This is a genomic window from Candidatus Omnitrophota bacterium (genome assembly GCA_030688425.1).
In the GTDB taxonomy this organism is placed as follows: Bacteria; Omnitrophota; Gorgyraeia; order Zapsychrales; family JANLHA01; genus JAUYIB01.
On record JAUYIB010000021.1, the window covers coordinates 1 to 113,835 of the forward strand.

The 113,835-nt window shown below is 55.8% G+C and carries 114 protein-coding genes (1 of these 114 only partly in view); 22 read left to right on the plus strand and 92 right to left on the minus strand.

Going from position 1 to position 113,835, the window contains the following annotated elements; genetic code table 11:
- Positions 1–106: 106 nt before the first annotated feature.
- The 4 genes from Q8Q08_08600 to ispG all read right to left on the minus strand — a co-directional run bounded on the left by Q8Q08_08600 (position 107) and on the right by ispG (position 3,071).
- Positions 107–586, minus strand: coding sequence for a hypothetical protein (locus tag Q8Q08_08600; protein ID MDP2654074.1), 480 nt, complete (start codon positions 584–586; stop codon positions 107–109).
- Positions 586–876, minus strand: coding sequence for a hypothetical protein (locus Q8Q08_08605; protein ID MDP2654075.1), 291 nt, complete (start codon positions 874–876; stop codon positions 586–588). The genes Q8Q08_08600 and Q8Q08_08605 overlap by 1 nt, the downstream gene beginning before the upstream one ends.
- An 87-nt stretch (positions 877–963) precedes the next feature.
- Complete coding sequence (lepB, locus tag Q8Q08_08610; GenBank protein ID MDP2654076.1) at positions 964–1,842, minus strand: signal peptidase I; 879 nt, start codon at positions 1,840–1,842, stop codon at positions 964–966.
- A gap of 14 nt (positions 1,843–1,856) precedes the next feature.
- Complete coding sequence (gene ispG, locus Q8Q08_08615; protein MDP2654077.1) at positions 1,857–3,071, minus strand: flavodoxin-dependent (E)-4-hydroxy-3-methylbut-2-enyl-diphosphate synthase; 1,215 nt, start codon at positions 3,069–3,071, stop codon at positions 1,857–1,859.
- Positions 3,072–3,246: 175 nt separating this feature from the next.
- Here ispG and ispH point away from each other — a divergent pair, with 175 nt between their 5' ends.
- Genes ispH through murB form a run of 4 tightly spaced genes read left to right on the plus strand, consistent with a single transcriptional unit; the run spans position 3,247 to position 6,947 of the window.
- Positions 3,247–4,179 carry a 4-hydroxy-3-methylbut-2-enyl diphosphate reductase gene (gene ispH / locus Q8Q08_08620; GenBank protein MDP2654078.1) on the plus strand — a complete coding sequence of 311 codons (933 nt, stop codon included), beginning with the start codon at positions 3,247–3,249 and terminating at the stop codon, positions 4,177–4,179.
- A gap of 9 nt (positions 4,180–4,188) precedes the next feature.
- Positions 4,189–4,443, plus strand: a complete 255-nt coding sequence (locus Q8Q08_08625; GenBank protein ID MDP2654079.1) for a 2Fe-2S iron-sulfur cluster-binding protein — start codon at positions 4,189–4,191, stop codon at positions 4,441–4,443.
- 21 nt (positions 4,444–4,464) lie between these two features.
- Complete coding sequence (locus Q8Q08_08630) at positions 4,465–5,991, plus strand: ThiF family adenylyltransferase (GenBank protein ID MDP2654080.1); 1,527 nt, start codon at positions 4,465–4,467, stop codon at positions 5,989–5,991.
- A complete protein-coding gene (gene murB, locus Q8Q08_08635; GenBank protein MDP2654081.1) occupies positions 5,988–6,947 on the plus strand; it encodes a UDP-N-acetylmuramate dehydrogenase in 960 nt (319 codons plus the stop codon). Before Q8Q08_08630 ends, murB begins: the two co-directional genes overlap by 4 nt.
- 137 nt (positions 6,948–7,084) lie before the next feature.
- Here the strand turns inward: murB and moaA are convergent, their stop codons facing one another.
- The 11 genes from moaA to lhgO form a co-directional block, all read right to left on the minus strand.
- Positions 7,085–8,173, minus strand: coding sequence for a GTP 3',8-cyclase MoaA (gene moaA, locus Q8Q08_08640; protein MDP2654082.1), 1,089 nt, complete (start codon positions 8,171–8,173; stop codon positions 7,085–7,087).
- Entirely contained in the window at positions 8,170–8,625 is a 456-nt protein-coding gene (locus Q8Q08_08645) for an SUF system NifU family Fe-S cluster assembly protein (GenBank protein MDP2654083.1), read from the minus strand. Before Q8Q08_08645 ends, moaA begins: the two co-directional genes overlap by 4 nt.
- A 10-nt stretch (positions 8,626–8,635) precedes the next feature.
- Entirely contained in the window at positions 8,636–9,868 is a 1,233-nt protein-coding gene (locus tag Q8Q08_08650; protein MDP2654084.1) for a cysteine desulfurase, read from the minus strand.
- Positions 9,869–9,928: 60 nt separating this feature from the next.
- Complete coding sequence (sufD, locus tag Q8Q08_08655; GenBank protein MDP2654085.1) at positions 9,929–11,287, minus strand: Fe-S cluster assembly protein SufD; 1,359 nt, start codon at positions 11,285–11,287, stop codon at positions 9,929–9,931.
- Between the two features lie 26 nt (positions 11,288–11,313).
- Positions 11,314–12,072 (minus strand): Fe-S cluster assembly ATPase SufC, encoded by a 759-nt coding sequence (gene sufC / locus Q8Q08_08660; protein ID MDP2654086.1) that lies wholly within the window; start codon positions 12,070–12,072, stop codon positions 11,314–11,316.
- Positions 12,073–12,103: 31 nt separating this feature from the next.
- A complete protein-coding gene (locus Q8Q08_08665; GenBank protein ID MDP2654087.1) occupies positions 12,104–12,580 on the minus strand; it encodes a hypothetical protein in 477 nt (158 codons plus the stop codon).
- Positions 12,581–12,587: 7 nt separating this feature from the next.
- The gene (gene sufB, locus Q8Q08_08670; protein MDP2654088.1) at positions 12,588–14,039 is read right to left on the minus strand and encodes a Fe-S cluster assembly protein SufB; all 1,452 of its coding nucleotides are present in this window, start codon (positions 14,037–14,039) and stop codon (positions 12,588–12,590) included.
- A gap of 51 nt (positions 14,040–14,090) precedes the next feature.
- Entirely contained in the window at positions 14,091–14,558 is a 468-nt protein-coding gene (locus tag Q8Q08_08675) for an Rrf2 family transcriptional regulator (GenBank protein ID MDP2654089.1), read from the minus strand.
- 111 nt (positions 14,559–14,669) lie between these two features.
- Positions 14,670–15,029: a 4a-hydroxytetrahydrobiopterin dehydratase gene (locus Q8Q08_08680; GenBank protein MDP2654090.1), complete on the minus strand. Its 360-nt coding sequence runs from the start codon at positions 15,027–15,029 to the stop codon at positions 14,670–14,672.
- Position 15,030: 1 nt separating this feature from the next.
- Positions 15,031–15,588, minus strand: coding sequence for a NifU family protein (locus tag Q8Q08_08685; GenBank protein ID MDP2654091.1), 558 nt, complete (start codon positions 15,586–15,588; stop codon positions 15,031–15,033).
- Between the two features lie 235 nt (positions 15,589–15,823).
- On the minus strand, positions 15,824–17,020 hold the full coding sequence (lhgO, locus tag Q8Q08_08690) for an L-2-hydroxyglutarate oxidase (GenBank protein MDP2654092.1): 1,197 nt from the start codon (positions 17,018–17,020) through the stop codon (positions 15,824–15,826).
- Positions 17,021–17,224: 204 nt separating this feature from the next.
- Between lhgO and Q8Q08_08695 the strand changes: the two genes are divergently transcribed.
- The gene (locus Q8Q08_08695) at positions 17,225–17,461 is read left to right on the plus strand and encodes a CDGSH iron-sulfur domain-containing protein (protein ID MDP2654093.1); all 237 of its coding nucleotides are present in this window, start codon (positions 17,225–17,227) and stop codon (positions 17,459–17,461) included.
- 16 nt (positions 17,462–17,477) lie between these two features.
- Positions 17,478–17,702: a CDGSH iron-sulfur domain-containing protein gene (locus Q8Q08_08700; GenBank protein MDP2654094.1), complete on the plus strand. Its 225-nt coding sequence runs from the start codon at positions 17,478–17,480 to the stop codon at positions 17,700–17,702.
- A 153-nt stretch (positions 17,703–17,855) separates the two neighbouring features.
- Here Q8Q08_08700 and metW read toward each other — a convergent pair whose 3' ends face one another.
- The 42 genes from metW to Q8Q08_08910 all read right to left on the minus strand — a co-directional run bounded on the left by metW (position 17,856) and on the right by Q8Q08_08910 (position 59,457).
- A complete protein-coding gene (metW, locus tag Q8Q08_08705) occupies positions 17,856–18,461 on the minus strand; it encodes a methionine biosynthesis protein MetW (GenBank protein ID MDP2654095.1) in 606 nt (201 codons plus the stop codon).
- Complete coding sequence (locus Q8Q08_08710; GenBank protein ID MDP2654096.1) at positions 18,458–19,600, minus strand: homoserine O-acetyltransferase; 1,143 nt, start codon at positions 19,598–19,600, stop codon at positions 18,458–18,460. The genes metW and Q8Q08_08710 overlap by 4 nt, the downstream gene beginning before the upstream one ends.
- 89 nt (positions 19,601–19,689) lie before the next feature.
- On the minus strand, positions 19,690–20,724 hold the full coding sequence (gene nadA / locus Q8Q08_08715; protein ID MDP2654097.1) for a quinolinate synthase NadA: 1,035 nt from the start codon (positions 20,722–20,724) through the stop codon (positions 19,690–19,692).
- A 148-nt stretch (positions 20,725–20,872) separates the two neighbouring features.
- A complete protein-coding gene (gene miaB, locus Q8Q08_08720; GenBank protein ID MDP2654098.1) occupies positions 20,873–22,198 on the minus strand; it encodes a tRNA (N6-isopentenyl adenosine(37)-C2)-methylthiotransferase MiaB in 1,326 nt (441 codons plus the stop codon).
- Positions 22,199–22,452: 254 nt separating this feature from the next.
- A complete protein-coding gene (locus Q8Q08_08725) occupies positions 22,453–23,163 on the minus strand; it encodes a hypothetical protein (GenBank protein MDP2654099.1) in 711 nt (236 codons plus the stop codon).
- A 1-nt stretch (position 23,164) separates the two neighbouring features.
- On the minus strand, positions 23,165–23,914 hold the full coding sequence (locus Q8Q08_08730; GenBank protein ID MDP2654100.1) for a hypothetical protein: 750 nt from the start codon (positions 23,912–23,914) through the stop codon (positions 23,165–23,167).
- Positions 23,915–23,934: 20 nt separating this feature from the next.
- Positions 23,935–24,393, minus strand: coding sequence for a hypothetical protein (locus Q8Q08_08735; GenBank protein ID MDP2654101.1), 459 nt, complete (start codon positions 24,391–24,393; stop codon positions 23,935–23,937).
- 353 nt (positions 24,394–24,746) lie between these two features.
- The gene (locus tag Q8Q08_08740) at positions 24,747–25,493 is read right to left on the minus strand and encodes an ankyrin repeat domain-containing protein (GenBank protein MDP2654102.1); all 747 of its coding nucleotides are present in this window, start codon (positions 25,491–25,493) and stop codon (positions 24,747–24,749) included.
- 24 nt (positions 25,494–25,517) lie between these two features.
- On the minus strand, positions 25,518–25,697 hold the full coding sequence (locus tag Q8Q08_08745; GenBank protein ID MDP2654103.1) for a hypothetical protein: 180 nt from the start codon (positions 25,695–25,697) through the stop codon (positions 25,518–25,520).
- The gene (locus Q8Q08_08750; protein ID MDP2654104.1) at positions 25,694–26,494 is read right to left on the minus strand and encodes a PDZ domain-containing protein; all 801 of its coding nucleotides are present in this window, start codon (positions 26,492–26,494) and stop codon (positions 25,694–25,696) included. The genes Q8Q08_08745 and Q8Q08_08750 overlap by 4 nt, the downstream gene beginning before the upstream one ends.
- Entirely contained in the window at positions 26,491–29,181 is a 2,691-nt protein-coding gene (locus Q8Q08_08755; protein MDP2654105.1) for a hypothetical protein, read from the minus strand. The genes Q8Q08_08750 and Q8Q08_08755 overlap by 4 nt, the downstream gene beginning before the upstream one ends.
- A gap of 470 nt (positions 29,182–29,651) precedes the next feature.
- Positions 29,652–30,089, minus strand: a complete 438-nt coding sequence (locus Q8Q08_08760; protein MDP2654106.1) for a hypothetical protein — start codon at positions 30,087–30,089, stop codon at positions 29,652–29,654.
- An 18-nt stretch (positions 30,090–30,107) separates the two neighbouring features.
- Positions 30,108–30,740, minus strand: a complete 633-nt coding sequence (locus Q8Q08_08765) for a hypothetical protein (GenBank protein ID MDP2654107.1) — start codon at positions 30,738–30,740, stop codon at positions 30,108–30,110.
- An 11-nt stretch (positions 30,741–30,751) separates the two neighbouring features.
- Positions 30,752–31,177, minus strand: coding sequence for an SRPBCC family protein (locus Q8Q08_08770; GenBank protein ID MDP2654108.1), 426 nt, complete (start codon positions 31,175–31,177; stop codon positions 30,752–30,754).
- A gap of 48 nt (positions 31,178–31,225) precedes the next feature.
- A complete protein-coding gene (gnd, locus tag Q8Q08_08775) occupies positions 31,226–33,646 on the minus strand; it encodes a decarboxylating 6-phosphogluconate dehydrogenase (protein MDP2654109.1) in 2,421 nt (806 codons plus the stop codon).
- 241 nt (positions 33,647–33,887) lie between these two features.
- The gene (locus Q8Q08_08780; GenBank protein ID MDP2654110.1) at positions 33,888–34,562 is read right to left on the minus strand and encodes a tetratricopeptide repeat protein; all 675 of its coding nucleotides are present in this window, start codon (positions 34,560–34,562) and stop codon (positions 33,888–33,890) included.
- A 248-nt stretch (positions 34,563–34,810) separates the two neighbouring features.
- The gene (locus Q8Q08_08785) at positions 34,811–35,749 is read right to left on the minus strand and encodes a hypothetical protein (GenBank protein ID MDP2654111.1); all 939 of its coding nucleotides are present in this window, start codon (positions 35,747–35,749) and stop codon (positions 34,811–34,813) included.
- Positions 35,750–35,975: 226 nt separating this feature from the next.
- Positions 35,976–36,434: a ferritin-like domain-containing protein gene (locus Q8Q08_08790; protein ID MDP2654112.1), complete on the minus strand. Its 459-nt coding sequence runs from the start codon at positions 36,432–36,434 to the stop codon at positions 35,976–35,978.
- Positions 36,435–36,527: 93 nt separating this feature from the next.
- Complete coding sequence (locus tag Q8Q08_08795; GenBank protein MDP2654113.1) at positions 36,528–38,231, minus strand: DUF748 domain-containing protein; 1,704 nt, start codon at positions 38,229–38,231, stop codon at positions 36,528–36,530.
- 98 nt (positions 38,232–38,329) lie between these two features.
- A complete protein-coding gene (locus Q8Q08_08800; GenBank protein ID MDP2654114.1) occupies positions 38,330–39,325 on the minus strand; it encodes a glycosyltransferase family 2 protein in 996 nt (331 codons plus the stop codon).
- A gap of 11 nt (positions 39,326–39,336) precedes the next feature.
- Positions 39,337–40,935: a cobalamin-dependent protein gene (locus tag Q8Q08_08805; GenBank protein ID MDP2654115.1), complete on the minus strand. Its 1,599-nt coding sequence runs from the start codon at positions 40,933–40,935 to the stop codon at positions 39,337–39,339.
- Positions 40,936–41,004: 69 nt separating this feature from the next.
- Positions 41,005–43,125, minus strand: coding sequence for a hypothetical protein (locus tag Q8Q08_08810; protein ID MDP2654116.1), 2,121 nt, complete (start codon positions 43,123–43,125; stop codon positions 41,005–41,007).
- A 157-nt stretch (positions 43,126–43,282) separates the two neighbouring features.
- Complete coding sequence (locus tag Q8Q08_08815) at positions 43,283–43,615, minus strand: hypothetical protein (protein ID MDP2654117.1); 333 nt, start codon at positions 43,613–43,615, stop codon at positions 43,283–43,285.
- Positions 43,616–43,694: 79 nt separating this feature from the next.
- A complete protein-coding gene (locus Q8Q08_08820) occupies positions 43,695–44,150 on the minus strand; it encodes a hypothetical protein (GenBank protein MDP2654118.1) in 456 nt (151 codons plus the stop codon).
- Between the two features lie 60 nt (positions 44,151–44,210).
- The gene (locus Q8Q08_08825; GenBank protein MDP2654119.1) at positions 44,211–44,549 is read right to left on the minus strand and encodes a hypothetical protein; all 339 of its coding nucleotides are present in this window, start codon (positions 44,547–44,549) and stop codon (positions 44,211–44,213) included.
- 39 nt (positions 44,550–44,588) lie between these two features.
- Positions 44,589–45,224 (minus strand): DUF1579 domain-containing protein, encoded by a 636-nt coding sequence (locus Q8Q08_08830; GenBank protein ID MDP2654120.1) that lies wholly within the window; start codon positions 45,222–45,224, stop codon positions 44,589–44,591.
- A 273-nt stretch (positions 45,225–45,497) separates the two neighbouring features.
- Positions 45,498–45,722, minus strand: a complete 225-nt coding sequence (locus Q8Q08_08835) for a hypothetical protein (GenBank protein MDP2654121.1) — start codon at positions 45,720–45,722, stop codon at positions 45,498–45,500.
- Positions 45,723–46,006: 284 nt separating this feature from the next.
- The gene (locus Q8Q08_08840) at positions 46,007–46,186 is read right to left on the minus strand and encodes a hypothetical protein (GenBank protein ID MDP2654122.1); all 180 of its coding nucleotides are present in this window, start codon (positions 46,184–46,186) and stop codon (positions 46,007–46,009) included.
- Positions 46,187–46,274: 88 nt separating this feature from the next.
- On the minus strand, positions 46,275–47,198 hold the full coding sequence (locus Q8Q08_08845) for a VIT1/CCC1 family protein (GenBank protein ID MDP2654123.1): 924 nt from the start codon (positions 47,196–47,198) through the stop codon (positions 46,275–46,277).
- Positions 47,199–47,279: 81 nt separating this feature from the next.
- Positions 47,280–49,274 (minus strand): hypothetical protein, encoded by a 1,995-nt coding sequence (locus Q8Q08_08850; GenBank protein ID MDP2654124.1) that lies wholly within the window; start codon positions 49,272–49,274, stop codon positions 47,280–47,282.
- Between the two features lie 11 nt (positions 49,275–49,285).
- Positions 49,286–49,549 (minus strand): DUF2621 family protein, encoded by a 264-nt coding sequence (locus Q8Q08_08855; GenBank protein MDP2654125.1) that lies wholly within the window; start codon positions 49,547–49,549, stop codon positions 49,286–49,288.
- Positions 49,550–49,567: 18 nt separating this feature from the next.
- Positions 49,568–49,732: a hypothetical protein gene (locus tag Q8Q08_08860; protein MDP2654126.1), complete on the minus strand. Its 165-nt coding sequence runs from the start codon at positions 49,730–49,732 to the stop codon at positions 49,568–49,570.
- A gap of 342 nt (positions 49,733–50,074) precedes the next feature.
- Entirely contained in the window at positions 50,075–51,361 is a 1,287-nt protein-coding gene (locus Q8Q08_08865) for a DEAD/DEAH box helicase (GenBank protein ID MDP2654127.1), read from the minus strand.
- 12 nt (positions 51,362–51,373) lie between these two features.
- Complete coding sequence (locus tag Q8Q08_08870) at positions 51,374–51,778, minus strand: SRPBCC family protein (GenBank protein ID MDP2654128.1); 405 nt, start codon at positions 51,776–51,778, stop codon at positions 51,374–51,376.
- A 141-nt stretch (positions 51,779–51,919) separates the two neighbouring features.
- Entirely contained in the window at positions 51,920–52,276 is a 357-nt protein-coding gene (locus tag Q8Q08_08875; GenBank protein ID MDP2654129.1) for a S26 family signal peptidase, read from the minus strand.
- 8 nt (positions 52,277–52,284) lie between these two features.
- On the minus strand, positions 52,285–54,396 hold the full coding sequence (locus Q8Q08_08880) for an acetate--CoA ligase family protein (protein MDP2654130.1): 2,112 nt from the start codon (positions 54,394–54,396) through the stop codon (positions 52,285–52,287).
- Positions 54,397–54,569: 173 nt separating this feature from the next.
- Entirely contained in the window at positions 54,570–54,953 is a 384-nt protein-coding gene (locus Q8Q08_08885) for a type IV pilin protein (GenBank protein ID MDP2654131.1), read from the minus strand.
- A gap of 43 nt (positions 54,954–54,996) precedes the next feature.
- The gene (locus Q8Q08_08890) at positions 54,997–55,509 is read right to left on the minus strand and encodes a glutaredoxin domain-containing protein (protein MDP2654132.1); all 513 of its coding nucleotides are present in this window, start codon (positions 55,507–55,509) and stop codon (positions 54,997–54,999) included.
- Between the two features lie 12 nt (positions 55,510–55,521).
- A complete protein-coding gene (gene mtaB / locus Q8Q08_08895; protein MDP2654133.1) occupies positions 55,522–56,850 on the minus strand; it encodes a tRNA (N(6)-L-threonylcarbamoyladenosine(37)-C(2))-methylthiotransferase MtaB in 1,329 nt (442 codons plus the stop codon).
- Positions 56,847–57,818 carry a zinc metalloprotease HtpX gene (locus Q8Q08_08900; GenBank protein ID MDP2654134.1) on the minus strand — a complete coding sequence of 324 codons (972 nt, stop codon included), beginning with the start codon at positions 57,816–57,818 and terminating at the stop codon, positions 56,847–56,849. The genes mtaB and Q8Q08_08900 overlap by 4 nt, the downstream gene beginning before the upstream one ends.
- Before the next feature lie 17 nt (positions 57,819–57,835).
- Positions 57,836–58,189 carry a DUF423 domain-containing protein gene (locus tag Q8Q08_08905; GenBank protein ID MDP2654135.1) on the minus strand — a complete coding sequence of 118 codons (354 nt, stop codon included), beginning with the start codon at positions 58,187–58,189 and terminating at the stop codon, positions 57,836–57,838.
- 11 nt (positions 58,190–58,200) lie between these two features.
- Positions 58,201–59,457, minus strand: coding sequence for a hypothetical protein (locus tag Q8Q08_08910; GenBank protein MDP2654136.1), 1,257 nt, complete (start codon positions 59,455–59,457; stop codon positions 58,201–58,203).
- A gap of 130 nt (positions 59,458–59,587) precedes the next feature.
- On the opposite strand from Q8Q08_08910, the gene Q8Q08_08915 reads away from it, so the two are divergent.
- From Q8Q08_08915 to Q8Q08_08940, 6 genes are all read left to right on the plus strand, one after another.
- On the plus strand, positions 59,588–59,788 hold the full coding sequence (locus tag Q8Q08_08915; protein MDP2654137.1) for a hypothetical protein: 201 nt from the start codon (positions 59,588–59,590) through the stop codon (positions 59,786–59,788).
- Positions 59,785–60,762: a tRNA dihydrouridine synthase DusB gene (gene dusB, locus Q8Q08_08920; GenBank protein ID MDP2654138.1), complete on the plus strand. Its 978-nt coding sequence runs from the start codon at positions 59,785–59,787 to the stop codon at positions 60,760–60,762. Before Q8Q08_08915 ends, dusB begins: the two co-directional genes overlap by 4 nt.
- Before the next feature lie 15 nt (positions 60,763–60,777).
- On the plus strand, positions 60,778–62,178 hold the full coding sequence (locus Q8Q08_08925) for a dihydrolipoyl dehydrogenase (protein MDP2654139.1): 1,401 nt from the start codon (positions 60,778–60,780) through the stop codon (positions 62,176–62,178).
- Positions 62,179–62,181: 3 nt separating this feature from the next.
- A complete protein-coding gene (locus Q8Q08_08930) occupies positions 62,182–62,910 on the plus strand; it encodes an ABC transporter ATP-binding protein (GenBank protein MDP2654140.1) in 729 nt (242 codons plus the stop codon).
- A 143-nt stretch (positions 62,911–63,053) separates the two neighbouring features.
- A complete protein-coding gene (locus Q8Q08_08935) occupies positions 63,054–63,824 on the plus strand; it encodes an ABC transporter permease (protein MDP2654141.1) in 771 nt (256 codons plus the stop codon).
- Positions 63,825–63,907: 83 nt separating this feature from the next.
- Entirely contained in the window at positions 63,908–64,612 is a 705-nt protein-coding gene (locus tag Q8Q08_08940) for a sulfite oxidase-like oxidoreductase (GenBank protein ID MDP2654142.1), read from the plus strand.
- A 70-nt stretch (positions 64,613–64,682) separates the two neighbouring features.
- Here the strand turns inward: Q8Q08_08940 and Q8Q08_08945 are convergent, their stop codons facing one another.
- A complete protein-coding gene (locus Q8Q08_08945) occupies positions 64,683–64,976 on the minus strand; it encodes a BolA family protein (GenBank protein MDP2654143.1) in 294 nt (97 codons plus the stop codon).
- Between the two features lie 54 nt (positions 64,977–65,030).
- Between Q8Q08_08945 and Q8Q08_08950 the strand changes: the two genes are divergently transcribed.
- Genes Q8Q08_08950 through grxD form a run of 6 tightly spaced genes read left to right on the plus strand, consistent with a single transcriptional unit; the run spans position 65,031 to position 69,426 of the window.
- Positions 65,031–66,293: a dicarboxylate/amino acid:cation symporter gene (locus Q8Q08_08950; GenBank protein ID MDP2654144.1), complete on the plus strand. Its 1,263-nt coding sequence runs from the start codon at positions 65,031–65,033 to the stop codon at positions 66,291–66,293.
- A 28-nt stretch (positions 66,294–66,321) separates the two neighbouring features.
- On the plus strand, positions 66,322–67,605 hold the full coding sequence (gene gshA / locus Q8Q08_08955; GenBank protein ID MDP2654145.1) for a glutamate--cysteine ligase: 1,284 nt from the start codon (positions 66,322–66,324) through the stop codon (positions 67,603–67,605).
- Positions 67,602–68,552, plus strand: a complete 951-nt coding sequence (gene gshB / locus Q8Q08_08960; protein MDP2654146.1) for a glutathione synthase — start codon at positions 67,602–67,604, stop codon at positions 68,550–68,552. Before gshA ends, gshB begins: the two co-directional genes overlap by 4 nt.
- Before the next feature lie 10 nt (positions 68,553–68,562).
- Entirely contained in the window at positions 68,563–68,802 is a 240-nt protein-coding gene (locus Q8Q08_08965) for a glutathione S-transferase N-terminal domain-containing protein (protein ID MDP2654147.1), read from the plus strand.
- A 3-nt stretch (positions 68,803–68,805) separates the two neighbouring features.
- Positions 68,806–69,081 (plus strand): BolA/IbaG family iron-sulfur metabolism protein, encoded by a 276-nt coding sequence (locus Q8Q08_08970; GenBank protein MDP2654148.1) that lies wholly within the window; start codon positions 68,806–68,808, stop codon positions 69,079–69,081.
- A 27-nt stretch (positions 69,082–69,108) separates the two neighbouring features.
- Positions 69,109–69,426 carry a Grx4 family monothiol glutaredoxin gene (gene grxD, locus Q8Q08_08975; GenBank protein MDP2654149.1) on the plus strand — a complete coding sequence of 106 codons (318 nt, stop codon included), beginning with the start codon at positions 69,109–69,111 and terminating at the stop codon, positions 69,424–69,426.
- A 149-nt stretch (positions 69,427–69,575) separates the two neighbouring features.
- Here grxD and Q8Q08_08980 read toward each other — a convergent pair whose 3' ends face one another.
- The gene (locus Q8Q08_08980; GenBank protein ID MDP2654150.1) at positions 69,576–70,907 is read right to left on the minus strand and encodes a P-loop NTPase; all 1,332 of its coding nucleotides are present in this window, start codon (positions 70,905–70,907) and stop codon (positions 69,576–69,578) included.
- A 2-nt stretch (positions 70,908–70,909) separates the two neighbouring features.
- Positions 70,910–71,938 carry a hypothetical protein gene (locus Q8Q08_08985; GenBank protein MDP2654151.1) on the minus strand — a complete coding sequence of 343 codons (1,029 nt, stop codon included), beginning with the start codon at positions 71,936–71,938 and terminating at the stop codon, positions 70,910–70,912.
- Between the two features lie 179 nt (positions 71,939–72,117).
- On the opposite strand from Q8Q08_08985, the gene ilvB reads away from it, so the two are divergent.
- Both ilvB and ilvN read left to right on the plus strand, forming a co-directional pair.
- Complete coding sequence (gene ilvB / locus Q8Q08_08990) at positions 72,118–73,848, plus strand: biosynthetic-type acetolactate synthase large subunit (protein MDP2654152.1); 1,731 nt, start codon at positions 72,118–72,120, stop codon at positions 73,846–73,848.
- 4 nt (positions 73,849–73,852) lie between these two features.
- Positions 73,853–74,362 carry an acetolactate synthase small subunit gene (ilvN, locus tag Q8Q08_08995; protein ID MDP2654153.1) on the plus strand — a complete coding sequence of 170 codons (510 nt, stop codon included), beginning with the start codon at positions 73,853–73,855 and terminating at the stop codon, positions 74,360–74,362.
- Between the two features lie 9 nt (positions 74,363–74,371).
- Here the strand turns inward: ilvN and Q8Q08_09000 are convergent, their stop codons facing one another.
- The 8 genes from Q8Q08_09000 to Q8Q08_09035 form a co-directional block, all read right to left on the minus strand.
- Positions 74,372–77,452, minus strand: coding sequence for a hypothetical protein (locus Q8Q08_09000; GenBank protein MDP2654154.1), 3,081 nt, complete (start codon positions 77,450–77,452; stop codon positions 74,372–74,374).
- Positions 77,453–77,521: 69 nt separating this feature from the next.
- Complete coding sequence (locus Q8Q08_09005; GenBank protein MDP2654155.1) at positions 77,522–77,905, minus strand: hypothetical protein; 384 nt, start codon at positions 77,903–77,905, stop codon at positions 77,522–77,524.
- Between the two features lie 114 nt (positions 77,906–78,019).
- Complete coding sequence (locus Q8Q08_09010) at positions 78,020–79,963, minus strand: hypothetical protein (GenBank protein MDP2654156.1); 1,944 nt, start codon at positions 79,961–79,963, stop codon at positions 78,020–78,022.
- Positions 79,964–80,083: 120 nt separating this feature from the next.
- Positions 80,084–81,130, minus strand: a complete 1,047-nt coding sequence (locus tag Q8Q08_09015; protein ID MDP2654157.1) for a ribonucleotide-diphosphate reductase subunit beta — start codon at positions 81,128–81,130, stop codon at positions 80,084–80,086.
- A 48-nt stretch (positions 81,131–81,178) separates the two neighbouring features.
- Positions 81,179–84,337 (minus strand): ribonucleoside-diphosphate reductase subunit alpha, encoded by a 3,159-nt coding sequence (locus tag Q8Q08_09020; protein MDP2654158.1) that lies wholly within the window; start codon positions 84,335–84,337, stop codon positions 81,179–81,181.
- A gap of 280 nt (positions 84,338–84,617) precedes the next feature.
- A complete protein-coding gene (locus Q8Q08_09025) occupies positions 84,618–85,247 on the minus strand; it encodes a superoxide dismutase (GenBank protein ID MDP2654159.1) in 630 nt (209 codons plus the stop codon).
- A gap of 56 nt (positions 85,248–85,303) precedes the next feature.
- Positions 85,304–85,819 carry a thiol peroxidase gene (gene tpx / locus Q8Q08_09030; protein MDP2654160.1) on the minus strand — a complete coding sequence of 172 codons (516 nt, stop codon included), beginning with the start codon at positions 85,817–85,819 and terminating at the stop codon, positions 85,304–85,306.
- Between the two features lie 41 nt (positions 85,820–85,860).
- A complete protein-coding gene (locus Q8Q08_09035; protein MDP2654161.1) occupies positions 85,861–86,523 on the minus strand; it encodes an MIP family channel protein in 663 nt (220 codons plus the stop codon).
- A gap of 263 nt (positions 86,524–86,786) precedes the next feature.
- Here Q8Q08_09035 and Q8Q08_09040 point away from each other — a divergent pair, with 263 nt between their 5' ends.
- Positions 86,787–87,188 (plus strand): thioesterase family protein, encoded by a 402-nt coding sequence (locus Q8Q08_09040; protein MDP2654162.1) that lies wholly within the window; start codon positions 86,787–86,789, stop codon positions 87,186–87,188.
- Here Q8Q08_09040 and menE read toward each other — a convergent pair.
- The 19 genes from menE to Q8Q08_09135 form a co-directional block, all read right to left on the minus strand.
- The gene (menE, locus tag Q8Q08_09045; protein MDP2654163.1) at positions 87,180–88,628 is read right to left on the minus strand and encodes an o-succinylbenzoate--CoA ligase; all 1,449 of its coding nucleotides are present in this window, start codon (positions 88,626–88,628) and stop codon (positions 87,180–87,182) included. The genes Q8Q08_09040 and menE overlap by 9 nt on opposite strands.
- Positions 88,625–89,725: an o-succinylbenzoate synthase gene (gene menC / locus Q8Q08_09050; GenBank protein ID MDP2654164.1), complete on the minus strand. Its 1,101-nt coding sequence runs from the start codon at positions 89,723–89,725 to the stop codon at positions 88,625–88,627. Before menC ends, menE begins: the two co-directional genes overlap by 4 nt.
- Positions 89,722–90,603 (minus strand): 1,4-dihydroxy-2-naphthoate polyprenyltransferase, encoded by an 882-nt coding sequence (locus Q8Q08_09055; GenBank protein MDP2654165.1) that lies wholly within the window; start codon positions 90,601–90,603, stop codon positions 89,722–89,724. The genes menC and Q8Q08_09055 overlap by 4 nt, the downstream gene beginning before the upstream one ends.
- Before the next feature lie 112 nt (positions 90,604–90,715).
- Positions 90,716–91,540 carry a 1,4-dihydroxy-2-naphthoyl-CoA synthase gene (menB, locus tag Q8Q08_09060; protein ID MDP2654166.1) on the minus strand — a complete coding sequence of 275 codons (825 nt, stop codon included), beginning with the start codon at positions 91,538–91,540 and terminating at the stop codon, positions 90,716–90,718.
- 52 nt (positions 91,541–91,592) lie between these two features.
- Positions 91,593–93,377, minus strand: coding sequence for a 2-succinyl-5-enolpyruvyl-6-hydroxy-3-cyclohexene-1-carboxylic-acid synthase (gene menD, locus Q8Q08_09065; GenBank protein ID MDP2654167.1), 1,785 nt, complete (start codon positions 93,375–93,377; stop codon positions 91,593–91,595).
- 169 nt (positions 93,378–93,546) lie between these two features.
- A complete protein-coding gene (locus Q8Q08_09070) occupies positions 93,547–94,935 on the minus strand; it encodes an isochorismate synthase (protein MDP2654168.1) in 1,389 nt (462 codons plus the stop codon).
- A 1-nt stretch (position 94,936) separates the two neighbouring features.
- Entirely contained in the window at positions 94,937–95,611 is a 675-nt protein-coding gene (ubiE, locus tag Q8Q08_09075) for a bifunctional demethylmenaquinone methyltransferase/2-methoxy-6-polyprenyl-1,4-benzoquinol methylase UbiE (protein MDP2654169.1), read from the minus strand.
- Positions 95,612–95,718: 107 nt separating this feature from the next.
- The gene (trxB, locus tag Q8Q08_09080) at positions 95,719–96,657 is read right to left on the minus strand and encodes a thioredoxin-disulfide reductase (GenBank protein MDP2654170.1); all 939 of its coding nucleotides are present in this window, start codon (positions 96,655–96,657) and stop codon (positions 95,719–95,721) included.
- Complete coding sequence (locus Q8Q08_09085; protein ID MDP2654171.1) at positions 96,657–97,589, minus strand: thiamine pyrophosphate-dependent enzyme; 933 nt, start codon at positions 97,587–97,589, stop codon at positions 96,657–96,659. Before Q8Q08_09085 ends, trxB begins: the two co-directional genes overlap by 1 nt.
- A 55-nt stretch (positions 97,590–97,644) precedes the next feature.
- Positions 97,645–99,474, minus strand: a complete 1,830-nt coding sequence (locus tag Q8Q08_09090; GenBank protein MDP2654172.1) for a 2-oxoacid:acceptor oxidoreductase family protein — start codon at positions 99,472–99,474, stop codon at positions 97,645–97,647.
- Between the two features lie 115 nt (positions 99,475–99,589).
- Positions 99,590–100,723, minus strand: coding sequence for a biotin synthase BioB (gene bioB / locus Q8Q08_09095; GenBank protein ID MDP2654173.1), 1,134 nt, complete (start codon positions 100,721–100,723; stop codon positions 99,590–99,592).
- Positions 100,724–100,822: 99 nt separating this feature from the next.
- The gene (gene thiC / locus Q8Q08_09100) at positions 100,823–102,634 is read right to left on the minus strand and encodes a phosphomethylpyrimidine synthase ThiC (protein MDP2654174.1); all 1,812 of its coding nucleotides are present in this window, start codon (positions 102,632–102,634) and stop codon (positions 100,823–100,825) included.
- A 118-nt stretch (positions 102,635–102,752) separates the two neighbouring features.
- Complete coding sequence (locus tag Q8Q08_09105; GenBank protein ID MDP2654175.1) at positions 102,753–103,124, minus strand: iron-sulfur cluster assembly accessory protein; 372 nt, start codon at positions 103,122–103,124, stop codon at positions 102,753–102,755.
- Between the two features lie 58 nt (positions 103,125–103,182).
- Positions 103,183–104,301: a metal ABC transporter permease gene (locus tag Q8Q08_09110; GenBank protein MDP2654176.1), complete on the minus strand. Its 1,119-nt coding sequence runs from the start codon at positions 104,299–104,301 to the stop codon at positions 103,183–103,185.
- Between the two features lie 5 nt (positions 104,302–104,306).
- The gene (locus Q8Q08_09115) at positions 104,307–105,431 is read right to left on the minus strand and encodes a metal ABC transporter permease (protein MDP2654177.1); all 1,125 of its coding nucleotides are present in this window, start codon (positions 105,429–105,431) and stop codon (positions 104,307–104,309) included.
- A complete protein-coding gene (locus tag Q8Q08_09120; protein ID MDP2654178.1) occupies positions 105,424–106,203 on the minus strand; it encodes a metal ABC transporter ATP-binding protein in 780 nt (259 codons plus the stop codon). Before Q8Q08_09120 ends, Q8Q08_09115 begins: the two co-directional genes overlap by 8 nt.
- A gap of 39 nt (positions 106,204–106,242) precedes the next feature.
- A complete protein-coding gene (locus tag Q8Q08_09125; GenBank protein ID MDP2654179.1) occupies positions 106,243–107,166 on the minus strand; it encodes a zinc ABC transporter substrate-binding protein in 924 nt (307 codons plus the stop codon).
- A 16-nt stretch (positions 107,167–107,182) separates the two neighbouring features.
- Positions 107,183–107,635 carry a transcriptional repressor gene (locus Q8Q08_09130; protein MDP2654180.1) on the minus strand — a complete coding sequence of 151 codons (453 nt, stop codon included), beginning with the start codon at positions 107,633–107,635 and terminating at the stop codon, positions 107,183–107,185.
- A 118-nt stretch (positions 107,636–107,753) separates the two neighbouring features.
- Positions 107,754–108,305, minus strand: a complete 552-nt coding sequence (locus tag Q8Q08_09135; protein ID MDP2654181.1) for a thioredoxin family protein — start codon at positions 108,303–108,305, stop codon at positions 107,754–107,756.
- A gap of 145 nt (positions 108,306–108,450) precedes the next feature.
- Here Q8Q08_09135 and Q8Q08_09140 point away from each other — a divergent pair, with 145 nt between their 5' ends.
- On the plus strand, positions 108,451–109,107 hold the full coding sequence (locus tag Q8Q08_09140; protein ID MDP2654182.1) for an MBL fold metallo-hydrolase: 657 nt from the start codon (positions 108,451–108,453) through the stop codon (positions 109,105–109,107).
- Positions 109,108–109,114: 7 nt separating this feature from the next.
- On the opposite strand, the gene Q8Q08_09145 is transcribed toward Q8Q08_09140, so the two are convergent.
- The 5 genes from Q8Q08_09145 to leuC all read right to left on the minus strand — a co-directional run.
- The gene (locus tag Q8Q08_09145; GenBank protein MDP2654183.1) at positions 109,115–109,987 is read right to left on the minus strand and encodes an SDR family oxidoreductase; all 873 of its coding nucleotides are present in this window, start codon (positions 109,985–109,987) and stop codon (positions 109,115–109,117) included.
- Between the two features lies 1 nt (position 109,988).
- On the minus strand, positions 109,989–111,056 hold the full coding sequence (gene aroC, locus Q8Q08_09150) for a chorismate synthase (GenBank protein ID MDP2654184.1): 1,068 nt from the start codon (positions 111,054–111,056) through the stop codon (positions 109,989–109,991).
- Positions 111,057–111,128: 72 nt separating this feature from the next.
- Positions 111,129–112,829, minus strand: coding sequence for a dihydroxy-acid dehydratase (gene ilvD, locus Q8Q08_09155; GenBank protein MDP2654185.1), 1,701 nt, complete (start codon positions 112,827–112,829; stop codon positions 111,129–111,131).
- Positions 112,829–113,440 carry a 3-isopropylmalate dehydratase small subunit gene (gene leuD, locus Q8Q08_09160; protein ID MDP2654186.1) on the minus strand — a complete coding sequence of 204 codons (612 nt, stop codon included), beginning with the start codon at positions 113,438–113,440 and terminating at the stop codon, positions 112,829–112,831. The genes ilvD and leuD overlap by 1 nt, the downstream gene beginning before the upstream one ends.
- Positions 113,441–113,483: 43 nt before the next feature.
- On the minus strand, positions 113,484–113,835 hold the 3' portion of the coding sequence (gene leuC, locus Q8Q08_09165; GenBank protein ID MDP2654187.1) for a 3-isopropylmalate dehydratase large subunit. Its footprint extends 1,052 nt past the window's final position; only the last 352 of its 1,404 coding nucleotides appear in the window; the start codon falls outside the window, past its right edge; the stop codon is at positions 113,484–113,486.

Here is a 113,835-nt window from a genome sequence, read left to right on the forward strand (position 1 = left end):
CCCAGTCGGAAGTATTCAAATTCCTGGAAATATTTTATAACAGGCAACGAATCCATCAGTCCTTGAACTATATTACGCCAGAGATGGCTGAGACCACGGCTGTCCTTTAATTAACCCGTCCGTTAAATCGGGGGTATCTCATGATGTCCCTGCCCGGTTTTCGCACAACCACGAAAGGTTCAAAGCTCATGGTGTAATAACTGCGCGCCTGAATGGCCAGTACCAGCCGGGGCCCGAACCAGGCCGGCTGCAGGTGATAATGGCAGTCGAGTTCGCGTTTGGAATTGTAGTGGCCGGTGGAGGAACTTCGGGATTTCCCGTCCCGGGAGACATGAGTGCTCTGTTCCTCACGGATGCTGTCAATGTACAAAAGGCAGGATTTGTCCGGCAGGAACGTCAGGGCGACCTCGCCGGTCTGTTCGACGTTTTTGACGTCTTTGTCAACGGCAAACGTCCCCCGCCATTCGCCAATGATGTTCTCGTAGGAGGATTCGGCGTCAAACAGGAATTGCGGAGCGACAAACCACCCAATCACGAGGGCGGCTGCCGCAATCGCGGCCGCCAGGATGAGGTTTGGACGAGGCATTATCCCCGGCTGTTTTTTTCGATCCGTGACAACAGCAGGGCGGTATGGGCCTTGAGGTTCATGTCAAACGCCCTGTTCTGTCCGGAGAATATCCCCAGGACGGCCCCGACCAGCGTGCCCACGGCGATCAGAAGGAAATCATACCCGACGTCCAGAAGCGCGGTGATGCCGCCGGCGATGATCATCCCGGAAAGCAGCCCGATAAAAAATTGCATGGCCACGATGGACCGGGACTGCTTGGTGAGCCGTTCGGCGTATTCCTGGATCACTTTCGGATCATAATCAACCATCGGGTCCTCCTTGTTTGGGTTAAAGGTCTAAATCCGCGATGCCCCTGCGCGGGAGACCGGCAAAGGCTCAAATCCTTAATGGTGGGTTTATCTTATCAGCAACCGGCCGATGAAGTCCACAGGGAAATAGCTTTTGTAAACTTTCCCCACCAGATATCCGTTGGGCAGGTATCCCCAGTCGCGGCTGTCCTTGCTGGAAGCGCTGTTGTCGCCCAGAACATAATAGTGCCCCGGGGGAACTTTCAGCGCTGTTCCCGGGGTCCCGTAAGGGCCGGCGTTGGCGTAACGGATGGCGGCCATCCCCTTCATGTCCAGAGGCGCGTTGTTGACAATCACTTTGCCGTTCCGGATTTCGACCGTCTGGTGTTCTTTGGCGATGAATCGCTTTACGAACAGCCGGTCGATATCCTGAGGAGCATTGAATACAATGACGTCCCCCGGTTTCGGGTTCCAGAGCCGGTAGACGCTCTTGTCAATCAGGCAGACCTCTCCTTTTCTGAACGTCGGTTCCATGGAGGAGGAGTTGATCCGGAAAATCTGGATGATGTCGTTGGTCTGGTTTTTGAGGTAATGGAACGGGTTGAAGATGAGCGCCAGCACGGTCCCGGCGATCATCAACGCCTGTTGCCTGGCGTTGGGCTGAGGACGCAGGTGGTGTTTCGCGTTCAGGGCGCGGGCGCTGAAGAACGCGTCCTGCGCCGCGAAAAGTTCATAAAGCAGGAAGACCAACGGGGCAAGGAACAGGTATTTATTGGATTCCCCGGAAGGGTTGGCGACGATGGTAATGAATCCTCCCAGAAAAGCCGTTGTGGCGCATAGGAGGGCTGTCCCCTTTCCCTTTTGTTTGAGGTAAATCTGCCCCGCTCCGGGGAGGAAAAACGACAAGAGCATCGCCAGCGTCGGATAGCGCGGCGTCAATTTTTCATAAATGGCGGAGATGTTGGACGGGTGCGGATTGTTGGGCATGTTTTGTAACGGGTTTATTTGAATTTATTTTTAATGTGATTTTCTAAAATTCCGACGAATTCCTCTCTAATCCGTTCCCCCTTCAGCGTCCTGAACTCTTTGCCGTCCACATACACCGGCGCGACGGGTTGTTCGCTGGCTCCGGGGAGAGAGATGCCGATGTCGGCGTGGCGGCTTTCGCCGGGGCCGTTCACGACACAGCCCATGACCGCGATCTTCAGCCGCTCCACGCCCGGATACTGCTTTTTCCAAACGGGCATCATGCGTTCGATGTGCTGGTTGATGTCCTGGGCGAGGATCTGGAAATAATTGCTCGACGTGCGGCCGCAGCCGGGACAGCTGGTCACGCTGGGCTTGAAATACCGCAGGCCCATGGATTGCAGGAGATATTTGCACACCTCCACCTCGCGGGAACGTTTCACGCCCGGCTGGGGTGTCAGGGAAACGCGGATGGTGTCTCCGATCCCCTGCTGAAGGAGGATAGACAGCGCGGCGGAACTGGAGGAAATCCCCTGCGTGTCGCCGCCGGCTTCGGTCAATCCCAGATGCAGGGCGTAATTGCATTTTGGGGCCAGGAGAGAATACACGGTGACCATGTCCTGCAGGATGGACATCTTCACGCTTAAAATGATTTTGTCCTTGCCCAATCCCTCCTTGCCGGCCAGCTCGGCGCTGCGCAGGGCGCTTTCCATCATGGCCGCGTAGGTCACGAGTTTGGCGTCCTTGGGCTTTTTGAGTCTGGCGTTTTTGTCCATCATGCCCGTGAGCAGTTCCTGGTCCAGCGAGCCCCAGTTGACGCCGATGCGCACGGGCTTGTTGTGGTCCGCCGCGGCCTTCACGATCTCGGTAAAATTCTCGTCATGCTTTTCCCGGCGGCCGACATTGCCGGGGTTGATGCGGTATTTGTCCAGGGCCCTGGCGCAGGCCGGGTGCTTGCGCAGGAGCGTGTGGCCGTTGAAATGGAAATCGCCGATGATGGGGGTTTGAAAGCCTTTGTCGCGGAGGATCTTGACGGTTTCGGGAACGGCCTTGGCCGCGTTATCGTCATTGACGGTCCAGCGGACCAGTTCGGAGCCGGCCTCGATCAGTTCGATGGTCTGGGCCAGGGTTTTCTCGATATCCGCGGTGGGCGTGTCGGTCATGGACTGGATCACGACAGGGTGCTCGCCGCCGATCAGGACATTGCCGACTTTGACGGTGGGGGTCTTGCGCCGCTTGGCCAGTTCCATAGGTCAGGACCTCAAAAAGTGTTTTTTCCCCGAGGGAAACATGCTATACTGACTTCCGTAAATTTTTAATAATTATAGGGAATAAACAGGGGTATTGCAATCGGAAACTGCCCCTTCCCAACATAGCAGCTTGAGCCCATTTCAACCTACGAGGTTGAAGCAGGGGAATGATCCTATGGAAATCTTCTTAGCCAGGACACAGGGGTTTTGCGCGGGAGTGGCCAGCGCGGTGGACATTGTTGAGCTGGCCCTGGCGCGATACGGAGCCCCCCTTTACGTTTATCACGAGATCGTCCACAACACCTTTGTGGTCAATGATTTCCGCAAGCGCGGGGTTGTGTTCGTGGAGGATGTGGGCGAGGTGCCTGAGGGTGAGCGGATCATCTTCAGCGCGCACGGCATTCCTCCGGCGGTCATCCACAAAGCCCGCCAGCGCAGCCTCAAGTTCCTGGATGCCACCTGTCCCCTGGTGACCAAGGTGCACAACGAGGCGGTCAAATTTTCCAAACGCGAGAAAGAGATCGTCCTGATCGGCCATAAAGGCCACCAGGAGCTCACCGGGTCGGCCGGGTATGTCCGGCCTGACCTGCTTCATATCGTCGAGAATGAAAAGGACATCGATGAGCTGAACATTGATCCGGACAAGGAAGTGGCCTACCTGACCCAAACCACGCTTTCGGTGGACGAGACCAAAGGGTTGATCGAAAAACTCAAAGAAAAATTCCCGAAATTGGAGGCCCCTCCCCGCTCTGACATCTGTTACGCCACCCAGAACCGGCAGGATGCGGTCAAGGAGCTGGCTAAATTTTGCGACCTCATCATCATTTGCGGCTCTCCCAACAGTTCCAACAGCAACCGTCTGCGCGAGACCGGCGCCAATGAAGGCGTCGCCAGCTATATCATTGATTTCGCGGACGAGCTGGACATCAATCTGCTCAATGGCAAGACAAAGGTCGGGATCAGTTCCGGCGCTTCCGTGCCCCGGTGCATCGTGGACGAGCTCATTGAGCGTATCCAGAAGGAATACCCCGATACCAAAGTCCACAATTTCGAGAATCCGGAAAAGAACATTGTTTTTAAACTGCCGGATGTTAAGGTTTTGGCTTAGGAGTTATCAATGGCAAAATTGATCATCGACAATATTGAGCACGAAATCCCCGACAACACCCAGATCGCGGAAGTTTGCGAAAAGGCCGGGATCCCGTTCAGCTGCAATTCCGGTGTCTGCGGGACCTGCCAGATCGAAATCCTGGAAGGCGCGGACAATATCGGCGAGTTGAACCAGGAAGAGCTCGACCTCGGCATGGACCGCAATCACCGTTTGAGCTGTCAGTGCGTTTTAAAATCCGGTGTGGTGAAAGTCACTTATTAACCGGCGGTGCCCGCCCTCATTATGTTTCGATTGACATCATCCCCCATTGTCCCTGCCTCTCTCAAGTCTTCCTTCAGCCACCCGGAAGCCGGCGCCTTTGCCGGCTTTGAGGGCTGGGTGCGTAATTGCAATGAAGGACGGCCTGTCCTTAAGCTCGAGTATGAAGTCTTTGAGCCGCTCTGCCTGAAAGAAGCGGAGCGGATCCTGCAGGAGGCCCGGGAGAGATTTTCTGTCATCGAGGCCCAATGCGTTCACCGCACCGGTGTCCTGGAGATCGGAGATCTGGCGGTCTGGGTCGGTGTTTCAGCCTCGCACCGGGACGACGCGTTCAAGGCCTGCCGGTATATCATCGATGAGGTGAAAACCCGCCTGCCGATCTGGAAAAAAGAATTTTACACCGACGGAGATTCGGGATGGATCAATGTCCTCACGGGCGCCTCCCCTGCGCCGGCGGGCGATCTGCCGGAGGCCCGGTTTTATGAACGGCAAGTCCTCCTTCCAGAGGTCGGCGCCTCGGGACAGAAAAAACTCAAGGACGCCCGCGTGCTGGTCGTGGGCGCCGGCGGGCTGGGATGCCCCTGTCTCACCTCTCTCGCCCAGGCGGGCGTCGGCACCATCGGGATCTGCGAATTTGACACGCTGGAGGCCGGGAATCTTCACCGCCAGTCTCTTTACAATTATCAGGACATTGGAAAGCCGAAAGCCGGATTGGCCGAGTCCCGGCTCAGGGCCCTGAATCCTTTTATCAACGTCATTGTGCATCCCGTCCGCCTGGACAGCTCGAACGCTGAAAAGATCATCAAGGATTATGATGTGCTCGCGGACTGCACGGACAATTTTCCGGCGAAATTTTTGTTGAATGACGCGGCCCTGCTGTTGAGCAAGGTCCTGGTGCAGGCGGGCATTTATCAGTATGAAGGCCAGCTGCGCGTTTATGATCCCGTCAGGCCGCGCGGCTGTCTGCGCTGCCTGTGGCCGCGGATGCCGGAGCCGGGATGCGTGGGCAGCTGCGCGGAAACCGGGGTTTTGGGAACGGTTCCCAATCTTTTGGGCCATTGGCAGGCCATGGAAATCATCAAAGCTTTGCTGGGGTTTCCCGGCCTTTCGCAGGAAACGCTGATCGTGGATTTGACGGCCCCCGCGGTCTCCAGGCTTAAATCCCCGGCTGATCCCGATTGCCCGTTGTGCGGTCTCGCGCCGTCTATCAAAGATATCGACGAAAAGAATTATTCACCCCCCGGGGCTACGGGATTTTCCCTCCCGCTTTCGGCGATTGTCCTTCGAGAGATCAGCCGTTACCGCTTCGTGGATGTCCGCGAGCCGGACGAATGCCGGAACAATCCTGTTGTCAGCGTGGAGACGATCCGCTATCCTTTAAGTCAGGCCGGCCGGACGGCGTTTGGATTTGATTCCAAGTATCAATATGTGGTGTTTTGCGAGAAAGGTCCGCGCAGCGAGAAATTTGTTAAAGACGCCCGAGAACACGGTGTCAAAAATGTTTTTGCACTCAACGGAGGCGCCTCGGCGCTCAATCAACTGAAGACATGAATTTAGACCTTTCCAAAGAGATCGGCGTGGAAGTCCAGGCAGGCGCCCCGCTGTCCAAATACACGACGTTTCAGCTCGGCGGCCCCTGCCGGCAGCTCATCAACTGCCGGACGGCTGAACAGCTGGAGCATGCGGTCAAACGGCTGATCGCGCACAACATCCCTTTTCTCCTGATCGGCGGCGGGTCGAATCTGGTTGTCTCGGACGCCGGGATTGATTGCGCGGTGATCCGCTTCGTGAGCGACCAGCCCATCATCCAGCGCGACGGCACCGACGTGACCGTCACGGCCAGCACGCTTTTGGATCATCTCGCTTTGTATTGCGCCCAGCAGGGCCTGGCGGGGTTGAATTACACCTCGGGGATCCCGGGGACTGTCGGCGGCGCGATCGTCGGCAACGCGGGGGCGTTCGGAAAGCAGGTCGGGGATGTGCTCAAGTCGGTTGTTCTTCTTTCCCCATCCGGTGAATTGCGCGAGGTCGGGCCGGAGGCCCTGCATTTCCGTTACCGCCATTCGATTTTAAAGGAAACCGGCGACATTGTGGTCAAGGCGGCGTTTGCCATGACCCCGGCAAGCCGGGATCCTTTGTTGAAAGAACGAGATGAATATCTCGCGATTCGTCATGAGAAGCACCCGGATCTGCGCGCGTACCCGTGTGCCGGGAGTTTTTTCCGCAACATCGAGCCCACGTCCAAAGCCGGGCGGCGTCAGGCCGCCGGGTGGTTCCTGGAGCAGGCCGGAGGCAAAGAGCTCAGTTCCGGCGGGGCCGCGATTTTCAGCAAACACGCGAACATCATTGTCAAATCCGAAAATTGCACCGCGCAGGACGTTTACCGGCTGTCCCAGCGGATGAAGGAGATTGTCCAGAATGCGTTTGGCTTGACCCTGGAGCGTGAGGTGAGGTTTGTAGGCAAGATTTCGGGGACGGACGAGGACCAGGGGCGGTTGGTTTGGTGAGACATCGGCGGGTTGCTCATTTGATTTAGCGGGAGTTGGTTTTTAGCCGCCGATGGTCTTTGCGACCATACGGCTTCGGGCTGGAAAGCGTATCCGGGGTTTATTTTAAGAGATATTGTTCGTGGTGGTCCTTCCTGTCAGCCGCCTATTTGGAACATTTCGATTTTCTTCGATGTCGCTTTCAGCGACCGGAACAGCCAGCGGTTTTCGGAATACTTGTCCATCCTCCCCTGCCAGACCTTCTTCACGATCGCGTAGAGTTCGTCATCCGACGCCCCATCCCTGATCGGGCCGCGCAGATCCGTCCCTTCCCCGGCAAACAGGCAGGTGTAGATTTTTCCGTCTGTCGAAAGCCGCATGCGGGTGCAGGTCCCGCAGAACGGCTGGGTCACGGATGAGATGAATCCGATTTCCCCTGTGCCGTCTGTGAATTCATAACGCTCCGCCACTTCCCCGAAATAATTGCCCTCCACCGGCCTTAACGGAAAGCGTTCGTTGATGATCCTGTAGAGCTCCCGGCTGGGCACGACCTGGGTGTTCTGCCAGTGGTTGCAGGTGCCCACGTCCATGTACTCGATGAAACGCAGGACGTGGCCCGTGCCTTTGAATCTTTCCACGAGGTCCAGGACCGTGGCGTCGTTGACGCCTTTTTGCACGACGGTGTTGATCTTGATGGCGGAAAATCCGCAGAGGGCCGCCGCCCCGATGCTGTCCAGCACGCGGCCGACCGATCCTTTCCCTCCGCTCATGGTTTGAAAAGTTTTCTCGCTCAGCGTGTCCAGGCTCACCGTCAGCCGGTGCAGGCCCGCGGCCTTGAGTTCGGCGGCCTTCTCGGCCAGGAACCATCCGTTGGTGGTCAGGGCCAGATCCTCGATCCCGTTGATTTTCGTCATTTGCCGGATGAGTTCGGGCAGGTCCGGCCGCAGGAGCGGCTCTCCGCCGGTCAGCCGGATCTTGGCCGCGCCGAGCCGGACGAAAATTTTAGCGAGCCTGAGGATTTCCCCGAAGGTCAGCCACTCCTGCTTGTCGAGGAACGTGTAGGCGTGGGAGTATTCGTCTTCCGGCATGCAGTAGGGACAGCGGAAGTTGCACCGGTCAATAACGGAAATGCGCACGTCGTGCAGGGGCCTCTGGAACTGGTCTGTAACGACAGCTCCCCGGGGTCCCTGATTTGTGTTTGGGTTCTTCTGCGACGTGTGTCCTGTGACGTGTGACATGTTTTTCATTCCGTTGAGATGGTTTTTTCTTTGTTGAGCGCGCCTTTGACGGTGTGCCAGGCGAGCGAGGCGCACTTGACCCGGGCCGGGAAGTGCCAGATGTTGCTGAAGATGCTGAGTTTGCCGAGGGTGTTCGGGCCGTGTTCCGGCTTGAGTTCGCCGATGATCAGTTTGTGGAATTGCTCGAAAATTTTGGCGGCCTCGTCAATTCTTTTGCCTTTGAGGTGTTCGGTCATCATGGACGCGGAGGCGCGGGAAATGGCGCAGCCGTCACCGAGGAAGGCGATGTCGCTGATGACGCGGTCTTCATTCACCGTCAGATAGACGTTCAGGTGGTCGCCGCAGAGCGGGTTGTATCCTTCGGCGGAATGCGTGGGATGCTCGATCTTGCGGAAGTTCCGGGGCTTTTTATTGTGCTCCAGGATGACCTGCTGATAGAGCTCGTTGAGATCGTTCGACATATCTCCCCCTTTACGGGAAAAGCTTCCTGGCTTTTTTCACGGCTTCGGCCAGGCGGTCGATCTCGTCCGCGGTGTTGTAAATGGACATGGACGCGCGCGACGTGGCCGGGACGCCGAAATGTTTCATGACCGGCTGGGTGCAATGGTGGCCGGTGCGGATGGCGATGCCCTCTCTGTCCAGCAGGGTCCCCAGGTCATGGGCGTGGATGCTCGGCAGCACGAACGACAGGACCGCGACCTTGTTCTTGGCGGTGCCGATGAGCCGCAGTCCCGGCAGTTTGGAGAGGACCTTTGTCCCGTACTCCAGAAGTTCATGGTCGTGGGCCTGGATGAGATCGAAGCCGATGTTCTGCACGTATTCGACGGCGGAGCGCAGTCCGATGACGGCTTCCACGTTGGGCGTTCCGGCCTCGAATTTATACGGCAGGACGTTGTAGGTGGTTTTCTCGAACGTGACGGACGCGATCATGTCCCCGCCACCTTGGTAAGGAGGCATTTTCTCCAGCAGATCTTCCCTGCCGTAAAGCACGCCCACGCCGGTGGGGCCGAAGAGTTTGTGCCCGGAAAAAGCGAAAAAGTCGCAGTCCAGGTCCTGGACGTCAACGGGCAAATGGCCCACAGCCTGCGCGCCGTCGATCAGGACCACCGCGCCGGCCCGATGGGCGGCGTCGATCACTTTTTTGACAGGATTAATGGTCCCCAGAGAATTGGAAACGTAGACCATGGAGACAAATTTGGTCCGGGGGGTTAAAAGTTTCTCAAATTCCTCATAAATGAGTTCTCCCTGGTCGTTGATCGGGGCGACCTTGAGGACACAGCCCTTCTCTTCGCAGAGCATCTGCCAGGGGACGATGTTCGAGTGGTGTTCCATTTCGGAAATGAGGACTTCATCCCCTTTTTTCAGGAACGTGCGGCCGTAGCTGCTGGCCACGAGGTTGATGGATTCCGTTGTGCCGCGGGTGAAGATGATCTCCGAGGTTTTTCTGGCGTTGAGGAAGACCTTGATTTTTTCCCTCGTCCATTCAAAGGCGGCCGTGGCCCGTTCGCTCAGGTAGTGGATCCCCCGGTGGACATTGGACGCCCCGCTGGTGTAATGTTCCGACACGGCGTCAATGACGCACCGCGGCTTGAACGTCGTGGCCGCGTTGTCCAGGTAGGCCAGGGGCTTGCCGTGGACTTTCACCCGGAGGTTGGGGAAGTCTTTGCGGATTTTTTCAATGCTGGTCATGATCGCCGTGTTCATAGTTATTTAATGAGCCCCAAACTTGCGAAGCCGTAGGCGAACGCAAGTTTGTCGGGCGAATTAACCCCCACCGGTATGCCCTGCTGGGCGTTTAGGGCTGTGGGGGTCGATCGCCGCGAACGTCGGTTCCAGCAGGACGTTCAATTTCCGGCAGATGGACGCGTTCGGGATTTTGGCCAGGATGTCGTCCACGAACCCGCGGGCGAGCATCTTGAGCGCGGCTTTTTTCGAGATCGCGCGAGATTGCAGATAAAAAACCTCGTCTTCGTTGAGCTGGCCGATGGTGGCGCCGTGGGTGCACTTCACGTCATCGGCGAAAATTTCCAGTTGGGGTTTGGTGTCCACGCGGCACCCCTTGCCCAGCAGAAGATTTTTATTGAGCTGGTAGGAGTTGGTTTTTTGGGCGATGGGCTTGACAAAGATTTTGCCGTTGAAAACCGCGCGCGAGGAGCCGTTGAGGATCCCCTTATAAAGCTGGTTGCTCACGCAGTTGGGAAAACGGTGGTCCACGGCGGTGTGGTTGTCCACAAGCTGGTCCCCGGAGACGCAGTACAACCCGTTGAGCATACTGCTGATGCCCTCGTCGTTGAGCGCGATGTCCAGGTTGTTGCGCGTGATCGCCCCCCCTGTCACCATGGAAAATCCGTTGAAGTTGGAGTTCCGCTCCTGCCGCACCCGCGTGGTGCCGATGTGGTAGGCCTTTCGGCTCTCCCCCTGGGCCTTGCAGTAAGTCAGCACGGCGTTCTCGGACATGAAGATGTCGGTGAGGGCATTGGTGAAATACGTGATGCCGTCCGAAAATGTTAGGTGGCTTTCCAGCACCGTGGCCTGGCTGGATTTCCCGGCGGCAATCAAACTGCGCGGGGACGTCATAACGGCCTGATGGCCGGAGGACGTGATGTGGACGATGTGGACCAGCGGCTCGATGAAGGCCTTGTCCTCGATGATGAGATACGCGCCGTCTTCGGCCAGGGCCTTGTTGAGGGCCGTGAACGCCGTCTCGTCTTTGCTGCTGTAACGGTTGAAAAATTCCGCGATTTGTTTGTCCTGTCCTTTTACGGCTTGGGCGATTGTGCTCACACGGATGCCGGCCGGGGCGCGTGTTTGCGATAATTCCGGGCAAAAAACGCCGTTCAGGAACACGAGGTTGACTTCCGCGGGGTCGCAATAAAGGTCGAATTGTTCTTTTTCGGTCAGCTTCCCCTTGTCTTTCGGCAGCCGGTATTTGTGCTGGGTGATGGGCGCGACGTTCGTGTATTTCCATTCTTCGTTCTTGACCGTCGGGATGCCCAGTTCCAGGGCCCGGCTGAAGGCGTCTTGCCGAACGGTCTTGAGCCAATCCGGCGACGGCGCGAGGAAATGTTTTTCGAAGTCCTTGAGTCCTTCGATGAATGAGATGTTTTTCAGGTCCTGTGCCATGGATGTCTTGTCCTTTTAAAATCCGGTTATCGTGAACCTGTCAGCCAGTCATAGCCGTTCTCTTCGACTTTCATGGCCAGCTCCTTGCCTTCCGACCGGATGATCTTCCCGTCGTGGAGGATGTGCACGAAATCCGGCACGATGTAATTCAAAAGGCGCTGGTAGTGGGTGATGACTAGAAAGGCGTTGTTTTTGGTTTTGAGCTTGTTCACGCCGTCGGCCACAATTTTCATGGAGTCGATGTCCAGGCCGGAATCGGTTTCATCAAGGACCGACAGTCTCGGATTGAGGATGGCCATCTGCAGGATCTCGTTGCGCTTTTTTTCGCCGCCGGAGAAATCCACGTTGACCGGCCGGTTGATGAATTTTTCATCCATACTCAGCAGCTTCATCTTTTTGCGAAGATACTCGTCAAAGTCCATCGGGTCCATCTCTTCGGCCCCCTGGTGGCGGCAGATCTCGTTGAACGCGGCGCGCAGGAAGACCGACGAGCTGACGCCCGGGATCTCGACCGGGTACTGGAACGCCAGAAAGATCCCCTCTCTGGCTCGCGCTTCCGGTTCCAGTTCGAGGACATTGATCTTTTTGAAGTTCACTTCATAGAGGATCTCCCCGTCCGTCACTTCATATTCGGGATGGCCGGAGATGATCTTGGCCAGGGTGCTTTTCCCGGACCCGTTGGGCCCCATGATGGCGTGGACCTCGCCGGGGTTGATGGCCAGGTTGATCCCCTTCAGGATTTCTGTGTCGTTGATCTTGGCGTGCAGATTCTTGATTTCCAGCATGGGAATTCTCCTTGCAAAGGACAAGTTCGAATTATTGTTTAGCAGTGAGATTTGATTTCAATTGCGAAAGCCATTTGTAATTGGATAACTTTTGGGTCGGGTTCTGAGCATAAAGCAGCCCGGGCTTTTTCCCGGTTACAAAGAAGATATAAGTTACATTGGGTTCATAATAAATGGTATTGCAGGCCATTGCCCCATATGCGGCCTCGATCTCTGCTTCCTGGGCAATTTCTCCTTTTAATGGTTCCAGTACCTGAACTCTTAAAAGTGCAAGATCGCCATCATCCGTTGATGGTTTTTTCTTATTGAATTCCTCGATACTTCCATAATGCTTCAGGGTAATGCCCGTCACTTTGCCTATAAAAATAGCGTCAAATTTTTCAAGGTCATTGGGTGGTTCATCAAGAATGGTCCCATTTGGGGCCCAGAATTCTGTACATGCTCCGTGAATATTGTATGGAGAAATGAGGAGTAAAAGTGCAATAGATAGAGATAATATTTTTACCATTGATGTCTCACCCCACGCTTCCTTCCAGCTTCATTTCCAAAAGCTTGACCGCTTCCACAGCGAACTCCATGGGGAGTTCTTTGAAAACCTCTTTGCAGAAGCCGTTGATAATGAGCGAAATGGCCCCTTCCAGGTCAAGCCCGCGGGAGCGCAGGTAGAACAGCTGCTCCGCGTTGATCTTGGACGTGGAGGCCTCGTGCTCCAGCACGGCGGTGCTGTTTTTGACCTCGATATAGGGAAACGTGTTGGCGCTGCATTTGTTCCCGACCAGCATGGAATCGCACTGGGAAAAGTTCCTCGCCCCGTCCGCCGACGGCATGATTTTGATCAGGCCGCGGTAATTGTTGTTCGATTCGTCCGTGGAGATCCCTTTGGACACGACCGTGCTCCGGGTGTTTTTTCCGATATGGATCATCTTGGTCCCGGTGTCGGCCTGCATGCGGTTATTGGTCAGCGCGACCGAGTAGAATTCTCCGACCGAATTGTCGCCTTGCAGGATAACGCTCGGGTATTTCCAGGTGATCGCGGCGCCGGCCTCGACCTGGGTCCAGGAGATCTTGGATCTCTTGCCAAGGCATTTGCCGCGCTTGGTCACGAAGTTGTAAATCCCGCCCCGGCCTTCCTTGTCCCCGGAGTACCAGTTCTGGACGGTGGAATATTTGATCTCGGCGTTATCCAGGGCCACCAGCTCGACCACGGCCGCGTGCAGCTGGTTTTCGTCGCGCGAAGGCGCGGTGCAGCCCTCCAGGTAACTGACCTGGCTGTTGTCCTCGGCCACGATCAGCGTGCGCTCGAACTGGCCCGATTCCGCGGCGTTGATGCGGAAATACGTGGACAGCTCCAGCGGGCATTTCACGCCTTTGGGGATGTAGCAGAACGAACCGTCGCTGAACACCGCGGAATTGAGGGCGGCGAAAAAGTTGTCGGAATGCGGCACGACGGACCCCAGATATTTTCTTACCAGGTCCGGGTGATGCTGGATGGCCTCGGTCATGGAGCAGAAGATGACCCCGAGTTTGGCCAGTTCGGACTGGTGCGTTGTCCCGACGGAGACGCTGTCAAAAACGGCGTCCACGGCCACTCCGCTCAAGCGTTTCTGCTCTCCCACCGGAATGCCGAGTTTCTCAAAGGTCTTGATGATCTCCGGGTCCACCTCTTCGAGGCTGCCCGGCCCGCTTTTGCGTTTTTTGGGCGCGTTGTAGTAGCGGAGGCCCTGGTAGTCGATCGGACCGTACTGGAAGTTCGGCCAGTGCGGCTCCGTCATGGTTTTCCAGTGCTTGTAGGATTTCAGCCGCCAATCCAGCATCCAGCCGGGCTCGCTTTTCTTTTCCGCGATCAGGCGGATGATGTCCTCGTTCAGCCCTTTGGGGATGCTGTCGGACTCCACGTCGGTATAAAAACCGTATTTATAATCGCGGCTGGAGAGCTTGTTCTCCCCAATGGTTTTTTCGTTGAGCATCTCTTTTTCGTGGGATTTCGGCATGGGATTTCTCCGCTTGAAACGCTGATTTCAATTGTTGCCCTTGTGGGCCAAAAATGGTTTGACCCGGATGTTCTTCTCCCCCGAGTTGCGGGACTGGATCAGGTCCGTGACCTTGATCTGGTGGAACATCTCGCTGATCCGTTCGTTCAGGTTCAGCATCGGGCCGATCACGTTGCAGCTGACGTTGAGCTCGCAGTGCGAGTAGTTGCCGGAAAAACAGCTGGCGATCTTGATCGGGCCGACGATCAGGTCGTTCAGGTCGCCGACGGTGATCTTGGTCAGGTCTTTCACGATCAGATACCCGCCGTGGGCGCCCTGCTCGGCGTGCAGGATGCCGTTCTGGGCCATGATCTGCAAAACGCGCGAGGTCGGGTCGAACGGCGTGTGGTAGGCGTCGCAGATCTCTTTGGCGGATGTCAGTTGCCCCGGGGCCTTGGTGCTCATGTGTTTCAGGGAGATCAGGGCGTATTCGATTTTGCGGTTGATTTTGAACATCAATGAGTCTCCAATTGATGGAGCGTTAGCGACATAAATTGTTAGACGAATTGACCCTTGCGGTTTTGCTTTGCGGAGCAAAGCAGCAAGGGTTGACCGGCCGTCCCGAACTCAAGCGCTCCGTTCCTTGAGTTCCGCCGGTAACTGGTCTATCTTTGCCGCGAGAATAAAATCATTGTCCGACAATCCGCCAATGGCATGTGTGCTCAGTTCGACACGCAGTTTCCGGTATCCGGTCAGGTGGATGTCCGGGTGGTGATTTTCTTCCTCCGCCACCACGGCGATTTTCTCGATGAAACGGACCGCGGCCAAAAAATTTTTCATCGTGAAATCTTTGGCGATGGCTTTTGCGTCCGGTTGAAGCGCCCAGCCGGGCACATGTGTCAAATACTCTCCGGCGGCCTCCGCGCTCAGCGGGTTGCTCTTCCCCTCACAGGGTGTGCACTTTTTTTGCGCTAACGGCGTGTCCATGTCAATACGGCGCCATTTCAACGACGATGTCCTGGTTGTATTGATCCCTTAAAATATTCTCGATGGCCTTGAGCGTGCCCATGCTGGAGCTGGGGCAGGAGCCGCAGGCGCCCTGGTAGTTGACCATGAGGATGTTATTTTCCAGGGAGATGATCTGGATGTCTCCCCCGTCCATCTGCAGGGCCGGACGGATGGTTTGGTTAAGGATTTCCTCAACTCTGGCGACTTCCGGGTTGTCGGTTGCCGGCAAAGCTCGCTTGGGCTCTTCGGTTTTGAAATTAGGGTCGTGGGCCTGAATGTTGTCCAGGACGGTCTTTTTGACCTGTTCCTCGAGGACGTCCCAGTCGGCGTCGCCGTTTTGCGTGACCGTGATGTAATTGTCAAAGAAAAAAACTTCTTCGATATGGTCGAGGCCGAAAATTTTCATGGCCAGCGGATTGTGGACGCAGTCTTCAATCCGCTTGTAAGTCACTTTCCCATCGGTCTTAACGGGGATGTTCAGGACGAATTTGAGCGCGTTGGGGTTGGGTGTGCTTTGGACCATTAATCGGATATCCATGACGTCATCCTCCGTTTCGGCTTTTCAATCCGTTTGATTCATCCCATCGGCTCTCTTTGTCCAGGGTATGCGGCAAGAGGTGACGTAGTTACGCGGGGTGATTCCGGGGCTCGAAAGCCGTAAACCAATGTAAGAATCTCGACTCTTTCGATAGAAATATACGCTTTCCCGGCTGGTTTGTCAATAAATACTTCAGATTTAGACTTAGATAAAGAGGTTGCTGCGGAACCGGTTTTCAGCCCCAAATGTGCTGTTTGGCGACAAATTCGGTGAACGGGAAAGCGCAGGTGAAGGCGGGAGAAACGGCGTTGAGGATGTGGGTGCTGTGTTTGTCCCCTTCCACGACAAAATCCTGGACCAGGGTTGAGGTCTTCTTGTCCAGGAGCTGGGCGCGGATGCCGGGTTTAGTGTATTCGGTGAACCCGTCCGGGTCGATCTGCCGGACAAGTTTTTGCGCCAGGGCGACGAAATAGCCCTTGCGGTATTTGCGCATCTCCTCAAAGGCCAGGTCGCGGAAATGGAAGGAATTTTTCAGGAAAAGTTTCGCTTCATGGAAAAGGACCTCGGTCAGCTCTCCTCCCCTTAATCCGTCAAGCCCCTGGTAATTTTCTCGCCAGAACGCCGGGATGGCCGTCGGACCGATTTTGATATCGCCGGCCACGGTCTTGGTGAAATGCACGCCCAGGAACGGGTTTTGCAGATTCGGCACGGGGTAGATGTTCATGCGGATGTCGGTCTTATTCTTTGTGTATTTGAGATACAGCCCTTTGAACGGGATCATGGTGTAGTTTTTGCCGAATCCAAAATCATGCGCGACCTTGTCCGCGTAGAGGCCGGCGCAGTTGATGACCCGGACAGCCCGGAATTCGCCTTTTGAGGTCCGCACAGTGTTGCCATCGCGGGAAAGGTATTCCGTATCAAAGCTGAAGTCCACGCCCTGGGCCTTCAGGTCTTCTTTCAGGGCCTGACAGACCTGTTTGGGATCCACGCTGGCCGTGTCCGGGGAGTGCAGGGCCTTTTGAAAGGTGCGGATGTTGGGTTCGAGCTGGGCGGCCCGTTTTTCATCCACCATCTCGATGTTGGAGCCGTTCCTCTTGCCCCGCCGTTCGAGTTCAAACAGGGATTCGAGTTCCTTTTCGTCCTGGGCCACGACCAGTTTTCCGCACTCGTTGATCGGGATGCCGCGGCCGCGGCAGTATTCCTTCATCCGGCGGTTGCCGTCAACGGTGAATTTGGCCTTCATGCTGTTGGCCGTGTAGTAAAACCCGGCGTGCAGGACCCCGCTGTTCCGGCCTGAGGCGTGGTAAGCGGTGTCGGGCTCCTTGTCGATCACCAGGACCGAGGCCTGCGGCCTGGACGCTTTGAGCGCGCGCGCCATGGCCAGCCCGATGATCCCGGAGCCGACGATGAGGTAATCGTAATCGTTTTTCATGATGCTTCCATCTTAATTGCGAAAAGCTGTTTTTTCAACCCGGATTTTGCATTAGTCCGCCTCCTGGCGGGCAAAGCAAAATACTCCCGAAGGAGCCAATGGGAATCCGCGGTTTTCCCCTCCCCTGCGGGCCGCAAGGCCGGGGTTGACTTGTGCCGAAGAGCCGTTTACAATTAGGGCTGTACATAACCGAGGAGGATGCGTATGGGTGATCCGATCATCGCTCAAAAAGGCCCTTATGTTGTTGAGGTCGAACCGGGAACGTATGCCTGGTGCGCCTGCGGGAAGTCGACGAACCAGCCGTATTGCGACGGGTCGCACCGCGGCAGTGAATTCCGTCCGATCATTCAAAAGATCGATGCTAAACAACAGGTGGCCTGGTGCGGATGCAAGCACAGCGCCAAAAAGCCGTTTTGTGACGGGACCCACAGGACTTTGTGATCCGTCCGCTGACCTCATGCCAAAATACTCGCCCCTGATTATGGATGTGGAGGCCAAGAGTTACTCCTGGTGCTCCTGCGGCCTGTCCCAAAAACAGCCCTTCTGCGACGGGACTCACGGCTCCACCGGCCTTTTCCCCAAGGTCGTCCGTTTTGAAGAAAAGAAAAAGGTCGCCTGGTGCATGTGCAAGGCGACCTCCACCCCGCCGTTTTGCGACGGTACGCATAAAACTGTCAGCTGATTTTTTTGAAGAGATTGTTTCCTGTCATACAAGAAGGGCCTGGGCTGTGTCCCGTGCTCAAACAGCGATCCCGTTTTTCTCCGAATTGAAAACCAGGGAAAAACGGTCTCGAACTGCGCGCGGGACACAGCCCAGGCCCTTCTGGCCGCTATCTTATTCCTTCTTGAGCAGGAAAACCCCGACGTAGGCGAGGAGATTCTTGCAGAACGGGATCTCGGTCTTGCCGACGACCGCGCGTTCTTTTTCGATGGTGATGCCGCGCTCCTGGCAGAAATTCCGGAAGTCCTTCAAGCTCAGAAAACGCAGGTTGGGGGTGTTGTACCATTTGTACGGCAGGGATTTGGTGACAGGCACCTGGCCGAGCAGGGCGATCTGCAGGCGCGCGGAGATGTTGCAAAAATTAGGGATGCCGACGATGACTTTTTTCCCCACCCGCGCGGATTCCTTGAGAACGTGCTCGGGGTTGAGGACTTCCTGCAAGCTTTCATTGAGGATCACGTAGTCGAAGCGTTTGTCCGAATAATCCTGCATGCTGTTGTCCAGGTCCCCCTGCGACACCGAAACACCCCGCTCCAGGCAGTTGAACACGGCCTTTTCGTCGAGTTCGATGCCTGTCCCCCGGCAATTCTTGTGTTTGATCAAAAGTTGCAGAAGGTCCCCGTTGCCGCAACCCAGGTCCAGGACCTTGGATCCGGGCTCGACCATGTCGATGATCAGTTTGTGGTCCGGGCGGATGTTGTCCGGCAGAGGGTCGCTCATGGCCGTCTCTCTTTCTCGACTTTTGCCAGGAAGTTGGACACCAGCCGCGACTGGCCGTCAATTTCCACCAGGAACGCGTCATGGCCGTAATTGGTCGCGATCTCGATGAAGGAAACGTCGATGTCGTTGGCTTTGAGGGCCCGCACCATCTGCTTGGCCTGGTAGGACGGGTAGAGCCAGTCCGAGGTGAACGTGATGATGAGGAATTTCGAAGTCACGCTTTTGAACGTGTCGGCCAGCTTCCCGTCTTCCGAGAGGTCGAAATAATCCAGCGCCTTGGACAAAAACAGGTAGCTGTTGGCGTCGAACCTCTGGACAAAGCTGTCGCTGCGGTATTTGAGGTAGTTTTCCACCTCGAAGTCATGCGAGAAATCATACCCCAGGCGTTCTTTGCTGAACAGCTTGCGGCCGAATTTCTGCTCCATCGAGGCCTCGCTCATGTAGGTGATGTGGCCGAGCATGCGCGCCACGGCCAGCCCCCGCGTCGGGATGCTTTTGCCGTAATAGTCGCCGTTCTGCCAGTCGGGATCGGCCATGATGGCCTGGCGTCCGACCTCGTGCAGGGCGATCTGCTGGGCGGTGTGGCGGTAATTGGTCGCGATCAAAAGGCAGGACTCGACAGCGTCCGGGAATTTGGTGGCCCAGACCAGCGCCATCAGCCCTCCCATGGACCCGCCGGTGCAGCACAAAAGTTTTTTAATGCCCAGGTGGTCGATCAGGTATTTTTGGGACACGGTCATGTCCTCAACGGTCACGACCGGGAAGCTCAACCCGTAGGGCTTACCGGTGGCCGGATTGACGGACGCCGGGCCGGTGCTCCCCTTGCACCCGCCGATGACGTTGGCGCAGATCACGAAATATTTGTCCGTGTCAAAGGCGCGGCCGGGGCCGATCATCGCGTCCCACCAGCCGGGCTTTCTGGCGCCCTTGTGCCAGCCCGCGGCGTGCGCGTCGCCGGTGAGCGCGTGAAAAACCAGGATGGCGTTGCTTTTGTCGGCGTTGAGCCGTCCGTAGGTTTCGTAGGCCAGGGTGACCGGGCCCAGGTTCACGCCGCTTTTGAGCGTCATTCCGCTGAATGTGAACGCCTGGGTCTCAACGTGCTGGATGTCCGCGGGGTTTTCGGCAGACGGTTTGTTCATCAGGTTCTCTCCTTGCGGGTGTTTCAAAATCGTATCACACCCCTGTGGGGGTGTCAATTGAGCGGGTTTAAAGTTCGTCGTGGGACGGATTAACGGCTTTCGGCGTAATGGAACATCGCTTCGAGCGATTTGAGCGCGCGCATTCGCACGTCTTCCGGAAAGGAGACATAGTCGCGCGGCCGGGGGTCTTTCAGGACCCGCAGAATGGACTCGAGGGTGTTGGATTTCATGTAGCGGCACATGGTGCAGGAGCCGACCAGCGATTTTGTCGGGAACTCCGACTGGAGACGGGCCGAAAGCCCGCACTCGGTGAGCATCAAGAACTGGCCGGCCGGGGTCTTTCTCATATAGTCCAGCATCTGTTCAGTGCTGCCGACGAAATCGGAATGCTGTATAACTCCGGGGTTGCACTCCGGGTGGCTGACGATCTTGGCGTCCGGGTACTCCAGTTTGACCTTGAGGATCTGGTCGATGTCATAGTCCACGTGGACGTAGCAGGTGCCGTTGTAGAACTGGATGTCCTTTTTGACCCCCCGTTTGGCCATCTCGTCTCGAAGATTCTGCCCCATCATCCTGTCCGGCAGGAAGTAGATCTTGTCGTTGGGATAATTCTGGACGATCTTGTAGACGTTGCTGGAGGTCACGCAGACGTCGCACTCGGCCTTGACCTCGGCCGTGGTGTTGACGTAGCAGATAAAGGTGTAGCCGGGGAATTGTTTGCGCAGTTCGCGGACCTGCTCCGCGTTGATGGCGTCGGCCAGGGTGCAGCCGTCCAGCTCTCCGGGGATGACAACGTCCTTTTGCGGATTGAGGATCTTGGCTGTTTCGCCCATGAACCGGACCGCCGCAAAAACGATCAGTTTGGCGTCGCTGGTCAAGGCGTCGCGGCTCAGTTTGTAGGAATCCCCCACGAAGTCCGCGACACCGTAGATGATCTCCGGGCTGACGTAGGAATGGGCCAGGATAACGGCGTGCTTCGCTTCTTTGAGCTCGTTGATCTCATTGATGATGGGGGTCAGTTCCTGGCATTTCTTGAAGGAATAATTGCAGACGGTCCCCCCGAGCTTGATGTTCCTGAGCTTTGCGTAGAGCTGTTCGGGTGTGATTTTGTCGGTCGTTAACATGCGTTTCCGTCCTTAGATGGCTTGAGGTAATTGGTAAATAATATATACCAATTCCCCTGGAAATGCAAGTTTGCCTGCCCCATGAAAAAACAACCCCGGGGTTGGAACCTGCACAACCCCCGGGGTTGTGAGAGGTGAAAAAAAGCGGTTATGCCGGGCAGGCCGCTTCCGTCGCGGCCTCCCCCTTGAGCACGCTGACGGTGGCGGCGGTGATGCGGACAGGGATGATCTCTCCCGGCGTGTAGCCGGTGCCGGGCAGGATCACGATGGTGTTGCCGTCGGTCCGGCCCTGGGTCTCCTCCCCCGACTTGGCGGTGCCGATGGCCTCGATCATGACCGGCTGGGTCCGGCCGACGTGTTCTTTGTTCCTTTCCAGGGTGATGCGTCTCTGGATGTCGGTCAACCGCACGGCGCGCTCGGTTTTGATGGCCTCGGGTACGTCGTCCGGGTGTTGGCGCGAGGCGATGGTGCCCTTGCGCTCGGAATATTTGAACGTGAAGGCCGAGTGGAACCGGATCTGTTCCAGAACGTCGAGGGTTTCCTCGAATTCCGCGTCGGTTTCCGTGGGGAACCCCGCGATAACGTCCGTGGACAGGGTCACGCCCGGGATCTTCGCCTTGATCTTGGCGGCGAGTTCGAGAAATTCCTCTTTCGTGTAGGTGCGGTCCATCAGCCCCAGAACGCGGTTGTTACCCGCCTGCAGGGGCAGATGGATCTGTTTGCAGACCTTCGGATTATTCGCGACCACATCCAGCACCCGGTCCGGAAAGTCCTTGGGGTGCGGGGACGTGAAACGGATGCGCTCAATGCCCTTCACCCGGCTCACCGCCTCCAGCAGATCGGCAAAATCCTTGCCTTCGCTGTGGTAGGAGTTCACGTTCTGCCCCAACAGCGTGATCTGCCGGAACCCCTCGGCCGCCAGCCGGGCCGCTTCCCCGACCACGTTTTCCACCGTCCGGCTGCGCTCCCTCCCCCGCGTGTAAGGCACAACGCAGAACGTGCAGAAATTGTTGCACCCCCGCATGACCGCGATCCAGGCGTTCACGCCCTTCTCCCGCGCCGGGTAAACGTCCGAATATGTTTCGAACTCCGAAAGCGTCAGGTCAAACGGTTTCTCCCCCGTGGCCGCCGCCGTGCGGATCAGGTCCGGCAGATGTTTATAACTGTCCGGCCCCGCGATGAAATCGATCTTCAGTCCCCGGTTCTCAAACAGTTCCTTCCGCAGATTCGTCGCCATGCATCCCAATATCCCGACCAAAACCGGCTTCCCCTCCCGCGCGTGATGGATCTCATGCACCCGCCCATACACCTTCCGGTGCGCATTCTCCCGTATCGCGCAAGTATTCAACATCACCACATCCGCCGCCAGTTCATCCTTGATAAACGCAAACCCCTCCTTCCCCAGAATCGCCCGGATCAGCTCCGTGTCGTATTCGTTCATTTGACATCCATAAGTTTCCACAAAAACGTTCATCTGGGCCTCCAGGGAAACTTATGGATAGTCCCCAGCGCCTTGAATTGCACGCGAAGCGAACGAAGTGAGCGCAGTGTGCAATTCAGCTGGGGGCAGCCATATACCCGACTATAAGAAATCCTAATCATAATAACTCTATCCCCTTACCTGTCCCCTTATAAAGTGCCTGGCACGTTTGTTCTTCGTTCATCGGCCATGAATTTTGAGATGAACGAATATAATATCAGCATTTAAGTAAAATGCTCTGAGAAGCCTCACTCCTTGCTCCAATCATGTGTTCCAAAACCCAAGCCATCCAAAATTGAACTATTACCCTGATGGGAAGTCATTTCCTTTTTTATTTCGTCAAGTTTCCTCTCACCATTTAGAGTAATTTTAATTCCGGTGCTCACATAAGCGCCATCAATAAGATGGCTTTCTTGATATTCACCAAGCACCTGATCTAAGATTTTTCCATCGGTACAAATTTTATCTTCAAGATCCTCTTTTTGTGTCCGCTTTATGTCTAAATATTTGTTTTCTCGAAGAATATCCAAAACCTCGTAATGAACTCTTTTTGATTCCTCATCTAAATGCTCTATTAAAGGTATTTTAAACTCTCCTTCGGGTGAATCGCTTGTTAATGCACAATCAGGATGCGATTTCACAGAATCGTTTTCCTTTAGAAGTCGCTTAAATCTTGTAAGTCCAGATTGCTTTAAATAAGCTTCAGGGTTTCTAATGATGCTCTTTACTTTTTGCGAGGCTAACACGCTTTCAGTTATAATATATTTAAATGTTATCTCTTGGGGATTTGCATAAAGATTCATTTCAACTGCATGAAAGAATCTAACTGCTCTAAAACGATAATCTTCATCAGATCTTCTTGAGAAAATGAGCCAATTCTTACTTTTACCTTTTAATCGTTGATGGAACTCGCAACCCATGCCTTCCATATTTTTAATAAACTCATTAGTGGTAATCATTTCATTTCTTTTTTGAAACTTTTGGTATGCTCAAATATTCCATTACCGCATAACCAAAAGCTGTCCAATGATAAGCATGTTCAGAGGGTCTGACAGCTCTTGCAGTTAAAAATCTTATCATCCCTAATTCCAACAGCCTTAAGACAGAAAGTTTCATCTTTGCATCCATCTTTGCAGTATTAAAATTCGTTGATGTATGCTTATCGCCACCAGTCTCCAACATCAAGTATAAGCCGATATCATCTATGGATTCTGCTGCAGATTTAACTCGTTTGCTTAAAGACCATCTATAATTCTCCAATGAAGAAGAGAGCAAGTCGGTTAACCAATCTTCTGTCAGAGTGTTGTCTGGAGGGCAGTTTATCGAAAAGCCTCTAACATCAAAGTCAGCTGTTTGTGGATTTTGATCTCTGATAATAACAACTGCTTCGGGTTCTCTCATGGCATGAGCAACCCCGACTTCGTACAGAACATTCCCATTGGCATGATTTTCCTTGCATCTGGGATCATCAGACAAATCTGCTAAAATCATTTTCGAATTGGCTATGCCGTCCCATATCTTGCTTAAAACAATGTTGCCGGATTTATCTTCATCAACTCTAACAGCATTCTCAAAGCCCGCTTTTTTTGCTGCGCTTTTTATTATGGCATTAAACCTGGAATCAAATGATTTGTCAAAAGGCATACAAACAAATAATTCATTTCTTTGTTCGGCTTCCCAAAATTGTTCAAAGTAATGTTTTGGGTACATCTATTGATCTCTTTTGCTTTTCAAGAGTTTGTATTAATTGCAATTGCACTGAAGCAATTGCTGAAGTCAGGAATGTTGTTAACAAGCAAAACTGCAGAAGTACCTTCGGACCTCTGGTTGCTAGGCCAACACATGGCAGGCACCCCTTGGCCATAAAATTTATGGATTTCCTTTTCTAAACTGTGCTCTCCAGAATAACAAGCTTCCGGTGAGATGTTGCTTTCTTGGCAATACCGCTTGAGGTCCAAAACTAGAATGGCCCCATTACATTTAATTTGATAAAGTACAGAGTGTTCTAAGTTATCCTTTTTTTCTGCATAAGCGGTTGTGGTATCAAAAGCGACATAAACTCCCCCAGTCCCCGATCCCACCGCCCTGCTTTGGAAATAAGATGGGGTAAGTGGATCTCGGCCGATCTCAACGAGAGTATATGTTACATGAGGTAAAGGAATGCAGTATTGTGAATAATCAGTAGCCATTTAAGGTTCGGTCAAATAATTTATCAACGCTCTTGCTATTTTTTCCATTGTCATCCTATAACGCATCCATCTCCCATCCATAAGTTTCCATAAAAACGTTTATCTGGACCTCCAGGGAAACTTATGGGTAGTCCCCAACGTCTTGAATTGCATGCGGAGCGAACGGAGTGAGCGCAGTGTGCAATTCAGTTGGGGGCAGCCATATGCCCGACTATAAGAAATCCTAATCATAATTGCTTTATTTCCTGACCTGTTCCCTTCAAAAGTGCCTGGCACCTTCGTCTCTTTGGTTCAGTGGGATTGATCATCGTTCAAAAAAATTTAACCGCTTTTAAAATAGGCGCTGTCCCCTATTATTTCGTATTTGGCCCCCGCAACTTTTTCATCTTTTGAGCGGCTTCCGTTAAACCCTGGGCTTCGGCCTCGGTGAGAGGATCCATAGGAACACGGACGCCGGGGTCGGCCCCCTGCTCCAGCAAATAAAGGGCTATTTTCTCTTCACCCTCGTCAACCGCGTGCATGAGGGCGGTCTTGCCGTAATAGGAGGGATACGCGGTATTGACGTCCACGCCGCTTTCGACAATCTTTTTCACCAGATCGAAGTCGCCCGTCTCTATCGCCTTCATGATCCGCGGCTTGCAGTCGAAAAGCTCGCTGTCATCGCTGCAGACCGTTTCCTTGATTTCTATCGACAGGTCGTCCACGTCCTCCGGGGAAAATTTCTTAAAACTTATCAGGTCAAGGTTCGGATCCCATTCGGAATTTCGGACCGTGAAGAGCATCTTGGTCCACCGTTTCAGTCCCTCAGTCCCGTTCCGGCGCAGCAGGATCTTTAGCTCGTCCGGCGAGTCGTCCTCCTTAGTCTTGTGCGGGGAGTCGGAAATAATGATGTATTCCCACGGACAGGTCGCGCAGACCGCCTCCCGTGGGCACGGGGGGCATTCGTACAGATCGACTATGAAACCCGTAATCTGGTACGTTTCAGCTGGACGCGGGGTGATGCTCCGGAAATCCTTGACGGTATAAATGGCGATATCGGCCGAGCTGACGGAACAAACAATTCCCAGGATTGTCGCGATAAGGATGGGGCGAAGTTTCAAGGCGCGTATTCCTTTACTATATAATTAAGATGCGATTGTTTTCTCGGATTTTAGCAAATAGACGAGAGTCGCTGCCGGTGTTAAAAACAGCACAAGATACATGCCAAGATCAACGATATCAAAAACATGGACGCCTTCTGCCGCGCACAATATGGTGACGAAAACCAGCTGAACCGTGCTCAGCGAAAGAACGAGCAGTTTCATTCGGCCACCGGCCCCTTTTCGGAAACGTCGAGGTCCTTGCATACGACTCCCTGGTCCTCGAATTTCTTTAAGAATTCCAGCGCCTTGGAATGCCAGAATTCATAATCTTCTTTCTCCCGGCCTTTGCGGATTGGATACGAATAGCCGACCACGGCGAAATGGACGGGGCTGAAGAGGTCGTACGCTTTTTCATCCGACTCCCGGAATTCTTTTTTGACCTTAAGGTCTCTGTAGATCATCTTTTGCGCGTCGTAGATTTTGAAGGTGACCTCCTCCCTGCTCTGCAGGAGTTTCATAAGTTCATCCAGCGTGAATTTTGAAACGTTTAGTCCGTCGATAGTCAAAATGCGGTCGTTGACCTTGACCCCGGCCCTGTCCATGGGGCCATCCCGTAACACGGTGACGACGACAATGTCCTTGGCTACTTCATCGAGCTGATAAGAGAACCAGAACGCTTTGCCAGCAGGGCGGGTGCGCTCTTCTTCGCCATACCGGTCACCCAGCAAATTTTTCTTAAACGGTTCCCAATTACAAATGATGTCTTTGCTTGCGAAATCATCCGACCAGGTGCCGACTATGCTGGCGTCCCCGTAATGGCAGCGCGCCGCGTAATGGCGGGGACCGCGGCTAATGAGCCAGCTCTGGGCAAAATATTCCGGCGCGGTTTGATAAAGCGTTAAACCGGTATCGGGACAGGGAATGTCCCGGTAATTGGGCGGGTATTCCTGGGCGATGGCCTGCCCGGGCATCAGAATGATCAAGGAAAAGAAGATCGCTGTTAAAAAAATCCTCTTCATGGGATCCTTCTTTCATTCTTTAACATTTCCTGGTATGAGTTGTAGATCCGGCCCGATCCGCCTTTCCAGCGGCCGTCGCCAATCGGGCAGCCGATATACCGCGTGGTCCCGCCTTCCATGATGCATCCTGTCGGTTCTGGCGGGCCGCCTGAACTGCCTGTCGGCGTGCCGTATGATCCGCTGCCGCCGGAAGGTCGGGAATATCCGCCCGAGGCGCCTTGGTATCCTTTAGAAGCGTCGCCCCATTGGTCGCCGCCGGTTTGCGTGGAGCCGCCGGAGCATCCCAGCGACTGATTGATCATCTGCTCCGCGGCCGTGCGTCCCGCCGTGCAGCCGCTGCTTGCACCGCTTTCCTGCCCGGCCTGGCCGTATTGCTTCATAAAATCATTGACGAAATCCGTTGTGTCGTCATTATCGTTCTGGTTATCATCGTACGTGTCATAGCCGGTGTCGTAACCGGGATCATCCGTGTTATAACTGCCGGAATCATAGGTGTCGTAACTGCCGTGGTCGATATCGTCATAGGTGTTTTCCTGACGGGCATAGGCCTTGACGCAGGTATCCCCGGAAGAATTCCATTCATAACCGCTCATGCACCGGCAGCTCACAGCTTCATTGCGGCTGTTCCAGAATTTTTCCGCGTTAGACCCAAATTTAGCACAACTGGCCTGCGCCAAGGCTAGATCAGGATTTAAATGACACCCGGTCTTGTCTTTGTTCCAGACATAATCTCCGGTGCAGTTGCAGCGGGTGACCCCGTCCGCTTCATCCCATTGCGGCACGCTGTCGGGATATTGGGAGCAATCCGCCTTGGCCAGGGAAGCCTCCTTGTCGCTGACACATTTTTTGGCGGTGTTGGACCAGGCGCCTTCGACACAGTTGCAGCGGACCTTGCCGTCGGCCGCGTCCCATTCCGCTTTGGTGCCGGGAAATTTGGAGCAGTCGGCCCGGGCGGTCTGTCCCTCCGGTGTCAGTTTGACGACATTCTTCAAATCGCCGAGATCATCCAGCATTGCGATCTTTCCGTCTTTCACCATGCGCTCCACGATCACCATAAGATCTTCTTTGGTCGCGCCTTCGTGCAGTTCGACCGCGCCGCTGTCCAATATCCGCGTCCATGCTTCCTGGCGTTTTTTGATGTCTTCCAGCTCCTGCTCGGAGACGGTCTTATCCCCGGAAAGTTTTCGTATCAGATCGTCCCAGAGGTTCATCCCGCCGGTCATGGTGTCCTGCACAGCCTGATCGACGGGCTTGCCGTATTCGCTTTCCATGGCCATGCGGGTGAGGCCATAAGCGCCTTTGCCGGTATAGTACGCCCCGGACAACGCCGGAGCAACGACCGTGGCCGTGATCATGACGCCGGCGTCTTCCACCTGCTGAACGGCTTGATTTTCCAGATCTTCGGCCTGGGCCATGATCGATTCCGCCAAGGCCTCGTCACCGTTGACGAGCGCCTGACGGGCTTCATCGTAGAGGATTTTTGCTTTGGCCATTTTGTAGCCGATGGAACCGGCCTCATAAGCGGTGCCCGCCACGGCCACGGCGCCCATGGCCTTGGCGCCGGCGGCATTGACGTTTTGGCGTAAACCCGAAGCGTTGGCAGGGAGTTTTCCGATGCCGACCTGTTCCTGGATATAGGTGTCGATCGCCTGCACGCGGTTCAGGGCGCTCTTGAGTTTTGCCTGGCTTTCCAGCCCGGGCGCGCTGTCTTCGGTGAGCGGTTCGTACGGCTTGCCCTCGGCAGCCGCTTTTTCCATGCGCTTGAGCTCCAGACGCTCTTTGACGTTATCCACAAAGACGTCTTCCGGCGTCTCGCCGGCCTTGGCCCGGCGGAGAATCTCTTTCGGCGAGTCCCCCAGTTTCTGCGCGGCCTCGATCTGGCCGGAGCCTTTTTCGATGATGGACTCCGGCGTCTCTCCCATTTTCTTCAGCCGGGCGCGGCCTTCGGCCGGGGTGATCTCGCCATTGGCGACTTTCTCCAGAATCTCCGTCCCTTTTTTGACCTGGGAATGGACTTCGCCGCCACGGGCCTCCACCCGGGGCTCGACCTGTCGGCTGTATTGCTTGGTATACTGCCGGGCCTGTTCGAGCTCAAAGCCTTGGGCATCGGCTTCGGCCATCAGTCGGATCTGCTCGGCCTCGGCCCCGGTCAAATTGTTTTCGGCAATGTACTGCTCACCGGCGTTTCGTATTTCGGTTGCTGTATTTCGGGCGATGTTGCTTTTGTGTTCCACGACCTGGCTGAGCTGTTGGGGATCGCGCAGGGCCCCGGACTTGTCGCCGAGGATGATCTCCGCGCCCTCGGTCATGACCTCATATTTTCCGGTGGACTGGTTGAAGGCGAGCTTTTTGCCGCCTCCGCCGTAGGCCTCGGGATGGATCCGGTTGGTGACCTCAACCGCCTGCTGGTGGGCAAAACGCGAGGCGGCTTTCGCGGACGGCGGTTTCTGCCCGGTGGCCGCTTCATAGAACGATTCGTGGGCGACCTCGCGCGCCACGTCCAGCGGAACGTCCTTGCCCTTGACGCGGGCGGTGACGTCCCAGTCCTGTCCGACTTTGACTTGTTGGGATGGGTTGGCCGCCTCAAAAAATGTGACTTCACTTTCAGGTACGCCGTAGCGTTTGGCCAGCTTTTGGCGGATCGCGGTTTTGGTCTGCGACTGCACGGTCGTCAGTTCCTGATTCAAACGCGTTTTAAACGCGTCGGATTTGACGTTGTTGACCTGCCGTACCGCCAGGGGGTCTTTTTGGAGTTCCAGCGCCGCCTTGCGGATGGCCGCCGGATCTCCTCCTTCGAGAGCTACCTCGTAAACAGCTATCCGTTTATTGGCATTGGCGATGGCTTGATTAAACGCCTTCGAGTCACCCGCGTCCTGCGCCTTGACGGGGCAGCAAAAGCTTAATACGATCAGAGCAGAAAGAATTGTTTTCTTGATGGCTCACCTCCTCTTGGCAAGTTCAATACGTCTTTTCAGGAATGAATTCCACGGCATTGCCCGGTTTTTCTGATATCATAACCCAAAATCGGCATCATCACAATGACTGATACAATGCTGATTGTTGCCTGCGTACTGATTGATCGATATATTCCTTAGCTTTGATATCTACAATAAATTACAAACCATAGAACCATAGGTGCCAAAAACCATTCCCGGCATTATTTGCGTGCCAGGAAAAACGAAATCACTATCCCTTCCACTAAAGAGCCGAGCAGCAAGATGATCAGCTCAAGGCAATTCAAAATTAACGGCTCTTTGAGAAGCGTATGATAAATAAACCATTCCTGAAAAAGCCAAAACATTATCCAGATCGTCAGCCCCCAAAAGAGGCCCTTTTTAAGCCATGTTCGGCCGGGGATGGACGGCATGAAGATATTAAAAAGCCACGCATGGAGAACACTTAAAACAACAAGTCCCGCGACCGAAATGGGGATATTTCTTTGCGGAGTGATATCGATAAAGAGTCGGCTTTGCCACTGGGGATTATAAAGAATAGAATGAACGATAGGGCTGGAAAAAATTGCGCCGAGAACGCCATTGCCAATAAACCCGCCCAATAGGCCGGCCCAGAGAATTTTCATAGTGGTATTTTTCATAATTCCTCGCAATAAGATTTATTTCTCCACCCCCACCCCGATCACAAACAGCACCGCATAATCCTGTTTTTTGCACCCTTTGACGGCCGGCATGGTAACTCCCGGAGCCACGGGGAACGCGGCCTTGTCCACGGTTTCCGGCGAACACGAGGCATCATTGGTCTCCGGCGTGTAGCGGGCGGCGTGGCATGGCAGGTGCGTGACATCATAGAGCTTTGCCCCATTGCTAAGCTGCCAACGCTGTTCGCCGTTTTTATCCGCGGGATCAACGGTCAGCACGGCCTCGACTTTCCGGCCGCCGGTCACCACGTATTGGCCGGGCGGCAGCGGGAAAACGGGCTTTTCCATAAGCGCGCCGTGTTCCTCAAGCCACCAGTCCTCGCCGTCGAATTCCCACCGGGCGGGGGCAACCCCGGTTGCCTTCATGTTGGGGTAGTTTTCCAGCAGGCACCCGCGCGGGCCCGGGTCCTGGTGCCAGAGTCCCCACAGCTGGGCGCCGCTTCCGGAGTTGGCGGACGGGTCCCCCAAGGCCACGATGAATTGTGTAGGGATGCGCTTGAATTGCGCCCCGTCTTGCGCCCGGGCTGTTACCGTGAACAAGGCCAGGATCCCGGCGATCGCAAGGAAACCTAAAGGTTTAATGCTGTTCATAAGAATGCTTTCTATATTTCCCGCGCGACTTCGGCTGTCAAGCGGTCAAGGTTCTGCTCATTCGCGGTGGCGAGAAATTTCTCTATGTTTTTGGCAAACTTCGCGTTCTCGAACACCTGCGACCAGGAAACGGCCGTGCCCTTCGTCGACGGCGTCAGGGTGATGTTCAGGCGATACTTCGGCTTTGAGATATGCTCGATAACGATATCCCTCGGCGGTTCGATTTGCTCAAAGACGCTTTCGTTCAGATAATTCTTCCCGTCCGGCCCGTGCATAACGTAGACCCACCGTCCGCCGGTCTTGAGTTCGCAAACGCTGAAGGTGTTGGTGAAGCCGGCCGGCCCCCACCACCGAGACAGACGCGCCGGATCACTGAACGCGGCAAAGACCTGTTCCACCGTTGCCGGGATTTCGCGGGATGTTTTGAATGTCGTCATCGGTTTTTCCGTTAAATTTTTCGGGGATAGCTCACAGTGTCCCTAATATTACGCCTTCCGGTGTTGTGCTCTCCCATCCGGTCTTCTTGGATTTTTATTTTTAAAGACCGGATGATGGCCGAACTGGCCGCGCAAGGCCGACACCAATTGGCCGGTGTAATTTGGGTTTTTCTCGGAGCGGTGACGGAATTGCAAAGCGGCTTCGATCACTTTGGCCGTCACCCCCAGCTCACGGGCCGTCTTGACGGTCCAGGTCCCTTCCCCGGAATGCGCAACCGTGCCGGAAATGGGGTCAAGGTTTTCGCCGTACATTACGAACGCATCCTTCAGCCACCCGACCAGCCGCGACTGAATGACGCTGCCGTGATTGTAGATTTCGGTCACGCGGGTCAGGTCAAGTTTGTATCCGGACTTTTTTAAGATTGTGAATCCTTCGGCAATGGCCTGCATCATCCCGTATTCAATGCCGTTATGGACCATCTTTACGAAATGTCCGGCTCCGGCTCCCGGGAAAAATTGATATCCGTCCGGCAGAGCAAAATCGTGGAAAAGCGGTTCTGCACTTTTAAAATCCTTAACTTTGCCGCCGATCATCAGACAGGCCCCGGTCCGGGCTCCGCTGGGACCGCCGGAGGTGCCGCAATCCAGGAAACCAATACCCAGCTTCGCCAATTTTTTCGCCCGCGCGACGGTATCTTTGTAATAGGAGTTCCCCCCATCGATGATCAGGTCGCCCGGCTTGAGATATTGAACAAGTCCGTCCTTTCCAGAAATGATCTCATCAACAGATTTTCCGGCGGGCACCATCAGCCAGACGATCTTTTTCCCGGGAAGATTATCGATCATTTCTTTAAGACTGAAGGCGGGTATGAGTCCGTCTTTGGCCAATTCCCGGGTCGCATCGGGGGAACGGTTATACCCCACGACCCTCCAGCCCTGATCCAGCATGCGGCGGGCCATGCCGGCGCCCATCTTGCCCAGGCCGACGATCGCCAGGTTTTTGGCCATGGACGCTGTGCTTTGTCTTTCTCCAATCTTAGCAGCCGCCCGGATCATCTCATCGCTGTCAGGCGCGTAGGTGTTGAGCGGGACCAGATTTTTTCCCCAGGCCGATAGGAGCGGGTCGGTGCATCTCCATTGCGCCAGGACTTCCCGGGTTGAGACAAACGTGCTCTGATTGCCGGTCAGAGAATTAAAGATCAATTCGGCATATTCTTCCACATACTGGACCTTCTTTTCGTTTGCATGCAGGAAGAAATCAAAAGTCCGTTCTTCCAGCTTCAGTTCGAATCCGGGTTTTTTTGTCCAAAAGCAAATGCTGATCCGCTCCTCCGGCTCGATTGAGAAAACAACGCGGTTATGCATGATCTTGCCTGCTTCACAATCGACACAGAGGCTCGGTTTTTTGAAAGTAACCACCACTTCCTTTTTTGGCGCGGGGCAGCGCTTACCGGACTCCAATGTGACCCCAACTCCTTTCCAGGCCGGATGGGTGAGTTCAGTCTTAATTTTAAAATAGGTTTCGGTCGTGGATTGCGGCGCGACATGGGGGATCGACCGGTAACCATCGTATTGTGCGCGGTACGTCTGCCGGCGGATATCCGGCAAGGTCCATTTCTTTAATGATTCCATGATTTCCGCCCGCCGCTGTCTAAGGTGGGCCGTCGAAGGGATTGGCGAAGGGTCCATGGTAATGGCAGCCAGCATTTGCAGTAGATGGTTCGAGCCGACATCCCGGAACGCTCCGACTGGGTCATAGAACGCGCCTCGTTCTTCCACCCCCAGTGTCTCTAATAAACGAACGTCAATGCGCTCGATGGACTGGTTGTTCCAGGATTTTTCAAACAGGTTATTGGAAAAACGAAAATACATGATCGCCTGGACGATGTCCTTGGTCAGATAGTGGTCGATCAGATAAAGCTGCTCCTCTTTAAAGGACTTGCCCAGCAGACCAAACAGTTTTCTGGCGCTGGCCGTGTTTTCTCCGAATGGTTTTTCGATCAACAGTCTTGTCCAGCCGATCTTCCCTCCGCAGGGAATGTTCAGCCGCACCCGGACCATATTGTTGATGATCGGCTCAAAGTGCGCCGGCGGGACCGCCAGATAAAACAATTTGTTCGAACACACCCCCCACGTTTGATCTATTTTTTCCAACTTGGATTTGAGCCGTTCAAAAGCCTTCAAGTCTCCAAATTTTCCCTGGTGATAAGTAAACAGGCGGGTAACCTCGTCGGCCTTCTCTTGCTTGATATCCTTAAGCCGTGCTTCCAGGTCGGTCCGCACCTGCGTTTGAAAGTCGCCTTCTTGAATGTCCCGCCGGGCCATACCGATCACGCAAAAACGGCTTGGCAGCCGCTGGTTGTCATACAAATGGTAGATCGAAGGAATGATTTTTTTCTTGATAAGATCGCCGGTAGCGCCAAGCACCACCAGAATGGTAGGAATATCACATGTGGATGTTTTACTCATATTTTTCACCTTTTTCACAATCTCCAGAGACATGCCGGACAATTACGGGGACCGTAACCTTAATTAATTCGGGCCCAGTCGCGTGTCCTCTTTATTCTGGATCAGCTCCGTATCGTATCCGTTCATCTGACAGCCCCACGTCTGGATGAAGACTTTTTTGATGTAAAATTTTGTGTCGTATGGTGTTGCATAATTTTAAATCGACTTGCTGAAACTTACATAAAACTGTCCTAAAACCTATCTATTTTGGTATATTGCTAAGTTGAGCATCAATAGCTTGCAAAAAGGTTGTATCAGAAGTTGATTCTGCAAGCTCTTTGGCCTTCAAAAGATTTTTTTTCGCCTTATCATAGTTTTTTACAGCCAGATACCCTTGCCCTAAACCGTAATAGCTTAACACATCAGGTTTCAATTCAACCAGCTTCTCGGAATTCTTGATAAATTTTTCCATATTATTAGAACGGAGATAAGCCGTCGTTAATCCTTGGTAGGCAAAAGGGCTTTGAGGGGCTTCCGTTTTTAACTTTTCAAAAACTTCAATCGCTTTGTCATTTTCACCCAATTCTAGCAGTGAATTGCCATGGTGAGCGTAAACTCCTTCAAGCCAATTTTTTTGCACGCCATATTCTTCTGCCTTTTCAAAATTCTCTACAGCCTTTCCAAAATCCTTTTTGAAATAATCGACAGCCCCTAGTCCCGCATAAGCGTTTCCATTTTGGGGGTCTATCGCCAATGCTTTTTTGTAAGCATCGATAGCGGCTAAGTAATTTCCTTTATCAATGAATTTGTCTCCTTCTGAAAGGTGCTTTTGTACTACCGTATTAAATTGCAGTTTATCTGCATTCGGGCCAGCTGCATAACACATATTACTTAAAGAAAGAGTTGCTATGATCACAGCAAGAAAATAATTTTTCATAAATCTCCTCTCTTCTGTAAATTCCAGGTTTAGTTAATTCTACTTTTTGATTCAAAGAAATACTACAGCTTACTTCTAATCAATTGCTTATCGCATTAACCAGCTTCAAAAGGATTTCACCATAGTGATACGTACGGTTAGCTGCGGGTTTCGATAAAAATTTTTTATGTAATGTATCATTTATCATTTGTTTATGAAAAGTCATCTTCGTTTATCGGTTAAAATCTCAGCTGAATAAGTGCGATAGATTAAAAACTTAACGGTTCCAATGGGAATGGGTTATCCTTTGGACTGATGTTTACATTTTTAATATTTTGACCTTCCCAAGTGAAAATTATCTTAACAGGGAATCCTTTATCGCTTTTAATAAAGAAAACATCCGGCTCGCCCTTATCGGATGCTGGTCGAAAGTCAGTATCAATATGAATATTTTCCACTTTACCATTCTTCATGGAAGAAGTTATCAGGATATTTGCTCGCTTATCGGTTGGTAGTTCATAAACAACATTCCCATCTATTCTTTCTGAGGGAAATAGGGCGACATTTTGCACTACTTTATGCGCACCATCATAATCTACCTCCATAAAGATTTTTTTATTATTTAAACTTGTGAAAGCGTATCTAACAACTGACATGTCAGGATTACTCAGTTCGTCTGCTTTTATGCTTAACAAATCATTTGCAAAATCAAGTCCCTTTGAAACCTTTTGAGCAATCGTCGAAGGTAAATTTTCATTATTTATTTTAGCATCTTCGATGAGCGATGTAGCCTCCTTGCCCGTTTCTACGGAAATTATTGCAATCTCCGTGTATTTATCTTCATCTTTCTCGGGTGATTGGATAAGAATAATCAAGTCAGCATCATAGATCTCCTTTTTAGCAGGGAACGGGACAGAAGGAATAATTCCTCCATTGGGAAAAAGAAATTTTTGGGCATCTTCATCCGTTTCACCAAACTTCTTTGACGACAATACAAATCCGCCTTTAGAATTAATGGCCTTTTCAGTTTCAGCTAATATCTTTTTAAGCAGCTGGTCATCTTTCTTGATGATGCCATTTTCAACGGCTGCATTAATGTAAGAATTGATTGACCAGGTTAAAATACCAACCTTAATAGGTTCTTGTGCAAAAACTATTGACGAAGCAGAAAAAAATAAGAGAACAGTCAGAAACATTGCTTTTTTCATTAATCCTCTCCTGTAAGTAGGTGTACTTGCCCTAAAAATTCATCCAACGTGTACAATGCTGGGCCCATCTGGATTCTGGACACAAGACTTAGTTATTGGATCAATCTTAAGAATCCCCCCTGTCCAACCACTCCTTCTCCCCAGCCCCCAGCCCCCATCCCCGCGCCACCCGCTTCTTCCTTCATGTCCTCATCCGTCATTTGTTCTTTTCTGTTTGTCGCAAGGTTCATCTGCCCTTTGTATATTCCTTCAAAAATCCCTCAAACATCGCCTTGTGGGACTCTTCGTCTGCCAGCGAGCGGATGCACAGGTCCTGGGTGACGTAATCTTCGCCTTCGCAGAGTTTGATCAGGTCTTTGTACTGCTGGACGGCCATCGTCTCCGCGTCAATGACGCCCTTGATAACACGCATCACGTCGGTGGTGTCCGGGCCGGGCTGAAGGGTCGTCTGGCCGGGCTTGAAATCCTTGGACCCGGGCGTGAGCCCTCCGAGTTCCTTGATGCGCTTGGCCAGGCTTTGGGCATGCAGGAGCTCGTCAGCGACTTCGGCCGTGAGGGATTTTTTGATTTCCTCCGCCCTGACCCCGTCCAGGTTGACGGAATGGGCGATGTAATTCATGACCGTTTCGATTTCCGCCCAGTAGGACTTTGTCAATCCCTCGATGATTTTCTGTTGTCTTGACATGGTGTCTCTCCCTTTTTGATGAGTTAAGTTGACAAAATGGTTTCTATCGCGTGCGTCATGGATATTACACGCCACCCCTGCCCCGCGGAAGTATCATTGATTTTTCGTTGGATTCTCCGGGGTTTGTTCGGTTGCTTCGGGCTGAGGATTCCCCTCCCCGGCTTCCCCGAGCACCGTCAACGTGAATTCCAGGGGGACAAGGTCCATGCTCACCTGGGCGGTCTTCACCGGGCCCAGGGACATCCGTTGCTGGTCGAACCCGGCGGCGATGAGCGCGTCATGGATCATTTTCGCGCGCGCCTGGGCAAGGACCTCAAGGGCCCCCTTGTCGGGCTGGCCGTGGTCGATGATCTTGATCTTGATGGCCTCATTGAGCGCGGCCTCATCAATGGTGCCGTCCTCTTTCCGGACGTCATTGTTGACCTGCCACAGATCGCGGATGCCGAACTGGCGCTGGAACAACTGCTGGTAAATCCAGGTTTCGGCCTTGGTCGTTTCGCCTTTCAATTGCTCGTAATCTTTGTTGAAGACTTCCGTCTTGATGGCCTTCCAGTCGGCCTGCGGGTCATAGGTGCCGTTGATTTCCAGGTTCAGCTTCGGGCGCTCCATGAGCCCTTTGGCGAGGAGGTCCAACTTCGCTTTTTCTTCATCGGAAATCTCGGCCCTGCCGGGGATGAATTTCAGCGTACCCAGTTCTTCGGTGCCGCTTTCGGCGCCGATCACCGAAGCCAGGAACGAGAACGGCTTGGTCACGAGCTTGACGAAGAAATTGCGCACCACCTGCCCCACCAGGTGCATGTATTCGAATTCCGGGTCACTCATGTCGCCCTTGACCGGCAGGGTAATGGTGATGCGGCCCTGGGGGTCTTCCAGCAGCGCGACCGCCAGCCCGAACGGCAGACCGAGCGCGTCTTTGCTTTCCACTTTGTTCCCAAAGGTGAACTTCTGGATGAGCAGTTTGTGGCCGGCGGTGATCTTGTTGTCCGCGATTCGGTAGTCCATTTTTAACGTGAGATTCCCGTCCGCGAGCTCGCGGCCGGTGTATTTCCCGGTGTAAGGCGTCAGGACCTGCATGGCGTATTGGTCGAGGGTGAAGGTCGTTTCCATCTGTAGGGGTTGGACGAACGGGTCGATCAGCGCCTCGGAGGAAATGGCGCCCTTGTTGTCGAGCTTGGCCTGGAACGTGGTTTTCACCCGGCAGTCCGGGCGGGTCGAAACCCCTGTCACGCGGATGTCAATGGCGTTCAAGGTTGTCTTAAAGTTGGGCTGAACGCTTTGGTCCGTGAAGCTGACCTGTCCGTTTGTGAGGGCGATCTCGTCAATGACAACGAGTGGAAGCGCGGCCGGTTGGGCCGGCGGGGTGGACTCTTCCGCTTTCGCCGGAGAAGCCGGAGCGTCGGGCGCCGCTGGCTGGGGCGCGAGCGCCAGGAGGTTGATCGAGCCGTCCGGCAGAAGCGCCGCGTTGACCTTCAGTCCGTCAAGTAGAAAGGCCTCCACGCGGTATATTTTTTTGAAGAGCGCGAGAAAGCTGACGTTGACCTGCAGTTTATCGAACCCGGCCAGGACCTGTTTGTCGGAATCCAGGACTTCCACCCCCTTGAGTGTGAACCGCCACAGGAACGGGTTAAAGGACGCAGAGCGCGCCTTGACAGGGGTTTTCAGTATCTTTGTCCCCTGGCTTTTGATCGCCCAGGGCACGGCCAGGGGGATGACCGCCCAGGAGACGAACAGGTAAAACAGGAAAATGCCGGCCACAGTTAGGCCTGAGAATTTGAGGATTTTTTTCAGGATATTCATAAGATGGCCGGTCTTTTTCCCCCGGGTTCCGGCGGCCGGGATGAGCTGACATTAAGATTGTATAAAATTGGCGGGGCGGTCTTGCTGTCGGGGGGCGATCATGCGTCAAATCCGATGCTTTTTCCGATCAGGTAGTTTGGCCTGTTTTTGACTTCATCATAGATAGCGCCGATATATTCCCCGATGATGCCCAGAACAAAAAGGTTCAGCCCTCCGAAAAAGATGATGAGGATTGTGGTCGATGTCCATCCCCAGGGGGCGATGCCGTTGAGGATTTTGTAAGCCAAGATCAGAAGCCCTGTCAGAAAACTGGCCAGAGAAAGACATATCCCTGTGCCCGAGATCAGCTTCAGCGGGAATTTTGAAAAGGAAATGGAGGCGGTGACGGCCAGGTGGAACAGCTTCAGGAAGCCGTACTTGGGTTTCCCGGCGATGCGCTTCTGGCGTTCGAATGCCACGCCGATCTGTTTTCCTCCGTACCAGCTTCGCAGGCCGCGGATGAAAGGGTTTTTTTCCGGCAGGGCCCGGATGAATTGCGCCACCTCCCGGGTGAAAACGCTGAAGTCCCCGGAATCCAGGGGGACCTGGAACGAGACGATCCGTTGAAAACAGCGGTAGAACAGGCGGTAGGCGAATCTTTTGAGGAATCCCTCCTTTCTGTTTTTACGGACGGCGTAAACAACGTCGTACCCCTGGGCGCAGGTCTTGAAAAGTTCAGGCAGGATTTCGGGCGGGTCCTGGCCGTCGGCGTCCATGACGGCGATGTAACGGCTCCGGCATTTACTGAGGCCGGCAAAAATGGCCGTCTGGTGGCCGAAATTCCGTAAAAAGCGGATCCCCTTGACGCGTTGATTCCCTGTGTGCAGATGCTCAATGATCGGCCAGGTGTTATCGCTGCTGCCGTCGTCCACCAGGATGATCTCATAATCCTTCCCGAGGGTTTTCAGCGCGGTTTCAACCCGCTGAACGATGTCGCGCAGACAGGCCTCCTCATTATAGACCGGAAGGACGACGCCGTAAGCGCAGGATTCGGCCTGCGTCTCTGCGGGGGCGGCGTCCGGCCTGTGGTTGGGTTGGCTTGCGGGTGTGGTCATGGGGGCCTTTTTTAAACGGGTTGCGCGGCCTGGCCGCAATTCTTTTTAAGGATTTTTTTCATCCGGAACATCTCCACAAGCCGCTGTTCAAAAACAGTGGCCGTGATCCGGGTGACAAAGATATTTCTGACGCTGCGCACGATGCGCCCGGGGTAAATGAGGTAGCTGAGAAAATAGAAAACCGCCATGCCGATGAGCCGGTAAAAATTCAGCTCCCGCGAGCCGATGGTCTCGCAGTAGGAGCTTCCCCTGGTCAGGTCCATGTAGCATAAAAGACTTTGAAAGTAATCGTCGTTGACGGCCGGGATCTTTCCCGTCTTCCGGAGGTAATCGAAAAGTTCGGTGCCGGGGTACGGGGAGAACAGGAACAGCGGGGCGTCGTCCACGCCGGCAAAGGCGCACCGCCACTGGAACAGGAGCGTCCGGTAGACATCGGAACGCCGCTCCCGGGGGAACCCGATGATGAAGTTGCAGCGCAGGGTCAACCCGTTGCGCTTGGCGGCTTTCATGGATTCGAGCATGCGGTCGAGCTTGACCTCTTTCTTGATCTCTTTCAGCACCCGGGGTGAGCCGGATTCCGCGGCGTAGACCAGGTATTTGCAGTTGGTCTCCGCCATCAGCTTGGTCACGTCGGCATCCAGGGCTTCGGAGCGGGTGCCGGAAGGGAGCGACCAGGAGACATCCACGTGGCGTTCTTTGAGCAATTGCCCGAATTTGATGATCCAGTCCTTTTTGACGATGGCGGTCAGGTCGGCGAAATCGATGTTTTGGATCCCGTATTTGCGCTTATACTCCTGGATTTCGTCAACAACGTCTTCGGGAGAACGGGTGTAGTATCTCTGCGTCCACATCACCTTGTTGGAGCAGAACGTGCACTGGAACGGGCATCCGCGGGTGGCCAGCATCGGGATCGTGCGGCCGGCGTTGACGCCGTGGGCGTATCCTTTTCCCAGATAGGTTTCCAGCGGCAGGTCGTCCCAGGCGGGACGGGGGATATCCTCGATGTCGCGGATCCTTGTCCGTTTTTCCGTGCGGCGGATTTCTCCCCCCGGAGCGCGGTACACGATGGACGGGATCCTTTGCGGCTGGCGCGGGAAAAAACGCGCGATATCGACGATGGTTTCCTCTCCCTCCCCCAGAGCGCACATGTCCACCTCCGGGCAGTCTGCGAGGATTTCTTCGGGCAGGGCCGTGGCGTGCTCCCCCCCGACGATGATCGGGACGGCCGGAAAGGCCTTCTTGACGGCCCGGATCACCTGCTTGATAAAGGCCCATTCCTGGGTGAACATGCAGGAGACGGCGATGATGTCCGTGTGGGAAGGAATGCGTTGCACGATCTCTTCGGTTGTCAGCCCCCTCACCCGGCATTCGGGGTCCCGGTAAATGCGGACCTGCTCGATCGCTTCCCCCAGCGCATCAACGGGAGTGACGTTAAAACCGGCGTTCTTCAGGGCCGCGGTGAGATAGGCGATCGCCAGCGGCGGGGTTACAGGCGCGCTGAAGGAATTGATGGAGGAGATCACGGGGGGCCGAAGGAGAGTGATGTGCCGGGAGGTTAAGGCCCCTTCCTGTGGAATGTGATCTGTCCGGGTCTGTTGGTCGGTTGTCATGCGCTTTGATTTTCTGGCTGTCGGCCCCGTGAGAATGAGGAACTTTTGCTCAATTATACCAGAAACGCGCTAAGGAGAGACCCTTTTCAATGCGACAAGATATTTGCCTTCAGGCCCGACCAGGTAGTGCTGAATCAGGTAATCCTTGAATTCGGGAAGCCATCGTTCCCCTTCTTTAGCGCCGTAACTGACCATGATCTTTTTCTCCAGGAAAACGTATTCCGGCTTTTTTTCGGCAAGCCGGGCCAGCTCGCGGCCATACTCCGCCTTTAAACTGCTGGTCGTGGCATGAAAATCGCTGGATTGAAAAAAAGAGGACACGATGAACGGAAAACGGTAGAAGAACGGCTTGCGGTCCGCCTGCATCAACAGGGTGACGTCAAAACTGCTGATGACGCAGGCCTCCCCGCCCGGGGGGGTGAATTGCCGGATGAGGGCGACGTCTGCGCCGATGTCGAAAGTGACGTTGTAGATTGTCCGGGGGACCGTGTACTCCTTGTTTTTGGCGTTGAATACGTTGGGGCATTTCAGGAAATTCGGCGTGGCCAGCAGGACGAGGAGAGAAATGCAAAGAAGCGAGAGATGGAGTATGCGCGCCCGAGGAACAGACAAAGCGCCCAGGCCGGCCGACAGCCAAAAGCAAGCGATGTAAATGAAGGGCGCGCAATAAATGAAATAATTGGCGTCCGATGATCGCCAAACGTAATAATGGTACAGGCACAGTCCATAAACGCTCATGACGATCGGCAGGATGAGGTCTCTCCCTTCCTTCCCGTCCCGTCCGATCAATAATCCCATGCAGGCCAGGCCTGTGCTCAAATAAGCGACGGGGATGAGGTTGCTCATGAGAAATGAGCCGATGTGTCCTTCCTTCAGGATCATCAGGAACGGCACGACCCCATAACCGGAGGCGGCTTCTTTGATGAACCCCAGGAGGTTTGTCCAGTAATCGGGCCGGAATAATTCTGGGCCGATGGACAACCCTAAAAAGGCAAAATAAACCGCGATCGGCGCGGCGCACAGGCCGTTGAGAAAAAGCCATCCGGTCAAGCTTTGAGGCCGCACGCGGCGGATGCCAGGCTGGAACATCAGCGCGATCAAATAAACGTAGAAGCAGAAGACCAGATAGGCGCCGGTATCCGTCATGTAGCTAACCGAGAAGCCGGACAGCGCCGCCAGGCCCATCAGCCACCCCTTTTTTCCTGTGCGCAAGTGGGCCAGGATCATCAGAAAAAAGAAGATATCAAAAAAATAGCGGATGACGGTTCGGCCCGGATGGACATACCACTGGGACGTCAGATGGAACAACTGGAATTTGAGAAGAAACAGTGTCCCGGTGAGGGCCAGCACAGGATTGCGGAAGGACAATTTTAGGAAGGCGTAAAAAACAAGATAGTAGATCATGACCATCCCGAGAATGATCTTCAGGACGTTTTCATAGGTGAATTCTCCCAGAAACAGGCTCAGCCGGCCGAACAGTGCCGGCAGGACGGTGCCATACTGGCTGTAGACGTCGACATTGAGCACGGCTCCCTTGAGGGAAGCCCATGCCGGCCCCATGACAAAGAGGTCGATATGGTACAGATGGTCGCGGGCATAGAGGATGGATTTTAACAGCGAAATGTCCGGAGTATAAATCGTCAACACAACAAAGGCAACGGCGAGAACATCCCATACGGCCGGAACAGCAAAAAGCTCCGGCAAGCGCCGCAGAAGACGTTGACAGCGCCCGGCGTAATCCGGGAAAGCCCACAAGAGGCATTTATTGAGAATGAGCAGGCCGGCGGCGGGGGCGAAGGTTATCCAGGCCAGGACCCAGGGCGTGTGCATGGCCGCCAGGAGAAATCCATAAATAAGAAAAGCCGTGAGGGCGGCTTCCGTGGCGGCAAAGGCTTTGAGATTTCGGAGGCCTTCCGGGCGGACGGTCCTTTGCCGGAGAAAGAAAAATTGCAGAAGCTGGATACCGACGGCCGCGCAGACAAAAATTCTGTAATACAATATCTTCCGGTTGGGATGGATCCCGGGCAGGTGGTGCGTGAGGAAGAGGGTTTTATCGGAAGCCGAAAGCGGTATGAAATGAGAGACCGCCATGCCGATCATGAGCACCTGGAACGCCAGCAGGAGGCTTACGCCGGTGGCGCAGGCGATATAAAGCGGATCGAGGGTATTCCCTTTGGAAGAAGATGTCATCGCCTGAGAAAAGGATTTGTGTCGCTAACGAAACTATTTTTTTGACATTCCCGCCGATACCGGGACTTTCGGCTTATGAGCAGCGAAGGCCCCCCCAGAGCGGGACAGATCCAAGTCCGGCCCTCTTCGCTCTCAGCGGTCCTTGGGGCAGTCTTCTTTAGCTTTTTTGTTCCGCGATGTCGCCGATGACCGGCAGTTTGAACATCTCGCCCTGGTAAGACTTGACCATCAGGATGATCCAGAGGATGACGGCGGCGATATTCAAAAGCGGCACAAGGATGATCAGTATGACCGTGGCGACGCAGACGACCTGCAGGGCGAAGATAGCGCCGAACGTGATGATCGACTGCATGGCGTGGAAGCGCACGAATTTGTTGTCCTTTTCGATCACAAAAAAGATGATGCCGGTGACAAAGAATGCCAGATAACTTAGAAGGGCGGCGACGTTGGGTTGAAGGCCTGTGGATGTTTTTCCGAGTTCTTTTTTCATTCCGTTCTCCTTTGTGAAGGATGCTGTTAATTTTTGAAGCGTTCCGAGCCGGGGTCCTTTCCCCGCCGGCCCGGGCCGTTTATCCCTTCGCGCCTTCTGGCCCGCGCACCGTCCCTCCGATCACGATGGCCGCGCTGATGATCAGGAGGTTCTTGACGATGTATTGCCCTTCGATGGTCAGGACAAGCGGGAACTTTTGAAAGCAAACCTCCGGTAAAAGGACCAGAGGCAGAAACGTTCCCCCGATCTGCAGGAACAACAGCAGAATGGCGGCGCGGATCAGGGGCTTGAACAGGAAGCACGCCCCGATGGCAAATTCCCACCAGCCCAGGACCGGGATGAATATTTTCGGGTCGAACCAGTAAACCGTGCGGGCGACCAGGTCATTGACCGGGCTTTGCCCGAAGGATTTGAGCAGTCCGAACCAGATGAAGATGATCCCCAGGGAAAAGCGCAGAAGAATGAGCCCGTGGCGGCCCATCCATTCGGCGATGACCGGGTCAACGGCGTTAAAGAATTCGCGCGTTTTTGTCATTCCTCCCCCTGCGCTGTTTTTTTGGGCCGCGTTCCATTGCAAGGTGCGGAGATCCGGTCTTTACGGGACGATGGTGCTGCCGCCCTCTGCCGGGAGTTCCTGGTTTGCCGGCCGGAGGTATTCGATCTCCTGCGCCAATATTTCCACGGCCATTTCAAGATTCGTCAGCCGGTCGTCTGTTTCTTCAAACCTCCGGGACATGTATTCCCTGACGCCCTCCACGATGATCTGGGCCCCGACCTTCCGCATTTTGGCGCCTTTGGGGACGATCAGCCAGCCGCTGCCGCCGATCTGAATCGCCTCCATCCCCTCGGGGATTTCCTGGTTCAGCGCGGATTGCGCGTACACGCCGGAAACGAGGAAAAGGAAAATGAGAATCAGGGCGTTTGTTTTTTTCATGCCGTCCCCAGCGTATTTGAGCCCCGCGAGTATCGAATACTACTTTGCGCGAGAATAAGTGATCTCCATCGCGCGGAATTCCTTGCCGTCCTCACCCAGCGTGTAAAATTCGTATGTGTAATGATCGGCATCGGTGAATTTCGTCACGCCGCGGTAGACCCTTTCGTTGTTCTCTGACAGGGGGCAGGTATGTTTGCCGGTTTCCGTGAACATCTTGGCGGCCTCGTCATATTGCCCGAAGCTCTTCATGATGCCGGTGCCCATGTTGTCAAGCCAGAGGGAAGTATATTGTTTTTTGGCGTTGTCATAGCCGTAAATCCCCAGCCCTTCGAACGGCTGGCCCATGGAAGTGCCAGTGGCTTCATGCTTGAGGAACCGGCCGCTCAACATCCACTGGATTTCGCTTTGCCCTGTCGAAACTTCCGGTTCGCTGTTCGGCTTCATCCACCATTTGACTGTGTGGTCCCATTTGCCGACGAATTGTTCCAGGGCCTTGTGGCCTTCGGCCGGTGTCGAATATTCCTGCCACTTGGCCATCATGGTCTCGTCCATCCCGGCTTTTTCCGTTGATGCGGCTGCCGGGGGTTTTTCCTCCGCCCGCGCAGGGCTGGCGAACAATATTCCTGCGGCCAGGGCAATAGACCAAGTTAAGGATAAAAGGAAGAATTTTTTCATATTGGGAGCTCCTTATGTGGAGGGTTGTTTTTTAGAGGTTTTTTTCGGCAAACGGCACAATTTTGCAAGACGCGGGATTTGCGCCTTTCCGTCAGCGCACATTGTCCCATGTTTGCATGGAGGGAATTATACAGGGATTGGGTGGGAATTGCAAGGCAGAGGATGAGGAGAATGCAGAGGAACGGGGGGATAAAAACAAGAGGACAGGGCTTTCTTAAAGACCCTGTCCTCTTATGCGGGAACGTAACAGTTCATCAGGTTTCTCTCCTGTTGTTACCTCCCGGCACGCTTCACCCGTGTGATGAAGGGCTTGAGGACCCCCTTGACCTCGGCCTCGGTCGCTCCGAAGCCTCGGGCCTGCCGGAGGAGCCCCGCGCATTTTTCATACTCCTCCTTGCGCAGGGCATCGTCCAGGTAGATCAGGGCGGTCACCTTCAGCACTTCAGCACGGGTATCCCGTTTGAGCGGGAGCCGGTTTTTGAAGGTTAATCGGTTCATGTCAATCACCTCTCATTTCCTTTCTGTTGTTCAGCTTTTTTCGTTTTTTTGAGCCTGTTCCAGACGTTTGTCGTTCAGATAAGATGTCCAAAAAAGGTAATGGACATTTATCCAGATTTGCATGTCGGTCATGGATCCCCTCCTTTCTGGCGATGACTGCCGGTTAATGGTCAAAAAAAATAAAACCCCGTGGCCAAAGAGACGCGCCAATCCTGGCGGCCTGTGCCCGCGGGGTGTTGAGTTCGATAACGGATTTTAAGGATTAAGTACGGCTTGGAAAACGGTTATCTGACAACAACGGTCCCCGGCGCGGCAATACAGGAATCAAAGCGGTGCTTCCTGCCCGTGATTCCTGTCGGCCAAGATGCGATGGGGCTGCGATAGGCGCAGTCCATCCGCATCAGGATGCCTTGGAGGGTGCATCCGTTAGGGGTGTTTTTGATCGTTGTCGTTGCGATAACCATGGGTTTGCTTCTCTGTGTTGGTAACTCCGGCCGGGACCGATTCTCGTCCCGGACTGGAGTGAAAATATAGCAAGGATTTTGACGATTGTCAAGGTCTATGCTGGATGTCGAAGGCGTTGCCCAGGAACGTCCCCAGCACAAACGTGGCCCCCGCGGTCAATAACATAAGTCCGACGGTCTCCAGGAATTCCCGCCAGAAACGGCGGTCGAAGACGATCGCGCTGTAAAAGGTCAAGAGCGCGATCAGCCCGATCCCGACCAGCGTAGAAAGAATGAACGCCAGGCTCATGTTTTGGGTCAGGAAGTACGGGATGGCCAGCATAATGACCGAGAAAATGTAGGATATCCCTGTGGTCACGGCCGAGACCCACGCGGACCGTTCGGTGTCCTGTTTGGCCTGCAGATAGGCCGCCGATCCCATGGAGATCGCCGCTGAAAACCCAACGATGAGGCCGGAAATACCGGCAAAGAGCGTGGAATTGGTGACACCCAGGAAACCGGCGTGCACACCCGTGATTTCCACGATCGCGTCGGCCAGCCCCAGAGCGATGAACCCGATATACTTGATGACCGCTTCCTGGATCTGTCCGATGAAAAAGTTTTCGTGCTCGCTTTCGTCGCGGATGATCTGTTCCAGCGCGGCCTTGTCCTCGCCCTCGAGTTCGGCCGCGACTTTTTTGTACTCGTCAACAACCAGGTGTTCGTGGCGTTCCAGGAATTTGATCGTGAAGGTCAGCCCGCAGAGGCGGCGCATGAGGCGGAATTGGAACAGGAAAAACCGGCTGACCACCGGCTCGTAGCCGGGCTCGAATTTTTTCCAGAAGAGATGATGCCCGTACTCATGTTCGGCCAGTTTAAGCAGGGTTTCCCTGTTGTGGGGGTCTTTTTCCAGCGACGCGAGGTCATTATACAGCAGGTAATCGGAGTACTCGTCCAGAATGTATTGCCGGGCGTTCATGGGTTCAGGGCTTCCCTTCTTAGCCTGTTTCTGCTTCGATCGATTCGCAGGCATGATAGCAGTTTTGGGTGGAAGTGTCTACGGGCTTTCGTAAGGAATGCGGAGCGCCACAAATCTTGCGAGCAAGACTTTGCATCAGTTAAGAAAAAAAGGCCCCAGGAATTCAACTTGGTGATCTCCGGGGCCAACGGGGACCACGGTCAGTTCGACGTGTACGGGGCCGCCGTCATGATCGGCCGGGGGAACTTCAAACATTTGAAACGAATTGCCGTATCGCTGGCGCAGATGAATCGGTTCTTGACTGAGGCCATGGACATCAATGGACGCGGCGCCTTTAACAAAAAATACGCAACGGTCATAAGGCTTCGGCTTGGGGGCTGCGATCGTCCGGTGAAGGGTGTCTTTTTTAATGATTTTGAGAGAACGGTGCTCTTCCGGCTGCGAATTTTTAATTCCGGTTAAATCCAGGCAGACGCCCCGGGGGACATCACAGAACCAGCGGGCGCGGAAAGGCTCCGGGGTGCTTCCCGGTGCCGTTGTTGCAGAGACGTTTTGAAGGGACATGACGAGGTCTCCCCGTTCTATTCTCCGCAGGAAAGCGACGGGGATCAGGGTGGAATAGCTGGCGAAACTCGGCAGCAATTCCTGGTGATGAGCAACGGGGTCGATCGACCAGAGGTCCTTTGCTCCCAGCTTCCTCTGAAAAACGGGCCTGCTGCCACTGGGAAAAGACAAATATACGGGACCGCTTTTCAATAAACCCGGCAGTTTTTTCTCCAATGCCAGAATATGAGGGATAATCGGGCGGTGGGTTTGGTGGTATCCGTGGATTTTCAGAGGCGTCTCCACCAACTGGTCTTTGTGGCGGAAGTTTGAGAGATTGATAACCGTAATCAAGAGCATGCTGGCCAAGACAAGCGGCTTGCGGGTCAGGATCGTGCGGGAAAGGCCCAACCCGAGCCAGAGGCATGCCATGATGGAGGCCGGGTAGGTGTAGTAATAGTTGGCGTAGAAGATGCTGGGAAAATTTTTGAAAGGAATGTTTGTGGTAAAAATGTCAATGGAAAACAAGCATTGGCCCAGGATGACGATGGCTAAAGCGGTCAAGATGGGCCTGTGCCTTTTTTCGTGTGCGTGGAGCAACGTGAAAAACACCAGGCCGGCAAAGGCCCCCAGCGAGAGCGCTCCCCCCCATGTTGAATCCCAATACCCAAAATTTTTTCTCAGAAATTCCATGAAGAAAATCTGTGTTATTTCGGCAGCGACAGCGATGGAGGAATAGCTTTGGGCCAACTGTTGAAGATATATGCCATTCAGATCCGGGATGATCAAATTTTGGAAACGGGCTTCGAACAGGATGATCAGGGTGTATAGCGTTCGGTGGAGAAATAATATCCCCAGGGCCAGCATCAGCAGTTTTGGGAAGTCCTCTTTGCGGTTCGGAGATTTCCAAAAGATCAGCAAAAATGAGACGGGGACAAGAAATACGGATAATTCATCTGTAAAACATGAAAGCATTGTCAGCACGATAAACCCGGCAATGCGTTTCCCGGAGGATTTCAGAAATCTGCCGTCCGTGGAAAGGATGAACAGCCACGTGCCCAGAGTCAGGGCCGTCACCAGAAGTTTGGCATTCCGGAACGGGAACAGCACGGTGGCGATGGCGATGCCGGAATTCAGGCATAGCAGGGCCGTGAGCATTGCCGCAGCGGTGCTCTTTGTCAATATGCGCGTGATGAGAAAACACAGAGTGACGTTGGTCAGGTGGAGAGTGAAAATCGAGATACTGTGGAAGGAAACGATCTCAAAGGATTGTTTGGCCTTGAACGCCAGCATCTCCGTCAAATAAGAAAAATGCCTTGCGCGAAACCAGGTGTCCACTTCCTGAGATTGGAAGATTTTGAGAAAATCTGTCGGGCGTAGTCCCGATTCCAGGAGAAGGGTCTCCCGTCCTTCCCATCGTGTGGACCAGAAAAGGTTGTAGTAACCGAATTCGCCCTGCTGCCAGTGGATGGGAGTCGAGGCGACACCGGCAAAAATGGCCAGGTTGATAAGACACAGGGCGGATAGGACAACGTAATACCAGAGGGATGGCGCGGTATCGCGTTTTTTTTCCTGAAGGGTCCTCACGGCCGGGATCACTACGGGGGGTGACCGTATTGGGTGTAATTAATGCCGACAGTTTCCATGTCGGATTTCATCGGACCGTGGAAGCCGAACGGGGTTTCGGCGAAAAAGGCGTCGACCATGTCTTTTTCCGTGATCTCCGAGCGGTTGTCCTGTTTGACGATGCTCTCCGCCCGTTGGGAAATTTTTTCCCTGGCGATGTCCCGCATGAATATTGGAATTTTCCCAATCAATTGGTCAAATTTTTCATGGGTGTTTTTATCCCAGGTCGCGGGCATGGTCGAGTCCTCTACCTGTTATGACAATTTTGAAAGCCTGTTGTACAGCCAGGCCAGAACATAGCCGCCGATAAAGGCGTCCACAAAACCCCGGGTTGTTCCGATGAGCGCACCGGCGGGATTGGTCCCGTATCCCCGGGACATCACGGCAACGCATCGACGGACCGTTTGGTCCAACTGCATACGGTCGCGAGAAATCCTCTGAGGAGAATTCCCTCTCCTCAGAGGGTGCTCAAGGCGAGACCAAGAGCATTGGGATTCAACGTGCTCATGTCTTCCTTCTTCGGTGCCGGTGACCAGTCAGCGCACGGTCAGAGCGAGAAGTGCGAGAAGGACCAGTGCGGAGACCAGGGCAAACGTCAAGCCGCCTTTCCCTCCCAGAATTTTTCCCATGGCCCCTGAGCTGGCTCTCGGGAGGCTTTCACCGCAGAAATGACAGAGCAAGGCCTCGTCGTCGTAAATCAGATTTTTACAATGAGAACAGATGGTTTCCTTCATGACCGCGGCCCGGTTTGATTTTTGGCGTTATCTTCGGCGGAAATGCCGGAAATCGCGGCGGCGGCCTCTTCCGGCCCTGGGGTCTCTGGGCCGCGGCGCCGCTTGCGCGGGCTTTTGGGGGCGGACAAATTCTTCCGTCTGGATGTCCGGGTGCCGCACGATGGGCAGCTGCATCTGGATCATCTGCTCGATGCTGGTCACGTCGCTGCTCTGGTCGGGCGTGGCAAATGAGATCGCGTGCCCCGCGCATCCGGCCCGGCCTGTTCGGCCGATGCGGTGGACATAGTTGGAGACGTCGTCCGGCAGGTCGTAATTGAGCACAAGTTCGATCCGGGTGACGTCGATGCCGCGTGACGCGATGTCGGTCGCCACCAGGATGCGGTATTTTCCGGATTTGAACCCCTCCAGCGCCTCTCTCCTCTGGCTTAAGGATTTGTCGGAATGGATCTCCGCCACGCGGTGTCCCATGGCGCGGACTTCCCGCACGATTTTATGCGCGCTGTGTTTGGTGCGGATAAACAAGAGCACCGTGCCGCGGTACTGGGAGAGGACCTTGCCCAATAATTTGAGCTTGGATTCGCGTTTGACGATGTAAAGCTCTTGCGTGATGTGGTCGGCGGTCGTCCCGGACCGGGCGATTTCGACGTGAGTCGGGAGTTTCATGTGCGCGTTGACCATCCGGATGATCTCTCCCGGCATGGTCGCCGAGAACAGCATGGTCTGGCGGTCTTTGGGGGTCACCCGCAGGATTTTTTCGACCTGGGGGGCAAACCCCATGTCGAGCATGCGGTCAGCCTCGTCCAGGACCAGCATATTGACCCGCGGCATCTGGATCAGGTGATTCTCCATATGATCAATGAAACGTCCCGGGGTCGCAATGATGATGCGGGGTCTCCTGCGCAGGGCTTCCACCTGCGGGTGCATGGGGGCCCCGCCGATCAGGCAGGCGGTCTTCATGCCGAAGGCGTGGGCGATCATGCGCACGGCTTCGTCGATCTGGAGTGCCAGCTCACGCGTCGGCGCGAGGATGATGGCCATGCCTTCGTTCTGGGCAAGGCGCTGGACCATGGGGATGGCGAAGGCATGGGTCTTGCCGGTCCCTGTCTGCGCGATGCCGATCACGTCTTGCCCCTGGATCGCCAGGGGGATGGCCTTGACCTGGATCGGGGTCGGCGTGACAAATTTGATTCGTTCCAGGATTTCCAGTATTTTGGGCGCGATGCCTAAACCGAAGAAGCTTCCTCCGCTTTCGGCCGCGGGTTCCTGCGTGTGATGATTGTGAGGTTTGTTCATGTGTTCGCTTTCCGGGGACATAAGAGTCTCCCTTTAGTGTTTCTCGAGAATATGTTTTAGATTTTTCAAGTCCTGCTCCACCAGCCCCGCGTCCTTGGCGTAATTTTCGTCGGACATGCCCGGCTGCCGGAAGATGGTGAAGATCATTTCGCAGCCGTTATTGTTGGGCACGACACGCATGGGGACAAGAATCTCATTTCCGTCAGGCAGCGTCAAATAATGGTCCATGACCCCGAATTCGTTGCGGGGGGCGAATCGGACGGCCATGGGCCCTGCCGAAGTTTCGATCCGCCATCCTTCTCCGGATTTTACGGCGGACCGGCAGAACGTCACGGCCCATTTCGGGAGATTCTCCGGATCGGTGACAAACGCGTACACCGCCTGCGGGTCGCGATCGATGGCAATGCTCAGCGTTTTTGATTCCCGTAAGCCCGTCATGTTTTTCCGCGGAACCGTTTTTGCGTCATTCGAGGTTATTCGTGCTGAGCGAGGAGGCGACGAAATGCCTTGAGGACCGAGAGGATTATACCTTCATGGGAAGCAAAAAGCAATCAGGTTGGTCAAGAATCGCGCGGGGCGTTATGGCGCCGCTTTCCCGATCAGGGAGGACCGAGGGATGATGAGGAACTCCTCCCTCCATTTGACGATAACGAATTGTCCCTTGGTGGCCGGCAGTCCGAACCGAAGCTCGTCTCCCGGGAACCCCAGCACATACCCGATACGGCGCGATAGCAGCGGATCGTCGGGCATGTCGAAAATGACCCGGTCCCCGGGTTGAGGCTCTTGAAAACGGTAGACGAATTTGTTGACCCAGAGCCGCTCAACGCTCCCGTCCGGATAAATGATCTTGAACGGCTGGATAAAAATCATGGCGGCCCATATTCCGAGAATCCCGGTGACGACGATTGCGGTAATGGAAATTTTGAGCCGAGTCATATGTGATCCTATATAATGATTCTCGCGTCCGCGGCGAAACTGCCGTCTTTGTTCACGATCAGGGGGTTGATGTCGATTTCCTTGACATGCAACGCGAGCGCCTGGATCGCGCACAATGTTTTGACGAGCGAGGCCTTGTCCGCCTCGATCCCGCGGAACCCGTTGAGAATTTCCTGTCCCTTGATGTCCGCCAGGAGACGGCCTGCTTCCTGTTCGCCGAAAGGCACGATCCGGAACGAGACATCCTTGAGCATCTCGACGAAAACCCCGCCGAGCCCGAACATGACCGCGGGCCCGAACTGCGGGTCCTGGCTCAATCCCGCGATGCATTCGATCCCCGTAACCATTTTGACCAGGTTGATCCCTTCGATTCGGGCGCCCGGGGCCTTGCTGGCCACGGTCTTGAGCATGTGGTTGAACTTGAAAGTCAATTCGGTCTTGTCCTGGATGTGGAGCGCGACCCCGCCGACTTCCGTTTTGTGGATGATGTCGGGAGACGCGATTTTCATGGCAAGCGGATACAGCCCGTCAGCGTGGGTGATGGCATCGTGGACGTTTTTCGCGAAATGCCAGCGCGGGCTGGCCACGCCGCAGAGCTCCAGGATCCTCCGGGCTTCGTGTTCCAGGACGAAATTGCGGCCCTTGGACTTGACCTGCTCGATGATCTCCAGGGCTTCGGCCGGGACCGGGGCGATGGACGGTTCTTCCCGTGTCCTTTCTCCGAAGCTTTGCCAGTGGTACAGCGCCTTGAGGGACGAAACCGCCTCGGTCACGGAACTGAACGCCGGGATGTGGTGCTCGTTGAGAAAAGCGATGGCGTCGCGGGACCGGGTCCCGCCGACCATGGCCACGACGACGGGTTTGCTCCTTTTAGAAGATTCATACTCGGTTTTGACGACGTTGGCGATGTCCATCGGGTCGGTGACGACCGTTTCGCAGTAAAGGACAATGACCCCGTGCACTTTGTCCTCGGCCAGGGAAATTTTCGTCGCTTCCTGGTAGCCGTAGGCGCCGGTCTGCCCGGTGATATCGATGGGGTTTCTCGTGCTGCCGAAGTCCGGCATGGTCTTGCGGTATTTGGCCTCGAGCCAGGAAGGATCATCGAGGAGTTTCAGGCCGACGGTTTCGCACTCATCCGTTGTGCGCACCCCGATGCCGCCGCCGTTGGTGATGATGACAAGTTCCTCCCCTTTCGGCTTGGGCAGGGACAGGGCGCGGGACCAGCCGAACGCCTCCGTGAAGGAATCGGCGCGCAGGATTCCGAGCTGTTTGAAGGCCGCGTCATAAATTTTGTCGGAGCCGGCCAGCGATCCGGTGTGCGAGGCCGCGGCCTTGCTCCCCCGCTTGGAACGACCCACCTTCAGGATGACGACGGGTTTGCGAATTTCGGTTGTCATGAATTTGCGGCCGGACTTGAGTCCTTCCAGGTAGACCAGGATCGTGTCCACGTTCGGGTCGTCATTGAAATATTCGATGACTTCCTTTTCCTCGATGTCGGCCTTGTTGCCGAGACTGACCACCGCGGCCAGGCCGATCTTTTCCATTTCGGTCTGCCCCATCATGGCGATCCCGAGGGCGCCGCTCTGTGTGATGAAGGCGATCCTCCCGGGCAGGATGTCCTTGGGGCCGAAACTGGCGTTCAGTTTGCTCGGCGCGTAGACCACCCCGAAGATGTTCGGCCCGAGGAGCGAAATGTTGTGGCGGTCGGCGATTTCCTTGAGCCGGTGTTCGTCCGTGACGTTGCCGACCTCCGCGAACCCGGAGGTGATAACGGCCGCTCCCTTGACCCCTTTTTGGGCGCACTGCTCGAAGATCGGGATGACGTGCTGGGCCGGGACCGCGATGACCACCAGATCCACTCTGCCGGGGACGTCCAGGATCGAAGGATAGGCCTTCAGGCCGCAGACGGATGACAAGGTGGGATGGATCGGATAAATTTGGCCCGTGTAACCCAGTTCAATGGTGTTCTTGAGGATCTGGTGCCCGATTTTTTCCGGGCTTGCGGAAGCCCCGATGATGGCAACGCTTTCCGGCAGAAAGATGCATTTTAGGTCTTTCCCCGGGGACTGGTGGGAAGCCGCCGAGTCCCTGCCTCCTGTGGTTACGCTGGCTTCTTTCATGATGAAAATCCTTTCTCTGCAAAAAATAAGGTTAAAAAATTTGGTGTTCCGGGTGGTTTTCTCCGGGATGGGAGATCGGAACAAGAGAGTCTTTTTCAGAGATTGAAATGTTTAGAAGATCACTTATGAATTCAGATTATAACGCGGTTTGGCGGGAAAAGCAATGCAGTTGATCAGAGCTGCTGAAGAACAGCTCCGGTGGTGATGGTGAACGTGTGCAGGCCGGTGCTGGCGCTGACCGGAGTGGCGGTGATCGTGTAGTAGTAATCTCCCAGGTTGCTGGTGTAGGAGTACCCGCTGTAGGACCCGACGAAAAAATCCTTGTTCAGGTAAGGCGGGACGTCTCCGATCAGCAGATTAGTGTTGTTCGGGTAGTTGTTGTTGGTCACGTAGTAACTTTCCAGGGCCGTGCTGATGGTCTTGAGCGTGCTTTGGGCCGATGATTCGTTCGCGGAAAGCCGGGATCGAAGCAGGTTGGGGATCGCTATCGTGGCAAGCAGGGCAATGATGCCGACGACCAGGAGAATTTCAACGAGAGTAAAGGCTTTGCGGTTCATGGGTATTACCTTAACAAATCGGGACGGGAATGGAAAGGGATTTTTATTTTTTCGGTTCGTCCTCTCCGATGAGGAATTTTTTGATCCCGTCCATATCCGCGCCGTGGATGACTTTGCCCTGGGCCCGGATGATGGGGAGGTCCCCGGATTCCTGGCGATAAAAATTGATCCCATAAGGGTGGCGGCTGACATTGAAGCGGGCATACCGGATTTTCAGGGACTGGAGCAGGTCTTCGACTTTTTTGCAGTCGGGGCAACGGATGTCGAAAAAGAATTCGACCTCCCCTCCTCCCCGGGATCCCGGGGTTTTGGTTTTGACCGCTGGTTCCTCTGGCGGCAGAACCGCATTGTTGGAGGGCGCATCGAGGACCTTGTCCGGCTGTTCGTCGGCCAGCTGCGGTCTGACCTGGGGCAGATACCGGTCCGGGACTTTGGAGAAGTCGGTGTTCACGTAATGGATCTTTCCGTCATCGTCGAAATAATGGACGATCTTGGCCTCGGCGGCCAGCGCCAGGAGCAGGATCAGGATTGTGGCGATCGATGCGGACGTTTTCATGACAAAGCCATCTTAGCATACTCCCGCGTCAGCCCGCAACGCCGGGATGGACGGGTTGAGGATTTCCCCTGTCATGGCGATACCGTCTGTGGTTCCCAGGCGGACGGGGATCATTCGGTTCTGAAGATCTTGGGAGGACCGGAGGTTGACGCGGACATAATGGTCGGTGAGGCCGGTCCACCAACCCCCTTTTTTCTGTTCGAACAGGACGGTCTGAACGCTTCCGGCCAGAGATTCAAAATACACGCGGCGTTTGCGAAGGCTCAACTCGCGCAAAAGCTCGCTGCGTTTTTGGATAACGGAAACCGGGACCGGATCGGCCAGGTCCCTGCTTTTGGCCATGTGCCGGGCCGAGTAGCTGAACACGTGGAAGTAATGGACCGGCAAGTCCAGCAGACGGTCGTAGGTTTCCCGGAAGTGTTCCTCTGTTTCCCCGGGGAACCCGACGATGACATCCGTGCCGAGGCAAATTTCAGGGACGGTTTCGTGGGCCATGCGGATAAAGCGCGAAAATTCTTTAAAGTTGTATTTGCGTTTCATCAGACCGAGGACAGGATCGCTCGCGCTCTGCAGAGGGATGTGCAGGTAGCGGCAGAGCTTGCTTCCCGACGCCATCTTGCGGACCAGGGCCTCCGGAACGGTGGTCGGCTCGATGGACGAAATGCGGATCCTCTCCAGCCCTTCGACCTGTTCAAGCGCGTCAATCACATCCCTGACCGTTTTCCCGTCATGCCGGTATGTCCCGACATTGATCCCGGTGAGGATGATTTCCTGGTGGCCGGCGGCCGCGAGCGCGCGGGCCTCCAGCAGGATGTTGCCGAACTCGCGGCTCCGCGCCCGGCCGCGGGCGTAAGGGATCTCGCAGAAGGAACAGAAAAAGTCGCATCCGTCCTGGATTTTCAGGTTGGCTCGGGTGTGCTGGCGGTCGATCGCCGCCACCGGGATGATGAAGGGTTTCTTTTCAATGGCCGGCGTGATGACCTGCGGCTCGTCCGGGTCCGACCATTCCTCAAAGATGGACAACAGCTCCATCTTCCGGGCGTTGCCTACGACCCACCGGACATTGGGCAGCCGGGCGAGTTTTTCTTTTTGCACCTGGGCCTGGCATCCGATCAGGGCGATCCGGGCGCCGGGGTTAAGCCGGTTGATCCGGTTGACCAGCCGCCGGGTGTCGGTGTCGCCGTTCTCGGTGACCGTGCAGGTGTTGATGACGACAATGTCCGCCGTTTTTTTGAAATCCACGACCCTGTAACCGCCGGATTCGAAGGAATTCTGGATCGAGGCGGTTTCGGCCTGGTTCAGGCGGCAGCCCAGCGTGTAAAAGGAAATGCTCGGTTTCATAAAGTATTTTTGAGTTCTGAGAGATGTTTGATCCGTTTGAGCATGTTGGGATGCGTGCTCATCCATTCCATCATGTGGTCGGTGGCGGTGAGTTTGATCTCTTTGTTCTGCAAAAGGGAAAGTTCCGAACTGTCGATGGTGCCGCTGCGGTTGACATCGAGCTGGCGCAGGTCTCGGAACTCGTTCATGGCCCGGGACGGGTCGTTGAGGAAAAAGGCCTTGAGCCCCTCGGTCTCCCGCAGTTCGTTTCGGTCTGTTCGTGCCGCGCCGTAAACGAGCTTGTAGAGCGCCGAAGCCAGGGCTTCGGGACGGTTGCCCATTTCGACGGAGCCTTTGTCGGCGAAATATTCGCGGATGCGCGAGCCGTACAGAACAAGCAGGTTGGTGATGAAATAAAAAAGAAACGCGGTCAGGCCGATGACGGCCGTCCCTCCGCTGTCGCGGCTGTTTCGGCGGTAGGCGCCGTGATAGATCGAGCTCCAGGCGATCCGGTAAAGGATGGCCGGGATGACGGACAACAGCGTGATGGTCAGGACGTCACGGTTTTTGATGTGCGCGAGTTCGTGCCCGATCACGGCGCGCAGTTCGTCTTCGCTGAGAAGGTTCATGATGCCCCGGGTCACGCAGACGCGTCCGTCCCTCCGGCCGCGGCCGAAAGCGAAAGCGTTGGGGATCGCGACCTCGGACAGGCATATCCTCGGTTTGGGGATCCCGGCGCGGCGGGCCAGATCTTCCACCATCCGGTGCAGGGCCGGTAATTCCTGAGGGCCCAGATAGCGGATGTGCATGGTCATTTCAATCAACTTGGGGCCGAGCAGGTATTGGCCGAACATGATGACAAGGGACAGGACCAGGTAGGCGTTAAAGCTTCCCACGCCCATGGCCGTGCCTGCCATGACAAAGATCGCGTAGATGATGCCGAACAGCGCGGAGAGCAGCAGGAACATCCTCATTTGCAGGGAAATCATTGAGCCCCTCCATTAGATTATCGTATGAACAGGATCAACAGCCAGCTGATCAGAAACGAAACTCCGCCCAGCGGCGTGACCGCTCCGAGCCATTTTTGTCCGGTGACAGCCAGGGCGTACAAACTGCCGGAAAACAGGATGATCCCGGCCAGCATGAAGATTCCGGCCAGGTTCACTTTCGGGTTTTGGAAAACTGTGCCCAGCCAGGCCACGACGAACAAACCCAGGGCATGGACCAGGTGGTAAAGGACCCCTGTTTTGTAGACGTCCAGGTAATGGTCTGAAATTTTTCCCCGTAGTGCGTGCGCGCCGAAGGCGCCCAGCGCAACGGCGAGGAACATGAGCAAACTGGCGATTTTGACCCAGATCATCAATGATATCCTTATCGTTGGGTGGATTGTGACAACCATTCTATGGCCAGCCGGAACCCTTCGCAAGTTGTTTTGACGCGCAGATCAAAAAGCCGGTTGGCCGTCTTTCCATTGTCGGCGAATTCGCGGGTCAACCGGACATTTTCCGGGAGTGACGGCGATTCGAGCTTTTCATCCATCGGCAGGGCTTCGCCCAGGAATTTTTCCGGGTCAAACAGGATCTCATGCCGCTGATAATGCCCCCCCGCTTGCCGGGCCGAGCAAAGGATGCGGACTTCGCGCTTGAGCGGGAACGCCATGGTCCCTTCCATGCCGTTGCGGATGATGATCGCTCCCGGATACCCGGCGCGTTCGGCGATGGTGAGCATTTTTTCCCCGTAAGGCGGATGGAACGCCGAGGCCGCGAGGACGTCGGCCTGGACCGGATTGAGGAAACGCTCCAGTGTCGCCAAAAACGGTCGTTTTATGGTTTGATGGCGCAATTCCACCCATGCATCAAGGGCCGGGGACAGGTCCTGCTGGCTGAGGAACCATCCGAAGACCGGGGCCGGTCCTGCAAGGTCATCGCTGTTTTTGCAAAAAGCGGCGTTGAGTCCTTTTGCGATGTCCTGGAGATTAAAAACGAGTTTTGGGCCGCCGTTGCGTCCGACCAGGTGGACGCTGCGATACCCGCTTTTCTGGAGAAATGTCCCAACCAGCGGCGTGATCATGTAAGAGTGGTCCACCCCGTCGAAAGGTTCCGCAAGCTGGATCACGGGTTTTCCGGACGGGATGGGGCGCTGGAACTCAGGACGGATCGTTTCCTGGGCGGCTTTGAGGATCCCCGCATATTCATCATCCGATTCATAGCGCACGCGCAGGTAGCTGGCGATAAAGCCCCGCGCCGTGTGGCCGGGTGCGTCCGAAAACAGGAATTGACCCAGCCGGTAGGCGGCGGGAGCATCAAGGGATTTTCCCCGGACCAGAGCAACGCAGGCGTCTTTCGCGAAGTCCGGGGCGTCCGAGGCCAGTGTCTCGGCCAGCCGGACCGGATCTTCTAAAACTCCGGGCGGAAAGGCGTCTGAGAGGGGCCTTTCCTCCGGGCTCAATCCTTTGTTCAGCAAGCCGGCGAAAAAAGCGCCTTTGGCCGCGTCCGGAACGCGCCCGGCCTTGAGGTCGTCCAGGATTTCCCGCGCCAGGCCGGCATCCAGGGATTTGCTCCCCTTTTTCCCGACTCCGACGGTTTTGATCCCGCGCCGGATCGCGGACTCTTCGGTTTTGAGCGTCATAAAACTCAGCCCCCTTTTTAAAAGCCCCCTAATATACAATAAATTTTCCGCCTTTGCAATTGGCGTGAATTTCGGTATAATGCTTACCGTTAATAAACCCATTTAAGGTCCAACCTTCACCGGGGGTTGTATGCCTCGCGAACTGATTTTTGTGCTTATTATGATGCTTCTGGGCGCATGGTTCTTAATTGACGAAAAACGCTCCGTGGTTGAAAAAATTTTTATTGTCGCCGCCGTGCTTGCAATCTACATTTCCTACCGCTTGATGACCGGCTCCTCGTTTGACGACATCATCGCGCCTCTCCTTTCCAAGGGAACCACCGCACAATGAGAATCGGACCCATTGAAGTCGACCGGCCGATCTGCCTCGCGCCGATGGAAGATGTCACGGATTTTGCCTTCCGTCTCATCTGTCGCCGGATGGGCGCGGACATCGTTTACACGGAATTCACCTCCAGCGACGCCTTGATCCGCGAGGCCCGCAAGGCCATGCGGAAAGTCATCATCCTGGACGAGGAGCGTCCGGTGGCCATTCAGCTGTTTGGCGGCGGCGAGGAATCCATGGAAGGCGCGGCGCGCGTGGCCGAACAGTTCAGACCGGATTTTATCGACATCAATTGCGGGTGCTGGGTCAGGAACGTCGCCATGCGCGGCGAAGGCGCCGGGCTTTTGCGCGACCTGCCCCGTTTCGAAAAGATCGTCCGTTCGACGGTCAAGGCCACGTCTTTGCCGGTCACGGTCAAGACGCGGCTGGGCTGGGATGAAAACAGCATCGTGATCCTGGACGCGGCCAAGATGGTGGAGCAGGCCGGGGTCCAGGCCCTGACCATCCATTGCCGCACCCGCAGCCAGGCGCACGAGGGCAAGGCGGACTGGTCCTGGCTGCCGAAGATCAAGAGCGTTGTTTCGATCCCGGTGATCGGCAACGGGGATCTCCAGTCGGCCCAGGACGTGAAGGCCATGTTTGAGACCGGCTGTGACGGCGTCATGATCGGCCGCAGCGCAATCGGCAATCCCTGGATCTTTAAACAGTCCCGGCATTACCTGCAGACCGGAGAGTTGCTCCCTCCCCCCACATTGCGGGAACGGATCGATGTGTGCCTGGAGCATTTGAAGCTTTCCGTCCAGTGCCGCGGCCTGCCTCACGGTGTCCTGACGTTCCGGAAATTTTACGCCGGATATTTTCGCGGCCTTCCCAATATCGCCAAATTGCGCAATGACTTGATGCTCATGCTTGAGGTCACCCAGATCGAGGACCGGTTGAACGCGTTTGAACGCGAACAGTCGGTGCTGGCCGGCGTTTAACAGAGGATTTGCGGCATGAAGACATACGATGTTATCGTCATCGGTTCCGGCGGCGGATCCAAGATCACCTCCCCGGCCGCCAGGCTGGGACTCAAGGTGGCTGTCCTCGAAAAAGACGCGCTGGGCGGGACGTGCCTGAACCGGGGCTGTATTCCTTCCAAGATGCTGATCCACCCGGCGGACGTGGCCGTAGCGGTCCGGGAGGCCCGGAAATTCGACATTGAGAACAATCCGGATTTTCAGGTCAATTTTGAAAAGCTGGTTTCCCGGATTTCCGGAACGGTCGACGCGGATTCCTCGTCCATCGCCGCCGGCTACGGCCGCAACCCCAATATTGATTTTTATCATGCCGAGGGCCGTTTTGTGTCCAACAAGGTGCTCCGCGTGGCGGGCGAGGGCATCACGGCGGATAAAATTTTTATCACGGTCGGAGCCAGGCCCCATATCCCTTCTCTTCCCGGGCTCGAAGGCACGCCGTTCATGACCAGCACGGAAGCTTTGCGCAACACACGATTGCCCAAAACAATGATCGTGATCGGGGCCGGTTATATCGCGGTCGAACTGGGCCACGCGTATGCCGCTTTCGGGACCGAAGTCCATTTTCTGGTGCGCAGCCGGTTTTTGCGTCATGAGGACGGCCAGGTCAGCCAGGAATTTTCCCGCGTGTTTTCGCGGGATCATCAGGTGCATTTTCAATCCGTTCCCACCCGCGTGAAATACACCGGACAACAGTTCACGGTGACCTTTGCGGAGAACGGCCGCGACGAACGGCATTTGACCGCGGATGCCCTTCTGATCGCCACCGGCGTTGTCCCCAACACCGACATTTTGGGGATCGAGAACACCGGTATCGAACTGGACGAGCACGGCTGGGTCCGGGTGGATGACCGATTGATGACAAAGGTTGACGGTATATACGCCTTCGGCGACTGCATCGGGCGGTATTTGTACCGCCATACGGCCAATTTTGAAGGCGAGTATCTGTTCCGGACTGTTTTTGAAAAACCGTCGGATGAGACCATTCAGTACCCTCCTGTCCCCCACGCGGTCTTCTCTTGGCCTCAGGTGGCCGGCGTGGGCAAGACCGAAGAGGAACTAAAAGCCGCCGGCGTGGATTATGTGGTGGGGTTGAATCCGTATCAGAGCAGCGCCATGGGCATGGCCCTTTTATCGGATTCGGGCTTTGTGAAGGTCCTGGTTGAGCGGACAACGCGCCGGATCCTCGGCGCCCATATTGTCGGGGACGAGGCCTCGGACATGATCCACATGCTGATCGCGTTCATGAACAAAAACGGCACATTGGACGATCTGCTCAATATGATCTATATTCATCCGGCCCTCCCGGAGATCGTCCGGAACGCCGCGCGTAAGGCCAAAGCCGTTTTGGACCAGGAACAACCGGCCCTCAAGAGGTAGACGATGCGGACTTCAGATATCGCGATTTTGATCAAAAACGTCACGAAGTATTACCAGGACTTCCAGGCGCTGGATAATATTTCTTTCCAGGTGAAGCGCGGGGATTTTTTCGCTTTTCTCGGGGCCAACGGCGCCGGGAAAACAACGACCATCAACACCATCACCGGCTTGTCGAATTATCAGTCCGGGACGGTCGAGGTGTTCGGCTACAACACCATCACCGAATATCCGCAGACCCGGCGGCTGATTGGGCTCTGCGCTCAGGAATTCAATTTCGACCCGTTTTTGAACATCCATCAGTTGTTGGTCTATCAGGCCGGGTATTTCGGCATTTTCCCTTCTATCGCCAAGAAGCGTGCCATGGAACTCCTGGAGCGTTTTCAACTGGCCGATAAGCGGGCGTTGAAATTCCGGGCCTTGTCGGGAGGCATGAAAAAACGGCTCCTCCTCTGTCGGGCCCTGATCCATGACCCGGAGATATTGATCCTTGATGAGCCGACCGCCGGATGCGATCTGGAACTCAAATATTTGATCTGGGATTATCTGGCCCAGCTGAACAAGGAAGGCAAGACCATTTTCCTCACGACCCATAACATGGAAGAGGCCGAGAAACTTTGCAAGACCATCGGCATCATCAACCATGGACGGATCGTGCGGATCGGGGAGAAAAAAGCGGTCCTTCAGGACAAGTCCCTTGAGGATGTGTTCCTGGAAGTCACGGGATTGGAATGACCTCCCCCGGCTGCCCACCGCATGGCGGGCAAATCGCCGGGGTTAATTCGCGCAAATCATTTACGTTCGTCCCTGTGGGACTCCGTAAATGATGCGCTCATTAAATGACCAGACCATCATCTGAGAAACTCGTGGAGTTTTTTATGATCAATAATCCGATCGGGGTCCTCTCGCTATCCAAGCGGGAGATCCTGCGGTTCTTCGTTGTCGCCACCCAGACGGTTTTCCCTCCCATTGTGTCCTCCATGCTGTTCATGTACATTTTCGGCGTGGCCATCGGGCGGCGCATCGATTTCGGCGCCATGGACATGAATTATTTCCAGTTCATTGTGCCGGGGCTGATGACCATGCACATGATCGCGAGTTCCTACGAGAACACCAGCTCGTCCCTGTTCATCGCCCGCTGGCACAATCACATTCAGGAAGTCCTGCTGTCCCCGTTATCGTACTTTGAAATGGTCCTGGGGCTGCTGGCCGGCGGTGTCGCTCGCGGAGCCATCGTGGCCATAGGGGTCTTTGCCGGGTCGTTTGTTTTTCATCCGATGGGCGTTGCCCATCCGATGGTATTGCTCTATTTTATCGTCACAATTTCCGTGATCTTCGCCTGCCTGGGCATGATGGGTGCCCTGTGGGCGGAAGATTTCAACATGTTGAGCGTCTGGAACACCTACCTCATCATCCCTCTTGTCCTGCTTGGCGGGGTTTTTCATCCCATCACGATCCTGCCGAAATCGGTGGAGGCCATTTCCCACCTCAATCCCATGTTTTATCTGGTGAGCGGCGTGCGTTACAGCATTTCCGGCGTTGCGCATGCGCCGGTCCTGCTGTGCGCCGTGGTTTCCCTGGGAATGGCCCTGGTCACGTTTTACATCACGGTTTATCTGTTCAAAATCGGATATAAGTTAAGAACCTGATTGGTGCACAGGTACGCAAGAACACACGTACGCAGGTTGTTTTGCATGTGTATTTGTGTCCATGTGCTCGCGAGCGCTTTCCCATGCCAGATCCTTCCTTCAATGAGAACATTATCCGCGGCAAGATGCGGCGGGCCAGGGACAAGCGCGGGCTTCTGTCCGGCGGGAAAGCGGCCGAGGGTGAAGTCCTGGGCAGCGGCCCGGCCAACCGCCACGGGATGCCCAAGCTTCCGCCGGGACAGCGCGAGGTCCCCAACTGGCCTGTGCTGGACCTCGGCATTCAGCCCGACATCCCGCTGGACAAATGGCGGCTGGAGGTCAAGGGCGAGGTCGGACAGCCGTACGTTTTGAACTGGAAAGATTTTTTGGCCATGCCCCAGGTTGAGGATGTTTCGGATTTCCATTGCGTGACCACCTGGAGCCGGATGGATAACCGCTGGAAAGGTGTCCCGTTCCGGATGATGGCCGAGAAAGCGAAATTGAAGCCGTCGGCGCGGTTTGTGTATTTCACGGCCTATGACGGTTATTCCACAAATTTGAAACTTGCGGAGGCCATGGATGAGGATGTCCTGCTGGTCCACGCCTGGGAAGGCCGTCCCCTGCCGAAGGAACACGGCGGGCCGGTGCGCGTGATTACGCCGAGGAAATACGCCTGGAAAGGCAGCAAGTGGGTCAAGGAAATCATTTTTTTGCCGCAGGACCAGATGGGCTTCTGGGAAGCGCGGGGATATTCTAACACGGCGGAGCCGTGGGACGAGGACCGTTATGCCGAACCGCACCCGGGTTAATGACGGCTTGATTTATGGATCGGCAGTGACGTAAATCAATGCCGGAATTAAGCCCGGCCGTTTTGCCCCGCTATGCGATTGGGGAGCCGGGCGCATTGAATTCTTCCGGCGTGAGGGCCCTGATCTGAAGGGCATGGATGTCCTTTCCCATGAGGGGTTTCAGGGCATCGTAGATCAGTCCGTGGCGTTTGCGCAGTGGTTGGCCGCGGAAAACCTCCGAGACCAGGATTACGGCAAAATGTCCTCCGCCCTGTTTCATGGCTTCGGCATGACCGGCATGGAGCGAGGACTCGTCATGAACGGATAGATGCCTGGCCTTGAATTCGATTTTCAGAATTGATCGGATTTTATGCGCGGTTGACATGATGGTTCCAATGTGGTTTCCGTGAGCGATTGTAACACAACCGGGGATGGCGATATGAAAAAAAAGCGGTTCTCATTAAACGCGTGGATTTTGGGAGGAGCTGCGGCTGGCCTTTTCCTGGGGATGTTTCTCCGTCTATCCCCGGGTACACCGGGTACTTCCCTGGTTCTTGGCGCCTGCGCAGTCGCCGGAGGCGTTTTTATCGGCCTTCTGAAGATGATCCTGATGCCCCTGGTGGTTTTGTCTATCAGCAGCGGGATCGCGAATCTTGCGGATCACGCCCGGATGACCAGGGTTTGGATTCTGACGCTCCTTTTCTTTGCGACAACCACGATGTTCTCGGTGGCGGTGTCGATGTCCGCGATGAATGCTTTCAGGCCGGGCGCCGGGATGGATGTGGGGATCTTTAAAAGCGAAATGGCGTCTTTTCATGCGGAGGGGCTTTCCGTTGGACAGTTTTTCGTTAAGTTTTTAAGCGGCCTGTTCATAAATCCGTTTCAAGCCCTGGCCGAAACCCAGGTTTTGCCGGCTGTTGTTTTTGCCATTTTATTCGGCGCGGCACTGGTCGCCGCCGGCGAAAAATCCCGCCAGCTGCGGGTTCTTCTCTCCGAGGCCATGGCGGTCGTCATGACGATGGTGGAGTGGATTATGTGGCTGGCTCCTGTCGGGATCCTGGCTTTGTTGGCCCAGTTAGTGGCCACGCAGGACCTCCGTCTTTTTGGCAGCCTTGGGACATTTGCCGCGGTCGTTATCGGCGCGACGCTTTTCCACGGGTTGGTGACTTTGCCGGGAGTGTTATGGGTCTTGACCCGGATCGGTCCGTTCCGCTTTTTTCAAGGGGTCCGCGAAGCTCTGATCACGGCGTTCGCAACCAGTTCCAGTTCCGCGACCATGCCGGTGACGATGCGATGTCTGAATGAGAATTTGAAAGTCGACAAAAATATCGGAGGGTTCGTTGTGCCGTTGGGGGCCACGGTCAATATGGACGGGACGGCGATCTATGAATCCGCCGCGGCGCTGTTTGTCGCGAATCTGGTGGGTATTGAGTTGAATTTCACCCAGCAGCTCATCGTTTTTTTCACGGCCATGCTGGCCGCGGTCGGCGCGCCCGGAATTCCCAGCGCGGGGATGGTGACCATGGTCATGGTCCTGCAGGCTGTGGGTTTGCCGGCCGAAGCCGTGGCCATCCTCATCCCGATCGACCGGCCTCTGGACGCCATCCGGACCGCGGTCAATGTCGAAGGCGACTGTGTTGGAAGTTGCATTGTTCAGCGATGGGCCGGAGGCCCTCGACAAAATGGGAAAATTGAGCCATAATATCTTCGTTTTTAAAAGGCCCTGAAAGATGTCAAACCCCGTGATCCATAATTTTTCGCCGTCTCTGTGCATCGAGTGCATCCGCTCAAAGCAGGAACCGGTGCACGAGTGGCTTCAGTCTCTGGAGCGCTCCCTCATGCCGCCGATCTATTCTTCGGTGGATATCCGGGACGCCGGCTTCAAGATCGCCGTCGTGGACACCAACCTTTTCCCGGCCGGTTTTAACAACCTCTGCGAGCACGGCATTGAAGATTCGATCAAATATATCAAGCAGGCCATTGAGCGCCGCGCCCCCGGGGGCAAGGACATCCTCATTGTGGCCGAGGAACACACCCGGAACGTCTGGTATTTGGAACACATCCGTATCCTGCAGAAGATCATCCAGGACGCCGGGTATAACGCCGTGATCGCCACTTTTTTGACGGTCCAGCCGGAATTCTGCGAAAGCGCTCATGCCGTTGAGTTGGAGACGGCCACCGGACAACAAGTGAAAATTTTCTGTTTCAAACGGATCCTGAACAAGATCCAGGCCGGCGAGCAACGGTATGACCTGATCATCATGAACAACGATTTGAGCGCCGGCATCCCCGATATTTTGCGGGAAACGGACATCCCGATCTATCCCTCCATCCACGCTGGATGGCATTCCCGGAAGAAATCCAGCCATTTTCACCACATGACTGAATTGATCCGCGAATTCGCCCGTATGGTCAATCTGGATCCCTGGCTCTTTTCCTGTTTTTTTACGTCCATGGATGGGGTCAACATCAACAGCGATGAGGACCGGAAGAAACTGGCGGACGCGGCGGCCAAAATCTTTGAGCAGGTCGAGGCCAAATATAAAAAGCACAACGTGGTTGAGAAACCGTTCGTTTTTCTGAAATCGGATTCCGGGACGTACGGCATGGGGGTCGAGCCGATCGAACATCCGGAAGATATTCTGAAGTTGAACCGCAAGGACAAAAACAAGCTTTACAAAGGCAAGAGTTCGCAGGTCATTTCCCGGTTCCTGATCCAGGAAGGCGTTGAAACGATCCACAGCATCGAGAGCCAGGTCAGCGAGGTTTCGATTTATCAGATCGATAACAATCTGGTCGGCGGGTTTTACCGGACGCATTCTTCCAAAGGATCGAGGGAAAACCTGAATTCCCCGGGCATGGAATTCAAAAAGATGTGTCCCCGCCTTTCCAGGTACGGGGACTGTGGCGTGCATCACGACATGAACATTTTTGACGTGTATCGGATCTTGGCCAGGATCGCCGGCATTGCCGCGCGGATGGAAATTGTCGAACTCGAGGAGAAACGCTCATGAAGATTGTCTTTCTGATGGACCCTCTGGAAACGGTGATCTTTGAGAAAGACACCTCTTTGTCCCTGATGCTGGGCGCCCACCGCCGGGGTCATGAGGTTTATTTTGTCGGCGACGGCGGGATTTCGATCAAGGACGGCCGGGTATCATTTTCAGCTCTGAAGGTGACCCCGCAGCCGGTCAAGGAGCAGCCGTTAATCCGCGGGGAAACCGTGACGTTTTCCGGGGATGACATCGGCGCGGTGTTTGTCCGCAGTGACCCCCCGTTTGACGCGCAATACCTGATGAACACCTGGCTGCTGGACCGCCTGCCCGCCTGCGTGCCGGTCATCAACAGCCCCGGCGGCATCCGCGCCGTCAACGAGAAAATCTGGGCGACCCGGTTCACGTCCCTCATTCCGAAAACCGTCGTTTCGAGGAACAGGGGCGAGCTTCTGGCGTTCATAGCTGCCGAGAAAGACGTCGTGGCCAAACCGACGGACGGCCACGGCGGGAAATCGGTGTTTCGTATCCAGAGCGGCGGAATGAACGTGAACGTGATTTTAGAAACCTTGACCGTGGCCTGGACGAGGGAGATTGTTCTCCAAAAGTATCTCGCAGCCTCCGAGCAGGGCGACAAGCGGATCCTGCTGTTGAACGGCGAACCCCTGGGCGCGGTTCTCCGTGTTCACGCGGAGGATGACCACCGGAACAATTTTTTCTCCGGCGGGAAAGCGGCGCCGGCCTCGGTGGACAAGCAGGATGAAGAGATCATCCGGGTCCTGCGGCCCGAACTGCTGCGGCTGGGGCTTTATTTTGTCGGCATTGACGTCATCGGCGGGCAGCTGATCGAGGTCAATGTCACCTCCCCAACCTGCCTGCAGGAAATGAACCATTTTGCCGCCCAGCATCTGGAAGACCGTGTGATCGCGTTTGCGGAACGCCTGGCTTCCGAACGTCAAAACCAATAAGGAGTGTTTCATGCCTCAACTGACGCTTTACCATATGACCCATTGCCCGTATAGCCGGAAGGTTTTGAATTTTTTGGGGCAGTGCAAGATCTCCGTCCCGCTTAAAAATACCGGGGAAAAACCGGAATACCGCGAAGAACTGCGCCGCATCGGCGGCAAGACCCAGGTTCCCTGCCTCGTGATTGATGGCAAGGCGATGTATGAATCCAACGACATCATCCAGTGGCTCAAGGAACACGGGAAGGAGTGAGCGATGGCCGTTCGACCGGAAGAGATCCAAGACATCATTGAGCGGGCCGTGCCCCAGGCCAGGGCGCACGTCCTGGACCCCATGGGCGATGGAGAGCATCTGCAGGCGATCGTGATCAGCCCGGCTTTTGAGGGCATGCCCCTTGTCCGCCAGCACCAGATGGTGATGAAAGCGCTCAAGGGAGCCCTGGCCCAGGCGCTTCATGCCCTGGCGCTCAAAACATTCACCCCGGAGCAGTGGGAACAATCGAAAAAGCAGTTCCCCTCCCTCAATCATTAATAACGAAAACAAACCGGAGGAACAGGAATGGATGAGGCATTAAAACAGCGCATTGACCAGGACATCAAGAACAACAAGGTGGTCCTTTATATGAAAGGCAAGACCGCGGCCCCCATGTGCGGATTTTCCGCCAGGGCCGTGAGCATCCTGCAGAAACACGACACCGCCTTCAAGGACGTGAATATCCTGGAGGACGAGGCCATCCGTCAGGGCATGAAAGAATATTCGGACTGGCCGACCTTTCCCCAGATTTACATCAACGGCGAGTTCATCGGCGGCTGTGACATCCTGGCCGAGCTGGACGAGAACGGTGAGCTGGCGAAATTACTGGGCAAAGCCAAGTAAGCCGGAGATTTTTGGAAAATAAAAGACCCGCTTCCTGTATTTTCAGGAAACGGGTTTTTTATGCGCCTCAAATTGCGGGAAGAAACAGGTCAAACGCAAGTTTGTTGGGCGAAGGAGTCACGCGGTTTTGCGGGGCTACGGGCTGGTTTTTATTTGAGCGGCGAAGCCGCAGAACCCTGCGGCAGGGATTTGAGATTTTTGTACGGGTATATTCCGGAAGAGTGCCCGTCGTTCCAGTCGATCCCGATCGCATAGTTCCCCAGTGTGACGATCTTCAGGGCGGCGATGTCCGCCCGGATGCTTTCGGGGTTGAGGATTTTTTCCCCGGTCATTTCATTGACGCAGAGCGCGCAGCCGCAGCTCAGGCGCACGTCACGGTTGGAGAAGATGTCCTGTGTCCCGTCCGCCCAACGCAGGGAGATGGCGCTTTGGTCGAACCGGATGTCCGGCGACTGCTTCTGCCGGACCGAGATCGTCCCCAGGGCCCGGACCATGGCATCCACGGCGTTGCTGATGTACATGTTCTCCATCGGCTTCTGGATCGGGTGCGTGAACTGTGGCAGGATCGGGATCTCCGCCAGGGTTGCGAGCCCGAAGCGATCCGAGAGCGTCCTTCCCTTGCTGTTGCCGAAGATCTCGTGCCTCTGGGTGCAATGGTTACAGATGAAATACGCCATATTCTCTACGATCCCCAGGATCGGCACGTCTACTTTTTCAAACATGAGGATCCCGCGGCTGACGTCGATCAGGGACAGCGTCTGGCGGGTGGTCACGATCACGGCGCCGGACAAGCGCACGTTTTGGGTGATGGTCAACTGCACGTCCCCGGTTCCCGGCGGCATGTCCAGGAATAGATAATCCAGTTCTCCCCACGCCGTGTTGTGGATCAACTGCTGGATGTAGTTGCTCACCATCGGCCCGCGCATCACCGCCGGCGCGTCGCCCAGCAAGAATCCGAAAGACATGATTTTGAGTTTATTCCTCTCAATCGGGAGAAATTGTTTTTGCGCGTTGACCTCGATTTGGGGGTTCTGGATGTCGAACAGGGCAGGGATGGACGGGCCATGGATGTCGGCGTCCAGGATCCCGACGCGGAATCCTCTCCTGGCCAGCTCGGACGCGAATTGCGCGGTCACGGTGGACTTCCCCACCCCGCCTTTGCAGGAGGAAACGGCGATGAGGGAACGCACTTGCTCGAGCCCGTGGCCTTGGGGCAGCGCCGTGGATGCCTGCGAACGGGGCAGTGTCGTCATGTTGATTTTGACATTTTTGATCCCGGGGAGGCCCTGGACGGCTTCCCGGGCCCGCGTTTCAAACTCGGCGCGGACCGGGCAGGCCGGCGTTGTGAGGGCGATGTCGAACGAGAGATCCGCCCCGTTAATGACGATATTTCTGACGAATCCCAGCGTGACGATGTCCTTGTGAAGATCCGGGTCGATGATCTGCGAAAGGGCTTTGAGGATGTTCTGTTCGGTCAGCATGGTCAAATTTTCATTTCTTCCAGCATGGGTTCGGTGACGGAACGGGCCTTGATGAGGTTTTTAGTGTCGGGTTTGGGGGACAGCCAGTACTCCACATCAACGGGCGGAGAATTTTTGTGCTTTGAAAATGCCTGGATGAACCCGGCCGCCAGGGCGAGGATGTCCCCGGAGGGCCGGGGTCCCTTGAGGATCAATGTCGGCCCCCGCTTGTCCGGCAGCTCCATAATAATATCATCGGGATGGGCGTAGCGTTTCAGCGACTCGTTCTCTTCTTCGTCCCGGCCCAGGACAATCTTGTACTCGGGGCTGATGCGGAAGTGGCGTCCCCACTTGAGGGCCACGGTTTCCCGGAACGTCCTGTACCCATGCTGGAAAACGTCGCGCATGCGGTTGGCAAAATTTTGGTCGGTCAACAGGCATCCGCCGGCAGGCGGGAGGTAGTCTGAAATCTCATAACGCCGGGCGAGCTCGATCTGGTCCCTGCGGGACCGGCCGTTGATTTTCAGCAATTTCTCGCGATCAATGAGTCCTTCCTTCTCAGGGATGGTCGGATCCAGCAACTGGGCGCACAACGGGCGCAGCAGCCGTCCCTGGAGCCCGGTCCCTTCTTCGATGCGTTTCATGCTGTGCAGCAACTGGGACATCGGCCGTTGTCCGAGGACCTCCCCGGTAAAAATAAAATCCGCGTTGATGGCCTGCATATATTGCGCGGCGCGGGAAAACATATGGATCCGGCAGTCCACGCAGGGATTGAGCGCGCTGCCGTAGCCGTGCTTGGGGTTTTTGACTATTTCCAGATACCGTTCATCGAGCTGCATGACGATGAACCGTATCCCCAGTTTTTCCGCGGCTTCCTGGGCCTTGGTCTTGTCACAGCAGCCCCAGGGCATGGCGAAATAGACGGCATGGATCTCCACCCCCAGGTCGCGGACAACTTGCGCGGCCAGGGTGCTGTCCAACCCTCCGGAAAGCAGCCCGACGGCTTTGGCCTGTTTTTTGGGAGGAAGAATGTTTGTATTGGGGCTGATCATGGTTTGGTGCTCCTGTAATGCTGTTCAATCATAGAGGATTTTTACGCAGAATTCAAGCTGAATATGGATGGAGTCGACATCCTTTCGGGCTATAGGGCCCGGGCGGTCAAATATCTCTTGCATTCTCGTCATGATTTTGTTACCATTAAAACTCTAATTTTTTTTATTTTTAAACCCCTATGAATACCAAATCCAAAGCTAAAACGCAATTGAACGGTGCCGAGGCCCTGATCCGCTGCCTGGAGAATTTTGGCGTGGAGTATATTTTTGGGCTTTCCGGAGGCGCCGCCATCCCGATTTTTGACGCCCTCGTGGGGTCCAAGATCAAGCTGATCCTCGTGCGCCATGAACAGGGCGCCACGCACATGGCGGACGGCTACGCCCGCGCCACCGGGAAACCCGGCGTGGTGCTGGTGACCAGCGGCCCCGGGGCGACCAACACGGTCACAGGCATCCTGACGGCCATGATGGATTCCGTCCCTCTTATCGTGCTCTCCGGCCAGACAATTTCCTCTATGCTCGGCAAGGACGCTTTTCAGGAAGCGGACATTTTCGGCGTGACCATGCCGATCGTGAAGCACAGTTATCTTGTGAAGAAAACCAATGACATTCCGAGAGTGATCAAGGAGGCCTGGCACATCTGCCAGACCGGCCGTCCGGGCCCCGTGCTGATCGACCTTCCCAAAGACATCACCTCCGGCCCTTTTTCCGGCGACAGCATTGATCCCGAGATGGACATCCCGGGATACAAGGTGCATGACAAGCCGGGCAAGGCGGACATTGCGAAGCTGGCCAAGGCCTTTGCCGGGTCCAAGAAACCTCTCCTTTTGGTTGGCCACGGCGCCGTGATCGCGCGGGCCGGGAAGGCCATCAAGGAACTGGCGGAAAAATTGCGCGCGCCCGTGACCAACACCCTGCTCGGGAAAGGCGCGTTTCCGGAAACCCACCCCCTGTCGCTCGGCATGCTGGGCATGCACGGGACCGCTTATGCCAACAAGGCCCTGATCAATTGCGATCTCATCTGCTCCTTGGGCTCCCGCTGGGATGACCGCATCAACGGCAACAATGCGGAATTCTGCATCAACGCGAAGAAACTGCACGTGGACATTGACCAGGCCGAGATCAATAAAATTGTGAGGCCCGACGTACACGTGGTCGGAGACGCCCGTTTCGTGGCCGAAGAACTGGTGAAACTTGTCGAGCCGCTGGACACCGCCGAATGGCTGAAGGAATTGGATTATTACCGTAAACAGTTTCCTCTCAAATACGGCACCGAAAAGGGGCTGACGGCCCAGTATGTGATTGACACCTGTTTCAAGGTGACCAAGGGCAAAGCCCTGGTGACAACGGACGTGGGCCAGCACCAGATGTGGGCCGCGCAATTTTATCTTTCGGATTATCCGGATTACTGGATTTCCTCCGGAGGTGCCGGAACCATGGGCTTCGGTTTCCCTGCCGCTGTCGGCGCGCAGTTCGGCAAGCCGAAGGATCTGGTCGTGGCCATCGTGGGCGACGGCGGGTTTCAGATGACGCTTTCAGAGCTGGCGACCGCTTACATCCACAAACTTCCCGTGAAGGTCCTGATCATCGATAATAAATATCTGGGCATGGTGCGTCAGTGGCAGGAGCTCTTTTTCGAAAACCGGCTTTCCGGAGTGGATCTGGAAGGTAACCCGGATTTCGTGAAGCTGGCGGAAGCTTACCGGATCAAGGGCTTTCACATCGACAATGTCAAAGATTGCGAAAAAGTCATGGCGGACGCCATGAGTTATCCGGGCCCCTGCGTGATCCATGCGGAAGTCATCAAGGAAGGCAACGTGTTCCCCATGGTCCCGGCCGGGAAATCGGCGCACCACATGATCATCGAGCCGCCGACCACAAAACTTGAGAAACCGACAGGAAGCACTTAACGCGATGAACCCGTTACCCCCGACAGCAGAAACTCACATCATCAGCATGATGGTGGCCAATAAGCCCGGCGTCCTTGTGCGCGTGGCCCTTGTGTTCGCCCGCCGCGCGTATAACATCGATTCGCTGGTGGTCTCCCCTTCCATCAACCCGAAATTTTCCCGGATGACCATCACAGCCAAGGGCGACCCGGGCATTTTGGAGCAGATCATCCGGAACTTGAACAAGCTCGTGGATGTCCTGCACGCGAGCGAGCACGATACTTCTCTTTCCGTGGACCGCGAATTGGCTCTTCTCAAGGTCAAAGCCACTCCGGCGGCCAAGACCGCCGTGGCCCGGCACTGCAAGAAGTTCCATGCCAAGATCGTGGATGCGACGGAGAACACCCTGGTCATTGCCCAGAGCGGAACGACTGAAGAGCTCGATGAGTTCGAGAACCTTGTGAAGAATTATACGATTTTGGAAAAGGTGCGGTCGGGTAAACTTCTGGTGGCCAAAGGCAAGGAAACCACGTAAACGGCAGGATCAATTCCAATTCATCCGCAGCAATCCAATCTTCTCTTGCTTCTCTGTTTCTCCCGCGCTGATTCCGATCACGCCCGGCAGGTCTGTTACAGGCGTGACTTTTAGGATCACAGGCGCCAATCCCTCCATCGGAATTTTCTCCTGCAGGTCTTTCGCGGAGATCGTCAAGGGAACCCCTCTTTCGTCATAGCGGATTTTCAAGTCCAGTAAGGCCGGGTTCAGGTCGATCCCGCCCTTCTCTCCTTCAGCCATGGCGGTCTGCTGCGGAACGGTGCTGCGGAATTTCAGCAGGAAAAACTTTTTTTCTCTTTGCCACTCCAGGTACATTTGGTTGCTTTCGTAACCGGACCGGGCCAGTGATTTGCCAAAAACGGTCTCCGGATATTTTTGTGTGAGTGCTGGAAGCCGGTCGTCGGTTTTGGCCACTTCCTGATATTGGAAGAGGAATTGGCGGAGCTGCATATTGGCGTCGATTTGGGCCTGGACGCTGGGGAATGTGTTGCTTTCGAAATTGGCGATGATCTGTTGCGCTTCGTTGCGGGTGACGGGCGCGACGCCGGCCCGTTGGAAAGCGGGAAGCCCGGCCATGCGGCCGTCAAGATCGCCCTGTTGCGCAACAAATTTGGCCAGCTCGGTCAAGGTGGGGACGTTCACGATTTCCCCCTTGACAACTGCCCCGGCGGGGAGCTGCCTTCTGACAAGGGACAAAAACCCTGTCATGATCCCGCGGCGCTGATGGTCGGGATTGATGCGGATGAAGTCCAGGACGAATTCAAAGTTTTGCCGGCCACGGGATGCGAGGTTGGCCTTGATATCGATAGAGCCGGCATCGGAGTTGGATTGGGCGCCGAGGATGCGAACGCGGTAAGAAGGCGCGGTTGTTTCGGCCGTCAGGGGATCCATGGAAAATTTATATTCCCGGTCGCGGTCTTCCGGCCGGGCATCGGCGGCCGGGAGGGCCGCCTGTTGCAGACTTGCGGCCAGATTCATCAGGGTGGCTCTCCTTTCCTCCCGGTCCGGGAGAACGCCGGCCCGGACGGGTTCCGCGGAACCCGTGGCCACGCTGTCCATTCGGACGACATGATTGGTCGGGCTGAAACGCTGGACAAGGATCTGATGGTCGCGGAAACCCGCGTTCTGCCTCACCTGGATGTGCTTGGGGAATTTATCGTTCCCGGGCATGGGCTGGTTGGCAATTTCTGTGAGGCTGGGCAGGGACCGGTCTCTCTGGGCGAGTTCCTGGTATTGATAAAGGTATTGTCTGAGCGTGTCTTTGATCGCGATAAACCGGTCCGTGTCCCAGATGGATTCCTGCCTTTCGATCTCCATCATAATATTTGTCAGTTTGCCGGTTGTGACAATGGCCTGGGGGTTGTTCTGGAACTCGGGCAGTTGATAGAATCGGTCGTCGTATTGGCCCCGGTGGATGACCGCTTTGGCGATTCCCAACAACGTATCATTGTTGACGATCTCGGATGTCAGGTGGAATCCTTCGGGCATGCGGTCGTTGATTGAGCGCAGGAAGGCCGTGTAGAGGCCGCGATTTTCGTATGCGGGACTGACGGCGGACATTTCAATTTTTACGACAAGGTCCCGGTCCCCCCTTTCCAGCCAATTGGACGACACCTCAAAATATCCGGCCCGTTCGTTGGTCCGTGCATCAAAGATTTGAAATAGCTGGGTCCGCGCGGTCGTTTCCAGGGACGTGAATTCATCGATCTCCCTCTCCAGGCGAAAGACCGGTTCGGTCTCGTCCGGCGAGATCTTTCGCACCGTCAGGCTCGCGCCGTTTAGGGGAGTGAAAATTTCATTGAACAGCGCTTCCCGTTCCGCTTCTGTCTGGGGCGGGCGCGGCGGCTGGGCCAGGGCCCTGCGGCCTTCCAGCCGAACGCTGACACGGGAGAGCCGCTGGGGTGCCTGGCGTTGGCTTTCATTGAGATTCCCCCTGTCCTTGGGGGTCAGCATGGAATTGTCTTTGATCCGCAGTTTTTGCGCGGAAAGATCCCTGGCGATGAAACCGCCGGAATAATATTTTCGGGGAATCGGCTCCTGCCCGGCGGATTCGACGTCATCCCGGACATAATGAAAGACGCCCTCCTGGTAGGCCCGCAGGTATTGCGCGTAAATCCTGTCTTTGGCGTCCGTGTCTTCGGTCTCGACTCCCGCGATTTTGTTGCGGTCCACATAAACCGCTCCGAGCACGCTTTCCTTGAGCCTTTTTTTGAACCAGGCGGCCAGGATCAGGGAATGATAGACCTGCCGGAGATTGGCGAAATTTTGTCCCTGGTTCACTTCTTTCTCGAGCTCGGGCAGGATGATGTCCTTGACGATCTGGGAGGACAGATCGGAAGCTTCGGTGACCTCACCTCGGGACAGTTGCCCCGTCCCCGTATAGGGGTTGTCGAGGTTGTTGTCGCGGGCCAGGTAGTCCCCTTCCAGCATGACCTTCAGGCGGTTGTCCAGGACGTAAGCCGTGTTCCGGTGCTCATACACTTCGGCGGTGTCGGGAATGATCCATACCTTGTTGAATGTGTTGATGGGGATGCGGGTGGTCCCGAATTTTTCCTGGGCCTTGGCGTAGACCTGCTTCCAGAAATTTTTCCCCAGCGCGCTTTCCGGATAGATCATGGAGGCGGTGAGCTGTTTGAGCAGGTAATCCTGGGAGAGGAGGTCCCTCCCCATCTCGGTTTGCCCGAACATCTCCGGGATGATCTTGTCGTCCTCGTAAGGCGAAAGGTTGACCCACAGTTCGTCCTCCGGGACGGTCAGGGCGGCCAAGAAATATTTGATGAGCTTGCGGGATTCCTCTTCGAGGGCCGCGCCTTCCAGCGGAACATCGCCCCTGTCAATGATGAAATCCAGCTTGAACGGATCTTTGGGGTCGATGACAACGGCTTTGAGGAGAGGCGGCGTCTGGGCCGGGCTGACAGAAACCATCTGCCCGCCGGCCGGGAGCGTGAGCTGCTGTTCCTCCCCTTCCGCTTTTGCCGGTCCTGTGAGGAGGAGTCCGGAGAAAAAGAGAATGCAGGATAACAGACGGACAAGGGACACGGAGCGGGATGGAGTATAAAGAATAATCATAGGGATATATATCTAAAGGAAAGTATACACCGGCGCAGATAGTCTAATCAAGGAAGGACAAGGGAAATCTTAAGAGGCCTTACCGAGACTGCAAGGCAGGATCTTTGGCATCTCATTCGGTGGAAGGATGACCAGGGCGACTTCCACTCCCTCGGCGGTGTGCTCGATGGAACTGATCAGGCACCGGTTCCGGTCGATCCCTTCGCGGTCAGCTCCCAGATACTGGGCGGCGGCGGCCCGGAGGGCGTCCCATTCCAGATAGAGAATGAACTGGGCCTCTTCGTCCCGGATCTCTAGGTCCCGGGCAACGGTGATGAAGGGGATATCCAGAATGTCTGCCAGGTCCCGGCCCGCGCAATACTTGGAAAATCCGGACTGTGCGGTGATCTCGCGGCCGCAGGTGATCTTGGCGAAATCAAACGAGACGAACCTCTCGAAAGAGTCCAGTTTCATGTTGATGCCTGAGGAACTGTCGGAGCAGGGCATTGTTCCCTCGTTTGGGTTGCGATGTGCTGGAAAAGTTTCGATGCGTCCTAAGTATACTGAAACAGCGCCGGATATTCAAGTTTATTGACGGGGTACGCAAGGCCCGACCACTTCGGCGCTCTTCCCTCTAGGCGTCAGTCGCAGGGATCTTGGAAACGGCGAGACGGGGGTGTGCAGCCGGAACATTTGAAATGAGTTCCCATAAGTTTGTCTGAACAAGGAGATACGCCCTGCGGACCTCAACAATACATCGGCAGGCCCTTTGACAAAAATAATGATTTTCATGCTTTCGTCCGGAATGATAATCTCTTCCCCTGAATCCGCGCGGATTGTTCTCGCGGGACGGGAGCCTCTTGCTTCCCATCCGCAATCCGCCAGGTCGAAGAAATGCCCCGTCGGCACATCCAGGAAAAAGCGCGCCTGCTCCATTTCGTTGCCGGATGGTATTTTTTCAGGCCCGGCGTTTTTGAGCGAGATGACGGCTGTCCCTTTTTCAATGGCCCGGAGATACATCACCGGCAGGATGCTGGCATAATCGCGGAACGAAGGGTCAATGCCGGCACGGTATTCTTCGGGGTACGAGGACGCCATCCCCTGCGCCGGGTCGAAGGTGTACCGCGTGAAATATTCGGAGGAACCGCTGGGAAACGAAAGATAAACCGCTCCCTCCTGCCTCCGGCGGTCCAGGCGTTTTCGGGCATCCAGGATCGTGCGGCCGGTTTTGGCGGGAATCCAGTAATCCTGGTGGAACCGAATGGCGTCCGTGACCCCTTCTCCCGAATGGCTGACGTTCGACATCCCGATACAAGTGACGGCGGTCAGGAGGACCAGAAAGATATTCCTGTTTTTTTGTAAGGCCTTGGCCGACAGCAACCCGAGCGCCATGGCCAGCAACGCAATGTCGGGGTAAGGATAATAATGGCTGAAAAACAGAAGGCTTGGGAAGACCGCTCCGGGAGGCATGATGTATTCATGCAGGCCGCTGGGATGCGGCAGAAATAACGCCTTGATCAAAATAACGGCGAGCAGAAGAACCGCAATGTTCCGTGAGGCCTGATCGGCCCGGATGCGCAACAGGACATATGCGAGGATGAGGCTCGCGGCCCCGGCCAGGAGGCCCCAGGCCGACGCATCCCAGTATCCCAAATTGCGCCTGAGAAAAAACAGCCCTGCCGCCTGGAAGGTGTCTGTCAGGATGGCCGCGTGGGAAAAGTATCCCAGGTATGTCCGCAGAAGGTCCCCCAGATATCCCACGGACCCCAGAGGGTCATGGGCCTTGCGGGACATCATCAGGGTTGTCCCCAGGAGCAAGGCGCAAATCCCGCCGGCCGCCCAAAAAGCCGGGAGGGCCGGATTGCGCCAGGTTGTTTTCTCCGGGGATTTTAAGACAGCCAGCCCAAACACGGCCGGCAACAGAAAGACGGATGTTTCATCGGAGAGAACCGTGAGAACCAGCAGCCCTGCGAGGATGACCGTGTCCTTTAGGCGCCATCTTCCCTTCTGTGTCGCGATCCAAAGGCAGCTGAGCAGGAATCCCGTGACCACGACCAGTTTGGCGCTGCGGAACGGGAACAGCAGGGTCGAAATGGCCGTGGCAGAGTTGAGGAAAAAGCAGGCGGCCAGATATCCGGTCAGCCGGCTGCCGGTCAGGCGGACAACCGTGAGCCCCAGCAGGATGGTGTTCAGAAGATGGATCAGGCTGTGCGTGTAGTTATGGAATGTCGCGACCCCCAGGAATTGCCAGAATTTGAATCCCAGCATGTCTGCAAGGTAGGAAACATGGCGCAGTCGGAATCCCAGATAGTCGATCTGGGAGGGCATGAAGATTTTCGCGAAATCATTTTTGGTGACGCCGGTGTGATACGCGGGTTGGGTTTGACCGGGGTCAAGGGACCAGAAGATGTTCTGCCAGATCATCTCCCCCTGTTGGTAAAGGATCGGCAGGGTATTGACATAAAGAAAGAGAGAAATTTGGACCAGGAAAAGAAACGACAGCAGGGCAAGCAGGACGTTCTCTTTTTTCATAGGAATTTTATTATACCAGCTGTGACTGGTTCATAGTCCTGAAAATAGAAAAACCCCCGGGGGGATTCACCGGGGGGTTTTATGAGACTTTTTGAAGCTATCCTTCTTGTCTCAACGCCCTTACCACTCCAGCGCGCCGCCGGTTTGGTATTCGGTCACGCGGGTCTCGAAGAAGTTCTTTTCCTTCTTGAGGTCGATGACCTCGCTCATCCAGGGGAACGGATTGGCGGAGCCGTACAGCTTGGGGAGCCGGAGTCTCTCCAGCCGCCGGTCCGCGATGTACTGGACATATTCCCGGAGCTGCGGGACGTTGAGTCCCAGGACGCCGTTGGGCAGGCATTCCTGGGCGTAATTGCATTCCAGCTCAACGGCTTTTTTGATGCGGGTGATGATGTAATCCTTGAATTCCTGCGTCCATGCCGCCGGGTTCTCATCGATGATCGCGTTGATGAGCTCGATCCCGAAGTTCATGTGCACGCTTTCATCACGGAGGATGTACTGGATCTGCTCGCAGGTCCCGGGCATCCGGTTCTGGCGGCCGAAGGACAACATGCTGACAAATCCGCTGTAAAAGAAGATCCCTTCCGTTACCACGTAAAATCCCACTAAGTTGTCGATGAATTTCTGGAGGCCGGCCGCGCTCCGGGTGTCCACGTTGGCGTCGATGATCCCGTCCGTGCAGCTCATCGAGAATTCGTCTTTTTCGTAGATCTCTTTGTTCTCGCGGTACATGTTGAAGATCTCCGCTTCGTCCAGGGACAGGGATTCCACGATGTACTGGAAGGCGTGGACATGGATGGCCTCTTCGAACGCCTGGCGCAGGAGATACTGGCGGCATTCGGGATTGTCCACGATCTTGTAGATCGAAAGCACGATGTTGTTTCCGACCAGGGTCTCGGCCGTGGAGAAAAAGCCGAGGACCCGCTTGATCAGGTGTCGCTCATCCTTGGTGAAAAACGCCGGGTCTTTCCACTGCTCGATGTCCCTTTGCATGGAGACTTCGGTGGGCATCCAGTGGTTGGAACAGCCGTCGAGGTAAAACTGCCAGGCCCATTTGTACTTGATCGGGACCAGCTGGTTGACGTCGACGGTCCGGTCGTTGTTGAGGACCTTTTTGTTGTCGGCGGTGACGCGTTCGCGCGTCATACGGATACATTCTTGCGCCATGGGACAGCTCCTGGTTAAAAATTAAACGGTGGTTATCGCGCCCGCCGGTTATTGGCAGGCCTCGCAGTCTTCTTTGGACCCGGCGGCTTCCGGTTTCGTCGCGGCGGCCGGAGCGGCTGTTGTGGCCGCGGGCTGCGGCTTGGGGTCGTCCTGGCGGCGTCCGCCGATGATGTTGTTGATATATTTTTTGTCGGTGATGTCGAGCGTGCTTTTTTCGATGCGGGTGGCGCCCATGGACCGCAGGTAATAGGTGGTCTTGAGCCCCTTCTCCCACGCGAGCATATACATGTCGTTGACCTTCTGCCCGCTTGGCTTGGCCTGGTACAGGTTGAGCGATTGCCCCATGTCGATCCACTTTTGGCGCCGGCTGGCGGACTCGATCATCCACTCGTATTCGATCTCAAAGGCCGTGGCGTATTTGCGTTTGATCTCTTCGGGGATCCGTTCGATCTCCTGGATGCTCCCGTCGAAGTATTTGAGGTCGTTGAGCATCTCCTGGTCCCAGAGCCCCGCTTTTTTGAGGTCTTCCACCAGGTATTCGTTGACGACCGTGAACTCCCCGGAGAGGTTGCTTTTAACGAAGATGTTCTTGAAGATCGGCTCGACAGAGGCGGTCACGCCGATGATGTTCGCAATGGTCGCGGTCGGCGCGATGGCCATGATATTGCTGTTGCGGATCCCGTGCTTGATGAGTTCCTCACGGATCCGGGCCCAGTCCATCTTGAAGGACCGGTCCGCGGTCAGATACCCGCCCCGTTCCCGTTCCAGAAGGTCCAGAGTGTCGATCGGCAGCATCCCCCTGTCCCATTTGGATCCGGTGTAGGAGGAGTACGTCCCCCGCTCTTGGGCCAGCTCAATGGAGGCCAGAATCGCGTAATACGAAATAGCTTCCATGGATTCATCGGCGAATTGAACGGCTTCCTGCGAAGCATAGCTGAAGTTTTGGATAAAGAGCGCGTCCTGGAACGCCATCAGCCCCAGGCCGACCGGGCGGTGGCGCTGATTGGCGGTTTTGGCTTCGACGGTGGGGTAAAAGTTGATGTCGATGACGTTGTCCAGCATTCGCACCGCGGTGCGGATGGTTTCCCGCAGTTTGTTGTGGTCGATCCCCTGGGGCGTTGTGTGGGCGGCCAGGTTCAGGGATCCGAGGTTGCAGACGGCGGTCTCCTCCTTGGACGTGTTCAGGAGGATTTCCGTGCAGAGGTTTGAGCTGTGCACGACCCCGACGTGGTCCTGCGGAGAGCGGATGTTGGACGGGTCCTTCCAGGTCATCCAGGGATGCCCGGTTTCGAACAGCATGCTGAGCATTTTTCGCCAAAGTTGGACCGCCGGCATGGTCTTGAATTGCCGCATCTTCCCTTCCCGTGCCAGGGCCTCGTATTCTTCGTACCGTTTTTCAAAGGCCTGGCCGAAAATGTGGTGCAGATCCGGCGTCTCGTTGGGGCTGAACAGGGTCCAGTCGCCGTTATTTTTGACCCGTTTCATGAAGAGGTCCGGGATCCAGTTGGCCGTGTGCATGTCGTGGGTGCGGCGGCGCTCATCCCCCGTGTTTTTGCGCAGTTCGAGGAATTCCTCGACATCGAGGTGCCAAATTTCCAGATACGCGCACATGGCTCCTTGACGTTTTCCGCCTTGATTGACGGCCAGGGCGGTGTCATTGGCGACTTTCAAGAACGGGATGATGCCCTGGCTGCGGCCGTTGGTCCCTTTGATCCGGGCGCCCATGGCGCGGATGTTGGTCCAGTCGTTGCCGAGCCCGCCGCTCCATTTGGACAGCATGGCGTCGTCCTGGACGCATTTGAAAATGTGAAAAAGATCGTCGTCCACGGTTGTGAGGAAGCAGGACGAGAGTTGGGAATGGCGCGTACCGGAGTTGAACAGCGTCGGGGTCGAAGACGTGAAGCGGAAGGTCGAAAGGACATTGTAAAATTCAACGGCCCTTTCGTTTTTCTGGGCCCCTTCATTTTTGGCAAGCCCCATGGCCACGCGCATCCAGAAGACCTGCGGCAGTTCCAGGCGGCGCCCGTCCCAGTGCAGGAAATACCGGTCATACAACGTCTGGAGTCCCATGTAGCGGAATTTGAAATCCCTTTTGGCGTCCAGTTTATTTCCCAGATATTGCAGGTCAAAGCCGAGAAGGTCCGGGTTGAGGAGCTCCAGATCGACGGCCTTTTTGATGAACTGGGGAAAATACGTCGCGTATTCGGTCTTGATTCCTTCGAAACTGACGTCATGGCCGATGGTCTCGCGGTATTCCTTCAAAAGCAGCAGGCGTGCGGCCGTGAAGCTGTAGTTCGGCTCGACTTCAATGCAGGTCCGGGCGGCCATGATGTTGGCCATGGCGAGCTGCTCTTCAGTCATCCCGTTGAAGTAGTTTTTGACGGCCTCGGTGAGGATGTTTTCCGACGAAACGCCTTCCAGGCCGGCGCAGCATGTTTCCATCCGGAAGTGCAGGGCATTGAGGTCAAAGGGTTTTTCCTCTTGGCCGGAGGCCTTGAGGCGGATGCTTTTGACCCATTCCAGGGAGACATCGAGGCCAGGGGCTGAGGTCTGCCGGCTTTTGGCGCGGTCTTCGCGATACAGAATATATCTTTTGGCCACATCATGCAGTCCGCCGGCCATGAGGTTTTTTTCGACCAGGTCCTGGATCTCCTCGATGTGGATGGCTTTGCCTTCGGGCCATTGTTTGCGGATGTCGGCCAGGACCATCTCGGTCAGGTCTTGGGATTTCTGGACAAGCGGTTCCGTCCAGTCTCCCCCGTTGTGGGCACGCAGGGCCTTGGCGATGGCCATGGTGATTTTTTCCGGTTTGAAGGAAACCACCCTTCCGTCCCGTTTGATCGTAGTGTACAACTCAAACAGTGAGCGGCGGGCCGCGTGTTGTTTGCGGTATTCGCTATAAAGAGAAGCCGCCTGTTTGTACCCGTTTTCATAGAGCTGGCGGATGACTTCGTCCTGGATGTTCTCAACCGTGAGGATATTTTGCGCCGCTGCCCGTTCCTTAAGAACCGATAAAACTTTTTGTGTGACCATCTCCGCCTCTTGGGCAGCCGCGGCCGGCAAGGCGGCTTCCCGGGGAAGGCCGTTGAATTGTTTAAACGCGTTGCCGATGGCGTTGGAGATGCGGGTCACGTTGAATGCCACCACCTGGCCGTTGCGTTTCTGGACTTTCATGCCGGTGCCGACGACGGGGGTCTCGTGCGACATTACGCCTTCCTCCTTGCAAACAGGTTGAGGTTTTGGAGTTGATCGTATTGGGGGCCGAAAACAGGACATGGGCTAAAAAGCTGTTTAATCATACTAAATATGGTAGAGATTAATTTTGACACACAATATATAGTATTAATTGAGACAGGTTTTGTCAAGGCTTGATTTTGATTTTGGAGAATTTTACTTTGTCTGGTTTTGTCGACGGGTGTCCCACCCGGCCTGGCCGGCCGGATGGGACCGGTGATTTATTTTTTAATAATTGTTTGGAAGGGCATTTTCATTTTGCATCGGCGAAGCGTTTGGCCACAGCGCTCCAGTTGACCACATTCCAAAAGGCCGCGATATAATCCGGCCTGCGGTTCTGGTAATGCAGATAATAGGCGTGCTCCCAGACGTCCAGTCCGAGGATCGGTGTCCCCTTGAAATCCGAAACGTCCATGACCGGATTGTCCTGGTTGGGAGTGGATCCGATGGTGAGTTTCCCGCCGCTGGCGCACAGCCAGGCCCAGCCGCTGCCGAAACGCCCGACGGCAGCCTTGGCGAACTGTTCTTTAAAGGCGTCGAAGCCGCCGAAGTCCCGGTTGACGGCCTCGGCGAGCGCGCCCTCCGGTGTCCCTCCGCCCCCTTTGCCGGCCGGAGCGAGCAGGGTCCAGAACATCGAATGGTTGAGATGCCCGCCGCCGTTGTTACGCACGGCCCCGCGGATGTCGGCCGGAACGGCGTTGATGTTGCGGACAAGGTCTTCCAGGGATTTTGATTCGAGGTCCGCCTTGCCGGCGACGGCGTTGTTTAAATTGGTGACGTAGGCGTTGTGATGCTTGCCGTGGTGGATCTCCATGGTCTTGGTATCGATGTACGGTTCCAGGGCGTTATGCGGATACGGAAGATTCGGTAACGTAAAGGCCATACTTTGTTCCCTCCTCAATAATCTTCACCCGTTTAAGGGAGAAGCGTTGATGGTCGTTATGGGAGCTTTTTGACGGCGGCGAGGACTTCGTCGTAATTCGGTTCTGTCGCGACTTCCTTGACGAGTTGGATGTACTGGACCTTGCCGTCCTTGTCGAGCACAAAAACGGAACGGGCCAGCAGACGCAGGCCCTTGATCAGCACGCCGAACGCCTCGCCAAATGAAGCGTACCGGTAATCGGAAAGCGTTTTGACTTTATCGCATCCGGTGGCCCCGCACCAGCGTTTTTGGGCGAACGGCAGGTCCATGCTCACGGTCAGGATGATCACGTCGTCTCCAAGTTGGGCCGCTTCCTGGTTGAAGCGTTTGGTCTGCAGGTCGCAGATCGGCGTGTCCAGAGACGGGACAGCGCTGATGATGCAGGTTTTTCCTTTAAACGAAGACAACTTGACCTCGGACAGATCGTTAGTGGTCAGGGTGCAGTCCGGCGCCGGCTCTCCGGCCTTGATTTCGTTGCCGAGCAGGATCATGGGGTTGCCTTTAAGGGTCACGAGACCCGGTCGTTCCTTCATGATGAGCTCCTTTCCATGTCAGGGTGTGAGGTGCCGTGTGATTAGTTTTCAAGGACTTTGCGGTAGGTGACGGCCGCGAGGATCCCGCCGATGACGGGCCCGAGCCAGTAAAGCCAGATGTTGTCAAGCCCGCCGCCCAGCAGTGCAGGCCCGAGGTGCCGCGCCGGGTTCATGGCGGCTCCGGAAATGGGTCCGCCCATGAGGACACCCAGCCCCACGGTCAGCCCGATGAAGAGCCCTCCGACTTTCGGCGCGCGCTTGTCAACGGCCGTTCCGTAAACGACGAATATGAGGAAAAATGTCAGGATGATTTCGGTCAGGAGTCCCATGCCGACGGAAATCCCTTCGCCGAGCGCCGGGGTGCCCATGTTGACGGCGTTGAGAGCAGCGGTCGGGACGCAGAGCTTAATGAGGAAGGCCGCGGCAATGGCGCCGAGGCACTGGGAAATGACATAGCCGATGGTATTGAGGGCGTCGATCTTTTTGGCGAAGAACAATCCGATCGTGACCGCCGGGTTCAGGTGCCCGCCGCTGACAGCCGCAGTGGCGCTGACCATGACCGCAATCGCCAATCCATGAGCCAGGGCGATGCCGGTCAGCCCGGACTGGCCGCCGGTGATGTGGTCGGCAACAATGGCCCCCACGCCGATAAAAATCAAAGTGAACGTTCCGATACATTCTGCGACAAGTGCCCTGACGTTCATGCGTGGCTCCTTAGGGAAGTTTTTGATGCGGAATTCGTCTCAACCGGTTTTTTATCATACTCTTTTTCATTTTTTTGTCAACAGGAGAAAAACAGAAAAGTTTTCATTACTATGTTAGTCGTATATGTTAGAATTTTAATGAGGGCATGACTTAAGGAACGAAGTGAACGTAAGTCCTTGCGCGAACCCATTCCACTTCGCTCAGGGTGGTTTGGCCCCTCTGGGCCAAACCACCGCAGGGGCTCCAAAACCAGGAGAATCGCATGTTTATTTATAAGACCAAAATCCATCTCCACGACACCGACGCCGCCGGGTTACTTTTTTTCAGCAATCAGCTCAAGATCGTCCATGACGCCTATGAGTCTGCCCTGGACCAGGCCGGGTTCGGTTTTGACGTCCTCCTGCGGCGCAAAAAATATTTTCTGCCCATTGTCCACGCTGAAGCCGGATACAAGGCCCCCCTCTTTGTCGGAGACCGCATCACGGTCGAGATGACCGTGGAGCGGCTGGGCACGACGTCCTTCACGTTCGTCTACAAAATTTTTAACCAGAAGAAAACCCTCGTGGGCACGGCCCGCACGGTTCACGTGACCACGGACAAAAAAACGCGCAAGAAAATCCCTCTTCCCTCGGAACTCCGCAAGGCTGTCAAGACGCTATTGTAACCGCGTCAACCCCGTCCCTGTTTCCGCCATTTGCCGGAATAATTTTTTGGACACCTTGAGCCCCTGCGTGGCCTCTGCCGGCCAGAGGTAATATGTCCGGGGGATCTTGTAGCCGGACAAGGCGTTTCGCAGTTCCCGGAGGATGTGCGTCTCCGTCACTGCCGCGCCCGGAGCCGTATCGAGAAACGCCACCGGGCGCTGTCCCAGATCGCGGTCCTCAACCGCGACCACCAGCGCCCGGCGCACGCCGTTCAGCCGACCCAGAGCGAGTTCAATTTCCTCCGGGGAAATGTTTTCCCCTCCGCTGATGAACATGTTGTCCTTGCGGCCTGTGACGGTCAGCCCCCCTTCGCTGGATATCTTTCCCAGATCGCCGGTCGCGAACCATCCGTCGGGGGTCAACGGGCGGTGGATTTTATTCTCTGACAAATATCCCAGAAAAAGCGTCTTTCCGTTGACGAGGATTTCTCCCTCGGGAGAGATCTTCGCGTCCCGGTGGAGCAGGATCCTGGCGCAAAAATTTCCATCCGTTGTGATTGGCCCTGTTGCGACCTGGGACGCCATTTCCGAAAGGCCGTAGGTGCAATACACGTTTTTTAGAGAATGCCGCCGGGCGGCCGCGGTCAACCCCGGCGGGATCGGCGCGCCGCCGAGCAGGATGGCTTTTAAAAGTTTAAGCGTTTGCGGTCCATTCGGACGGTCCAGAAGCCGCTGCAGTTGCGTGGGCACAAAAGAAGCGTGCGTGATCTCGTATCGGGAAATCGCATCGGCCTGGTCTTCCTTGTCCTGCGGAACGACCACGGTCCCTCCTCCGAGGAAACAACGGAACATGATCCCGATCCCGCTGACATGGTACAACGGCAGAGACAAAAGCCACCGGTCTCCGGCTGTGACCGGGATGAGCTCATTGGATCCCAGGGCATTGTCATAATGATTTCCGTAGGAATGCAGGATCGCTTTGGGTTCGGAGGTGCTGCCGGAGGTGAAGATGACCGTCGCCTCCTGGTCAAAATCGACCACGGGGTCGCCTCCGGCGGGTTCGTCATCCGGGTCGCCGGTGAGGAGATATTCCGTGGGGAACCGCGTGCCGGGAAGGTCTTTGAGGGTTTCCAGCTCAGAGGACGGCGCGAACAGGATTTTGCAGCCGGTCATTTTGATCCGCGACGCCAGGGCAGGAACCGGTTCGCGCAGGTTTAAGAGACAGGCCACGGCCTTCAATCGGAACAGGGCCGGGAGAAGGATCAGGACAGCCGTCGAGGCCTGCGCGTAAACCGCGACCCGGGTCCCGGGCTGGATCCCGAGCTTTTGCAGCTGCCGCGCCGCTGCCGATATCCGGCGGTCATACTGCGTGTAAGTGAGGGTTTTTCCGCTTTCCAGGACCGCGGCCGCTTCGGGATTCCTTTCGACGGACCTGCGGACCGGGCATGGGATGGTCGTCATATCTGCAGCCGTTGCAGAAGCCGGAAATTGATGTTGGATTCGGTGACGGGTGAGTTGTGGTAGTCCAGGTTGCCGTTGGAAACGATGGGGTTCTGGATCAGGAGGTTTTCTTCAAACCAATTGACGGTGTCGAGCCCGGCGGCGACATAGTGCCGTCCCTCCTCGGCCATGCTGGCCAGGGCCACGATCCCCAGCGCGGACTCATAGCAGGAGCTGATCACCGGCAGCAAGGCCATCTGCCGCGCTTTCTGAAAAAGCTGCCAGGCGTTTTCAAGCCCGCCCAGGACCATGGGCTTGATGACCAGGACATCCACGCCTTCGATGGATTTGATCGTTTCAAAATCCGCTGTCTGCAGTGTCTCATCAAGGGCCACAGGTATAAAGGTCTTGAGGAAAAATTCCGGGATTTTTTCGATATCCTTGAACGGTTCCTCGAGATATTCAAGACTCGCCGGCCCGATCTTTTTGCCGAATTTCAGGGCCTCTTCGAAATCCCAGCCCTGGTTGGCGTCGAGCCGCAGCAGGACTTTGTCCCGGGTGATCTTGTTGACCGCGGCGACCTTGTCCGCGTCCTCATGGATGTCCTGGGACCCCACTTTGAGTTTCATGCTGCGATACCCGAGTCCCAGCAGGGTTTGGGCCTGTTCCACGACCTGCTCCAGGGAACCCTGCAAAAGACCGCACAGGGCCACGTGCCCGACGGGCTGATGATGCTCGTGGATCACCTGCCCCAGGGGGACTTTTTTGGCATTCGCCAGGAGATTTAAGATTGCCATCTCCGCTCCGAAGCGGACGGACGGGGAAAGTGCCAGCGATTTGAACCAGTTGTGGAAATGGCCGTTCAGGTGCGTGAGCCCATGCGGGATCTCCCGGGTCAGAAATTCTTCCTTTACTTGACTGAGCTGGTGTTCCGCCTGGATCAGGGTTTCCCGGCTGAATCCCGGCAGGGGCGAAATCTCGCCGAACCCGCTGGTCCCATCCGCGTTCTTGATTTGCAAAATAATGCCGTCCCTCGTGGCGGCCTTCGTCCCTTTGACGAGGACCGGACGTTTGAGTTTGAGGGAATAGCGGTAAGCGATAAATTCCGTAACGATCATAAGATCCACCCCGCGACAAAGACGACGCTGTATAAAAGGAGTAAGCGGCCTGTGGCGGCCAGGGTGTGGTTGAGGCGCGCGGCGTCCGTGAACGTGAAAATGTCTTCGAAACTCTTGATCGCAAGCAAGGGGAGAGCGACGCAGGCCAGGATGCCCAGGTGGTCCTGGATGAGCGCAAAGATCAGCGCGGGCAGGGCCCCGGCGAGAAGGACGAGCGCGAGGTATTCCCTTTGGGCAAAAACTTTTCCGAAGCGCACGGCCAGGGTCCGTTTGCCGGAACGGCTGTCCGTCGGAATGTCGCGAAGGTTATTGACCGCCAGGATCGCGGCGGACAAGAGCCCCGGCCCGAGCCCGGCCAGGATGACGGCGTAATTCATCTCAAAAGACTGGACGTAATAGGTTCCGGCCACGGCCACCGGCCCGAAAAAGACCAGGACAAAAATTTCTCCCAGCCCCAGATATCCGAGAGGCCTCGGCCCGGCCGTGTAAAAAATTCCTGAAAGGATCGAGAGCGCGCCGATGACCGCGATCGGCCAGCCGGCCCGGAGCATCAGCCAAACGCAGCAGGCCGCGGCCAGGAGAAATGTCAGGGTCATAGCGGCCACGATGCCGGACGGCGAGACCAGCCCGGCCTGGGTGACGCGGGTCGGGCCCTTCCGTTCTTCGGTGTCCGCGCCTTTCTTAAAATCAAAGTAGTCGTTGGCAAGATTGGTGCCGATCTGGATGAGGAGCGCCGCGGCCATGGCCACGGCCGCGCTGGGCCAGTGGTGGATTCCGTCGCCGAAGGCCATGCCTGTGGCCATCACCACCGGGGCGATCGCGGCGGGAAGGGTTTTAGGACGGGCGGCCAGAGTCCAGATTTTGAGTTGGTTTGTCATATTCTTATGTCAGAAGTCCGCAGTCAGAAGTCAGATGTTAAGAGTCAGAGGCCTGAAGTCGTTGTCAGATGGCGTTTTTTGCTGTTAACGTCTGAAATCTGATTTCTGACTGTTATGGCCTTTTCGGAAATTTTGAAAAGTCCGGTTTGCGTTTTTGGACGAACGCGTTGCGGCCTTCCTGTCCCTCTTCGGTCATGTAGAACAGCATGGTCGCGTTGCCGGCCAGTTCCTGCAGCCCGGCCTGTCCATCGCAGTCGGCGTTGAGCGCCGCTTTCAGGCAGCGGATGGCGATCGGCGAATGCTGGAGGATCTCCCGGCACCATTTCACGGTCTCTTCTTCTAGCCGCTCGTAAGGGACAACGGCGTTCACCAGCCCCATCTCCAAGGCCTGCCGGGCGTTGTACTGCCGGCAGAGGAACCATATCTCTCGCGCCTTTTTCTGGCCCACGATCCGCGCCAGGTAACTGGCCCCGTATCCGCCGTCAAACGACCCGACCTTGGGGCCGGTCTGTCCGAAGATGGCGTTCTCTGCGGCAATGCTCAAGTCGCATACGACATGCAGGACATGGCCCCCGCCGACCGCGTAGCCGGCGACCATGGCGATCACGGGTTTGGGACAGGTGCGGACCTGTCGCTGGAAATCCAGGACGTTCAGCCGATGCACGCCGTGCTCGTCCTTGTACCCGGCGTCGCCGCGGACCTTTTGGTCTCCGCCGGAACAAAAGGCCTCTTTTCCCTCCCCTGTCAGGATCACAGCCCCGATCTTGGCGTCTTCGCGCGCGTCGTTGAGGGCGTGGGACATTTCCTGGACCGTGAGGGGCCGGAAGGCGTTTCTCACCTGCGGCCGGTTGATCGTGATCTTGGCGATGCCTTCGGCTTTATGATATTTGATATCCGTGTATTTCCCGGCGTCTTTCCATTTAATTTTTTCGCTCATCCCTTGCTCCTGCGTTGTGAAGAACGGTAGTTTATCACAGATGAAAGATGTTTCAACCCTTCCGGTATTTTTTGAGTTTTTCCAGGATCGCTCCCTGGATATCCTGGTGGTGCTTTAAATTATCCTCGCGGGTGTTGATGATCTCAATGACGGTCGACGTTTTGGTTTTGAGCGCCTGCTGGTAAACGGCGGTAAATTCTTTGGGTGTTTTGGGGTGGACATAATCGAGGTGGAACAACTGGGCGGCATGGTCGAACGTGAGATGATGCGGGGTCCCGAAATATTTTTCGAACCCTTCCCCCACGTCGGCAACCGGAAGAAATGAAAAAATGCCCCCCCCGTTGTTGTTGAGCACGACGATAACAGCCGGCTGGTCCAGGGATTTGACGGTGCCCAGGGAATTCAGGTCATGAAGAAACGCGAGATCCCCGATCATCAGCGTAAGCGGTGTTTGGGCCCCTTTGGCAAATCCGGCGGCTGCCGCGATGTTGCCGTCGATGCCGCTGGCCCCCCGGTTGGCGCTGATGAGGACGGGATTTTTGTGCTCGGCCGCGTACATATCCATGTCCCGGATCGGCATGCTGTTGGCCAAAAATAAGGTCGAATCCGCAGGGAGATATTTTGACACCAGGCGCGCGACCGCCGGTTCGCTCAATAACGCTTTGTCGGTGAGAAAAGTTTCGATGGTTTCCTTAACGCCCTGGGACGCGCTTTGGAGCTGAAAACACGGCTTGTTGTCCTTGCGCGCGGGAATGGCGGCGGCCAGAGACTGGCAAATCGGGCCGATTTCCCCGTCAACCCGGGCCGTGACGTTGTGCAGCGGATCGTTGCGCAAAGGGTGGTTCAGGACCATGATGTATTCTTTGGGCCGGCGGGACTCGATGAACGGATACCATCGTTTGGAGGTCATCCGCCCGCCGATATGGATCACTCCGTCCACCGGGATTTGCTTCATAAGCTCATTGTCCAAGAGGAGCTGATCGAAGTAATGGATTACGTTTTGATGCTGGTTGCCCAGTCGCAGTCCCGAAGTGATGTCCGGTACAATCGGCCAGTAGAGCTTTTCGGAAAGCTTGAGCACGGCCTCCCTCTCATCCGGTCCAGACAATTTCCCGACAGCAATGATGCCGCTTTTGATGGCACGGATCCTCGCGAGGATGTCCTCCAGGCGGTCCTCGGGGATGGTCCGCTCCGGGACAACATAATCCGTGTAAGGGGTTGATCCGGCCAGCCAGCGTTCCAGCGGCTTGAGGTATTCGCTGAAATCGGCTGTCTGTCCTTCCGGGGCCAGCGGTTCCCGGAACATGCAGTTCACATGGACCGGCGCCGGCGGATTGGTCCTGGTCTGATGAACGGCCTGGTCCATCGTGGTGAGCACAAATTCCGGGCCGATGTCGGTTGTCGGGCACGGCATGTCAAAGGACCAGCGCGCGTAAGGTCCGAAAATTCCCGGCTGGTCGATGGTCTGGTTGGCGCCGGCCTTGCGCAGTTCCGGTGGTCGGTCCGCGGTCAGGAGGATCAGGGGCAGTTTCTTTTTTGCCGCTTCAATGACAGCCGGAAAAAGATTGGCCACGGCCGTGCCGGAGGTCGTGATGATGACCGCAGGTCTGCGGGTGGCGGCGGTGTACCCCAGGGCATGGAATCCGAGCCCGCGTTCGTCAAAGTGGACAAAAGCTTTGGCCCTGGGATTGCGGCTCACGGCCACGGCCAGCGGCGCGCTCCGGGACCCCGGCGCCACGCAGAAATAATCCGCTCCGTTACGGACCAGCTCTTCAACGATCAGGTCGGTCCAGAGAAAATTGATGTGGGAGGATTTTAGGAGATTCATTGTCGGCATGTTTAATTTATTGGCCCCGGCTGCCCTCATCACGGCGCAGGGCAAGGCGCCGGGGTTAATTCGGCCGCTGACTTACGTTCGCTATCGCTCCGTAAGTCATGGCCTCATTAATTCGCACAGATGATTTACTCCATCCCGTTTTGCGGGACTTCCGTAAATCATGTGCTCATTAATAGTGAAGCACTTTCAGGAAATTCCCGATCTTATTCTCGACCTCTTCCCATTCCTGCCCAGGGACCGAGCCCTCGACGATCCCTGCCCCGGCATAGACCACAAGTTCGCTGCCGCGGACGAGCGCCGACCGGATGGCCACGACAAATTCCGTCTGGTCGTTGCCGATATATCCGACCGGGGCCGCGTACCAGCCGCGGGAAAAAGGTTCGGCGGACCGGATGATCTCCATGGCCTTTTCCTTGGGGACGCCTCCCACGGCCGGCGTGGGGTGAAGCCGGTCGAGGATTTGCCAGTCTTTCACGGTTTCCTTCAATTGTCCCTGGAGGCAGGTGATGAGGTGGTGTCCGCTTTCCAGACTCAGGATATTGGTCCCGGCGTTCTGGACAGTCCCATTGCACACGGCGCCGAGATGAGACTGGATGGCCTCGACCACAAATTGGTGTTCGCGCTGGTCTTTGGCGGAGGCGAGCAGGTCCTGGCGCAAAAACCCATCCTTTTCATGCGAGGCCCCCCTGGACCGCGTGCCGGCGACGGCCTCGCTTTGAATGGCCCGCCCTGTCCGCTTAAAAAGCCGTTCCGGCGACGCGCCGAGAAAGACCGGCCCGCCGTTGAACTGGAAGCAGAAGTGGTAACTGGAAGGAGAAACGTTTTTGAGCTGGCGGAACAGGAGCCACGGATCCAGGGGTTTGTCAAAGGTGAAGCGTGTTTTGCGGGCAAGGACGATCTTTCGGCATTCATCGGTGCGGATGGACGCCAGGATCGTTCCGATCATGTCTTCCCATCCCTGCCGGTCCGGATCATCTTCCCGGATGACCATCTCCAGGGGCTGGACCACAAAATTATAATTGGCGTAGGTCAGGGTCTCCAACTCTTTAAGGATTTTCTCCCAGGTGCCGGGATCCGCGGATTTCAGCAAAACCGTGCAGGCCAGGAGGTACTTCCCCTCTTTGGTGGCAAGCTCAAATCTGGGGATCAGGAAACGGTAAGTGCCGAAATCGTCCCATTCCGTCCCGGGGTTCAGCGGGTCAAATGAAAAACCGCCATAGTAGCGGAGGTAGGGATATTGGGGCGGCAGGCATGGGCGGATTTTCTGGTCGATCATTTCATGATTTACAGGGCCGGCGCCGGTGATCACGTCCGCCTCCCCGATCCCCGCGATCGCGTAATTCTCGGATTGATCGGAACCGAAAATTTTGGTGGCTGACCGTTGCTGGCTCAGCCAGGCCAGGAGGTCCATTTTTTCCACCCGGATTTCGAAGCGCTTGAGTACGGGAGCCGGGCCCGTCCGTTTCGACGCTTCCGCGGCAAAGGTCCGGATCTGTTCGGCCAGGATCGCCTTGGCTTCCGGAAAATTGTGGATTTTATTCAGCAGGCTTTCGGGCATGTCAGGGCTTGTCCGCGGAGTAAATGGTCGCCGCCCCGCCGCAGAGCGGGCGCGCCTTGGGGTTGAGGAATCCGGTCTGTTTGAGAATCCGGCAGAAACGTTCTCCGCAGGGAAAACGTTCGGTGGTTTGATTGAGATAACGGTAGGCTTTGTAGTTGCCGCTCACGGCCCAGCCGATCAACGGCATGAACGCGCGTAAATACACTATGTAGCCGGCTTTCATCAAAATATTTTCGGGGACCGAGCTTTCCAGGATCAGCACGCGCCCTCCGGGCTTGAGCACGCGGAATATTTCCATCAGGGCCTTATTGACCGCCGGGATATTGCGGATGCCGAACGCGGTGGTGACCAGATCGAAGGTTCCCGGGGGAAACGGCAGGCCCATAGCGTCACCGTGGCGCAGTTCGATCTTTTCCTCCAGCCCTGCCGCCCGGATTTTTTCTCCGGCCTTGGCCAGCATGTCCCGGGCCAGGTCAAGGCCGTGGATCCGGGTGATGCGGGGCTGTTCCTGCGCCATGAGAATCGGGACGTCTCCTGTCCCGGTGGCGATGTCCAGCGCGGCGAGGCCATTTCCTTCCGGGAGGGATTGAAGCATTTTCCGGCGCCAGCCGAGGTCCATGCCGAAGGTCAGCAGCCGGTTGGCCGTGTCGTAACCCCGGGCAATGGAATCGAACATCTTCCACGATTCAGATTTTGGCAATAGGGCGGAATTCATGACCGTTTCATGGTAGCACAAAAATTTGACGGTATCAAAGGGGAATGCCCGGCGTTTGGATGCCGGTGTCAGTGGCCGGAAAGGTAACGCTCCGCGTCCAGGGCAGCCATACAGCCGGTGCCGGCCGCGGTGACGGCCTGGCGGTAAGTCTTGTCCTGGACATCGCCGCAGGCAAAGACGCCGGGGATGCTGGTGCGTGTAGAACCCGGCTGGGTCTTGATGTAGCCTGTTTCGTCCAGTTCAACCTGGCCGTCAAGGAAGGCGGTGTTGGGCTGGTGGCCGATGGCGTAGAACAAGCCTTCGGCTTCCAGGGTGCTTTCCTGGTTCGTTTTGACATTTTTGACTCGGGCGCCGGTGATCATCCTGTCTCCCAGGACTTCCAGCAGCACGGTGTTCCAGATAACTTCGATTTTTTTATTGGCCAGCAGCCGCTCCTGCATGGCCTTGGAGGCGCGCAAGGCGTCCCTGCGTACCAGGAGAAGGACCTTGGAGGCGAATTTGGTGAGATATGTGGATTCCTCAACGGCCGAGTCTCCCCCGCCGACCACCAGAAGGGTTTTGTTGCGGAAAATGGGCAATGCCCCGTCGCAGACGGCGCAGGCGGAAATGCCTTTTTGCCAGAGCCGGTCTTCGCCAGGGACATGGAGGCGCTTGGCTGTGGCGCCGGTGGCGATGATCACGGCTTTGGATTCAACGGTTTCGGAATCCGCGAAAATTTTGAAAGGCTTGGACTGGAAGTCGACCTTTTGGACGGTTTGGGTCTTGATGCGGGTCCCGCAGGTCACCGACTGCTGTCTCATTTGGTCCATGAGCGCCGGGCCCATGATGCCCGTTGGAAAACCGGGGTAATTCTCAACTTCGGTCGTGGTGGTAAGCTGCCCCCCTGCCGCGACCCCTCCAGCCATGAGGCCTTCGTACAGCAGAGGCTCCAGGCGGGCCCGCGCCGCGTAAATCGCGGCGGTATGGGCGGCCGGCCCTGATCCGATGATGACAATGTTCTCAGACATTAAATTTTGAACGCGTCCAGGATCCCTGTCCGCGGTTTTTGCGGTGCGTTTTGGGCCAGATTTCTCAGGATATCGTCGTAGCAGGGTTTGTTGGCGTCGCGGTAGTACAGCCCGAAGTAACGCTTTTTCTGCAGGGCCAGTTCAAAGGCCTTGACCAAGTTGCCCGGGTCATGATCGATGACCTCGGTCTTGTCGGCGATGCGCTTATCCGGCGCGATCCCTTTTTCGTTTTTGAGGAATCCGAACCAGGTCGTGCTTTTGTGGTCAAAGTTGAAGGGGTCGAAATGGGGGCAACGCTGGAGGATATGCACAAATGAAAAACCCTTGTGTTCAAACGCCGCCTTCAGGGTGTTGCCCAGGTGATCCGGGATCCAGTCGGCTGTCCCGGCCACGAATGACGCGCCCAGGCCCAGGGCCATCCGGATCGGATCGATCGGTTCGAGGTAAGTCCCATGCGGCTGGGTCATGGTGGGATGTTCTCGCCGCGTTGTGGGGGACGTCTGGTTCTTGGTCAGGGCGTAAAGTTCGTTGTCATAGAGCATGAAAACACAGTTGAAGTTTTTGTTGATCCCGTGGATCAGGTGGTTGCCGCCGATGCTCAAGGCGTCGCCGTCACCGGAATGGACAAAGATGTTCAGGTCGGGCCGGGCGATGGCCAGTCCCAGGGCGATGGTGATGGGGCGTCCGTGGATCGAGTGCACGCCGTAGGTGTTGTAATAATTCGGAGCGCGGCCGGAGCAGCCGATCCCGGAAATGTTGACCGTGGTATGCAGCTGCAACTGGGTGTCGACAACGAAACGTTTGAGTCCCATCGTGACCCCGAAGTCCCCGCAGCCGACGCACCAGCGGGGGTTCTCCGTGTGGAGGTCCTTGATGGTGATGGGCTGCCCAGCGGGGGCCGGGACGGGCCCGTTTGTCGTCTGTGTTGTCATGAGTTTTTCTCCTTGAACGAACGGCCTCCGGTTTCCGGAAGCCGGGATGATCATTTTACGGAAACGGCGGTGTCCGGCCGAGCATCTCGGCCACCTTGTTGACAATGCCGTTGGGCCTCAGCGGCCGTCCCGAGGCTTTGGAAATCAGCGGCCGGATGTCCATGCAGGTGTGCGCCCTGAGCAGAAACGCCAGCGGGGACGGTTTGAGCTCGTCGCCGTAGGCCACTTCAACGGTGACGACTTTTTTGAATTTGGAGAAGATGTCCTTCAGCATTAACGGCAAGGGATAGACAATCTTCAGGTGCAGCCCCGAGGCCGGGATGCCGAGCTTCATGCATTTGTTCACGATGGCTTCCTCGATCGTTCCCCGGGCGCTTCCCCATCCGACGATGAGGACTTCGTTCTCCTCCGGGCCGAACATTTCCGGTTTGGTCAGGGCGCGCTGGACAACGTGCACCTTTTCGTTGCGGACCGCGTGCGAGCGGTGGTTGGTCCCGGCGAAATAGTTGATGGACCCTTCTGCCGTGGTGTTGAGGCCGGTGATGCGACGCATCCCGCCCGGCGTGCCGGGAATGTCCTGGCGGTTCCGGACCATTTCGATCTTTTCCGGCAGCCGCTGGATGTGGAAACGTTCCAGGACGAAATCCGGGATGTCGTTGATATTGTCCATCAACGTGATTTTCGGCGTCTGGATGACTTTGTAGCTGTTGGCGGTCAAAAAGTCACTCAGGATAAAGACCGGCAATTTGAGTTTTTCGGCCAGGTAACGGGCCACTTGCGGCGCGTAAAAACAGTCAATGATATTGGAGACGCTTAATACAATTTTTGCGTAATCTCCATGGCTGCCGAAGATCGCCGCCAGCAGATCGGATTGTTCGGTTTTGGTCGGCATCCCTGTTGAGGGGCCGGATCTCTGGACATCGATGACGATGAGCGGGACCTCTGCGGCCGTGGCGAACCCGATGAATTCCTGCTTGAGCGACAGCCCCGGGCCGGAGGTCGCTGTCACGGCCGTGACGCCGCCGTAGGAGGCGCCGATGGCCGAGCCGATCGCCGCGATCTCGTCTTCCGCCTGGTGAACGACCCCGCCATAGGACGGGAACTGTTTGGCCAGGGTGTGCATGATGGAAGACGCCGGCGTGATCGGGTATCCGCTGTAGAATTTGATGCCCGCGTCGATGATGCCCATGCTCAGCGACGAATTTCCGTCGATCAGGACCATGTCGTCCAGCGGGCGCGTGCCCTTGATCTCAAAGGAGAAATTGACGTTCTTTTGGGCGAACTGATAGCCGTGGTCGAACAAAAGCAGGTTTTGCTTGAGGACCTCTTCCTTGAGTTTTTTACCGAAGGCTTCCTTGATTTCGATGATGACCGGCTCGGGCGGCATGTTGTAGATGGCGGCCAGCATGCCCATGTAATACATGTTCTCCCCTTTGCCGCCCAGGTTATGGATGATTTTCTTGGCTTCCGCGTCGATCTCAAAAGGGAAAAGGTTGAGCTTGAGTTCCGCGACCCGCTTGATGACCTTTGCGTAGGATTCCTCGTTGTCCGGCTTGTTCCCCATGTCGAGCAGGACCCGGGCGTTGGGGTTGGTTTCTTCGTCATCGAGCCGGCGGTCCAGCACGATTTCGTGCGAAGCGAGGATCAGGTCCGTGTCGTTGCCGATGTTGGTGATGTCGAAATCCGCCACACGGATGATAACTCCGGACAAGGCCGGCCTTGTCCTCGGCGGCGGGCTGATCTCCGCCGGGATCATGGGTTCGATGTAAACGTATTTGCCTGTCCGGGCGAAGGCCTGGATCAGGATGTCCCCGGATTTCTGGGCGCCGAACCCGGCGTCCATCAAAAGCTCAAACCGGGAGATGTTCTTCATTTCCTTTGACATGTCGACTCCCTTCAATCTTCACGACACTGCGTCATTCCTAAAAAAGTCCAAACGACCACAGTGACTTTATTTCAGAAAAGTTGCGGACTCCTGGATGCGTTAAAACCCGCGGTTGTCAGCAACATTTGTCCCGTGCCGCGGAGGAAGTCCTCTCGGCGGATTGGGGACGGTAGGGCCGCAGGTCCTGGATATCTTTCATCCCGGGGAACGACAGGCCGTCCTCTCCGGTTTCTGGATTTTCCTCTTTTTCAATGAGTTCGTCAAGGTTTTGTGCGGAGCGGATCTGGAATCCCGCGTCGCGGATCATGCGCAGGGTCTTGCCGCGGGACGAGCCCTTGGTGTTCAGATAGCCCTGAAGGAACAGGGAACTGGCCGGGTACAGGCCCAGAACTTCCATGCTCCGCAGGTGCACTTCCCTTCCGGCGGCCATGCGGATCTCGGCAGACGGGTTTAAAAACCGGAACAGGCAGAGGACGCGCAGGCAGTAATCCGGCGTCAGTGCGGCGTTTTGGGTGATCGCGGTCCCTTCGATCGGGATCAAAAAATTCACGGGGATGGATTCTGCTTTGAGCCCCCGGAGTGTTTTGGCGATTTCGATGATGTCCGTGTCCTGCTCTCCCATGCCGATGATCAGCCCGGAGCACAGCTGTACCCCGGCCTGACGGGCGGCGGTCAGGGTGTTGATGCGGTCCTGGTACGTATGTGTTGTGCAAATGTTGGGGTAGTTGTCTTCCGAGGTGTTGAGATTATGGTTCAGGCGGTCGAGCCCGGCGTCTTTCAGGATGTCCGCTTTCCCTTTGTCCAGGAGCCCGGTGGAAACGCAGATTTCGATGGGATAGCGCGATTTGATTTCCCTGACCAATCGGGCCAGGTGTTCCACCCGTTTTTTCGACGGTCCGCGGCCGGCAAAGACCATGCAATAACGGAAGGCGCCGCTTTCATAGGCGTTTTGGGCTTCGGCAAAGATTTCTTCGTCAGTCTTGAGAGGATACTCTAAGATGTCGGCCTGGGAAGATTTGGCCTGCGCGCAGTAATGGCAGTCTTCCGGACAATGGCCGTTCTGGGCGTTGTTGATGATGTGGACGGTGACGTCGTTTCCCCAGAAGCGCTTGCGGATGGTATAAGCGGCAGCCAGGAGCGGCAGGAGCTCAATGTCCGGGGAACGGAGAATTTCCCGGCAGGTTTCATCCGGAAGGTCTTGGCCGTCCAATCCGGCCTCGGCCAGTCGGGCATAATATTCGGGGTTCATAAAATCATCCTGAAGGTATAGTGGTAGGTATTTTATTACAAACTGTCCGAATTATCAATAAATCTCAAGATTCTTTTACGAGTAAGCTGATTGGGGCAATCAGGTTGCGGGAGAGTAGATGTCCCCCCCCTCGGACTGGAATTGGCGGGATTTTTCCTCCAGCCCTTTTTGGATGGCGTCTGCTTCGTTGATCCCCTGGCTTTGAGCGTAGTCTCTCACGTCCTGGGTGATTTTCATGGAGCAGAAATGCGGGCCGCACATGGAGCAGAAATGGGCCAGTTTGGCGCCTTCGGCCGGCAGGGTTTCGTCATGGTATTTTTCCGCGGTCTCCGGATCCAGCCCCAGGTTGAACTGGTCTCTCCACCGGAATTCAAACCGGGCTTTGGACAAGGCGTCATCCCGCTGCCTGGCCCAGGCGTGTCCTTTGGCCAGGTCTGCGGCGTGGGCGGCGATTTTGTAGGCGATGATCCCGTCCTTGACGTCCTGCTTGTTGGGAAGCCCCAGATGCTCTTTGGGCGTCACGTAGCAGAGCATGGCGGTGCCGAACCATCCAATCATGGCCGCGCCGATAGCGGATGTGATGTGATCGTATCCCGGCGCGATGTCCGTGGTCAGCGGGCCGAGGGTATAGAACGGTGCTTCCTGGCAGATGGATAGCTGTTTGTCCATGTTCTCTTTGATAAGGTGCATCGGGACGTGCCCGGGGCCTTCGATCATGACCTGGACATCGTGCTGCCACGCGATTTTCGTCAGTTCGCCCAGGGTCTCCAGCTCGGCGAATTGGGCCTCATCATTGGCGTCCGCAATGCTGCCGGGCCGCAGGCCGTCGCCGAGGGAAAAACTCACGTCATATTGCTTCATGATTTCGCAGATTTCTTCAAAATGGGTGTAAAGGAAACTTTCTTTGTGATGGGACAGACACCATTTGGCCATGATGGACCCTCCGCGCGAAACGATCCCGGTGAGCCGTTTGGCGGTGAGCGGGATGTAGCGCAACAGAACGCCGGCGTGCACGGTGAAGTAATCCACTCCCTGTTCGGCCTGCTCGATCAGCGTGTCGCGGTAAATTTCCCAGGTGAGGTCCTCGGCCTTGCCCTCCACCTTCTCCAGGGCCTGGTAGATCGGCACCGTCCCGATGGGCGCGGGGGAATTGCGGATGATCCATTCGCGGGTCTCATGGATGTTTTTCCCGGTCGAAAGGTCCATGACCGTGTCTCCGCCCCAGCGGATGGCCCAGGTCATTTTTTCGACTTCCTCGGCGATGCTGGAGGACACGGCGGAATTTCCGATATTGGCGTTGATCTTGACGAGAAAGTTGCGGCCGATGATCATCGGTTCGGTTTCGGGATGGTTGATGTTCGCCGGGATGATCGCCCTTCCTCTCGCCACTTCGTCACGGACAAAGGCGGGATCGCATTGCTCGCGGATGGCGATGAATTCCATTTCCGGTGTGATGATCCCCTGCTTGGCATAATGCATCTGGGTGACATTTTGGCCCGGCTTGGCCCGCAGGGGGCGCCGGACCCTGGGAAAACGGATATGGGCGATGTGCGGATCGGTTTCCCGGATTTTGCGGTAATGCGAGGTCGCGGCCGTCAGTTCCTCGGCGTCCTGGCGTGACAGGATCCAGGGTTTCCGAAGTTCCGGCAGTCCTTGCGTGATGTCGACCAGCAGGGACGGGTCGGTGTACGGCCCGGAGGTGTCGTATACGGAAAAGGGTGGATTATCGGTGAGTTTGCTATGGCCGTCAAGCGTCGGAGCCAGTTGGATTTCCCGAAACGGCACCCGGAGGGATGGATGCATCCTCCCGCTCCGGTAGATTTTTTTAGACCCCGGAAACGGCCGGAAACTCAAATCCGAATTCTTAGGGGCGGTGACCGGAATTGTTTGATGAAGAACGTCAGGGGTCATGGCATTTTTAGGGTTGAAAAATTTGTTGATGCCCTTCAGGACCACGCCATTATATTACAAAACAGGATGGCGCGCAAATTGAATCAGATCAGGCGGAAGCTGGGAGAATGGTGGAAAATCAGCTGAAGGAAGTGCCGCAGCCGCAGCTGCTTTTGGCGTTGGGGTTGCGGTATTTGAATCCGCTGTCTTTCAATGTGTCCACATAATCGATCTCGGTCTGTTTGAGCAGGGCCGCGCTTTCCGGGTTGATGATGACCTTGATCCCATGTTGTTCAAAGATCAGGTCGTTGTCGTATGGCGTTTTTTGGAAGCGCATGTCATACGACAACCCCGCGCACCCTCCCGGGACAACGCCCAGCCGCAGGGCATAGCCGGGCTTTTCTTCCTTGTCCATCATGGAAAGGATTTTTGTTGCAGCCGCTTGCGTGAGGGTGATCAGCGGTTGCGGACCGGAAGAAGCGGATGTGTTGGCCTGCGGACGATCAACCATATACGTTCCTTTTTGACTTAAATATAACATAATGACGCTGGAAGTCAATCAAAGACTTTTAATCCTTGGAAATGGAAACTTTGGCCTTTTCCCGTCCGAGCGGGGTGAGCATCAACTTGTTCCCTTCTTTCCGGATCAGGCCCTGTTCAATGCCTTGGGCGATGATCTGGGATGTGTATTCGTCGTTCCACAGCATGTGATTATTCATGTGGCTGACAACCAGCTCTGTGTCTTCGGAATGGGACAGTTCGGCCTGTAGCAGGTGCACGGCCAAGGTCTGGGTTCCAAAGTCCAGTCTTTGCCAACGGTTGATGACATAGCGGGTCAGCAGGCCCTTTTCCGGGGCGAAAATAAGGACGATCAAAAAGAGGATCCCGCTGACCGTCGCCATGGATCCCGCGATGCTGGCATCGAGAATGTAGGCGAACAGATAACCCAAAACGGCAGACAGGACCCCGATCCCGGCGGCAAAAATCAGCATCCGCGACAGGCGGTCGGTCAGCAGGTAGGCGGCGCAGGGCGGCGCGATCATCAGAGCGACCACCAGGATGGATCCGACGCTTTCAAAGGACCCTACCGACGTGATGCTGACCAGGAGCATCAGGCCGTAATGAATAAGGTTCGGACGGAATCCCAGCGTCTTTGCCAGACCGGCGTCGAATGTTGCGATTTTCAGTTCTTTGTAAAAAAGGCTGATGAACAAAACATTGAGCAGGCAGATCCCTCCCATCATCCAAATTCCCTGGACGCCGAGGTCTTTCCCCGCGACCACAAACCGGTTGAACGGCGCAAAGGCGATCTCGCCGAACAGGACGCAGTCGGAATCGATGTGGACGTCGGACGTGTAGAGGTTGATGAGGATCACGCCGATGGAGAACAGGAACGGGAACACCAGGCCGATGGCCGCGTCCTTTTTGAGTTTTTGCGTGTTGATGAGGAGCTCCGTCAGCGAGACCGTCAGGATCCCGACACCGGCGGCGCTGATGACCAGGAAAGGGGACGACAGGTTTTTCGTGACGAAGAAAGCCAGCACGATCCCCAGCAGGATGGCGTGGCTGATCGCGTCGCTCATCAAAGCAACGCGCCGCAGAACCAGAAAGGTCCCCGGCAGCGCGCAGGCCACGGCCGTGAGAGAGGCGAGGACGATGATCTCAAATTGTTCGATGGAGACAGCCATGGGGGTCAGTGAAAAACCTGTTCTTCATAGGCATCGGTCAGGAGTTTTGCTTTTTCCAATCCGATCGGTGTCAGGGCCCAGCGCTTGTCGGGATACTGCCGTGCCCAGCCTTTTTTTTCCAGATCGTTCATGGTCCGCTGGATCGCCGCGCGGCCGATCGCCTCCAGGGCCGCAATATCGTGGGGGTGGAACGGGTCGGTTTGGATCTCGGAAAAGAGCAGAAGATTTTTCAGCATGGTTGTGGTCTGGATCTCCCTCTTATGCCGTTGCGCGCGCAGCCAGTCCCACAACAAGCCGCGGTTGGGCGCGAAGAGCAATGAAAACAGGACAATCAGGCTCAAATAGATGACGATGGTGGGCCCTGTCGGCAGATGCGGGACAAGGCTGCTGGTCACGGCCCCTGCGGCGCCGGAAACGGCCCCGAATGCCGAGGCGAGCAAAATCATTCCGCTCAAACGGTCGGTCCACTGGCGCGCGGCCGCGGCCGGGGCAACGAGCATGGCACTCATGAGGACGACTCCCACGGTTTGCAGGCCGATGACGATGCTGATCACGATCAGAGAGGTCAGAAAGACGTCCAGGGCCTGCACCGGCAGTCCGATGCTTTTCGCGAAGTCCGCGTCAAAGATAAAAATTTTGAATTCCTTCCAGAATAGAATGGTCAGCAGGAGCACGATCCCTCCCAGGACGCTCATCAAGTAAACTTCCTCTTGCAAGAGCGTGGCGGCACTGCCAAAGAGGAATTTGTCGATTCCGGCTTTGGTGGCCGTCGGCAGTTTTTGGATGATCGTGATGAGCACGAGGCCAAAACCGAAGAAGACAGAAAGGACCAGCCCCAGTGCGGCGTCCTTTTTGATCGCCGTTGTCTGGGTGATCAGTTTGACAAAGAGCGTTCCCACCCAGCCGGCGATGGCCGCGCCGATCAGAAGCCCGAGAGGACTTTTGTCCTGTGTGAGCAGAAAGGCGATCCCGACGCCAGGCAGGGTCGCGTGGGCGATCGCATCGCCAAGCAGGCTTTGCTGGCGAAGGACGGCGAAGGACCCAAGGCATCCCGCCGTGATTCCCAGGATGCAGGATCCCGCGGCAACAATTAACAACGTATGATCGAAAAAAAAAGACAGATCAGGCATGGTCCGTGTTCCCGTTGATCCCGCCGGCGATTGTCCCTTCCCCTTTGGCGCTCAAAAAGGCGGCCCTGCCCCCGTAGGCCCTGCGAAGGTTGTCGGGGGTGAGGACGTCCTGGACCTTTCCGAGGCAAATGCGGCGGACGTTAAGAAGCATGACCCATTCGAAATATTCCGCGAGGGTTTGCAGGTCATGATGGACGCAGATGACCGTCTTGCCTTTCGCTTTGAGTTCGCGGAGCAGGTCGATGATGCTCCTCTCTGTGGCCGCGTCTACCCCGGCGAGGGGTTCGTCCATCAGATAGACCGGCGCGTCCTGCACGAAGGCCCTGGCAATAAAAACCCGTTGCTGTTGTCCTCCGGAGAGCTGGCTGATCTGTCGGCTGGCAAAATCGACCATGCCGACCTTTTCCAGGCATTCCAGGGCCAATCTTTTTTCTTTGGGGCCTGGTTGTTTGATCCAGCCCAGATGGCCGTACCGGCCCATCAGGACGACATCAAGGACATTGGTCGGAAAGTCCCAATCCACAGAACTGCGTTGGGGGACATAGCCGATCAGGCGGTTTTCCGGTCTGTATGGATTGCCGAAAACAAGGATCCTTCCGGCCGCCGGTCTGACCAGCCCCAGGATGGTTTTGATCAACGTTGACTTTCCGGCCCCGTTGGGCCCCACGATGGCCAGGAGCGTTCCCTGAGGCGCCTGGAAATCCACGTCCCAGAGGACGGGTTTTTCCCGGTAGGCGACGGTCAAGTCCGTCACATCAATGGCAGGGTTCATGTTTTCGTTCTCGGAATTCATTGTGCCTCCAGTTGCCGGTTATTTTAAGGCGTCAACGATCGTGTTAATATTATGGGTCACCATTCCGATATACGTCCCCTCAAAGGTCCCGTCTGTTCCCAGTGCGTCGGAGAAAAGTTCGCCGCCGATTTTGACATCCCAGCCCCTGGCCTTGACCGCTTCCTGAACGGCCTGGACATTTTTGACCGGAACGGAGGATTCCACAAAGATGGCCTTGATTTTTCGTTTCACGATGAAGTCGGCGACCGTTTTGATGTCCGCAGCGCCGGCTTCGGCCTGTGTGCTGATGCCCTGGAGCCCGATCACTTCAAATCCATATGCCCGGCCGAAATAACGGAAAGCGTCATGTGCCGTCACAAGCACCCGCTGGTCGGGGGAGAGTTCCCCGGCCCTGGCGCGGACCGTCCGGTCCAGTTCATCCAGCTCGTTCAGATAATCCGCGGTCCGTTGGAAATATTCCTCCCGGGAGGACGGGTCGAAGGCCGCCAATTCGTCCCGGATCCGCTCCACAGCTTTTTTCCACAGAATGACATCAAACCAGATGTGCGGGTCGTAATGCCCGGCGAATTTTTCACTTTCCAGGCGTGACTCCGGCGGGACGTTTTCCCCCACGGGCACGGTTTTGACCCTGCCGGACATTTTCTTGAACAGGTCCTCCATTTTCGCTTCCAGATGGAGCGCATTGTAAAAAATGATGTCCGCTCCGGACAATTTCCGGACATCGCTTTCGCTGGCTTTGTAAAGATGCGGATCGACCCCGGCGCCCATCAGCCCTGCGACATCGACTCTCTCTCCCCCGATTATTTTGAGGGCATCGGTGATCTGGCCGATGGTGGCGACCGCTTTCACGGGCCGGGATCCTTCGGCGGATGCGTTTGCGGCCAGAAGGAACAATCCGGCCAACACGTGTAAATATAGGCGGGGGACATTCATTCTTTTCATGGCGGTGTTTGCTCCGTTAACGGTTTTGGCATCTTTTGCAGATCCCGTAAAAATGCATTTCATGCCCCAGGATTTCAAAGCCTTCTTTTTCCAAATACGGGTGGTAGATCGTGTCTTCCTTGAGGTCCGGGAATTCAATGAAACGGTGGCACCGGACGCATTGAGCGTGGTGATGCGGTTTTTCATCGTAAACATGCTCGAAGTGGTGGTGTTTGTCGCCGAAGGCGGTTTCCCGGATAACGCCGGATTCCAGCAGTTCGCGCAGGCGCCGGTAGACGGTGGCGCGGGAAACGCTATTCTCCATTTGTTTGACCGCTTTGACGATCTCTTCCGCCGTAAAGTGCCCGTGGGTTTGAATAACCACGTTGAAAACCATTTCCCTCCCGGAGCTGGTGCGGATGCCGTTTTTTTCCAGGTAGTGGTTGAATTTTCGGCGTTCGGTGGCGATGGGGTGTCTTCCGCGTCTCATATGAGACAGTGTATCATCTTGAGCGTCGATGTCAAGGGTCCGCGGATGTTTTGGTGAATTTGGGGAAAAGCTCAGACGGCAAGCTTATCCGGGCGTCGGGGGACGGATGAGGCGGCGGTCAATCCCGCCATTTGATGGAACAGCCCATGGACGGCTTTTGGCGCCTGTCCACCGGGAGCCCGCCCGCAAGCGCGGTCAGGGCTTCTTTGAGTGCTTCTTTTGTTACTTTTTTTTCATCCTGCCAATTATCATCGATGCGGCCGTGATAGACAAGTTCCTTTTTGGCGTTCAGTAGAAAAATGTCCGGTGTGCATTGGGCTTTGAATGTTTTTGCGGTCTCCTGCGATTCGTCAACGAGGTATGGAAAATCGATGCCCCACTCCTTGATCTTTTCGATCATCTTGGCAGGGGCGTCTTCCGGATATCCGGGGTGAATGTTGGGGTTGATGGCGACGGTGTTGATCTTCAGTTTTCGGGCGTAGTGCGCGAGCCGGATCAATCGCGGCCAGACCGCAAGCGCGTAGGGGCAGTGATTGCAGGTGAAGACCACCAGGAGGCCCTTCTCTCCAAACTGTTCCTGGCTGCGGTAGATTTTCCCATGGGGGTCCCGGAGTTCAAAGTCCTCCATGCCGGAGCCGAGCGGTAAAACAAGAGATTCTAACAGGGCCATAGGGTATCTCCTTTTGAGAGGGGTTTTGACCATCTTCATTATAGAAAGGGATCTGGTGCTGTCAAGTAATGCCTTTGAGGAGAAACGATTGCAATTTTGCATTAAGGAATTTATAATGCGTCAGAGGTAGGAAAGGACTTCGCCCATGGCCCTCCCCCAAGAATTGATCCTGGAACAAATGGAAATCGGACCGATGGAGAACTTTATTTATTTTATCGGAGACAAATCGTCCGGTGAGGTTGCCGTTGTGGACCCGGCCTGGGATGTGAATTACTTGCGGTCGCAGGCCGTCCGCAAGGGGTACCGGATCACCAGTATTTTTTTGACCCACGGCCATCCGGATCACGTCAACGGTCTTCCGGACCTGCTGACCACCCACGATGTCCCGGTCTATATTTCGGGCAAAGAAGCCCCCGCCCTCACGCCGTCATGCAAAAATCTTCATAAAGTACATGACCGGCAAAAGCTCAGGGTCGGGTCGATTGAATTCGAATGCCTTCATACCCCCGGCCATTCCCCTGGCTGTCAGTGCTTCCAATATGGCGGTGTCCTGATCAGCGGGGACACCCTGTTTATTGATGGATGCGGCCGATGCGATCTGCGCGGGAGTAACCCGGAGCAGATGTACGATTCCCTTTACAAGGTCATCCACCCTCTGCCGGATCAAACCCTCATCTACCCCGGGCATAATTATGGCCCGGTCCCCTTTGCCACCCTTTCTGCGCAGAAAGAAACCAACCCCTATCTTCAGTGCCGAAGCAAAAAAGAGTTCCTTGAGCAGCGCATGGGCGTTATTTTGTAAGGCGGGATTATGGCCGGTACGTGAAATTCTGGAGGAGGATCTTTCGCGTGATGGCGCTGAAGACCCGGTGCGGCAGGAATTTTTTGAGGATGTAGACAAACTGGCTTTCGATGTCGGGAATGTTCCGGAATGAAGGGCGGGAGGCGTTGATGAGCCGTTCGATCAGTTCTGCCACATCTTCAGGGTCCTTGTGGCAGTCATCCACGTAGTCCTTTACCCTCTTTTCCAGAAATAGGGAAATTCGGTAATAGGGGCTGTGTTCATTGCGGAAGTTTTTGGCAAAGCGGGCATTTTCATAAAAGATTTTGGTCTTGTAGGTGCCCGGTTCAACGAGCAGGACATCAATTCCAAAGAATTTCAATTCGTGCCTTAAGCTTTCCGAGAAGCCTTCCAGGGCCCATTTGCTGGCGTTGTAAGCGCCGAACGCCGGCGACCCGTTAAACCCGGCGATGCTGGAAATGTTGATGATCTTCCCTTTTCGACGCGGACGCATGAGCGGGATCGCGGCCCGCGTCACATTCTGCGCGCCGAAGAAATTCGTTTCCATCTGCTGGCGGATTTCTTCATCCGTCAGGTCCTCGAAAAATCCTCCGATGCCGTACCCGGCGTTGTTTACAAGCACGTCCAGAAATCCGTAACGGGCCGCAATGTCTTTGAGAGCGGACTGGACGGAGGATTTGTCTGTGACGTCCAGGAGTACGATATCGACCTCTCCTCCCTTGCGTTTGACCTCATCGCGCAAGGCCCCGCTCTTGTTCAAATCCCGCACGGTGGCAATGACCTGGTGCCCTTTGGAGGCCAGGCGCGCAGCTGTCAACAGGCCGAATCCGCTGGAGCAGCCGGTGATGAGGATGATTTGGGGTTGAGAGGTTTTACCCATGTCAGCTGCGGATGCTTTTTTGGATCAACAAGGCGTCGGCAAGGGTGACGGCGGTCATGGCCTCCACAACAGGCACGACGCGCGGACAGATACACGGGTCATGCCGGCCCTTGACCTGGACGGAAACGTCCTCCCCGGAGATGTCCACCGTGTCTTGATTCTTGGCGATGGAGGACGGGGGCTTGACAGCGACACGGAAGAGAATGTCTTCGCCGTTGGAAATGCCACCGAGAATTCCGCCGGCATGGTTCGTTTTAGTATGGATTTGCCTGTCCGTTTTGCAGAAGGCATCATTGTGAGCCGAGCCGCGCATCTTGGTGGCGGCGAATCCGGTCCCGAATTCGATCCCGCGGATCGTGCCGATGGACAGCATCGCGTGGGCCAGTCGCGCATTGAGTTTGTCAAAGACGGGATCGCCGAGCCCGGCCGGGCAGCCTTTGACCACGGTTTCGATGACGCCTCCGAGCGAATCGCAGTCCTTGCGGGCTTCTTCGATTTTTTGGATCATTCTCTCGGCCGCGTCCATGTCCGGAGCGCGCACAAGATTTTTTTCAATGACGGAATAGTCGATCTTTTGTGCGTAGACGTCCGCCACGGCCAGTGTGTACGCGAGGACCTGGATGTGGTGGTAGTGAAGGATTTTTTTGGCAACGGCTCCGGCGGCCACGCGGCATGCGGTTTCCCGGCCTGAGGACCGTCCGCCCCCGCGGTAGTCCCGGATGCCGTATTTGATCTGATAGGTGTAGTCGGCGTGTCCGGGGCGGAAAACGTCTTTGATGTTCGCGTAGTCCTGGGACCTTTGGTCTTCGTTGCGGATCAGGATGGCGAGGGGTGTCCCCGTGGACTTCCCCTCGAAGATTCCGGAAAGGATTTCGGCCCGGTCGCTTTCTTTGCGTTGGGTCGTGATCTTGCTTTGCCCGGGCCTGCGGCGGTCGAGTTCTTTTTGAATGTCCTCGGGCGTCAAGTCGATTCCTGGAGGGACACCATCGATCACAACACCGATGGCCGGCCCATGGCTTTCGCCGAAGGTCGTGATGCGGAATAGTTGTCCAAAAGAATTCCCGGCCATTTCAGTCCTTTCTCACCAAAGCGTCGCTCCCTGCACGGACATCCTGCTTGCGCTCCGGTGTTGGGTCCTGTGTTATTCCAGGTCTGTGACGGCACCCAGGGACGCGGAAGAGACGTCCTTCATGTATTTGCTCAAAACCCCGCGGGTGTAGCGCGGTTTCGGCGCCTTCCATTTCTTCAGGCGTGCCTTGATTTCTTTTGCCGTCAACTGCAAATCCATGCGGCGTTTCGCCGCGTCGATGGTGATGGTGTCGCCGTTCTTGACGATGGCCAGCGGGCCTCCCACGTAGGCCTCCGGCGTGACATGCCCCACCACAAACCCGTGGCTGCCTCCTGAGAAGCGGCCGTCGGTGATCAGGGCCACGTCCTTGCCGAGCCCCTTCCCCATGATGGCGGACGTCGGGGACAGCATTTCCCTCATCCCGGGGCCGCCCTGAGGGCCCTCATAGCGGATCACCACGATGTCGCCTTTTTTCACCGTGCCATCCAGTATTTTTTTCAAGGCCTGTTCTTCGGATTCAAAAACTTTTGCGGTGCCGGTAAACCGGCTTCCCTCTTTACCGCTGATCTTGGCCACCGCCCCTGCGGGGGCCAGATTGCCGTACAGGATCACGATGTGGGCGTCTTTTTTGATGGGGTCGGACAACGGCCGCACGACCTGTTGCCCGTCCGGGTACGGTTTCACATCGGCAAGATTATCACGGACGGTTTTTCCGGTCACGGTCAGGCAGTCGCCGTGCAGCAAGCCGGCATCGAGGAGCGTCTTCATGAGCGGCGTGAGCCCGCCGATTTTGACCAGGTCGGCCATCACGTAGCGGCCGCTGGGCTTCAAATTCGCAAGCACGGGGGCCTTTTTGCCGATCCGGGTGAAATCGTCAATGGTCAGCTTGACCTTGGTTGCGTGGGCCATGGCCAGAAGGTGCAACACGGCGTTCGTGGACCCGCCGATGGCCATGACGACCGTGATGGCGTTTTCAAACGCCTTTTTGGTCATGATGTCCCGCGGGCGGATGCCCTGTTTTAGAAGATTGAGCACGGCCTGGCCGGCGTTGACGCAGTCGCCTTCCTTTTCCGGCGAGATCGCGGCCTGTGCCGAACTGTTGGGAAGGCTCATGCCCAGCGCTTCGATGGCCGAGGCCATGGTGTTGGCGGTGTACATCCCTCCGCAGGAACCGGGGCCGGGAATCGCGCAGGACTCAACCCCTTTGAGCTCCTCTTCTGAAATTTTTTTGTTGGCAAATGCGCCGACCGATTCAAAGACGGAAACGATATCCACGTCCCTGTTTTGGTAACACCCGGGGAGGATCGTCCCTCCGTAAACAAAGACCGACGGGCGGTTCAGCCGCGCCATGGCGATCAAAGACCCCGGCATATTTTTGTCGCAGCCGCCGACCGCCACCAATCCGTCAAACCCTTCGCACCCCATCACGGTCTCGATGGAGTCCGCGATGACCTCCCGGGACACCAGGGAATATTTCATTCCCTCTGAGCCCATTGAGATCCCGTCGGAAACGGTGATCGTGTTGAAGATGACCGCTTTGCCGCCGGCCGCGTCCACCCCCTCGGCCGCCTTTTCCGCCAGGATGTTGATGTGCATGTTGCAGGGGGTCACCATGCTCCAGGTCGAAGCGATGCCGATCTGGGATTTTTTGAAATCGTCGTCCTTGAACCCGACGGCGCGAAGCATGGACCGCGCGGGCGCGCGATCGTAACCGTCGGTCACGATGGAAGAATGTTTGCGTTCGAGGTTTTCAGTTTTCTGTGGGGGTGTCATTATGCCATCCAGGGTTTTTGAGTTTTCGTGTTTTGTTCAAATTGGGTGATCTTGTCATTGAACTGCAGGGTCCATCCGATCTGGTCCAGCCCTTTGAGCAGGCATTCCTTGGCAAATGGGAGGATGCTGAACGGATAGTTCTTTTCGCCGCAGCTAACGGTTTGTTTTTTCAGGTCCGCCGTGATCTGAGCGCCGGGATGAGCTTCGACCCAGCGGAATATCTCTTCGACTTCATCGGACTTCAGGACAACGAGCAGGAGCCCATTCTTGACGCAGTTATTGTAAAAAATTTCGGCGAAGCTGGGCGCGATGATGACGCGGAACCCGTAATCGGACAGGGCCCACGGCGCGTGCTCCCGGCTTGACCCGCAGCCGAAGTTGTCCCAGGTGACCAGGACCGTGGCATTGCGGTAGCGCTGCTGGTTAAGCACGAAGTCCGGGTTTTCTTGGGTTCCCGCATAATCCAGGTATCGCCATTCGTGGAACAGGTGCTTGCCGAACCCGGTGCGCTCGATCTTGCGCAAAAATTGTTTAGGAACGATGGCATCGGTGTCCACGTTGACCCTGTTCAGGGGAGCGGCCAATCCGGTGTGTTGTTGAAACGGTTGCATGGCTGTTCTTTCGGTTGCTGTCGTTACTGTGGCCATAGGCGCACTATTTTAGAAATTCCCGGATATCCACGATCCGGCCGGAGATCGCGGCGGCTGTGGCCATTTCCGGGCTCATCAGATGGGTCCGGCCGCCGGGGCCTTGACGGCCTTCGAAATTGCGGTTGCTGGACGAAGCGCAGCGTTCACCCTTTTTCAATTGGTCGTCATTCATCCCCAGGCACATGGAACACCCGGCGAAACGCCATTCAAATCCGGCGTCTGTAAAAATTTTGTCCAGCCCCTCTTTTTCCGCCTGGCGGCGCACTCGGCCTGACCCTGGAACAACGATGGCGGCGATGCCCTGGGCGACCTTGCGGCCCTTGGCGATTTTCGCCGCGGCGCGCAGGTCTTCGATG

Coding starts and splice junctions, on each gene's coding strand:
- Q8Q08_08950 (MDP2654144.1), top strand. CDS start 65,031: ATGAAAAAAAAGCGGTTCTCATTAAACGCGTGGATTTTGGGAGGAGCT.
- Q8Q08_08875 (MDP2654129.1), bottom strand. CDS start 52,276: ATGACTCGGCTCAAAATTTCCATTACCGCAATCGTCGTCACCGGGATT.
- gshB (MDP2654146.1), top strand. CDS start 67,602: ATGAAGATTGTCTTTCTGATGGACCCTCTGGAAACGGTGATCTTTGAG.
- Q8Q08_09085 (MDP2654171.1), bottom strand. CDS start 97,589: ATGACAACACAGACGACAAACGGGCCCGTCCCGGCCCCCGCTGGGCAG.
- menD (MDP2654167.1), bottom strand. CDS start 93,377: ATGCCGACAATGAATCTCCTAAAATCCTCCCACATCAATTTTCTCTGG.
- Q8Q08_08970 (MDP2654148.1), top strand. CDS start 68,806: ATGGCCGTTCGACCGGAAGAGATCCAAGACATCATTGAGCGGGCCGTG.
- ilvB (MDP2654152.1), top strand. CDS start 72,118: ATGAATACCAAATCCAAAGCTAAAACGCAATTGAACGGTGCCGAGGCC.
- Q8Q08_08645 (MDP2654083.1), bottom strand. CDS start 8,625: ATGTCGAACGATCTCAACGAGCTCTATCAGCAGGTCATCCTGGAGCAC.
- tpx (MDP2654160.1), bottom strand. CDS start 85,819: ATGAAGGAACGACCGGGTCTCGTGACCCTTAAAGGCAACCCCATGATC.
- Q8Q08_08805 (MDP2654115.1), bottom strand. CDS start 40,935: ATGACAACCGACCAACAGACCCGGACAGATCACATTCCACAGGAAGGG.
- ubiE (MDP2654169.1), bottom strand. CDS start 95,611: ATGTTCGATTCCATTGCCCGGGGTTACGACACGGCCAACCGGCTGCTG.
- Q8Q08_09140 (MDP2654182.1), top strand. CDS start 108,451: ATGGCCCTCCCCCAAGAATTGATCCTGGAACAAATGGAAATCGGACCG.
- Q8Q08_08770 (MDP2654108.1), bottom strand. CDS start 31,177: ATGACGACATTCAAAACATCCCGCGAAATCCCGGCAACGGTGGAACAG.
- aroC (MDP2654184.1), bottom strand. CDS start 111,056: ATGGCCGGGAATTCTTTTGGACAACTATTCCGCATCACGACCTTCGGC.
- Q8Q08_08865 (MDP2654127.1), bottom strand. CDS start 51,361: ATGTCCCCGGAAAGCGAACACATGAACAAACCTCACAATCATCACACG.
- Q8Q08_08650 (MDP2654084.1), bottom strand. CDS start 9,868: ATGAACACGGCGATCATGACCAGCATTGAAAAAATCCGCAAAGACTTC.
- Q8Q08_08905 (MDP2654135.1), bottom strand. CDS start 58,189: ATGATCTGGGTCAAAATCGCCAGTTTGCTCATGTTCCTCGCCGTTGCG.
- Q8Q08_08935 (MDP2654141.1), top strand. CDS start 63,054: ATGATCAATAATCCGATCGGGGTCCTCTCGCTATCCAAGCGGGAGATC.
- Q8Q08_08880 (MDP2654130.1), bottom strand. CDS start 54,396: ATGAAAGAAGCCAGCGTAACCACAGGAGGCAGGGACTCGGCGGCTTCC.
- nadA (MDP2654097.1), bottom strand. CDS start 20,724: ATGTTAACGACCGACAAAATCACACCCGAACAGCTCTACGCAAAGCTC.
- lepB (MDP2654076.1), bottom strand. CDS start 1,842: ATGCCCAACAATCCGCACCCGTCCAACATCTCCGCCATTTATGAAAAA.
- sufD (MDP2654085.1), bottom strand. CDS start 11,287: ATGGCACAGGACCTGAAAAACATCTCATTCATCGAAGGACTCAAGGAC.
- miaB (MDP2654098.1), bottom strand. CDS start 22,198: ATGAACGTTTTTGTGGAAACTTATGGATGTCAAATGAACGAATACGAC.
- Q8Q08_09120 (MDP2654178.1), bottom strand. CDS start 106,203: ATGAACCCTGCCATTGATGTGACGGACTTGACCGTCGCCTACCGGGAA.
- murB (MDP2654081.1), top strand. CDS start 5,988: ATGAATTTAGACCTTTCCAAAGAGATCGGCGTGGAAGTCCAGGCAGGC.
- Q8Q08_09055 (MDP2654165.1), bottom strand. CDS start 90,603: ATGACAAACCAACTCAAAATCTGGACTCTGGCCGCCCGTCCTAAAACC.
- Q8Q08_09145 (MDP2654183.1), bottom strand. CDS start 109,987: ATGGGTAAAACCTCTCAACCCCAAATCATCCTCATCACCGGCTGCTCC.
- moaA (MDP2654082.1), bottom strand. CDS start 8,173: ATGAAAAACATGTCACACGTCACAGGACACACGTCGCAGAAGAACCCA.
- leuD (MDP2654186.1), bottom strand. CDS start 113,440: ATGCAACCGTTTCAACAACACACCGGATTGGCCGCTCCCCTGAACAGG.
- Q8Q08_08860 (MDP2654126.1), bottom strand. CDS start 49,732: ATGCAGTTGGACCAAACGGTCCGTCGATGCGTTGCCGTGATGTCCCGG.
- Q8Q08_08685 (MDP2654091.1), bottom strand. CDS start 15,588: ATGGATATCCGATTAATGGTCCAAAGCACACCCAACCCCAACGCGCTC.
- grxD (MDP2654149.1), top strand. CDS start 69,109: ATGGATGAGGCATTAAAACAGCGCATTGACCAGGACATCAAGAACAAC.
- Q8Q08_08605 (MDP2654075.1), bottom strand. CDS start 876: ATGGTTGATTATGATCCGAAAGTGATCCAGGAATACGCCGAACGGCTC.
- Q8Q08_08810 (MDP2654116.1), bottom strand. CDS start 43,125: ATGACATCTTCTTCCAAAGGGAATACCCTCGATCCGCTTTATATCGCC.
- Q8Q08_08675 (MDP2654089.1), bottom strand. CDS start 14,558: ATGTTCAAAATCAACCGCAAAATCGAATACGCCCTGATCTCCCTGAAA.
- Q8Q08_08765 (MDP2654107.1), bottom strand. CDS start 30,740: ATGAACAGCATTAAACCTTTAGGTTTCCTTGCGATCGCCGGGATCCTG.
- Q8Q08_08845 (MDP2654123.1), bottom strand. CDS start 47,198: ATGCCTGCGAATCGATCGAAGCAGAAACAGGCTAAGAAGGGAAGCCCT.
- Q8Q08_08830 (MDP2654120.1), bottom strand. CDS start 45,224: ATGAAAAAATTCTTCCTTTTATCCTTAACTTGGTCTATTGCCCTGGCC.
- Q8Q08_08750 (MDP2654104.1), bottom strand. CDS start 26,494: ATGAAGAGGATTTTTTTAACAGCGATCTTCTTTTCCTTGATCATTCTG.
- trxB (MDP2654170.1), bottom strand. CDS start 96,657: ATGTCTGAGAACATTGTCATCATCGGATCAGGGCCGGCCGCCCATACC.
- Q8Q08_08665 (MDP2654087.1), bottom strand. CDS start 12,580: ATGGTAAAAATATTATCTCTATCTATTGCACTTTTACTCCTCATTTCT.
- dusB (MDP2654138.1), top strand. CDS start 59,785: ATGAGAATCGGACCCATTGAAGTCGACCGGCCGATCTGCCTCGCGCCG.
- ispG (MDP2654077.1), bottom strand. CDS start 3,071: ATGGAACTGGCCAAGCGGCGCAAGACCCCCACCGTCAAAGTCGGCAAT.
- gshA (MDP2654145.1), top strand. CDS start 66,322: ATGTCAAACCCCGTGATCCATAATTTTTCGCCGTCTCTGTGCATCGAG.
- ilvD (MDP2654185.1), bottom strand. CDS start 112,829: ATGACACCCCCACAGAAAACTGAAAACCTCGAACGCAAACATTCTTCC.
- Q8Q08_09005 (MDP2654155.1), bottom strand. CDS start 77,905: ATGAAACTGGACTCTTTCGAGAGGTTCGTCTCGTTTGATTTCGCCAAG.
- bioB (MDP2654173.1), bottom strand. CDS start 100,723: ATGAACCCCGAATATTATGCCCGACTGGCCGAGGCCGGATTGGACGGC.
- Q8Q08_08730 (MDP2654100.1), bottom strand. CDS start 23,914: ATGTACCCAAAACATTACTTTGAACAATTTTGGGAAGCCGAACAAAGA.
- Q8Q08_08855 (MDP2654125.1), bottom strand. CDS start 49,549: ATGCCCGCGACCTGGGATAAAAACACCCATGAAAAATTTGACCAATTG.
- ilvN (MDP2654153.1), top strand. CDS start 73,853: ATGAACCCGTTACCCCCGACAGCAGAAACTCACATCATCAGCATGATG.
- Q8Q08_08980 (MDP2654150.1), bottom strand. CDS start 70,907: ATGCTGACCGAACAGAACATCCTCAAAGCCCTTTCGCAGATCATCGAC.
- Q8Q08_08815 (MDP2654117.1), bottom strand. CDS start 43,615: ATGAAAAAAGAACTCGGAAAAACATCCACAGGCCTTCAACCCAACGTC.
- Q8Q08_08940 (MDP2654142.1), top strand. CDS start 63,908: ATGCCAGATCCTTCCTTCAATGAGAACATTATCCGCGGCAAGATGCGG.
- mtaB (MDP2654133.1), bottom strand. CDS start 56,850: ATGAAACCGAGCATTTCCTTTTACACGCTGGGCTGCCGCCTGAACCAG.
- Q8Q08_09040 (MDP2654162.1), top strand. CDS start 86,787: ATGTTTATTTATAAGACCAAAATCCATCTCCACGACACCGACGCCGCC.
- Q8Q08_08885 (MDP2654131.1), bottom strand. CDS start 54,953: ATGAACCGCAAAGCCTTTACTCTCGTTGAAATTCTCCTGGTCGTCGGC.
- Q8Q08_09125 (MDP2654179.1), bottom strand. CDS start 107,166: ATGAAAAGAATGAATGTCCCCCGCCTATATTTACACGTGTTGGCCGGA.
- Q8Q08_08965 (MDP2654147.1), top strand. CDS start 68,563: ATGCCTCAACTGACGCTTTACCATATGACCCATTGCCCGTATAGCCGG.
- thiC (MDP2654174.1), bottom strand. CDS start 102,634: ATGACCCCTGACGTTCTTCATCAAACAATTCCGGTCACCGCCCCTAAG.
- Q8Q08_08825 (MDP2654119.1), bottom strand. CDS start 44,549: ATGAAAAAAACAAACGCCCTGATTCTCATTTTCCTTTTCCTCGTTTCC.
- sufC (MDP2654086.1), bottom strand. CDS start 12,072: ATGCTGGAAATCAAGAATCTGCACGCCAAGATCAACGACACAGAAATC.
- Q8Q08_08870 (MDP2654128.1), bottom strand. CDS start 51,778: ATGACGGGCTTACGGGAATCAAAAACGCTGAGCATTGCCATCGATCGC.
- Q8Q08_09130 (MDP2654180.1), bottom strand. CDS start 107,635: ATGAGACGCGGAAGACACCCCATCGCCACCGAACGCCGAAAATTCAAC.
- Q8Q08_08695 (MDP2654093.1), top strand. CDS start 17,225: ATGGGTGATCCGATCATCGCTCAAAAAGGCCCTTATGTTGTTGAGGTC.
- Q8Q08_09015 (MDP2654157.1), bottom strand. CDS start 81,130: ATGGCGCAAGAATGTATCCGTATGACGCGCGAACGCGTCACCGCCGAC.
- Q8Q08_08785 (MDP2654111.1), bottom strand. CDS start 35,749: ATGAAAAAAGCAATGTTTCTGACTGTTCTCTTATTTTTTTCTGCTTCG.
- Q8Q08_08625 (MDP2654079.1), top strand. CDS start 4,189: ATGGCAAAATTGATCATCGACAATATTGAGCACGAAATCCCCGACAAC.
- Q8Q08_08915 (MDP2654137.1), top strand. CDS start 59,588: ATGCCTCGCGAACTGATTTTTGTGCTTATTATGATGCTTCTGGGCGCA.
- Q8Q08_09000 (MDP2654154.1), bottom strand. CDS start 77,452: ATGATTATTCTTTATACTCCATCCCGCTCCGTGTCCCTTGTCCGTCTG.
- Q8Q08_08930 (MDP2654140.1), top strand. CDS start 62,182: ATGCGGACTTCAGATATCGCGATTTTGATCAAAAACGTCACGAAGTAT.
- Q8Q08_08680 (MDP2654090.1), bottom strand. CDS start 15,029: ATGGACACGCCGTTAGCGCAAAAAAAGTGCACACCCTGTGAGGGGAAG.
- Q8Q08_09020 (MDP2654158.1), bottom strand. CDS start 84,337: ATGTCGCACGAGACCCCCGTCGTCGGCACCGGCATGAAAGTCCAGAAA.
- Q8Q08_08780 (MDP2654110.1), bottom strand. CDS start 34,562: ATGAAAAATTATTTTCTTGCTGTGATCATAGCAACTCTTTCTTTAAGT.
- menC (MDP2654164.1), bottom strand. CDS start 89,725: ATGATCGTTACGGAATTTATCGCTTACCGCTATTCCCTCAAACTCAAA.
- Q8Q08_08835 (MDP2654121.1), bottom strand. CDS start 45,722: ATGAACCGATTAACCTTCAAAAACCGGCTCCCGCTCAAACGGGATACC.
- menE (MDP2654163.1), bottom strand. CDS start 88,628: ATGACGACCATCCCATGCCCGGTCCGCAGGTCCGTCGAAAGGAATCCC.
- Q8Q08_08710 (MDP2654096.1), bottom strand. CDS start 19,600: ATGAACAAACCGTCTGCCGAAAACCCCGCGGACATCCAGCACGTTGAG.
- Q8Q08_08800 (MDP2654114.1), bottom strand. CDS start 39,325: ATGACCACACCCGCAAGCCAACCCAACCACAGGCCGGACGCCGCCCCC.
- Q8Q08_08735 (MDP2654101.1), bottom strand. CDS start 24,393: ATGGCTACTGATTATTCACAATACTGCATTCCTTTACCTCATGTAACA.
- Q8Q08_08790 (MDP2654112.1), bottom strand. CDS start 36,434: ATGTCAAGACAACAGAAAATCATCGAGGGATTGACAAAGTCCTACTGG.
- sufB (MDP2654088.1), bottom strand. CDS start 14,039: ATGCTCAACGAAAAAACCATTGGGGAGAACAAGCTCTCCAGCCGCGAT.
- lhgO (MDP2654092.1), bottom strand. CDS start 17,020: ATGAAAAACGATTACGATTACCTCATCGTCGGCTCCGGGATCATCGGG.
- ispH (MDP2654078.1), top strand. CDS start 3,247: ATGGAAATCTTCTTAGCCAGGACACAGGGGTTTTGCGCGGGAGTGGCC.
- Q8Q08_08630 (MDP2654080.1), top strand. CDS start 4,465: ATGTTTCGATTGACATCATCCCCCATTGTCCCTGCCTCTCTCAAGTCT.
- Q8Q08_08725 (MDP2654099.1), bottom strand. CDS start 23,163: ATGATTACCACTAATGAGTTTATTAAAAATATGGAAGGCATGGGTTGC.
- Q8Q08_09115 (MDP2654177.1), bottom strand. CDS start 105,431: ATGCCTGATCTGTCTTTTTTTTTCGATCATACGTTGTTAATTGTTGCC.
- Q8Q08_08925 (MDP2654139.1), top strand. CDS start 60,778: ATGAAGACATACGATGTTATCGTCATCGGTTCCGGCGGCGGATCCAAG.
- Q8Q08_08985 (MDP2654151.1), bottom strand. CDS start 71,938: ATGATCAGCCCCAATACAAACATTCTTCCTCCCAAAAAACAGGCCAAA.
- Q8Q08_09105 (MDP2654175.1), bottom strand. CDS start 103,124: ATGGTTGATCGTCCGCAGGCCAACACATCCGCTTCTTCCGGTCCGCAA.
- Q8Q08_09035 (MDP2654161.1), bottom strand. CDS start 86,523: ATGAACGTCAGGGCACTTGTCGCAGAATGTATCGGAACGTTCACTTTG.
- Q8Q08_08745 (MDP2654103.1), bottom strand. CDS start 25,697: ATGAAACTGCTCGTTCTTTCGCTGAGCACGGTTCAGCTGGTTTTCGTC.
- Q8Q08_08600 (MDP2654074.1), bottom strand. CDS start 586: ATGCCTCGTCCAAACCTCATCCTGGCGGCCGCGATTGCGGCAGCCGCC.
- Q8Q08_09135 (MDP2654181.1), bottom strand. CDS start 108,305: ATGGCCCTGTTAGAATCTCTTGTTTTACCGCTCGGCTCCGGCATGGAG.
- Q8Q08_08900 (MDP2654134.1), bottom strand. CDS start 57,818: ATGATTTCCCTGCAAATGAGGATGTTCCTGCTGCTCTCCGCGCTGTTC.
- Q8Q08_09110 (MDP2654176.1), bottom strand. CDS start 104,301: ATGGCTGTCTCCATCGAACAATTTGAGATCATCGTCCTCGCCTCTCTC.
- Q8Q08_08890 (MDP2654132.1), bottom strand. CDS start 55,509: ATGAAAACGTCCGCATCGATCGCCACAATCCTGATCCTGCTCCTGGCG.
- Q8Q08_08840 (MDP2654122.1), bottom strand. CDS start 46,186: ATGGTTATCGCAACGACAACGATCAAAAACACCCCTAACGGATGCACC.
- Q8Q08_09090 (MDP2654172.1), bottom strand. CDS start 99,474: ATGTCAAAGGAAATGAAGAACATCTCCCGGTTTGAGCTTTTGATGGAC.
- metW (MDP2654095.1), bottom strand. CDS start 18,461: ATGAGCGACCCTCTGCCGGACAACATCCGCCCGGACCACAAACTGATC.
- Q8Q08_08760 (MDP2654106.1), bottom strand. CDS start 30,089: ATGAAAAATACCACTATGAAAATTCTCTGGGCCGGCCTATTGGGCGGG.
- Q8Q08_09025 (MDP2654159.1), bottom strand. CDS start 85,247: ATGGCCTTTACGTTACCGAATCTTCCGTATCCGCATAACGCCCTGGAA.
- Q8Q08_09070 (MDP2654168.1), bottom strand. CDS start 94,935: ATGCCCGAAAGCCTGCTGAATAAAATCCACAATTTTCCGGAAGCCAAG.
- menB (MDP2654166.1), bottom strand. CDS start 91,540: ATGAGCGAAAAAATTAAATGGAAAGACGCCGGGAAATACACGGATATC.
- Q8Q08_08910 (MDP2654136.1), bottom strand. CDS start 59,457: ATGACGCTCAAAACCGAAGAGTCCGCGATCCGGCGCGGGATCAAAACC.
- Q8Q08_08820 (MDP2654118.1), bottom strand. CDS start 44,150: ATGACAAAAACGCGCGAATTCTTTAACGCCGTTGACCCGGTCATCGCC.
- gnd (MDP2654109.1), bottom strand. CDS start 33,646: ATGAGTAAAACATCCACATGTGATATTCCTACCATTCTGGTGGTGCTT.
- Q8Q08_08945 (MDP2654143.1), bottom strand. CDS start 64,976: ATGTCAACCGCGCATAAAATCCGATCAATTCTGAAAATCGAATTCAAG.
- Q8Q08_08700 (MDP2654094.1), top strand. CDS start 17,478: ATGCCAAAATACTCGCCCCTGATTATGGATGTGGAGGCCAAGAGTTAC.
- Q8Q08_09010 (MDP2654156.1), bottom strand. CDS start 79,963: ATGAAAAAAGAGAACGTCCTGCTTGCCCTGCTGTCGTTTCTTTTCCTG.
- Q8Q08_08795 (MDP2654113.1), bottom strand. CDS start 38,231: ATGAATATCCTGAAAAAAATCCTCAAATTCTCAGGCCTAACTGTGGCC.